We start from the raw sequence: 94588 nt of genomic DNA, 5'->3' as shown, positions 1-94588 counted from the left end.
CTTTAGTGGTTTTCTTTAGAACGAGAAGCTTCGTCGCTAGCAGCGCCGCCGCCCTCGTCAGTGAGCGGGTTATAGTCGGAACACCTTTTTCAAGTCAACACGCCCAGTCGCAAAAACTTCAAAAAAAGAGCAAACAATTGATTTTAAATAGATTTACGGATTTTCCGGAGATGTTCCGCGATTCACCATCCGTTAACCAGGCGGAATTCGACGATGGATCTCCTCGGGGCGACAGCTGAACCGCAAGGCCGCAATATCCTTGTGCCGAAAAGAAGAAACATGCGATAGCGAAGGCACCCTTTATATAAACCCTGGCCCTCTGGCCATTTTCGGAGCGATCATCGTGCGCGTCTTGGAAGAAGCTTTTATTGCCGAATTGCCCAAATATTATCGCGGCAAGGTGCGGGAAAATTACGACCTGCCGAGCGGGGAACGTATCATCATTGCCACGGATCGCCTGAGCGCCTTCGATCGCATCATTACCTGCATTCCTGATAAGGGCCATGTCCTGACCCAGACTGCCCGCTACTGGTTCGAGGTGACCAAGGACATCTGCCCCAATCATGTTATCGCCTACCCGGATCCCAATGTCGTAGTCGGCAAGCGTCTCGATATTCTGCCGGTCGAGATCGTCGTGCGTGGTTATCTGGCCGGCACGACAGGCACCTCGCTTCTCACCCTTTATAAGAAAGGTGAGCGCAACATCTATGGACTGAGCCTGCCCGATGGCCTCAAGGATAATCAGGTGCTTCCCGAACCGGTGATCACTCCGACCAGCAAGGCCTTCGATGGCGGCCATGACGAGCCGCTCTCACCCCGAGACATTATCGATCAGGGCCTGCTGACAGCAGAGCAATGGCAGACACTTTCGACCTATGCGCTCGCTCTTTTCGCGCGTGGCCAGGAGATTGCAGCAAAACGCGGCCTTATCCTCGTCGACACGAAATATGAATTCGGCACCGATGCCAACGGCACCATCATTCTGGCTGACGAAATCCATACGCCCGATAGCAGCCGTTACTGGATCGCCGACAGTTATGATGAGGCTTTTCGCACCGGCGGACGTCCGAAAAGCTTCGACAAGGACTTTGTTCGGGCCTGGGTCGTGGAGCGCTGTGACCCCTATAAGGATGAACTCCCACCCATTCCCTCGGACCTCATCGAGGAAACGTCGTCCGTCTACCGGCACGCCTTCGAAATGATCACCGGCACGCCCTTCGTTCCTGACCGAAATGGCGAAACGGTATTACAGCGTATCCGCACCAATCTTGCGCCCTATTTCGTGAAATAGGGCTCCGCCCGTTTATCGATGTAAAACAACGAGGACTTAAGCGTGCGAAAACCGCGCCGCAAAGCTGAAGAAACACGCGAAGATATTTTGCGGACTGCCGATGCCCTTTTCCGCGAACGGGGCATCGCCAAGTCGTCCATCGCCGACATTGCCCATGAACTAGGCATGTCGCCGGCCAACGTGTTCAAGCACTTCAGTTCGAAGACGGCGCTGATAGACGCCATTTGTGATCGTCACATCACTCACATGATCGGCCGCTTCAACACGGTCGACACACCTGCTCCGCCGCCTGAAAAGCTCGGGCTCGTAGTCCGGCGGTTGATGCAGGCCCATATGGAAGATATTCGCGAGAACGCATTCTTCCTTGAAATGATCTTTCTCGTGACGCAGACCGAGCTGGAGAGCGGCTTTCATTACAAGCAGCTCATCGAGGATCTTTTCTTCAATCTTATTCAGGATGGCGTCAATGCCGGCGTTTATCATTGCGCCGATAGCCGCAAAACGAGCCGCTACGTCGCTGCGTCTTTTGCCAGTGTTCTTCATCCTATATTTCTTATTCACGAAACGCAGGCTGAGCTGGACGAGCGGCTGAATGGTCTCGTTGACCTTGCCAATGCAGCCCTTCGAAACCCGCTTGCAAAGTGATGGAAATTAAATTACGTCACTTTTCGAGCGAACGGACGTGACTCTTCATGTCTGCGCCCTAGTTCTGCCGGTATCCTGCCGGCTAATTGCCGCCTTCGTCCCCAAAGGCGGCAATCGAGATATCCTTCACGCCTCAGCGTCTGGAAAAGAATCATGAACCTTCGCAAACTGGTGCTTCCACTCTTCCTTGCAACTGCGCTTTCCGCCTGCAGTGATCAGGGACAGCAATCCGCAGGCCAAAGCCCGCAGAAGCCGGCGTCACCCGTCAGCGTCGTCGTAATGAAGAAGACCGACCGTCCGATCACCAACGTGCTTCCGGGCCGGGCCGTCGCATTCCAGACCACGGAGATCCGTCCGCGCGTCACCGGCGCCATCAGCGAGATCACCTTCAAGGAAGGAAGCGAGGTCAAGGCCGGCGAGGTTCTTTACCAGATCGACGACGACACCTATGCCGCGGCAGTCGCCCAGGCGCAGGCTGCGCTGCAGAAGGCTCAGGTCAGCATTCCTGCAGCCCAGGCAAACATGACCCGTTACGAACGCCTGGTGAACAGCGGCGCGACCCAGATCGAGTATGAAAATGCCAAGGTGACGCTGCTGCAGGCCGAAGCCGATGTTGAATCTGCCAAGGCGGCCTTGAACTCGGCCCAGATCGATCTCGACTTCACCAAGATCCGTGCGCCGTTCGATGGCCTGACGACGATCTCGACCGTCAGCATCGGCAATATCGTCACGGCCAACCAGACCACCGCGCTGACCACTTTGCGCAATATCGACCCGATCTATATAGACCTCATCGATTCCAGCACCAATCTCCTGGAACTGCGCGCGGCTGTTGCTTCGGGCCGTCTTCACGGCGATCCTCGCACGGCAGATATCAGCCTGATGCTCGAAGATGGGACGAAATACGACCATAACGGCAAGCTGAACATGGCGGAACTTGCCGTCAGCGAGACCACAGGAACCTACCAGATCCGTGCCATATTCGACAATCCCGATCACATTATCCTGCCGGGCATGTATGTTCGTGCGACCGTTACCGTCGGCACCGAGAACGGGTATCTCATTCCACAGAGAGCCGCGACGCGTAATGCCCGTGGCGAACTTTCGGCAAAGTTCGTCACGGCTGACAACAAGGTCGAGACCCGCACCTTCACCACCAGCAAATCCTCTGGCAACAACTGGCTTGTGACCGACGGCATCGCCGATGGTGACCGCCTCATCGTCGACGGCTTCCAGTGGATCGCCGATGGCGCACCGGTTCAAGCAGTCGAGGCAACGGTCAACGACCAGGGTTTCGTGGTCGAAGAGCCGAAAGTCGATGAAGCAAAGCCCCAGAAGTAGGAACGGCTGACGCTCGCCCGTAAACGCGGCCCCAAAACGCGGCAAGGAATTTCGAAATGGCGCATTACTTCATTCGGCGGCCTGTCTTCGCCTGGGTCATCGCAATCGTCATCATGCTGGGTGGCGCACTTGCCATCAGCACGCTGTCGATCTCGCAATATCCCGATATCGCCCCGACGACCGTGCGCATCAGCGCAACATATAATGGCGCCAGTGCCGAAACGGTCGAAAAGTCGGTGACCAGCATCATCGAGGACGGCATGACCGGCCTTGATGACCTGACCTACATGACCTCGTCATCCTCGACGGGCAGCGCCAGTGTCACGCTGACCTTCGGCAACAGCATCATGCCAGACATCGCCCAGGTCCAGGTACAGAACAAGCTTCAGCTGGTACAGTCGCAATTGCCGGACGTCGTCCAGAGCCAGGGCATCTCGGTCACCCGCTCGACATCGAGCATTCTCATGGTCGGCGCACTCGTTTCAGAAGACGGCAAGCGCAGCTCTGTCGATCTCGGCGATATTTTCGCGACCTCGATCGAAGATCAGGTCCAGCGGCTCGAAGGTGTCGGCAGCATCAATGTCTTCGGCTCCGGTTATGCCATGCGCGTCTGGCTCGATCCGTTCAAGCTGCAGAAATACCAGTTGACCGCGGCCGACGTGACGTCTGCCATCGAGGCACAGAACACCCAGGTTTCTGTTGGTTCGCTTGGCGCCCAGCCGGTGACGGAAGGCCAGCAGCTGACGGTCACCATGACAGCGCAAAGCCAGCTGACCACCGTCGACGAATTCGAACGCATCATTCTGAAAGTCGAGCAGGACGGCGCAACGGTTCGTCTAAGCGATGTGGCCCGCGTCGAGATCGGCCAGGAGTCCTATGGCGGCAGTTCGCGTTCCAACACCAAGCCGGCAGCCGGTTTTGCCGTTAACCTTGCAACCGGCGCCAATGCGCTCGATACGGCAGCCCGCGTGAAGGCCGAACTGGATCGTGTCGCAGGATCGCTGCCGGATGGCGTCGAGATCACCTACCCCTACGACACGACCCCTTTCGTCAAACTGTCGATCGAAAAGGTCGTTCACACGCTGATCGAAGCGATCGTTCTCGTCTTCGTCGTTCTTCTCGTCTTCCTTCAGAACCTGCGCGCCACCTTCATCCCGATGATTGCGGTACCCGTCGTGCTTCTCGGGACATTCGGCATCCTTGCCCTGACGGGATATTCGATCAACACACTGACCATGTTCGCCATGGTTCTGGCGATCGGGCTTCTGGTCGACGACGCGATTGTTGTCGTCGAGAATGTCGAGCGCATCATGGACGAGGAAGGTCTTTCGCCGCTCGAGGCGACCGAGAAGTCGATGCATGAAATCACCGGGGCGATCATCGGTATCGCACTGGTTCTGACCGCCGTGTTTATTCCCATGGCCTTCTTCGGTGGCTCGACGGGCATTATCTACCGACAGTTCTCGGTCACGATCGTTTCGGCCATGCTTCTGTCTGCTGTCGTCGCCATCGTGCTGACGCCGGCACTTTGCGCCACGATGCTGAAGCCGATCGACCACGCCAAAAAGAAAAGCGGCATCGGCGCGAAGTTCAACAATGGCTTCGACAAGACGACGAACGGTTATGTCGGTACGATCGGTTATCTTCTGAAGCGTCCGTTGCGCGTCATGCTGTTGTTTGCGCTGGTCGTCGGCGGCTGCGCCTTGCTGTTCACCAGACTGCCGAGCTCCTTCCTTCCCCAGGAAGACCAGGGTGTTCTGATGACGATCATCCAGACGCCGGTCGGCTCCACGACGGCGCGCACGGAAGAAGTCGTCAAGCAGGTGGAATCCTACTTCCTCGAAAAGGAGAAGGATAATGTCGATGCGGTCTTCGGCGCACTCGGCTTCAGCTTCAGCGGCACGGGCCAGAACAACGCCATCGTCTTCACCAAGCTTCGCGACTTCTCAGCGCGTGAAGGTGTGGGCCAGTCTGCGGCGGAAGTTCTGCAGCGCGCGCAGGGACATTTCTTCACCCTTCGCGATGCACAGGTGTTTGCCCTGCTTCCTCCCGCAATCCAGGGGCTGGGCAATTCCAGCGGCTTCTCCGCCTATCTGGTAGACAGCGGCAATAACGGCAATGACGCGCTGACCCAGGTCTCGCAGCAATTGATCGGCGAAAGTGCGACAAGCCCGATCATCAGTTCGCTCCGCAGCAACAACCAGCGCAGCGAGACCCAGCTGAAGATCCTGCTCGATCAGGAAAAGCTCGGCGCCATGGGCGTCGATCTCGCGGCTGTCAACTCGATGCTCGCGACGATCTTTGCCGGACGTGACGTCAATGACTTCACCCTCGATAACGAGCTGAAGCCGGTTTATGTTCAAGGTGATGCGTCTTACCGCATGCAGCCCGACGACCTCAAATACTGGTATGCCCGCAATACCGATGGCGAAATGGTGCCTTTCTCTTCGTTCAGCAAGCTGGACTGGGTTAACGGAACGCCGCAGCTTGCTCGTTACAACGGCACCAGCGCGATGTCGCTGGAAGGTTCGACCAAACCCGGCGTGAGCACCGGCGAGGCTATGAATGAGCTGGAACGCTTGGTAACCGAGTTGCCGGGTGGCTACACCGTCGCATGGCAGGGGATTTCCTACCAGGAACGTCTGTCTGGTTCACAGGCACCGATGCTCTACGCATTGTCGGTCCTGATCGTATTCCTCTGCCTCGCAGCGCTTTATGAAAGCTGGTCGATCCCGTTCTCGGTCATCCTTGCGGTACCGATCGGCGTGCTTGGTGCTCTCGCCGCAGCCTATCTGGCAAGCCAGTCGAACGACGTCTATTTCAAGGTCGGCCTGCTGACGACCATAGGTCTGGCGGCGAAGAACGCGATCCTGATCGTCGAATTCGCCAAGGACCGGCAGGCGACCGGGATGGGCCTGATCGAAGCCACCCTGGAAGCGGCGAGACTTCGTCTGCGTCCGATCATCATGACGTCGCTCGCCTTCATCCTCGGTGTCGTACCACTAGCAATTGCGACCGGTGCAGGCTCTGCCGCACAGAATGCAATCGGTATTGGCGTGCTGGGTGGTATGCTTTCTGCAACACTCCTCGGAATTTTCTTCGTTCCGACGTTTTTTGTTGTCGTCAGGCAGTTATCAAAACGTGAAAAACAGGAGACAACTACGTAAATCCGTTTACCAGTTGGTGGCATTCTGTCACCGATTCGGATTACGGTCGCCAATTCAATGATGTCGGCCCCGACACACGCGGGCTTGTAAGTAAGGGCTTTGGGACAAAAATATGATTTCCACTCGCGCAGCCGCCCCCCTCGTATTGCTACTGCTGTCCAGCTGCACACTTGGTCCTGACCATACTGCACCGCAGATTTCGCTTCCGGCAAAGTTCGCCGAAGGATCTGCGACGAGCAATGGTGATGTTGCCAAGAATGCCTGGTGGACAGCATTCTCCGACACACGCCTGAATGGTTACGTCAACCAGGGTCTCTCGCAGAACCTCGACGTGCTCCAGGCTCTGGAACGTATCAATCAGGCACAGGCAGCCGTCATCAGCGCCGGCGCCGGCGGACTTCCGTCGCTCGACCTGAGCGCACAGGCCGGACGCAGCGGTGCCAGCAGGCTCGGCGGCAACCCAGGCGCCACTTCGCTCGCCGAGCAGAATTCTGCTTCCGGTGGCCCGACCGCCTCCTGGTTCCTCGATCTCTTCGGCCTTTACGCCCGCTCCCGGGAAGCGGCACTTGCGGATCTCGACGCCAGCTATGCAAGCGTCGACGTCGCGCGTTTGACGCTGCTTTCTGCTGTTGCAGGCGCTTATATCGACGTTCGTTATTATCAGGAACGCATCGCGCTGACCCGCGCAAACCTTGATTCGCGCCGCGAGACGTTGAACCTCACCAAGCTTCAGCTCGAAGCCGGCGCTGCATCGCGACTGGATGTCGTTCAGGCCGAAGGTCTGGTCAACTCCACCCTGTCGACCTTGCCGGGTCTCGAGACCCAGTTCCGTCAGGCAGCACATCGCATTGCGACCCTGCTCGGCCTGCCGGCATCCTCGCTGATCGCAGACCTGCAGCGTGGCGCACGCCAGCCGGTTGCGCGCTTCAGCCCGAAGTCGGGTGTGCCGGCAGACCTGATCCGCAACCGTCCGGACGTTCGCGCCGCCGAACGCCAACTGGCAGCCGCAACCGCCCGCATCGGCGTTGCAGAAGCCCAGCTTTACCCCTCGATCTCGCTTGGCGGTTCGATCACACCTTCCTATTCCAAGGTGTTGGGTAACGACTCGGGCATTCTGTCTTGGTCCTTCGGTCCTTCGCTTTCGCTGCCGATTTTCGATGGCGGTGCTTTGAAGGCAAACGTCAAGTCGAACGAATCGGCTGCACGCGAAGCCTATCTCTCCTGGAAGCAGACGGTTCTGGGCGCAGTTGAGGAAGTTGAAAACGCTCTAGCTGCGGTTTCCCGCGATGGCCGCACCGTTGCTGCCCTGCGCGCAACCGTGAAGTCCTATCAGGAAGCCCTTGAGCTTGCGACCGCCAGCTACCGCGACGGCGCCTCTTCACTGCTCGACGTTCTCGATGCGCAGCGTCAGGTTTCCGACTCGCAGGCAAATCTCGCACAGGCCGTGCAGCAGATGGCGCAGAACTACGTCTCGCTTAACGTCGCGATCGGTGGCGGTTATGCAGTCGGCTCCACGGCCAAGACGGAAGTTGCTTCTGCCAAGGTCGTCAAGGACTGACGCCGGGATCGAGGTCGGTTCGCCGGCCTTGCTTCTTCTCTTTATCGGACACAACAAAAAACCTCCGGAGCACAAGCTTCGGAGGTTTTTTAATGCCGTTATGAAGGCCGGGGACGATGCCCCGGCAAATTTCTTAGTTCTTGGCGCGCTCGACGTAGGAATTGTCTTCCGTGGCGATGACGACGCGGGTACCGGCGTCAATATGCGGCGGAACGGCGGTACGGATGCCGTTGGACAGCATGGCCGGCTTGTAGGACGACGAAGCCGTCTGGCCCTTGACGACCGGTTCGGTCTCGGTGATTTCGAGAATGACGTGACGCGGCAGCTGCAGGGCAAGCGCGACACCTTCGTGCATGGACAGGATGCAGACCATGCCTTCCTGCAGATAGGCCTTCTGATCGCCCATCGTGTCGGCGTCGACGACGATCTGGTCGTAGTTTTCCGGGTTCATGAAGTGGAAACCTTCGCCATCTTCATAAAGGAACTGATGGTTGACGTCTTCGACAAAGGCGCGCTCGACCTGTTCCGTCGTACGCCAGCGCTCCGACACCTTCACGCCATCGACGATGCGGCGCATGTTGACCTGGGTAACAGGCGTGCCCTTGCCGGGATGGAAGTTTTCAGCGGTGAGAACGACATAGAGCTTGCCGTCGACATCGATGACGTTGCCCTTGCGGACGGAAGAGGCGATGACCTTGACCATAAGAGTTCCTTGTAACTCGACCGGCCACGTCGTAGATGACTGGCGAAACGGCCGTAGAGATGCTTTTCAGGTTTCCTTGCCGGCGCAACTAACGCAAAATCCGCCAAATAGCCAGCCCCGGCATTGGCTGACATTGCCCGACAAGGCGAGAAAGCTTCGTCCATGAACCATCCCGGCGTCTCCACATTCCCCTGGTGGACCAAGAACAGCCATGCCGACCGCCGGCCCTTCCTGATTGGCCGCAACCGGGTGCAGACGGCGCTGAGAGCTTTCTTCTCCTCGCGTGATTTCATCGAGGTCGATACGGCGACGCTGCAGGTATCGCCCGGCAACGAGACGCATCTCCATGCTTTTGCAACCGAAGCCCTGACAATCGACGGCGAGGCGGCCCCGCTTTACCTGCACACGTCGCCGGAATTTGCCGCCAAGAAGCTGCTCTCCGCCGGCGAGACCCATATCTTCACCTTCGCGCATGTCTATCGCAACCGTGAACGCGGACCGCTGCACCATCCCGAATTCACCATGCTCGAATGGTATCGCGTCGACGAGGCCTACGAGCAGCTGATGGCGGATTGCGCCGACATGCTGAAACTTGCCGCAGAAACGACCGGCACAAAGCGCTTCTCTTTCCGCGGCATGGAAATCGATCCGTTTGCCGAGCCGGAGCGACTGACGCTTGCCGAAGCTTTCGACCGCTTTGCCGGCATCGATCTCCTGGCCTCGGTTACCGCATCCGGCGAGACAGATCGCGATCTGCTTGCCGCGCTCGTGCGCAACGCCGGAATGCGCGTTGCCGAAGACGACAGCTGGGCCGACCTTTTCAGCAAGGTGCTGGTTGACAGAATCGAGCCGCACCTGGGCCAGGATCGTGCGACGATCCTCTGCGAATACCCGATCTGCGAGGCAGCTCTCGCCCGCCCTTCTGCCCGCGATCCGCGCGTGGCGGAACGGTTCGAGTTTTATGCCTGCGGCGTCGAACTGGCCAATGCCTTCGGGGAATTGACCGATGCCGGCGAACAGCGCCGTCGTTTCGAGCATGAGATGGCTGAGAAAGCCCGCATCTACGGCGAAGCCTATCCGATCGACGAGGATTTTCTGGCGGCTTTGGCTGTGATGCCCGAAGCGAGCGGTGCTGCTTTGGGCTTCGACCGGCTGGCCATGCTGGCGACGGGTGCGACGCGGATAGACCAGGTCATGTGGGCGCCGGTGGCGGAGGTGCATTCTTGAGCGCTGCCCGTTCATTAAAGACGCCGGACGAGCTGCAGGCTGCCGGGCTTGTTGCGCCCGAAGGGCTCGACGCGATCCGCTCTGTTGCCGAACATTATGCGATCGCGCTCACGCCGTCCGTGGTGTCGCTGATCGACCGCACGGACGCTACCGATCCGATCGCGCGGCAATTCGTGCCTGATGCGGCCGAACTGGTGACGACACCGGAAGAGCGCGAAGATCCGATCGGCGATGCCGCGCACAGCCCGGTCAAGGGCATCGTGCATCGTTATCCCGACCGCGTTCTGTTGAAGGCCGTGCATATCTGCCCGGTCTATTGCCGTTTCTGTTTTCGCCGCGAGATGGTGGGGCCGCAGGGAGACGGCACGCTGGCGCCCGACGAACTGGCGGCAGCCCTCGCCTATATCGGCGATCATCCGGAAATATGGGAAGTCATCCTGACTGGCGGCGATCCGCTGGTCCTGTCTCCGCGCCGGCTGGCCGAAATCATGCGTGGGCTTGCCGCCATCGAGCATGTGAAGATCGTCCGATTTCATACGCGCGTGCCCGTCGTCGAGCCTGACCGCATCAACGAGGCGCTGATTGCGGCGCTGAAGGAGAGCGGCAAGACCGTTTATGTGGCGCTTCACGCCAACCATCCGCGCGAGATGACGGTCGAAGCGCGTGCCGCCTCCGCAAGGCTTGTCGATGCCGGTTTTGCGATGGTGAGCCAGACCGTGCTTCTGAAGGGTATTAACGACGATCCGGCCGTGCTGGGAGACCTGATGAAGGCCTTTGTCGAGACGCGGATCAAGCCCTATTACCTGCATCACCCCGACCTTGCCCCCGGCACAGGTCATTTCCGTATGGATATCGCTGAAGGCCAGAAGATCGTCTCGGCACTGCGCGGCAACCTTTCCGGCCTCTGCCAGCCCACCTATGTGCTGGACATCCCAGGCGGTCACGGCAAGGCGATGATTGGCGAAAATGCCGTGCGTGGCGAGGGCGGCTGTTATTCGGTGAGCGATTTCCGCGGCGCAGAACATCGGTATCCGCCGCAATAGGATCAGGACGCAGTAAGCCCTTGGCGATTTCAAGAATTCGCAAATTCGGACGGGGCGCTGAAAGCTGCCTCGTAAGTTTAGTTTATAGGTGACACCTCTCAGCGCCCCGTTCGGCAGTTTTTATCCGCGACTCCGGTCTCTCTGCCGTCACTTTTCTGGATGATCCTTTTGCGCCGGGTTTTCCGCTTTCGCGGACGGACTTGAGCGCCCGGCTAGACCATTCCTCAAGCCACCATGTGTGCCGCACAGGCACATCCGACGCGCCATTCGGGCATCAGAAGCGGCAGGTCTGTCCGAGACCTTAACGCTTCCCCCGTGTCGCCGGAGGGAGACCATTTTCCGCGGACCCCGGTGGTGGAGATTTACGTCCTCTCTCCACCACCAGTGCCGGTCCCGTCTCGCCGGCACGACTGCCGGTGTATCCGTGACGGAACGCGGTGATTGTAGGCACAGGTTGGGAGGGTGGGGATGAAGTTTTGTGCAAGGGATTGGTTTTGTTGAGGAGGAGGGCTGAAACGTCCCCCGGATGAGGCGAAACCCGCACCCAACCTTTCGCTGCGCTCACCCGCCACAAATCTTTCGATCAACAAAATAGCCTTGCAGCGTCTGCACCTGCGGGCGGTCGCCGGTGTCGGTCGGCTGGATGTTGAGCGGTTCGGATGGTTTCCACCAGTCGCCGGCGGCCCAATAGGACCAGCCGAGCCAGACATCCGGCCGGCTTTCGACCACTGCCACCATATCCTTGAGCGACTGCTGGCAGGCCGGCATGGTCGGGACGGCGAATTCTCCGAGAAACCCGCGGCGACCCTGGGCGGCGAGCCAGTCGCCCATATCGGTGATGGCCTTCAAGGCATCGGCCGCACGGCTGCATTCATCGTTCTTGCCGGAGAAGTCGACATCCAGATATTGGTGAACTTCGAAGGCATAGTTATTAGCAGGATCGGTCACGCCCGTCATCACGCCTGCATTCGGCGTGCCGTAATCGCCACCTGACCAGCTATGAGCACCGGTCCATGCGGTGCCAGGCACGAGAATCAGGTTATCGGCACCGGTCTGCCGGATAGCGGATATCGCGCTGTTGGCGGCCGAAAGCCAATCCTCTGCGGATATGCCGTAAGGCTCGTTCATCAAGCCGAACAGGATGCCGTCCTGGCTTGCAAAACTCGCAGCCAGCCGTCGCCAGAAATCTGCAAAGGCGCTTTGCGGCACTGCATCGGAGCCGATCAGCTGGTCTTGGTAGCGGGCATAATTATGCGGATCGAGAACGACCTGCATGCCGGCGGAGCGGATGGCCTTCACCGTGGCGCGCAGCCGTTTCAATTCGGCAGCGTTGAACCTGTCGTAAAGCTTGGGCTGCAGACGCTCCCACAGAAAGGGCAGGCGAACGCCGGTGAACCCCTTGTCCTTGAAATAGGCGATCGTCTTGTCGGAAGGATAGATGTAGCCCGTGCCGTATTCCTGACCGAGACTGCCGAATTCGGCGCCTGCGAGATTGATGCCTCTCATGCACTCAGCCGATTGTGCCGAGCCGGCCGCGACTGCAACACAGGAAAGGGCAACCGCAAGCCGCCGCGCAAAAGCTCTGTATCCTACGCGTCTGTTCACACTTCATCTCCGGTATGGCGCGGTACCCTCGCACCTGCACATTATGAAATCGCTAATAGGCGGGCGAGAGCATTCACATGGTTTGACGGCGGTCCTGCGCCCGCGAAAGACGCAACGGGAACGGAATTTTGCACCGCCGCGCCTAATGTGACGCGATGAAGGACGATGGCAAGCGTCACCGGCGCAAGAAAAACAGCACCCGGACAACCCGCGCAGTTTCCATCGGCGGTCATCACGTATAGGGCATTTGCTGAAAGCGCAGTGCAGGGGAGACGACAGAGAATGAAAAACTATGTCCTGACGGTATCGTGCCGATCCACACGCGGCATCGTTGCCGCGATATCCGGCTTCCTTGCTGAAAAGGGCTGCAACATCATCGATAGTTCGCAGTTCGACGATCTCGATACCGGCAAATTCTTCATGCGCGTGAGCTTCATTTCCGAACAGGGCGCCGAGCGCGACGCGCTGCTTTCCAGCTTCGCCCCTGTCGCCGAGAAATTCGGCATGGACTGGGATGTCTTCGACCAGGCAGACCGGATGAAGGTTCTGCTGATGGTCTCCCGCTTCGGCCATTGCCTCAACGACCTTCTTTATCGCTGGAAGATCGGCGCGCTGCCGATCGATATCGTCGGCGTCGTTTCCAACCATTTCGACTACCAGAAACTGGTGGTGAACAACGACATTCCCTTCCACCACATCAAGGTGACGAAGGACAACAAGCCGCAGGCCGAAGCGCAGCTGATGGAAGTCGTCGAGACGAGCGGCACCGAACTTGTCGTGCTGGCGCGTTACATGCAGGTTCTTTCCGACCAGCTCTGCAGCAAAATGTCCGGCAGGATCATCAACATCCACCATTCCTTCCTGCCGAGCTTCAAGGGCGCCAACCCCTACAAGCAGGCCTATCAGCGTGGCGTCAAACTGATCGGCGCAACGGCGCATTACGTCACCGCCGATCTCGACGAAGGCCCGATCATCGAGCAGGACACGGTGCGCGTTACCCACGCACAGTCGCCGGACGACTATGTTTCGCTTGGCCGCGACGTCGAGAGCCAGGTGTTGGCGCGTGCCATCCACGCGCATATCCACCACCGGACTTTCATCAACGGAAACCGCACCGTCGTCTTCCCGCCAAGCCCGGGTTCCTACGCATCCGAACGCATGGGATAAATCGCACAAGCAAAGGCTGAAAGTCCCTATGGACGCAGCGTTTACCTGCGCTATCCTCACGTCAAGGTTTTACCGGAGAGTGAGAATGCCAGGCGACGAAGCGTCCGAAGTACTCGATACCCCCGCCATTGACGACGACCGTGCCGATAACGTGTCCCTGGATACGATCGAGGCGCTGTTGCGCGACCATTGGGGTCTCTCCGGTCAGGTCTTTCCGGTAGAGGAAAAATACGGGCTCGGATATCTCGTCGATAACGGCAACCTGCGTTATTTCCTCGAGATAAGGGATTTGGCGGACGAGCAGGCTTTGCGCGTCGAACACGAGGTGATGCGCCATATCACTCGCAGTTCGGATGGGCCGCAGGTGCCTGAACCGGTCGCCACCAAGGCCGGGGCGGAAGTGCTGACGGCCGAGATCGGCGGCATGACCCGTGTCTTACGCTTGCTGACGGCTCTTGATGGCGATCCGCCGCCAGAAGATCGCGATGTGACCGAGGAAACCGCAGCCGAGCTCGGCGCATTCCTGGCAAGCCTGGTGAAAAGCCTCGAGGATTTCGATCCGCTGATCTGGAACGGCGAGCATGAGGACGACTTGCGCAAGGCAGGCCCGCGCACTGTCTCGCTTCTTTCCAAGGTAGCCGACCAGGAGGCGCGCGACATGATTGCCCGCGCCATGGTGTCCGCGCTGCGCCGCATTCATCCGCTGGCGGCGGAATTTCGCATCGGTCTGGTGATCCCGGATCTTGGCCCCGGCGATCTCACCGGCGAGACGGATGACGTCGACTGGCATCCAACAGGAATTACCAATCTTGGTGGCCTCTCACGAAGCTGGTACGTCTCTGCTCTGGCCAAGACCTGTGCCCGCATCCTCGCCAGCCAAGGGGGAGAACCGGCATCGATCCTGCCGGCCGTGACCGGTTATCATGCGATCGATCCGCTGAATGCAGCCGAACTGGAAGCGCTCTGGCCACTCGTTATCGCCGATATCGCGTTTTCGGCAGCACTTGCTGAAAACACCCACGCCGAGGCCCCGGATGACGAGTCGGCCGCCGAGGAAGCCAGGGGACGTCGCCAGATCCTCGCCAATGCTTCGACGGTTCCCGCCGAATATATGCATGCCTGCATCCTGGAGGCATGCAGGATCGAACCGGAACCTCTCGATCTGAACCTGCTTATGCCGGAACTGGAAGCGGAGAAGATAAGGCTCGTTGACCTGAGCTCGAAAAGCCCGCTGTTTCAGGGTGGTAACTGGACTGATCCCGATTGCGACTGGCGGCTTCTGGCCCGCACTGCCTGGGAGACGGGCATGGGCAGTACCCGTTACGGCGAATATCGACTGTCGAGAAGCAAGCCTGACGCGGCCGCGACCGAACCGCGGAATGTTGCCCTGCATGTCGACATCTGCCTGCCGACGGGAACGGCACTCATCGCCCCGTTCAAGGGCATTGTGGTGCAGGTGTCTCCGCAACTGTCGCTGCGCGGCGAAAGCGTGACGCTGCTTGTCGAAGGCATGGAAACTGCCTTGACCGAAGGAACCGAAATTGGCCCGGGAGATCAGCTCGGCACGGTGGCGGGTGCTTCCGGGGCAGTCGGCGGGCTGCGCCTGAGGCTTTCGCGGGATCACGAAAACCATCCACCCCTGTTCTGTCGGCCATCCGAGGCTGCCGTGTGGCGGCGCCTCGCCCCATCGCCTTCGGCGCTTCTCGGGATCGATTGCGATGCACCGGCTGCAATATCCGGGCGGGAGGTGCGGGCATGGCATGAGTTCGTCTACGACGAGACCGGCCACACCGTTCTCGATTTCAGCGGCAAGGCACCTCTGATCGGCCACGGGCATCCATCGATCGCCGCTGCCAGCTATCAGCAGCATCTGCGCCTTACCGCATCCTTCGACGGAAGCGCCGAGGCGGAAGCGCTGAGGCAGGCGCTGGTGGATATTGCGCCGCCAGGCTTTACGGATGTCGTGCTGTTTCAGGACCGGCATGCAGCGATGGAAGCGATCACTGAGCTTACCCGAACAAGGGAGACGACGGAGGAAAGGGCCGCGGTCGCGGCCTATCAGGAGAACAGCGCAGAGGACGAAATCGACGGATCATCGGAAGACGAGGCGGAGGTTTCGTATGCCGTGGCAAGCGAGCAAGCAGAACGGGAAGAGTATGCCACGCCTCTGATCATCGAACCGCTCCCTGGCCTTATCCATGCAGCAGAGCAGATAACATCAGCGCGGGAAAACGGCCGGCTGATCCTTGTCGATGAAACGCGCACCGGCTACGGCCGCCTGGGCGAAAACCTCTGGAACACCGAGAGCGACGACATCAGACCTGACCTTCTGCTGGCCGACAGCTGCGATGGGGGCAGGCTGTCCGTGGTTTTCTGCAATGAGGAATTTTCCGAAGCGCTTGCGCCATTCGCAGATCCGGTCTCTCCGGTCGATGCCGCCACCGCATTGGCGGCGCTGACAGTGTTGCGTGAGGAGAACCTGGCGGCAAATGCGTCGGCCATGGGCGAGCTTCTGGAAAAGAGCCTGCGGCAACTTGCCGAAGAAAGTGATCGCATCGAAGCGGTCGAGGGCCGCGGATTATGGTGGGCGATACAACCCGTGAGCGAAGACATCGAAATCTGGGATGCTCTCGACGGACATATCTTGCACGAGCTCGACCATTCCGGCAGGCTGATCCTCGCACCTCCGCTGTGCGTCAGCGAGGCCAGCATCAACCTGTGCCTCGATCATCTTCGCAATGTCCTGCGCCTTCCGCCGAAATAGAATTTAACTTGGGCCTGCCCTTGTCTGGACGTCATCGATACCTACCTTATGCTCGCTGGAGCACCCGGCGGCATTGCGAACGTAATTTCACAATATCGCCTTTCTCCTGTCATCATGCAGAAAAATATTCTGTTTAAATTGGATTTCGTTGATCATCCGGCGCGTTTCAGCTAGGGTGATTGGTGGTCAGAAAATCGATTCTGACGTTATCGCGCAACCGTTGAGAAGGAGAGTGACATGTCTGAGACTACACGCGTCATCGCCTTCGATCGGCTCGCGCTCGATGTGAATAGCACGGATCGCTGCTCCCTTCCGTGCTGTCGAATGTAACGCTTCCGGTTCAATTCGTTCCTGAAATTATCATTCGTTTTGCGCTGCATGCTCTGCAGCCAATACGGGAGTCTACCCATGCAGAAGCAAGTCATCAAATTCGCCGGCGAGCCCGTCGGCATCGTGATCCCGGATGAAGACCGTTTGAAATTCATCGCGGTGAAGTTTCACGTCATCGACCTCGACGAACAGCGTTTCGATTCGGCCGACGACGTGCGCCTAGCGATCAGCAAACTGGTCGCATCGAGAAATTCGGCGCCGGTCGCACACGTATAAACCGTGCCCGGTCCTCAGATGCAGAAAAGCCGCCCTCGAGGCGGCTTTTGTTTTGGCGATCTATCGATGAATTCCGGCTCAGAAAGCCGTAAAGGTGATTGTCGTCAGCGACCGCTCGATGCCCGGTATGCAGGCGATCTTTTCGTTGACGAAACGGCCGATCTCGGCTTCGTCGCTGATATAGACTTTCAAGAGCAGATCCCACTCGCCGCTGGTGGAATAAAGCTCGGAGACGAGTTCCGTCTTGTAAATGGCGTCGGCAACCTCATAGGTCTTGCCGGGCTTGCAACGGAGCTGCACGAAGATTGGTTTCATGGGATCGCTTAGCCTTTATGGACTGACTGATGAAGCGGCTATCGACGCCGCGAAAATGCTGACCGACTATTGGCCGATGCTTGCCGCCGGTGCAAGCATATCAGAGCGGATCTCCCGAGCGATCCAGTCAAGAAAAGCGGCGAGCGGCGGATAGCTCGCCCGATCCGGCATATAGGCGAGATAATATTGTCCCGTCGGCATCGGCTCCCCATCGGCGGCAAGAACCAGCTGCCCTTCCTGCAGCTCCCGCTCGATCAGGAAACGCGGCAAAAGCGCCGCCCCCAGCCCCGATCGTGCTGCCTCGACCATGGTGGTGAACTGGTCGAACAGCATGCCATGCACCGTATCGAACGGGACATTGTTTCGACCCAGCCACAGCTCCCAGGCATCCGGCCGCGTGTTTAGATGCAAAAGCGGTGCATGAAGCAGGTCTGCAGGCTCTGCCAACAGATATCGGTTTTTGAACTCGGGACTGCAGGCCGGCACCGTCTGTTCGTCCATCAGGAAACTCAGTGCTGCACCGGGCCAGCGCGCCTGCCCGAAATGGATCGCGGCATCGAGCGTGTCGAAGCGGAAATCGAACGGTTCCAGCCGAGTGATCAGGTTGACCACCATCCCGGGATGCTGGTCGAGGAATTTTCCGATCCGCGGGGTCAGCCATCGCGTGCCGAAAAACGGCAGGATGGCAAGGTTGAGCGTGCCGCCTGCCGGATTGGCCCTCAGATTGAGCGAGGCGTTAGAGATACGCCTGAGTGCTTCGCGAACTTCGCGCGCATAGGCATCTCCGGCAAGCGTCAGCCGGATCGTCTGCCTTTCACGCAGGAAAAGCGCGACGCCGAGCTGCTTTTCGAGCGCCGAGATCTGCCGGCTGACGGCGCTTTGCGTGAGGCCGAGTTCGTTGGCGGCGGCGGTGACGCTGCCGGTACGGGCGGCGGCTTCGAAGGCGGAAAGAAGCGAAAAGGACGGAAGGAAGCGTCTGGGCGGCAGCATGTCATTCCTCCAGTGAATGACCTGATGAATTTATGTCGATATTCACCGCGAAATCGCCTCTGTAAAGTCGTGCAAAACAAATAAAATCCGGGAACTTCTTGATGTTGAATGATCCGCGTTCGCACGGCCTCTGGGAGAGGACCGCGCCGCCTGCACCTGTGACGACGCCCTTGAAGGCGAATATCACTGCCGACGTCGTGATCGTCGGTGGTGGATATACCGGCCTGTCGGCAGCCCTGCATCTGGCCGAGCGCGGCACCAATGTCGTGCTTCTGGAGGCTGCCGAAATCGGCTTTGGCGGTGCCGGTCGCAATGTCGGCCTGATCAATGCCGGCATGTGGGTGATGCCTGACGATTTTCCGAAGGAACTCGGCGAGCATTATGGCGAGCGCGCACTCGAGCTTCTCGGTAATGGCCCTTACCTTGTTCGAGAGCTGATCGAAAAGCACGATATCGCCTGCGAACTCGAGACGAACGGCACGCTGCATTGCGCAGTCGGCGCGGAAGGCATGAAGGAACTGGAAGAGCGTGCTCGCCAATGGCAGAAACGCGGCGCGCCGCTGACCGTTCTTGACGCCGCAGAGACCGAACGCCGGATCGGCACCAAGGCCTATGCCGGATCGCTGCTCGATATGCGCGCCGGCACGCTGCAGCCGCTTGCCTATGCGCGCGGGCTGGCGCATGCCGCTATCAAGGCCGGCGCAAAGCTGTATACCGGCAGCCCGGTGATCTCGACCGGCGAGGCGAACGGTAAACGGATCGTCAGCACGGCTGAAGGCCAGGTTTCCGCCGACTGGGTGATCGTTGCGACAGATGCCTATTCGACAGGGCCGTGGGCGCAAGTGCGGCGCGAACAGGTTCACCTCCCCTATTTCAACCTTGCGACCAAGCCGCTTTCCGCCAACCTGCGCCGCTCGATCCTGCCCAATTGCGAAGGATGCTGGGATACGAAGGAAGTGCTCTCCTCGTTCCGCATGGACCGGGCCGGAAGGCTGGTTTTCGGATCGGTAGGTGCATTGCGCGGTACCGGCACCGCGGTTCACAAGGCCTGGGCACGCCGGTCGCTGAAACGCCTGTTCCCGCAATTGGGAGAAGTCGAATTCGAGGCCGAATGGTACGGCAAGATCGGCATGACCGACAACGCGCTGCCGCGCTTCCACCGGTTCGGTACCAATGTCATCGGTTTCTCCGGTTACAATGGCCGCGGTATTTCGCCGGGTTCGACATTCGGCAAGGTTCTGGCCAACTATATTCTGGGCGATATCGCCGAAGCGGACCTGCCGCTGCCCCTGACCGCCGTACAGGAAGCCAGCTTCCGCCCGATGAAGGAAGCCTATTACGAGGCAGGCGCACAGATCGCGCATTTCGCCACTGAGCGGTTTTGAAGAACGGTTCTGAACACCCCTTGGTCGACGGATATTGCGAAAACGCCGCCGACTTGTAGATTGCCCTCCAAACAGACATCCGGAGACCGACATGACGCTCGCCAAACTCGACCTCGCCGCCGAAGTGGACAAGATCTTTGCCGATCTCGGCGTTACTGCCGACAAGTACAAGGGTGGCACGCTTGCTGTTCGCTCGCCGATTTCAGGCACCGAGATCGGCCGACTGCCGGAAGTCACGGCCGCAGATGCCAAGAAGGCCATCGATGCGGCCCATAACGCCTTCCTCGAATGGCGCCTCGTACCCGCACCCAAGCGCGGCGAACTGATCCGCCTTCTCGGCGAGGAACTGCGCGCGGGCAAGGCAGCGCTCGGCCGCCTCGTCTCGATCGAAGTCGGCAAGGTCACCTCCGAAGGCCTCGGCGAAGTGCAGGAAATGATCGACATCTGCGATTTCGCCGTCGGCCTCTCCCGCCAGCTCTACGGCCTGACGATCGCAACCGAACGGTCCGAGCACCGGATGATGGAAACCTGGCATCCGCTCGGTGTCATCGGCATCATTTCCGCCTTCAACTTCCCAGTCGCCGTCTGGTCATGGAACTCGGCGCTCGCCATCGTCTGCGGCAATTCCACCGTCTGGAAGCCCTCGGAAAAAACGCCGCTGACGGCGCTCGCCACCCAGGCGATCTTCGACAAGGCGCTGGCTCGCTATATCGCCAATGGCGGCACTGCGCCTAAAAACCTTTCGACGCTGCTGATCGGCGGCCGCGAAATCGGCGAAGCCCTAGTCGATCATGAAAAGGTGCCGCTGGTTTCCGCCACCGGCTCGACCCGCATGGGCCGCGAAGTCGGACCGAAGCTCGCTCAGCGTTTCGCTCGCTCGATCCTCGAACTCGGCGGCAACAATGCCGCGATCGTCACCCCGACGGCCGATCTCGACCTGACCCTGCGCGGTGTCGCTTTCGCCGCCATGGGCACCGCTGGCCAACGCTGCACGACGCTGCGCCGCCTCTTCGTGCATGACAGCGTCTATGATGCGCTCGTTCCGCGTCTCGCCAAGGCTTATCAGTCGGTCACCATCGGCTCGCCCCTCACAGAGGGCAATCTTGTCGGACCGCTGATCGACAAGCAGGCTTTCGACAAGATGCAGGCAGCGCTTCAGGCCTCGAAGGCAGCCGGCGGCAAGGTGGTCGGCGGCGAGCGTGTGCTGGATGCGGAGGCGACCGATGCTTATTACGTCCGCCCGGCAATCGTCGAGATGCCGAACCAGACCGATACGGTGAAGGAAGAGACCTTCGCGCCGATCCTTTACGTGATGAAATATTCAACCTTCGACGAAGCGCTGGCGCTGCATAACGACGTGCCGCAGGGCCTGTCGTCATCGATCTTCACCAACGACATGCGCGAGGCAGAAACCTTCGTATCTGCGCGCGGTTCCGATTGCGGCATCGCCAATGTCAATATCGGCCCCTCCGGTGCCGAGATCGGCGGCGCGTTTGGCGGCGAAAAGGAAACCGGCGGCGGCCGTGAATCCGGCTCGGACGCTTGGAGGGCCTATATGCGCCGCGCCACCAATACGCTGAACTACGGACGCACCCTGCCGCTGGCACAGGGCGTCAAGTTCGACATCGAATAACGAGATTACTGTGACGATGCTGAACCTTCTGACGGATATAGAAGGCGTGGCCGTTGGCCATGCCACCGATCTCGTGCTCGGCTCGGGCGTCACGGCCATCATTTTCGACGAGCCGGCGATTGCCTCCGGCTCGGTTCTGGGTGGCGCACCGGGCGGGCGCGATACGGCCCTTCTCGACCCATCGATGACGGTACAATCTGTCGATGCCTTCGTGCTGTCCGGCGGCTCGGCCTTCGGCCTCGATGCAGCCGGCGGCGTGCAGGCAGGATTACGCCAGATCGGCCGCGGACTGGAAGTCGGCACCACAAGAGTGCCGATCGTGCCACAGGCGATCCTGATGGACCTGCTCAACGGCGGCAACAAGGACTGGGGCCTGCATTCACCCTATCGCGACATGGGCCATGATGCCTTTCAGGCGGCACAAAAGGGCGCCTTTGCGCTTGGCACCGTGGGTGCCGGAACTGGCGCCACGACCGCAACGTTTAAGGGCGGTATCGGCTCGGCAAGCGCCGTCACCTCTTCCGGCCACCGGATTGCGGCCCTGCTGGCTGTCAACGCCATGGGATCGGCCACGGTCGGCGACGGCCCGCATTTCTGGGCATCTGCCTTCGAGAAGAATGGCGAATTCGGCGGCCTCGGCTTTCCGCAGCAGTTTACCGATGACGATACGGCTATGCGTATTAAGGGCGTAAAACTGAAGGCGACGACGATCGGTGTGGTCGTCACCGATGCGACGCTGACAAAAGCGCAGGCGCACCGCCTGTCGATCATGGCTCATGACGGGCTGGCGCGCGCCGTTCTGCCAGCACATCTGCCCGGCGATGGCGACACGATCTTTTCCGCCGCAACCGGCAGAAAACCTTTGGGCGATATGTCTGACTTCGCAGAACTCTGCCATCTGGCGACGGTGGTGACGGCACGCGCGGTGGCACGCGGTGTCTACGAGGCGACTTCTTTACCAGTACCAAATGCGCAGGCCGCATGGCGGGATACATACAAATAACCAAAGGTTGTAGTTTATTTTAATTGCAACCAAGTGAAAATTACTTCACTCTCCTCTCACTGGAGATATCGCCGGGAGACGCTGTCACGATGCGCCCGATCTGCCAGATGGGGGAGTTATGGATATCGCGGAAATCGGGAGCATCGACCTCGGTCAATTCGGCACCGCCCTCTCGGCGGTTGCCGCTCTGGGAACGGCAGCATTCGGACTTGTGGATGTAACCAAGCCGTTTAACGGCGGCATTTCCAATGTCGGCTATCATTTTATCGAATCGGCATTTCAGCCGTTTGAAGCCGCTCTCAAGACGATTAATGCGGAAGAGCCTTATGCGGTCGTAAAGGCAAACTGGTTAAACGGAATGGACAAGGCCGAGCAAAAGGCCGCCGCCAGAAATCTGATAAGGCTGGGCTTCAATTCACAGACCGCCGCACCGATTGCCGGCTATGTGTTGCCGGGTGACGGCGATCTTCTTGCCGCGATCGCCCGGAAGATAGAGATCGGCGAAACGCCGAACGAAGCGGAACTGGCCATTCTGGCCCGCTTCGACGCGATCATAGACGCAAGACTGGACGCCGCATTCGAGCGCGCCGAACAGCAGTTCCGCAATACGTCACGCTTCGTCGCCGCGGCAATCGCGATCGTGCTGGCCGAGGTAGGCACGGCCGTAGTCACTGAGGATTTCGGGTCTTCGCATTTCATTCTGGCCTTCCTGATCGGGCTCGTCGCCGTTCCCGTCGCTCCGATAGCCAAGGATCTATCCTCGGCCATTTCCAAAGCCGCATGGGCTTTCAAGGCGGTAAGACGATAAGGGGGCCATTGTGACGCTATTCCTCAATTTCAGGGTTTCACCAATTGGCGGCGCCATAGCAATGACGCCGGCGATGCAGAAGATTGATACCGACTTTGCGCTGTCTCCGGTAAGACCGGACATATTCAGGCAACAGACAACCGGCCGCGATATCCTCTTTGTCGTCCACGGCTACAATAACAGGCAGAGCGACGGAGTGCATGCGCTCTCCCGGCTAGAGACACTTCTCAACCTGCCACCCTCTGCGGTTTTCATCGGCATCTTATGGCCGGGCGATTCTCATGCGGGCTTCATCAGCTACCCGGTGGAGAAGCCGACGGCGAACCTTACCGGCCAGAAACTGGCGGCCTTCTCCAACCTTGAACTGCGGCAGGCGGCAAGCTTTTCCTTCGCCAGCCACAGCCTTGGTGCTCGGGTCGTTCTGGAGACGATCAGGCGGCTGAACCGCAAAACGCGATCCGCCTGCCTGATGGCAGCAGCCATAGAGCGGACCTGCCTGGAGAAGGAATATGTCGATGCCTTCGAGAAGAGCGGGCATATCTATGTTCTGGCGTCGGAGAAGGATCTTGTCCTTCGCTTGGCTTTTCCATTCGGCAACTTCTTTGGGCATGTTCTCGACCCGACCAGCAATCCGCTCTCCGCTGCGCTCGGTTTCAGTGGGCCGCCAAGGGCGATCGGCAATACCGTAAAACCCTGGCAGATCGACAATAGGCTGGACTACGAGCACGGCGAGTACCTACCGCCTTCGGGCGCCGAACCACCATTTCCGGATCAGAAGGGCACATGGATGGAACCCGCCAACTTCGTCCGTCGTGCCTTTAACCTCGAGCGACAGACATGGCCGGCATAGGATCCGACTAAACGAAGGATGCCAGCGCTTCTTCCAGTCGATGCCAGCCTTCTTCCCCCGGCAGGCCGATCCTGAGATCGTCCGGGCGCTCATCGAAGCGACGGGTGAGGATGCCGTGGCTGGCGAGATGCCGGTAAAGTGCCTGGGCGCGTGGATCCCGGATCAACCGGAACAGGGATGTGCCTCCATGCATGGAAATGCCGGCAGTCGTGAGCAGCGTCTCCAGACGAGCCATTTCGTCTTCCAGCCGTCGGCGCATCATCACCTGCCACCAGCCATCGGCCAGCGCCTCGCTTGCCACATGGAGCGCTGGACCGGATATCGCCCAGGGACCGAGCCTGTCTTCAATCCGTCGCACCACATCGGGATGAGAGATCGCAAAACCGAGCCTGAGGCCGGCCATGCCGTAAAATTTTCCGAATGAACGCAAGACCAGAAGGCCACCGCTTTCGACCATTTCCGCAACGCTTTTGGCCTCGGACACGTCCGAAAAGGCTTCATCAACGACAAGCAGTCCACCTTTGTCCCGCATGGCGTCGGCAAGCGACAGGAGATCCGCCCTCGGCACGACGCGACCGGTCGGATTGTTGGGGTTGACGATGACCGCAAGATCGGCCGCTGCGAGCTGATTGATGTCATCGGTTTCGGTGACCTCGAATCCGGCCAGTTTTGCTGCGCGGGCATGTTCGGCATAGGTGGGAGACAGAATTGCTGCCTTGCGCCCATCGATCAGCGAGGCGACGATCGGCAGCAGGATCTGCGTGCCTGGCCCTGCCGCGACATGGGCCGCGGACAGCGCGCCATAGGTTTTAGCTGCGATCGCTTTCAACTCATCAAGCGATGCCGGTTCCGGCAGCCGTGCAAAAACATTGCTAGGAATTGCTGAATGCGGATAGGAATGCGGATTGATACCAGTCGAAAGATCGATCCATGGTTCCGGCGCCTGAGGAAACAGCGCACGCGCCCTGGCCAGATTGCCGCCGTGCTGGATCGGATCGCCAACGACATCTTTATCCTTTGGGTTTGCCACAGCAATGTTCCTTCTTGCATTCCTCGCGCTGATCTTGGAGCGCTTTACCGGCTACCCGGATTGGCTGTTCAGACTGATCGGCCATCCCGTCACGTGGATCGGCCGGCTGATATCGCAACTCGACGCCCGATGGAACCGCGAGGCGGATGACTTCGCCACGCGAAAACGCATGGGGATCCAGGCACTCGCCGTTCTGATGGCGATTGTCATTCTTGTCTCTGCGGTCCTGCAGGATGTGCTGCTTGTTATCCCGCTGGGTCCGATCCTGCTCATTCTTGTCGCTGCGAGCCTCCCGGCCCAGAAGAGCCTCGAGCGACATGTGCGCGATGTCGCTTCCTCGCTCAAGCACCATGGCTTGCCGGCGGGACGGGCGGCCGTCTCCAGAATTGTCGGCCGCGATGTCGAACAATTGGACGAAGCGGCAGTTTGCCGGGCGGCGATCGAAAGCCTCGCCGAGAATTTTTCCGATGGCGTGGTCGCGCCGGCCTTCTGGATGGGGATCGGCGGCCTGCCTGCCGGTGCGGCATACAAGGCAGCCAATACCGCCGACAGCATGATCGGCCACCGCTCGCCGCGCCACGAAGCTTTCGGCTGGGCGGCCGCCCGTTTCGACGACCTCGTCAACCTGCCTGCCTCGCGCCTCACGGCAGCGCTTTTCGTGGTTGCCGCGCTTTTTGTTCGCGATGCCTCGCCAAGCAATGCCATCAGGGCGATCCGCCGCGATGCTAAGAACCATCGATCGCCGAATGCCGGCTGGCCTGAAGCTGCGATGGCAGGTGCCTTGGGAATAGCGCTTGCCGGCCCGCGCAGTTATGGCGGCGAGATGATCGAGGCGAGCTATATGGGCGAAGGCGGCCGCAGCGAACTGGTCTATGAGGATATCTACGACGCGCTGAAGATCGCCCGCATTGCCGACATGCTGCTGATCGGCCTTTTCGGCGTCCTGGCGGTCCTCATGTGGCAAGTCTGAGCAACCCGCTGAGATCGAGATACCGTTCCATATGGGCGGCGAGACGATCGAGAATGGCATCGACATTCGCCTCGTAATCGAGGCCTGAAGACGAACCGCCAAGACGGGTGAGCCAAGCTGACCGCTGCCTGTCGTCGGAAAACAACCCGTGGACGTAAGTGCCGACGACCCGGCCATCAGCGGAGGATGCCCCTTCCGCTTGACCACCGATCGTCGAGAACGGCCGGGCGCAATCCGCGCCGGCTGTGCGGCCGATATGCATTTCGTAGCCGGCGAAGGAAATACCATCGAAACTAGAACCCGAAACTGCTTCAAGCCGCTTGGCGCCGGAAAGAACGGTTTCGACATTGAGCAGGCCGAGTCCATCGACTGAACCGGGTGGGCCTTCAGTCCCTTCCGGATCGGAAAGCCGTTTGCCGAGCATCTGATAACCGCCGCACAAACCGAGCACCCGCCCGCCGCGGCGATGATGGGCGGCGATATCTACATCGAACCCGGCTTGGCGCAGCGCCGCAAGATCCGAGATCGTAGCCTTGGAGCCGACCAGCAGCACGAGATCGCAATCACCGGGAATGGCTTCGCCGCGACGGACGCGGATCAGTTCCACATCCTGCTCGGCTTCCAGCGGGTCGAGATCGTCGAAATTGGAAATATGCGGTAGGATCGGCACCGCGATTCGAATTTTTGCTCCCGGCTTGCGAGCAAAAGACTGGGAAAGGCCCAGCGCATCTTCGGCCGGCAAAAGTGCCGCATCGGCAAAATGCGGCAGGAGCCCGATCGATTGCCAGCCCGTGAATCGGGCAATCAGATCCATGCCTTCGGCAAACAGCGCCGGATCGCCACGAAACCGGTTGACGATGAAACCGCGGATCATTGCCGCATCATCGGCATCGATGACCAGTTTCGTGCCGGCAAGACTGGCGATGACGCCGCCGCGATCGATATCACCGATCAGGACAACCGGAACATCGGCGGCACGGGCAAAACCCATATTGGCAATATCGTTCTGGCGCAGGTTGATTTCAGACGCGCTGCCCGCACCCTCGACCAGAACCAGATCAGCCTTGGCGCGCAGTATCTCGAAGCTTTCGAGCACGCGGGAGAGCAGCCGGGTCTTGAGATGCTGGTATTCGGATGCCTTGGCATTGCCTTCGACGCGCCCCTGCACCACGACCTGGGAGCCGATCTCGCTCTGCGGTTTCAGAAGCACCGGGTTCATATGCACGCTGAGCGGCATGCCGGCCGCGCGCGCCTGCAGCGCCTGCGCCCGGCCGATCTCGCCGCCATCGGCGGTGACGGCCGCATTGTTCGACATGTTCTGGGGCTTGAACGGCGCGACGCTCAGGCCACGCGAAGTGAAGGCGCGGGCAAGGCCGGCCACGACCAGCGACTTGCCCACGTCGGAGCCCGTTCCCTGGAACATCAGCGAGCGAGCGACCATGATCTAGAACTCGATGCCGGCCTGGGCTTTGACACCCGCCTTGAAGTGATGTTTGACCAGAGACATCTCCGTCACCAGATCAGCCGCCTCTATCAAGGCCGGTTTCGCGTTGCGGCCGGTGACGACAACATGCAGGTCAGGGCGTCTGGCCTGGAAGGCGGCGACGACCTTTTCCAGATCAAGATAGTCGTAGCGAAGTGCGATATTGAGTTCATCGAGGATGACCAGCCCGATCGTCTCGTCAGCCATCAGCTCGAGCGCCTTCTCCCAGGCCTTTTTCGCTGCAGCGATATCCCGCTTCAGGTCCTGGGTTTCCCAGGTAAAGCCCTCGCCCATCGTGTGCCAGACCACCCGATCGCCGAACACGGCAAGCGCCGGCTGTTCGCCGGTAGACCACGCGCCCTTGATGAACTGGACGATGCCGACGCGGCGATTGTTGCCGAGCATCCGGAGAGCCAGCCCGAAGGCGGCCGTCGACTTGCCCTTGCCGGGGCCGGTATGGACAATGAGAAGACCCTTTTCGAGGGTCTTCTCGGCGACTTCGGCATCCTGAACCGCCTTGCGGTTCGCCATCTTGGCGCGATGACGTTCCTCGGCGGTTTCGTCTACAGTCTTCAACGCGCTGCAAGCTCCCTTTCGGCGGTCAGCGAAACCTGTTCTCCGCTGCGAAACTTCTCTCGCAGCAGGCCGGCAATCGCTCCGAGCACCGCCCAGAAGATCAGGTTCGTGGCATAAACGGCATTGACGAAGCGGGCATAGAGCTCGATCGGCACAGCCGTTTCATGGGTTGGCGGCAACGGCGCGCCGACCAGATGCGGCGCGACGAGAAGCACGATTGCCAGAGCCGCCAGCAGAGCCGATCGGGTATAGGCGAGAAGCCCGAGACCCGCCGCGGTGCAGATCGCAGTCGAGACCCACCAGACCTGACGCGGCCCGAGATCGGCAGCCGGCATGCCCGGCAATTCCGGCGGCAGCCCCAGACCGGGCGCCAGGCTGACGGTGAGGAAGCCGGCAATGCCGAACAGCAGACCGCCGCGCCATCCGCCGAAACCGCCGAGAGCTTCGGCGATTGCGATCGCAACGAGCGCGAAACCGATCGCGGCAAGCACATCGGCGGAAGCGGTATAGATGAACCGCTCGAAACCGTCGGCGGGCGCCCAGGCCTCTTCGTCATGGTGGTGATCAGCGGTCGGTGCAGCCGTCCCGGCAGCAGATACCGCGTCATGACTATGCCCGGCCTCTTCGCCGCCGGCATTTTCATAGGTTTCCGCCTGCAGGATCAGCGGTACGGTGGAAAAACTCTGCATCACGGTCATCAGCATCCCGGACAAAAGTCCGGCGACCACCGCCGTGAAGACGATGTTACGAAATAGCGACATTTGGAAAATCCCCTCGGTGGCTGGCTATATCAATGGCAGGGAAAGGCCAGCGAATGGCGCGTATCATGGGCCGCGTTATGCACGACTTCCAGATGCGAGAAGCCGACGAAACCGACCATGAACAGGCCAAGAAGGGCCGACATGCTAAGAGGAATGATTTTTGATGCGGAAACGCTGGCTGCGGCTGCAGCAGAATTCGTAACCATGGACTTCGTCTTTCTGCCCTCCACCCGAGGGCTGTTACCATTGCCGAATGTCTCTGGCAGGTCTCCTGGCTCGCGGATCGGGCGCCTTCACCCGCCTTCCCAATTCAATCCGTAAAGGGATTGCTCCAGTGGCTTGACGACCGGATGGCCGTTTTGGGCAAAGGCTTTCCGCTTACAGTTGCGGGGGCAGCCGCGGGTTTGACGAAAGATCGTCGCACCGCATTCCCTTGAGTAACCCTTCCGGGCACCAAAGACAGATCCACTATAGTCAATTCGGTTCTATCGGCAATCGCCTTTGCGACATTGACAGTTTGACCGCGGAACGCTTACTTGAGCGCCACGACGGTCCTTTGCCGGCAACGGCAGGGGCTAAGAGAGAATGCGGTGCGGACCGATAAAACGGTCCAATGCCGCGGCTGCCCCCGCAACTGTGTGCGGCGAGCCATCACGCCAGAGACGCCACTGGAGAGGTCCGGCCATGGACCCTTCTGGGAAGGCAGGCGGATGGTGACGACCCGCGAGCCAGGAGACCTGCCGTTTGAAAATCATGCTTTTCCGGGCGGGGTGCTCCGGCAAAGGCTTCAATCATCGCTGCAGGATGGCTTGGCTTTCCTGTTCCGCACCCCGACTTGAGTAACCCGGCGGTAGTGCGGCCTGATGACAGATGATGCGCGAAAAGACGAAACCGGAACGACCGTTGGCGGCAATGCCGGCAACGTCGACGTGACGATCTTCGTCTGCACCAATTGCCGCGAGGCGACGGACAGCGAGGCCCGCCCCGGTATCGACCTGATCGAAGCGCTGAAACTGGCAGCTAAGGGCAAGCCGCTTACCGTCAAGCCGGTCACCTGCCTTGCCAATTGCGATAAGAGCCCGAGTGCGGCCTTCAACCACCGTTCCGGCTGGTCCTATGTCTTTGGCCACCTCTCCACCGAAGATGCCGACGACATCGTCACCGGCGCGATGATGCTGGCCGAAGACGAGCGCGGTTTCCTGCCCCTTCGCGGCCGCCCGATGTGCCTTCGTGGAAAAGGCATGACGGCCCGTATCCCACCCTTTCATCACCACGAGGACATGCCTTCATGAGCGAAAACTTCGCCCCTAAGTTCGATAAGGTTCCCTGCACCGTCGTTACCGGCTTTCTCGGCGCCGGCAAGACCACGCTGATCCGCAACCTGATCGAAAAGCTGGACGGCAAGCGGCTGGCGATCATCGTCAACGAATTCGGCGATGTCGGCATCGATGGCGAGGTGCTGAAAGGCTGCGGCATCGAGAGCTGCCCGGACGACAACATCATCGAACTGGCCAATGGCTGTATCTGCTGCACGGTGGCAGACGATTTCGTGCCGGCGATCGACCAGATTCTCGCCCGCGAGCCGCGCGTTGACCATATCCTGATCGAGACTTCCGGTCTTGCTCTGCCGAAGCCGCTCGTACAGGCGTTTCAGTGGCCGGCCGTGAAGGCGCGTGTGACAGTAGATGCCGTGATTGCGGTCGTTGATGGTGTAGCACTGGCCGAAGGCCGCGTTGCCGATGACCACGATGCGCTCGAAGCCCAGCGCCAGACCGACAGCTCGATCGATCATGACGATCCGGTCGAAGAAGTGTTCGAGGACCAGGTCGCCTGTGCCGACATGATCGTGCTGACCAAGACCGACCTTCTCGATCAGGCTTCGCTTGCAGCCGCCAAGGGCCGAGTTCAGGCGCATCTGCCGCGTGCCGTGAGAATCGTACCAGCTGCAAATGGAGCGGTTGATCCCAGCGTTCTGATCGGCCTTGGCCTTGCCGTCGAGGACGATATCGAGAACCGCAAGACCCATCATGACGACGAACTCGACCACGACCACGACGATTTCGACAGTTTCGTTATCGATCTGGCCTCGGTAACCGACCCCGAAGCGCTGGCTGCCCGTATTTCGGCGACCGCGGAAGCGGAAAACGTGCTGCGCATAAAGGGCTTTGTCGACGTCGCGAACAAGCCGATGCGCCTGCAGGTTCAAGCGGTAGGATCGCGCGTGAACCACTATTTCGACCGCGCCTGGGCACCTGGCGAAAACCGCCAGAGCCGCCTCGTCGTGATCGGCGAAAAAGGCATCGACCGCGCCGCGATCGAAAAAATGCTGGCGGCATAAGAGCCACCGGCCGAGGAAAAGGATGCACATACTCGCCACCACATCGTCGTCGCTCGACGACCTTATCGAACCGGTAGACCTCAACCAGTCACCGGCCGATGTGGTGGTGCTGTCCTTTTCCGGCAGCGATCTGAACGGGATTGCGGCGGCTTGGGAGGCGGTTGACCGTGGCGCGTGGAATACGGCTGAGGCTCGTGGCCTTGATACCCCCCTCTGGCCTGCCAGCCATCTCCCCCACAACGGGGGAGATCAGCAAGACGTAGCAACACCGCTAAATCCTCAACAATTGAATAGAGCGGAACCTCGCCGCGAGTCGATCTCCCCCCCTGTGGGGGAGATGCCCGGCAGGCCAGAGGGGGGTAAAGCCTCGGGCAACACCAACAGCCCATCGCTCGCCCTCACCAACCTCTCCGACCTGCGCCACCCGATGTCCGCCGATCTGTGGCTGGAAAAGACGGCGGCCCATGCAAAGGTCATCCTCGTGCGCATTCTCGGCGGTTACGACCGCTGGGCATATGGCGTCGAGGAATTGTCGCGGCTGGCGAAACGCCGAAAGATCGCGCTCGCCATGCTGCCCGGCGAATGCAGCATGCGTGACGAACGGCTGGCCGCCGCCTCGACGGTTTCCGAGGCAAATCTTGCCGGCATTCTCGCCTGCTTTCGCGAGGGCGGACCGGACAATATGCGGGTTCTGGTGCAGCGACTGGGAGCATTGGCAAGCGGCGGGGCGGATGAGATTCCGCGTGCAATTGCGATGCCGAAGGCCGGTTTTTATCGCCCTGGAAAAGGGATCGTTGACCGACGAGACCTTATGGCCGGATTTTCACCGGATGCGCCGCGCCTGCCGATCCTGTTCTACCGGTCCATGCTGCTCGCCAATGACGCTGCACCGATCGATGCACTCTTTGAAGCGCTCGCCGCGCGCGGCTTCGCCCCCGTGCCGCTCTTTGTCAGCGGCCTGAAGGATGCCGAGGCGATAACCTTTATCGAACAGGCGATAACCGAGCTTCAGCCCGCCGCGATCCTGACGACCACCGCTTTTGCCAGCGGCACCGACGACAGCAACGAGACGATTTTCGATAAGTCAGGCATTCCGGTCTTCCAGATCGTTGTCGCGACCACCCGCCGCGAAGGCTGGATCGAGGGCAGGCGTGGCTTGAATCCCGCCGACCTTGCTATGCATGTCGTCCTGCCGGAACTCGATGGCCGCATTCTGGCCGGTGTGATCTCCTTCAAGCAGGGCAGCGGCTCGGCCGAACTCGTCAACAGCCCTGAAGCTGACCGCGTCGAACAGGTGACCGAGCGGATCGCAGCCTTCCTGCGGATGAAGATGACGAGCCGCCATGAGCGAAAAATCGTCATCCTGATGCCGGATTATCCGAGCGCGCCGGGCCGCACCGGTTACGCCGTCGGGCTGGATGTACCGCAAAGCGTGCTTGCCATGCTGCGCGAACTCTCGCTCGCCGGCTATTCGGTTGCCGATATTCCCGACACGCCCCGCGACCTCCTTGATCGTCTTAATCGGAAAACTGGCTCCTTACCGCTTCGCGACTACGTCGCAGCACCAGGTGCCAGCGAAGCATGGGGCGATGCGAAAGACGACGCGGATCTGAAAAATGGCGCATACCGCTTCCGCGCCACACAGTTTGGCAATGTCACCGTGGCGCTGGCGCCGGATCGCGGCCGCAACGCCGATCGCCGGGCCGATTATCACAGCCCTGACCTGCCGCCCCGCCATGCGCTGATCGCCTTCGGCCAATGGATGCGCCACGCCCTTGGCGCTCATGCGATCGTGCATGTCGGCGCACATGGCACGCTCGAATGGCTCCCGGGCAAGACGGTGGCGCTGTCGAAAGATTGTTTTCCGGAACTGGTGACCGGCGGCCTGCCGGTGATCTATCCCTTTATCGTCTCCAATCCCGGCGAGGCAGCCGTTGCCAAAAGGCGGATTTCCGCTGTCACCATCGGCCACCTGCCCCCGGTTCTGACCGGCGCCGGTCTTTCGGACGATGAGAAGAAGCTTGAACTGCTGGTCGACGAATATGCCCAGGCCGATGGCCTCGACCGCCGCCGCCGTGACCGGTTGGCAAAACTGATCGTCGATGCGGCCCGCGACACGACGATTGCCACCGATGCCGGCGTTTCCCGCGACGACGACCCGGATACCGCGCTTGCCCGGATCGATGCGTTTCTTTGCGATCTCAAGGACTTTGCGATCAAGGACGGCCAGCATATTTTCGGCGAAGTGGCCAAGGGCGACGATGATCCGCTGCGGATTGCCAGTGCCGGGACGGAAAAGCAGGCTCTGCTGGATGCGCTGGATGGCAGGCATATCCGCCCCGGCCCTTCCGGTGCGCCGGCCCGCGGCCGCCGGGATGTGATGCCGACCGGGCGCAATCTTTTTGCCAGCGATCCGCGCACCCTGCCGACGCCGACCGCCTTCGAGCTTGGCAAACGTGCCGCCGACGAAATCCTGCGCCGTTATCTTCAGGACCATGGCGACTGGCCGAAAAACCTCGTTTTCGATCTCTGGGGCAGCGCCTCGCTTCGAAGCGGCGGCGAAGAAGTGGCACAGGTTCTTGCGCTGATGGGCGCAAGGCCGGTTCAGGACATGGCTACAGGTCGTGTGACCGGTATCGAGGTCTTGCCCCCGGCGCAGCTCGGCCGCCCGCGTGTGGACGTGACGCTCAGGATTTCCGGCCTGTTTCGCGACATGTTCCCGGCGTTGATCGCCCTGCTCAATGCCGCCATGCGGGCGATTGCCGCGCGCGAAGAAGCACCGGGAGACAACCCGCTGGCCGAAGAAGCCCAGAAAACAGGCGCGGTTCCGCCGCGCATTTTCGGCTCGGCGCCCGGCACCTACGGCTCCGGCATCGAGGAAAAACTTGCCGATGGATCGTGGGGCGAGCGGGAAGAGCTGGGGCGCATCTATCTCGACGCCACCAGCCATGCTTTCGGCGGTGCCGACGGTATGGCGAGTCATGTGCCCGGCGAATTTGCTGGACGGATCGGCAATGCCGACCTGCTCGTCCATACCGGCGACGATCCCGGCCGCGATCTTCTGGACGGTTCGGCCGACGTTGCCTTTATCGGCGGTTTTTCCGCAGCGGTAGCAGCGCTTGGCGGCAAGGCGGACGTGATTGCGCTCGATACGACCGATCCCGCAAAACCGAAAGCACGCTCGATTTCCGAAGCCGTCACACGGGTTGTCCGTGCGCGGGCTATCAATCCGCGCTTCATCGCCGGCCAGATGCGCCACGGCCCACGCGGCGCGGCAGAACTGGTGGAAACGGTCGACCGACTGATCGGCTTTGCCGAAACGACCCACGCCATTCCGCAATCCCTGATCGACGCCACTTATGACGCCTATCTGGGTGATGAGATCGTGCGAGAATTTCTGCTGACGCAGAACCCGGAAGGTGCGCGCTATATGGGCGAGCGTTTCCGCTCGGCGCTGAACCGCGGGCTATGGCATCCGCGCCGAAATGCGGTCGATGCCGAGCTTGAGATGCTGACGGGAGAGGTCGCATGACGGCGCTCCCCCTCACTCTGCAACGCGGTGCCTGCCCTGCCCTTTCGGCCCCGATGACGACCGGCGACGGCCTGTTGGCGCGCATCTCGCTGATCGAAGCGATTTCGCCCGAACAACTGGCGGATATTTGCCGGCTGGCGCTGAAGCATGGCAACGGCACGGTCGACATTTCCGCCCGCGGCAATCTTCAGGTCCGTGGCTTGAGCGAGATGTCCGCGCCGCGTCTGGATGCCGATGCGCGCGCGATGAACCTACCGCTTCGCGAAGGTCTTACCGTCGAAGTTCCACCGCTTGCCGGTATGGATGATAGCGAAATTGCCGATCCCCGACCGCTGGCAGAGGCCATTCGAGAAGCCTCTCGCGGCATTACCGGACTGGCACCTAAAATGGCCGTTGTGGTCGATGGCGGAGGACTTCTACGGCTCTCGGACCTGCTTGCCGACATCCGTCTTATCGCGGTCGGAAAATACGACTGGAAGTTGCTTTTAGGAGGCACCGAACAATCCACTCACGTTTTCAATGTTTTACGTGAAACACTTGTTGTCGACACGGTAATCGACCTGCTGAAACGTCTCGCAAGCTTGGGAAACAAGGCGCGCGGACGGGATCTGGCTGGCGGTCTGCTGGTGAGCGAAGCGGCGCCCCGCACCCTATCATCATACTCGGGCTTGCCCCAAGGATTTGCTGACGTCGAGAATGATGATCCGTTGCAGATGCTCGGGACAAGCCCGAGCATGACGACCGGGAATGCAGCGACATCGCCGTTCGAGCTGTTTGTGCTCTCCGATAATCTCCACGCCATCGGCGTCGGCCCCGCCTTTGGACAGGCAAAGGCGGAACATCTGATCGCGCTTTGTAACGAAGCCGCCCGCCTGGGAATAAAATCGCTCAAACCAGCGCTTGATCACTCCCTGCTCTTCTTTGGCACCGAGATCGCCTGCCGGGAATTGCGGGACTTCGCCGACAGCAACGGGTTCATCATCTCTGCCACCGATCCGCGGGGCCATATCGCCGCCTGCTCGGGCAGCCCCGCCTGCACTTCGGCGACGATCGCCACTCACGAGATTGCCGCAGCAGCGGCCGCCGAATGCGCCGATCTGCTCGACGGTTCTTTCAAGCTGCATGTCACCGGTTGCCCGAAAGGCTGCGCCCATCCGCAACCGGCAGCGCTTACCCTTTGCGGCACCGCTGATCACGTTTCTCTGATTGCGCAGGGAAAAGCTGCAGACGAACCCTTTGCTTTGACAAGCTTTGCCGATACCAACGCCATGCTTCGCCGCCTTGCCGATCTCGTCAGATCGGAAAGACGGCCAAGCGAAAACTCAGCCGCGTGCCTTGCCCGGATCGGTTCAGACCGGCTGGAAGCGGCAGCCACAGGACGACCATGACAAGTTACGACTATATCCGCGAAGGCGATGCGATCTACGAAAAGTCATTCGCGATCATTCGCGCGGAAGCCGATCTTTCCGCCTTCACCGAGGAACAGGCCGATATCGCCGTGCGCATGATCCATGCCTGCGGGCTGGTCGAGGCGGCAGAGCATTTCCGGTTCTCGAGCGATTTCGTCGAGGCGTCACGCGCTGCCCTTCGAGCTGGAAAGCCGATCTATTGCGACGCCGAAATGGTGGCGCATGGCGTGACCCGCGCAAGACTGCCGGCGGAAAACCAGGTGATCTGCACTCTGCGCGACAGTCGCACCGTAGAACTGGCAAAAACCATCGGAAACACCCGCTCGGCAGCCGCTCTCGACCTGTGGGACGAGCTGGAAGGCGCGGTCGTTGCCATCGGCAATGCGCCGACGGCACTGTTTCGATTGCTGGAAATGCTGGATGCCGGTGCACCGCGCCCGGCCGCGATCATCGGCATGCCGGTCGGTTTTGTCGGCGCGATGGAAAGCAAGGAAGCGCTGGTGGAATCCACCCACGACATTCCTTATGCCGTGGTGCGCGGCCGCATGGGCGGCTCGGCTATGACCGCCGCCGCAGTTAACGCGCTTGCGAGGTCAGGACTGTGAACGCCGCCATCATCAAGGGCAAACTCACCGGCGTCGGTACGGGTCCGGGCGATCCGGAACTGATGACTCTGAAAGCGGTTCGCGCCATCAACGAGGCCGATGTCGTCGCCTTCTTCTGCAAGAAGGGCTCGACCGGCAATGGCCGCACCATCGTCGAGGCGCATATCCGCCCCGGCACGATCGAATTGCCGCTGGTCTATCCGGTAACAATCGAGACCCACAAGGACGAAGACGACTATAAGAACCCGATCAACGATTTCTTCGATCGCTCGGCCGAAGAGATCGCCGCCTATCTCGATGCCGGCAAGAATGTTGCCGTGCTGAGCGAGGGCGATCCGCTTTTCTACGGTTCCTACATGCACCTGCATCTGCGGCTGAAGGATCTTTATCAGGCGGACGTGATCGCAGGTGTTACCGCCATGTCCGGCTGCTGGTCGATGACCGGCCTGCCGCTGGTGCAGGGCGACGACATTTTAAGCGTGCTGCCCGGCACGCTGCCGGAAGAAAAGCTCGCGGAACGGCTCGCAGTTACGGATGGCGCCGTGATTATGAAGGTTGGCCGTAACTTGCCGAAAATCCGCCGCGCCCTAGCATCGGTCGGAAAGCTTTCCGGCGCACTTTATGTCGAGCGCGGCACGATGGCGAACGGAGCGGCCGAGCGACTGGAAACGCGCGACGAAAGCCCGGCGCCCTATTTCTCCATCGTACTCGTTCCCGGCTGGACCACGAGACCGCAAGGGGAAAAGAAATGACCGGGTCGCTGACCGTTGTCGGCCTCGGCCCCGGCAATCCCGACCAGATGACCCAGGAGGCTCTCGCGGCAGTTACGGCATCCACCGACTTTTTCGGCTATTTCCCGTATATAGACCGGCTGAACCTCAGAGCAGACCAACGCCGCCACGCCTCGGACAACCGCGAAGAACTGACGCGCGCCAAAGCAGCGCTGGAAATGGCGGCCAAGGGCGGTAAGGTCTGCGTTGTTTCCGGCGGTGATCCGGGCGTGTTTGCCATGGCGGCCGCAGTTTGCGAAGCGATCGACGACGGCCCGGCCGAATGGCGTGATATCGAGCTGTTCGTCGTGCCGGGTGTTACTGCGATGCTTGCGGTTGCCGCCAAGGCCGGTGCACCGCTGGGCCATGATTTCTGCGCCATATCACTGTCGAATAACCTGAAACCCTGGGCGATCATCGAGAAACGTCTCGTGGCGGCTGCGAAGGCGGGCTTCGTCATGGCCTTCTACAATCCGATCAGCAAGGCGCGTCCGCACCAGCTGGGCGAGGCTTTCGACATTTTGCGCGCCCATCTGCCCGGCTCGGTGCCGGTGATCTTCGGCCGTGCAGCAGGCCGCCCCGACGAGGCGATCCGCATCGTGCCGCTCGAAGAAGCTGAAGGCGATATGGCAGACATGGCGACCTGCGTGATCGTCGGCACGGCCGAGACGAGGCTTATCGAGCGGACTGGTCAGAGGCCGATTGTCTATTCGCCCCGTTTTCTGCGGGAGAGCTTCCAGTGACGCACCATGCCGGCAAGCTCTTCGACGCTTCTGGCCGATGGCACATCCGGCAGACGGGGGCGTTCGATCAGCACGACCTCGATGCCCAGCCGTCGGGCAGCGCTGATCTTGCCGACGCTGGAGACACCGCCACTATTCTTCGAGACGATAAGATCGATTGCATGCTGTTCAAGCAGCTGGGTCTCGTCCCATTCGGAGAACGGACCGCGCGCGGTGATATAAGACACGTTCGGCAGCTTCAGCGGCGGATCGACCGGATCGACGCTGCGCACCAGATAGGAATGCTGCGGCATCACTTCGAAAGGCAGCAGTTCCTGCCGGCCGAGCGTCAGGAAAACCCGGCGCGGAGCAATGTCGAGGGCTTGGACGGCGGCCGCAATATCGGTGACCTCCTGCCAGTGATCGCCCTTCTGTCGCGACCATACCGGACGGCGCAAAGCGAGAATATCGACACCCGCCAGCGCCGCCGCCTCGGCAGCGTTGCGGGAAATGTTTGCCGCAAACGGATGCGTCGCGTCGATCAGCAGGTCCACGTTCTTTTCGCGAAGAAATGCGGCAAGCCCTCCGGCACCGCCGAAGCCGCCGATGCGAACCGGCACGGGCTGTTCGGCCGGGGCCTTGGTGCGGCCGGCAAGCGAGAGCAGAATATCGTAATCGGGGCTCGTCGAAAGCTGGGCGGCGAGCGCCTTGGCTTCCGCCGTACCTCCCAGAATGAGGATGGAGTAGGTCAAATTGCCTCCTGAATCAGAGAAACAAGCTTTAAACCAAAGCCGCTGGCTGTCCATTGTCGGGATCGGCGAGGATGGCGTGAAAGGGCTGGGCGAAAACGCCAGGGATGCGATCGCCTGCGCTTCGGTCGTCTTCGGCGGCAGACGGCATCTGGAGCTTGCAACGCCGCTGGTAACCGGCGAGGCGCGGCCATGGCCGGTGCCGTTCGATGCAGCGATGCGCGATGTCGTGGCACTGAGAGGGCAAAAGGTTTGCGTGCTCGCCTCCGGCGATCCGTTCTTTTACGGCGCCGGCGTCACCCTGTCGCGTCACATCGGCTCCGATGAGTTTACCACCTACCCATCGCCTTCGGCATTCTCGCTGGCGGCTTCACGACTTGGCTGGCCACTACAGGATATCGAAACCGTTTCCCTGCACGGCCGCCCGATCGATCTGATCCGCCCGCTATTACATCCCGGCCGGCGGATCATCGCGTTGACCTCCGACGAAAAAGGCCCTCGGGAGCTGGCGGAACTGCTGACGGAAAGCGGGTTTGGTCGATCCGGAATGACAGTGCTTGAAGCGATGGGCGGTGAGGCCGAGACGATGCGCGCCGGCAAGGCCGCAGAATTCGCACTGCAGGATATCAATGTCCTCAATGTCGTGGCCATCGAGGTGGTTGCAAGTGCCGATGCGCGCATCCTGCCGCGTGGTTTCGGACTGGACGACGCGCTGTTCGAACACGATGGACAGATCACCAAGCGGGAAATCCGGGCGCTGACGCTGTCGGCGCTCAGCCCGCGGCCTGGTGAACTGCTCTGGGACATCGGCGCCGGTTCCGGTTCGATCGGCATAGAATGGATGCTGGCTGACCCGTCGATGCGAGCGATTGCCATCGAAGCTCATCCGGAACGCGCCGCGCGGATCAGGCGCAATGCATACCGTTTCGGCGTTCCGGGATTGGTTCTGGTCGAAGGAGAGGCGCCGTCCGCGCTGAACGATCTCCCGCAACCCGATACGATCTTCATCGGCGGCGGAGGCAGCGAACCAGGCGTCTTCGACGCAGCCTTAGAGGCACTGAAGCCCGGCGGCAGGTTGGTTGCCAATGCCGTGACGCTGGAAATGGAAACCGTACTGCTGGCGGCACAAGCGAGACTCGGCGGCAACCTGATCCGAATGGAAGTTTCACGCGCAGCACCGGTCGGCGCGATGCAGGGCTGGAAGCCGGCAATGCCGGTGACCCAATGGACATGGACAAAAGGAATGCAATTATGATCGTTGCCGGTCTCGGCTGCCGCAAGGGCAGCACGCGCGATGAGCTTCTATCGGCGCTCGATGCCGCCTGCATGGAAGCGAAAATTTCACGTGAATCCATCTCGGCGCTCGCAACCGGCGAGATCAAGCGGGAGGAAGCCGGCATTCTGCAATTGGCCGAGATGCTGGGCCTGCCGCTCCATATCGTGGCGGACGATGCACTGATGGACGCAGAACCGCGAACGAAAACCGTGTCACGGCACAGCCTTGCGAAAACGCTGTCCTCCAGCCTTTCGGAGGTTGCCGCGCTGGCAGCTGCGGGCGAAAAATCAGAGATCATCGTGCCTAGGCTGATATCGCAGGGCGCCACCTGCGCGCTGGCAGAAATGAAAGAACAAGCATGACCGTCCATTTCATCGGTGCAGGTCCGGGTGCAGCAGACCTGATCACCGTGCGCGGTCGTGATATTCTCGCCCGCGCGCCGGTCTGCCTTTATGCCGGCTCGATCATGCCCAAGGAACTGCTCGACTGGTGCCCGAAAGATGCGCGCATCGTCGATACCGGTTCCTTGTCGTTGGACGAGATCGAAGCCGAATATGTTGCCGCCCACAAGGCGGGCAAGGACGTCGCGCGGCTGCATTCCGGCGATCTCTCCGTCTGGAGCGCGGTCGCCGAACAAATCCGTCGGCTGGAAAAACACGGTATCGATTATACGCTGACGCCGGGCGTGCCCTCCTTCGCCGCAGCAGCGGCAGCACTGAAGCGTGAACTCACCATCCCGGAAGTGGCCCAGAGCCTCGTACTCACCCGCGTTTCCGGCCGCGCGTCGAAAATGCCGGAAGGCGAAACACTGAAGGCCTTTGGAGCGACAGGCGCAACGCTGGCGATCCATCTCGCCATCCATGCACTGGAAAAAATCGTCGAGGAACTGACGCCGCTTTATGGCGCAGATTGCCCGGTGGCAATTGTCGTACGCGCCTCCTGGCCGGAAGAGCGGATCATCCGCGGAACGCTCGCCGATATCGAGGCGAAACTGGCGGAAGAGCCGGCCGAACGCACGGCACTGATCTTTATCGGCAAAGGCCTGGGCGCGTCCGATTTTGTCGAGAGCCAGCTATACAATGCCGACTATGTAAGGCGTTTTCGCCCCGGCTGGGATCAGTTCAGCAAGGATCACGCCGATAAGGGTTCGGAATGATCGGAAGGGGTGAACTCCGTCTTGCCGACAAGCTGGCCTTGTCGATCGAAGACCAGGATTTCCAGAGCGATATCTGGCGTATGCAGTGCCTTGGCCGCCGTTTTCCAGGCGAGTGCAGCGATGCGGTTGCCAAGCGGAAGCCCTATGTCATCGGCGAGCTGGAAGGCGTGCGACACGGTATTGGCCGCGGTAATTCGCGCCACGAGATCGGCCTCCGCGCCGGCTTCGGCCGCAACCTTGGCCAGAGCCTCGAGATCGGCAAGCCCGCGTTTGGAATGCACATCGAGCATGCCTTGAGAAAGCTTGGTCATCTTGGCGACGCCGCCGGCAATCGTCACCTTCGGCACCGGATGGCTGCGAAGATATTTCAGCATGCCGCCGACGAAATCGCCCATGTCGATCAGCGCGATCTCCGACAGGCCATGATGGGCCTGCGCCGCCTTTTCGGACACATTGCCGGTGGCGCCGGAAATGTGATCAAGCCCTGCGGCGCGCGCCACATCGATGCCACGCCAGATGGAATGAATCCAGGAAGCGCAGGAAAACGGGATGACGATGCCGGTTGTACCGAGGATCGATATGCCGCCAAGGATTCCAAGTCTACCGTTGAGGGTGCGCTCGGCGATCTTCTCGCCATCGGCAACGGAAATCTCGACCTCGAAATCCCGCTCGCCATGGCAAACCTCGGAAATCGACTGAGCAATCATCTTGCGCGGAACCGGGTTGATAGATGGCTCACCGGGCGGCAGCGGCAGGCCAAGCCGTGTCACGGTGCCGACGCCCGGTCCCGCCTTGAAGGTAATGCCGGAGCCGGGCAATCCACGGCGCACGGTGCTCATGATCAGCGCGCCATGGGTGACATCGGGATCGTCGCCGGCATCCTTGACGATACCAGCCTTGGCAAATCCGCTGCCCTTCTCTTCCATCGCAAGAGCGAAGGCCGGGCGTTGGCCGCCGGGCAGTGTCACTTCGACCAAGGCCGGAAATTCGCCGGTCATCAACGCAAGACAGGCGGCCTTACTGGCTGCCGCCGCACAGGTGCCCGTCGTCCATCCACGACGCAGGTTCTTGCTTTCTGTTTCAATGGCCGCTTCCATGGCCGTTTCTATAGCCCGGCCGCCACCGGCCGGCAAAAGGTTTGAATATGTCCGTGAATGAGTTGTTGGAAACGATCGTTGATGCCCCCGAATTTGCCCCGGGCCACGTATGGCTGGCGGGTGCCGGACCGGGTCATCCTCGTTATCTGACGCTGGAAGTGGCGGATGCGCTGAAAAAGGCGGATGTGATCGTGCATGATGCGCTGGTTTCTGACGGCGTGCTGGCGCTGGCGACGACAAAAGACCTGATCTTCGTCGGCAAGCGTGGCGGCAAGCCTTCCGTCGCGCAGGACGATATCACGGCCAAACTGATCGAACTGGCAAAGGCGGGAAAGCGCGTCTTGCGGCTGAAGGGCGGCGATCCCTTCATCTTCGGCCGGGGCGGCGAGGAAGCTGAAGCGCTGGTGAAGGAAAACATTCCCTTTCGCGTGCTGCCCGGCATGACATCCGCATTGGCGGCGCTCGCCTCCGCCAACATTCCCGCTACCATGCGCGGCATTAGCCGCTCGATCACGCTGGCAACCGGCCATGCCGCCGGAACACCCGGGGATCTCGACTGGAAGGCGCTTGCAAAAACCGGCGAGCCCATCGTCGTTTATATGGGCGTCAGCACGATCGGCACGATTGCCCGACTGCTGATGGAAGGCGGCCTTGCCGCCGACACGCCCGTTGCCGTGCTGATGGCCGCAACGACGCCGGACGAACGCTCGATGACAGCAACACTTGCCACTGTCGAGGAAGAAGTCCAGCGCCAGAATTTTGCCGCTCCAGCACTGATCGTCATCGGCAGGATCGTTTCCATGCAGGCTGTCCTATCCGGGCAGGCCGTTCTTTCGGGCAAGAACCCATGACCGCCCGCGCGCTCATCATCGGCGCACCGCGCTCAGGCTCCGGCAAGACAAGCGTCACGATCGGCCTGCTAAGGGCTTTTCAGCGGCGCGGCGTTAAGGTTCGCGGCATCAAGACCGGGCCGGATTATATCGATCCCGGTTTCCACGAGGCGGCAACCCGCCTGCCCGGCCTCAATCTCGACAGCTGGGCTATGGCGCCCGATCTTCTGCGCCACCTAGCTCGTGAACACGCGGATGATGCCGAACTGATCCTGATCGAAAGCGCCATGGGCCTGTTCGACGGCATTGTCACCAAACCCAATCGTTCCGGCGCCGCATCCGATCTGGCCCGGCTTTTCGGCCTGCCTGTGCTTCTGGTACTCGACGTTTCCGGCCAGAGCCAGACAGCGGCGGCAATCGCCTGCGGTTTCATGCATTACGACCCGGATGTGAAGATGGCCGCCTGCGTGCTGAACAGGGCCGGCAGCGAGCGACACAAGAAGCTTTCCGGCGACGCGATCGAGGCGCTTGGCCTGCCGGTTGTCGGCACGGTGCTGCGTGATCCGACGCTGACACTGCCGGAACGCCATCTCGGTCTCGTCCAGGCGAGCGAACACCCGGAAATGGATGCCCATCTCGATCGTCTGGCCGATGCGATGGAGCGCTCGCTCGATCTCGATGCGATTTTTGCCGCCGCAAAACCATTCGACATACCGTCAGGTTCAACCGAAAAGGCGCTTCCACCACCGGGCCAGCGGATTGCGCTTGCCGACGACGCGGCCTTCACCTTCCTCTACCCGCATATCAAGCGGCAATGGCGCGCCATGGGGGCGGAGATCATCACCTTTTCGCCGCTTGCCGACGAAGCGCCGCCAGCCGATTGCGACATCTGCTGGCTGCCGGGCGGTTATCCCGAGCTGCATGCCCGCCGGCTGGCAACAGCCCACAATTTCAAGGCGGGTTTGAAAAGCTTCGCGGAAACAAAACCCATTCACGGCGAATGTGGTGGCTACATGGTTCTCGGCGAGGCGCTGCAGGATGCCGACGGGGTGACCCACGCCATGACCGGGCTTCTCTCCCATGCCACGAGCTTTGCGAAGCGCAAGATGAATCTCGGCTACCGCCAGGCACGCCTGCTGGGCCACTCTGCGATCGGTTCGGCCAACGACCTGATCCGTGGCCATGAATTCCATTACGCACGCGTGATCGATGCTGGAAACGACCAACCTCTCGCCATGATTGCAGACGGCCGCGGCGTCGAAATAGGCCCATCGGGTGGAAAACGAGGTCGTGTGACCGGCGCATTTTTCCATGCAATAGCGCGCGATTGAGCCTATTGGGCACCTGCCTGACAGGTGTCGAATTTTCGCAACCCATGGGAGGTTGCCAAATGTGTCGCATCAAAGGCACTTAATGTCGTAGCGAAGGCTCACCCGCGCGACACCGCGCCCTTACCATTCATCAAGCCTCAACGGGCCTTCGATCACAGAGCAGATTTTCCCGAGGCAGATAAGCTCACGCAGATGAGCGGGAGACTGCAGAAGAAAGGAAGTTATGTCGGCGGCAACCGAACCATTTCCCACGATCGACAGCATGAAACACGCCTCTCCACGGAAGAGGAAACCGGACGAGCGGGTGTCGATGACAAGAACAGAAATCTGCATCGGATAAAGGGGAACAAGGGAAATGAACGACTTCACAAAGTATCTGGCCGGACGCGTTACGGCAGGCGGCATGAACCGCCGCGAATTCATTGGTCGCGCCATGGCCGCCGGCCTGACGCTGACCGCAGCTGGCAATCTTTTCGCCACCAGCGCCGCAGCCCAGACGCCCAAGAAGGGCGGCACATTGAAGCTCGGCCTCGAAGGCGGCGCAGCCACAGACTCGATCGACCCCGCCAAGGCAACCTCACAAGTCATGTTCGCTGCCGTACGCAGCTGGGGTGACACGCTGGTAGAGACACATCCGCAAACCCGGGCCCCGATCCCGTCGCTGGCCGAATCCTGGGCGCCTTCCGCCGACGCCAAGACCTGGACCTTCAAGATCCGCAAGGGCGTGCAGTTCCACGACGGCAAGGAAATGACCACCGACGACGTTGTGGCCACCCTGAAACGCCACAGCGACTCGAAGACCGAATCCGGTGCAGCCGGCGTGATGAAGTCGATCACCTCGATCGAAAACAAGGGCGGTGATCTAGTTGTCACACTCGACAGCGGCAATGCCGACCTGCCGGCAATCTTCACCGATTATCACCTCGTCATCCAGCCGAATGGCGGCATCGACAAGCCGACGGCAGGCGTCGGCACCGGCCCCTACAAGGTGAAGAGCTTCGAACCCGGCGTTCGCATGACCTTCGAGAAAAACCCGAATGACTGGCGCTCCGACCGTGGTTATGTAGATTCAGTCGAAATTATCACGATGAACGACGCGACGGCCCGTATTGCGGCACTTTCGTCCGGTCAGGTCCAGTTCATCAACCGCGTCGATCCGAAGACCGTACCGCTTCTGACTCGCGCCCCGACGGTGCAGCTGCTGACGACATCAGGCGGCGGTCACTATGTCTTCATCATGCACTGTGACAAGGCGCCGTTCGACAACAACGACCTCAGGATGGCGCTGAAATACGCGATCGACCGCGAGGAAATGGTCAAGCGCATTCTCGGCGGTTACGGCAAGGTAGGCAACGACTTCCCGATCAACGACACCTACGCGCTCTTCCCCGAAGGCATCGAGCAGCGATCTTACGATCCCGACAAGGCGGCCTTCCATTACAAGAAGTCCGGCCATAGTGGATCCGTGCTTCTGCGCACCTCGGAAGTCGCCTTCCCGGGCGCCGTCGACGCCTCCGTGCTCTTCCAGCAGAGCGCTAAGAAAGCTGGCATCGACATCGAGATCAAGCGCGAGCCGGGTGACGGCTACTGGTCGAACGTCTGGAACGTGCAGCCTTTCTCCGCCTCCTATTGGGGCAGCCGCGCGACCCAGGACCAGTTCTATTCTGGCGCCTATCTTTCGACCGCCGACTGGAACGACACCCGCTTCAAGAACGAGACATTCGACAAGCTGCTGATCTCGGCCCGCGGCGAACTGGACGAGAAGAAGCGCAAGGACATGTATCGCGAAATGGCGATGCTGGTGCGTGACGAAGGCGGCACGATTCTGCCGATGTTCAACGACTTCGTGAATGCCGGCACCAAGAAGCTGATGGGCTATGTCAGCGATATCGGCAACGACATGTCCAACGGCTATGTCGCCAGCCGCGTCTGGTTCGACGCCTGACCCCTGAAAAAGGGCTCTTGCCCACCGATGAACATGGATCGCAGGTCAGCGCCTGCGATCCCATTCCTTCATTTCGGAAACGGGATCGCGCCAGATGTCAAATTCCACAGAGGCCGGCGGCACGCCTGCCCGCAGCCTGAGGGAGCGGTTTCCGCTATTGACCCTTATCTTCGAGCGCTTTCTTCTCTCGCTCGTTCTTCTCTTTGCCGTTTCCGTGCTGATCTTTGCCGGTGTGGAAGCTCTGCCCGGCGATTTCGCCTCCACCTATCTCGGCCAATCGGCCACCCCGGAGACGATCGCCAACATCCGCGCCGAACTCGGCCTCGATCGCCCTGTCGTCACCCGCTATTTCGACTGGCTGGGCGGTGTGGTCCAAGGTGATTTCGGCACCTCCTGGGCAAGCCGCAATTCGGTCTCCGAACAGGTCGGCAAACGACTTGGCAACTCACTGTTCCTTGCCGGTTTTGCCGCCATCATCGCCGTGCCGCTTGCGATCTGTCTCGGCATGCTCTCGGTCCATTTCCGTGACCGGATGCCCGACAAGATCATCAATGTGATTTCGCTGGCGGCGATCTCGCTGCCGGAATTTTTCATCGGCTACCTGCTGATCCTCTATTTCGCCGTCAATTTCGGTATCGCCACCTTCCCGGCGACAGTCTACGAGGGCATGGGCTTCCTCGAACGTATCCAGACGATTGCGCTGCCAACGGCAACACTGGTTCTCGTCGTTCTCGCTCACATGATGCGGATGACGCGCGCGGCCATCCTCTCCGTCATGTCTTCCGCCTATATGGAAACGGCCGAGCTGAAGGGACTTTCCAGCTGGCGAGCGATCGTCAAGCACGCCGCCCCCAACGCGCTCGCCCCGATCATAAACGTCGTGGCGCTCAATCTCGCCTATCTGGTGGTCGGTGTCGTAGTCGTCGAGGTAGTCTTCGTTTATCCGGGCATGGGCCAATACATGGTCGATGCGGTGACGGTGCGCGACATGCCGGTCGTGCAGGCCTGCGGCCTGATCTTTGCGGCCGTCTACATCCTCTTGAACATGCTGGCCGATATTCTTGCGATCGTCGCCAATCCGAGATTGAGGCATCCGCGATGAGAGTGAGAGAAATCCCCATCACCGCCTGGATCGGCCTTTTCGGCATTGCACTCGCCATCTTCTGCGCCCTCTTCGCCCCGCTGATTGCCCCTTATGGCGAAACCGAAGTCGTCGGTGGCGTCTGGCAGGTGGCGGATGGCCAGTTCTTCTTCGGCCTAGACAATCTCGGCCGTGACATCCTCTCGCGGCTGATCTACGGCACCCGTACGACGCTTTTCGTGGCGCTGGCGGCGACCGTGATCTCGTTTTCGCTCGGCATCATTTTAAGCTTCATCGCGGCGGTCTCCGGCGGGGTGATCGACACTGTCTTCTCCCGTTTCAACGACCTGATGATGTCGATCCCGACACTGATCTTCGCGCTCGTCGTACTGGCCGTCCTGCCGCAATACCTGTTCGTGCTGATCCTTGTCATGGCAGTACTTGATTCCACCCGCGTCTACCGTCTCGGCCGCGCCGTGGCGCTCGATGTCGCGGTGATGGAATTTGTCGAGGCGGCGAAACTGCGCGGTGAAGGCAAGATGTGGATCATTTTTCGCGAGATCCTGCCCAACACGCTCTCGCCGCTTCTGGCCGAATTCGGTCTGCGCTTCGCCTTTGCCATCCTGTTTCTTTCTACCCTTTCCTTCCTCGGCCTCGGCATACAGCCGCCGACAGCAGACTGGGGCGGCATGGTGAAGGACAACAAGGACGGCATCATCTTCGGCATCCCCGCAGCGCTTGTACCCGGCTCGGCGATCGCGGCACTTTGCATCTGCGTCAACCTCGTGGTCGACTGGCTCTTGAAACGAACCTCCAGCCTGAAGGGAGGCCGTGGCGATGCCTGACACCCATCTTCTTTCCGTCCGCGACCTGAAGATCGAAGCAACCAGCTATCCGCCCGGCGAACAGCCGAAACGGATCACCATCGTCGACGGCGTTTCCTTCGATCTGCAAAAGGGTAAGGTTTTGGGCCTGATCGGCGAATCGGGAGCCGGCAAGTCGACGATCGGCCTCTCCGCCCTCGCCTATGGCCGCGGCGGCGCCGAAATCACAGGCGGCGAGGTGAAACTCGATGGCACGGACATCCTCAAACTCGGCAAGGGCGGCATCAGAAAACTGCGCGGCGCCCGTATCTGCTACGTGGCGCAGTCTGCAGCTGCCGCCTTCAACCCGGCCCACCGGCTCGGCGACCAGGTAATCGAGGCGACAGTCAAGCACGGCCTGATGACCAAGCCGGAGGCGCGCCAGCGGGCGCTCTATCTCTTCCAGGTACTGGGCCTCCCAAGTCCCGAGACCTTCGGCGATCGTTTCCCGCATCAGGTTTCGGGCGGGCAGTTGCAACGCGCCATGACCGCCATGGCGCTCTGCTCCAACCCTGACCTGATCGTCTTCGACGAACCGACAACGGCGCTCGACGTGACGACGCAGATCGATGTTCTGGCCGCGATCAAACATGCGATTGAGGAAACCGATACGGCTGCGCTCTACATCACCCACGATCTCGCGGTGGTCGCTCAGATTTCGGACGACATCATGGTTCTCCGCCATGGCAAGACGGTGGAATACGGCTCGGTACAGCAGATCATCGAGGCACCGACGCAGGACTATACAAGAGCGCTGGTCAACGTGCGCCAGACAGCACGCGAGGAGGCTGCGGACCAGTCCAACCCGCTGCTGAAAGTGGATAAAGTCAGCGCGGAATATTCGAACGGCTTCAAGGTTCTGCACGGCGTCTCGCTGCATCTGTGCAAGGGACAGACACTGGCGATCGTTGGCGAATCAGGGTCGGGAAAGTCGACGCTGGCACGTGTCATCACCGGCCTTCTGAGGCCGAGCGAAGGCAAGATCACTTTCGACGGCAAGCCGCTGACACTGACACTGAAGAACCGCCCGAAAGACGATCTTCGCCGTATCCAGCTGATCTACCAGATGGCCGATACGGCAATGAACCCACGCCAGACGGTGCGTGACATCATCGGCCGGCCGCTGACCTTCTATTACGGCCTCAGAGGTGCTGCAAAGACCGCCCGCGTCAGAGAACTGCTCGAACAGATCGAAATGGGCAACGGTTTCATCGATCGTTATCCGGCAGAGCTTTCCGGCGGGCAGAAGCAGCGTGTGGCGATTGCCCGTGCGCTTGCGGCGAAACCGGAGCTGATTCTTTGCGACGAGCCGACATCGGCGCTCGACCCGTTGGTCGCCGAAGGCATTTTGAAGCTGCTGATGAAACTGCAGGAAGAGCAGCAGCTCTCCTATGTTTTCATCACCCATGACATCGCCATCGTGAAGGCAATAGCCGATTCGGTCGCCGTCATGCATCGCGGCAGGCTGGTCCGCTTCGGCCCGAAATCCCAGGCACTTTCGCCGCCCTTCGACGACTACACAGACCTTCTCCTCAAATCCGTGCCCGAAATGGAACTCGGCTGGCTGGAAAAGGTGCTTGCCACGCGGCGCATGGAAAGCGCCGGAAACTGAGAGCTGCCCCTCATCCGCCTGCCGGCACCTTCTCCCCGTAAACGGGGCGAGGACGCAGGTACCAACGTCTCGTTTCCCTCTCCACCATCGAGAGGGGGAAGGGGAGGGGTAAAATCCCGCAAAGAGTTTGCTTTTAGGATCTTAACAGATGAACGACCGCCCCTTCACCGTTATCGAAAACCAGTGGATCAGGCTGAAGGACGGGACCCGGCTTGCCGCCCGCATCTGGATGCCGGATGGAACAGAAGCCGATCCGGTGCCGGCGGTCTTCGAATTCCTGCCCTATCGAAAACGCGACGGAACCAGCCCGCGCGACGAATCCACTTATCCGGTCTTTGCCGCGTCAGGTATTGCCGGAGTGCGTGTCGATATCCGCGGCTCGGGCGAATCCGACGGGGTGATCGACGGCGAGTATACCGAGCTGGAACTGGCGAATGCCTGCGAGCTAATCGCCTGGATTGCCGAACAACCCTGGTCGAACGGTTCGGTCGGCATGATGGGTATCTCCTGGGGCGGCTTCAACAGCCTGCAAGTCGCAGCGCTTCGCCCGCCAGCCTTGAAGGCGGTGATCTCGATAGCCTCCACTACCGATCGCTACAATGACGATATCCATTACAAGAATGGCTGTCATCTCTCGGCCCAACTCTCCTGGGCGGCAACCATGCTTGCCTACCAATCCCGCTCGCCCGATCCGGAAATCGTCGGCGACCGCTGGCTCGACATGTGGGTGGAGCGGCTGGAAAACGAACCCTTCTTCATGGAGGAATGGCTCTCTCACCAGCGCCGCGATGCATTCTGGAAACACGGTTCGATCTGCGAGGACTATTCCGCTTTCGAAATCCCGGCTCTGGTAATTGCCGGTTGGGCCGATGGTTATCGCAACACCCCGTTTCTGGCGGTCGAGGGACTGGGCGAAAAGGCCAAGGCGCTTGTCGGCCCATGGGTCCACAAATACCCGCATTTTGCCTGGCCAAAACCACGCGCCGATTTCCTTGGCGAGGCCATCGCCTTCTGGAACCGCTGGCTGCGCGGCGAGAACAACGGCATCGACCAGCTGCCGCAGATGCGTGCCTATATTCTCGACGGTCCGAAGCCGGCTGTCAGACGTGATGCCGATCCGGGTTTCTGGATCTCGAAAGACCGCTGGAGCGCACCGGAAGCCGAGTGTTTCTATGTCGATCAGTTCGGAACACTGCTTGAAGGCATGCCTATCCCCCATGCGCCGAAGCATAACGTTTATCTGAAATCCCCACTCGACACCGGAACAGCCGCCGGTGAATGGTTCACACTGAAACCGGATGCGGAAATGGCGGGCGACCAGAGGGGCGACGATGCCGGCTCGCTGACCTTTGAGACGGCACCGCTGGCGCAGTCGAAAACCTATCTCGGTCGCCCGGTAATCACGCTGACGCTGCACGCCGATGCCGAGCTTGCCAATCTCTGCGCCCGCATCGTCGACATCCATCCCGACGGCACCGCAACACGCGTTTCGTTCAGCGTCATCAACCTTGCCCATCGTGACGGCAACGAGAACCCGAAGCCGCTCACGCCCGGCGAGCCGGTAACGATCCGGCTTCAACTCGATGCCTGCGGTTATCTTTTTGGCAAAGAGCATAGAATCCGGCTATCGATTTCAACCTCTTACTGGCCGATGGTTCTACCGCCGCCGGTCGATCCCGGCGTGACGATCGACATCGCTTCGCTTGGCCTCGCCATGCCGCTTCTTGGGCGCCATGAGACCTTTGAGATGAAGCAGCCGGACAATCCGGATCCGCTGCCGAAATATATCGAACATGCACCGGCTGAAACGCGCCGCAGCGTGACCCGCGACCTTGCTGCCAACCAGACGCGCTATGAGATTACCGAGGATACCGGGCTTTTCGAACATCCTGGCACCGGTCTTGCAACCCGCCAGCGCCGCGAGGAAACCTGGTCAATCAACCCGGACGATCCGCTGTCTATGACAGGAGCCTGCGTCTGGACCTGCGACATGAGCCGCTCCAACTGGTCGATACGTACTGTGTCGACCGCCAATATAGCCTGCACAGACAATGATTGGCTGATAAGCGCCAAGGTTCTGGCCTATCACGGGGAAAAGCAGATCTTCGAAAAGACATTCGAGAAAGCGATACCGCGTGACCTCATGTAGACGGTCACGTTCGCCACATCGATGTGAGTTGACCGAAAGCTTTACGAGGAACACAGTCATGGCAACTGGAGAAGCTGCCATGACAATATTTGCGCGCAAAAACCTTGGAATGACATTCGCCTTGTTGCTACTTGCCGCTCCGGCAACATCCGCATTTGCGGCAGAAGCGGCAGTGGTTATCCCGGCTCCCGCCATTGATGAGGCAGCCAAGGGGAGCAGCGAGACCGCAGTTTTTGCCGGCGGCTGTTTCTGGGGCGTTCAGGCCGTGTTCCAGCATGTCAAGGGCGTGAAGAACGCGGTCTCGGGATATTCCGGCGGCGCGAAAGAAACGGCCAGTTATGAGACCGTCAGCCTGGGCGAGACGGGCCATGCGGAGGCGGTGGAAGTGACCTTCGATCCGCACGAGGTGAGCTACGGCACACTGCTGCAGGTGTTTTTCTCCGTCGCCCATAACCCGACCCAGCTGAATTATCAGGGGCCAGATCAGGGCACGCAGTATCGATCAGCGATTTTCACCGCCAGCGCTGAACAGCAGAAAGTTGCCGCAGCCTACATCGCCCAGCTGGACAGAACCGGGCTGTTTCATGCGCCGATCGTGACCAAGCTTTCGAAGCTGGAAGGCTTTTATCCGGCAGAAAAATACCATCAGGATTTCCTGACGCTCAATCCGAACCACCCCTATATCGTCTATAACGACATGCCGAAGATCGATAATCTGAAGACTATCTTCCCGGCAGCCTTCAGGGCCAATCCGGTACTTGTCTCCAAGGCGAAGACCTAGGCGGCAAACGCTCGGATCGCTTCGCACAGCGTGTTGAAACCGTCTCGTGCGCCCTCGCTCATATGCCGGGCGCGAAGCCATCCGTGGACCATTTGCGGCTCGTCGCGAAAGCTTGCGGAGACACCCCATTGGTTCAGCCGCGCTGCATAGAGCCGGCCATCATCACGCAGCGGATCGAAATGCGCCACGGTGATATAGGCAGGCGGAAGCCCGGAAAGATCGCTTGATAGAAGCGGATGCGCCACCGGCTCAATTTCCGGCGCTTTTAGCACTGCGCGATAATAGGCGACATCGGCGGTCGTCAACCCCGGCGCATTCGCCATTTCTCGATACGAACCTGAAACAAGATCGCCGCCAAGCGCGGGGTAAATGAGCACCTGACCTATAATGCCGGGAAGGTTTTCGTCACGCGCCCGAATTGAGAGGCCGGCAGCAAGATTGCCGCCAGCACTGTCACCGATCACCACGATCTTGCTACCCTGCCCGATAAGCTGCTTCAGCACGCCGTAACAATCATCCGTCTGAACAGGCCAGACGTGTTCCGGCGCGAGACGATAATCGACAGAAATGAGCTCCGCTTGGGCAAACTCGGCAATCTCGGCACAGATCGCATGATGGCTCTCCAGAGAGCCGACGACAAAGCCGCCGCCATGCAGATAGAGCAAAACGGTTTTCGTAGTGAGACGCGCAGGTCGGTAGCGCCGGATCGGCGCGAACAAAACCTCATCCTGAAAGATCATCCCCTTGGGCAGCGGCCGGTCGAAACGGGCACAGAGCGCATCATACCAGACGCGCTGCTGCGCAATCGGCGCATTCACGGCGTCGGGGGGATAAAAGCTGTTGCAGACATCGAGAAACTCAAGAATACCCGGCTCGCTCGGCATCGGCGAATGTGTCTCGCTGGTCTCCATGGCCTCATTCATCCTGTTTCTCCGAGGACCAAAGGCTAGGCAAGATGACGGTATGCTGCAAGAGTAAGAACGGCTCTCACTCTCCGTTGAAATCCTTGAGCAGCACCGACTGATCCGTCAGGTACCGGGCGAAGATGGGCAGGCTGGCGCCACCGATCGCGCGCGCCTGCGATCCGACCTTGCCCTGGATGATATCGGGAATGACGACACCGCGAAGGTCGAGCCGGGCAACCGCCTCGATCGTCGCATCGACGATGCGTTTCCTCACCCAGCCCGGAAAGCCACCATCGATGACCGCCGCACCGAAATCGATGATCGAAGCGGCCGCGACGATGGCCTGCGCCAATGCGGCAGCTGTCGCCTGGACCCAGAGCTCTAGCGGCTGGCCGAAATCGACCCAGTCATCGGCCGAATACCAGAGCGGCTGCGGATCGATGCCGCGATCTCTCAGCATGTTCTCCAGTACGAAGATCGAGGCGATATCGAGAAGCTGGCGATTTTCGCCATTCCTGCCCCGCACTAGTAGCGGCCCGACGGCACCGGCAGTGCCGGTGCGGCCCGAAAAAATGCTCGAATTCAATACGATGCCGCCACCGATGAACGAACCGATGAACAGATAGATGAAATCCGGATAGGTGGGGCCGACGCCAAATACCAGTTCCGCTCCGCAGGCGCTTGTCGCGTCATTCTGCAGATAGACGGAGTGAGTAACGCGCGATGCGACTTCCGCTTGGAGATCGAAGCCGCGCCAAACCTCCATGGCGCCTGATGGCGCGCCGATCTCGTCGGCCCAGTTCCACAACTCGAACGGAGCCGCAATGCCGATGCCGGCGATCCGCGCCTGCTCCTCGCCGCTCATCTGCGCCTCGATATCGGCAATGCCCGAGGTGATGATCCGCAGGATCTCCTGCGGCAGCGGATAGGCATAGGTCTCGTGATAGCGCTTGCGGATACTGCCGACGAAATCCATCAGCACCAGATCGGCGCTGCGGCGGCCGATCTTAACCCCGAAGGACAGAACGGCATCCGGGTTGAGACGCATCGGGATGGAGGGCTGACCGACACGGCCCCGCACCGGCTCGCCGCGCAGAAGCAGGCCGTCCTTCTCAAGCGCACGCATGATGACCGAGGCCGTCTGTGCCGACAGACCGCTGAGCCGGGTAATATCCGCCTTCGACAGCGCACCGTGCAGCCGCACAAGCGACAGGACCAGCCGCTCGTTATAGGCGCGCACTCGCGTCTGGTTGGAACCGCCGGAAAAACCGGCAGAAGAAACAGGCCCGGAAAGCGGGCCATCGGTGATCGACATCCAGCACCTCCCTTGCCTCCGCTCTCTCACGTTGGACATAGCATGACAAGGCAGAATAAATAATTCAATCGGAATTAATTATTGACAGGAGATTTTCTTTCGCGATTATTGACGATTGTAAGGATGCAGGAACGCCCGGAGGAGGCACTGGGGCACGATCCGGCCTGCATCCTGAATGAACCCGTCCGCAGCGAGCGGACTTCGTCTCTGGGAGGAGATCATGAGAAAATCCGTACTTTCCCTGTCATTCGGGGCGTTGGCGCTTGGCGTCGTCTTTTCTGCACCCGCTTACGCAGCGGACGTTTCGGCCTGCCTGATTACCAAGACCGATACCAACCCCTTCTTCGTCAAGATGAAGGAAGGCGCGACCGCCAAGGCCAAAGAACTGGGCGTCTCGCTGAAATCCTATGCCGGCAAGATCGACGGCGACAGCGAAAGCCAGGTAGCGGCGATCGAGACCTGCATCGCCGATGGCGCCAAGGGCATCCTGATCACCGCCTCCGACACCAAGGGCATCGTGCCGAACCTGAAGAAGGCGCGCGATGCCGGCCTGCTGGTGATCGCGCTCGACACGCCGCTGGAGCCGATCGACGCCGCCGACATGACCTTCGCCACCGACAATCTGCTGGCCGGCAAGCTGATCGGTCAATGGGCTAAGGATACGCTGGGTGACGCCGCCGAGGAAGCCAAGGTGGCCTTCCTCGATCTTACCCCGTCGCAGCCTTCCGTCGACATTCTTCGCGACCAGGGTTTCATGATCGGTTTCGGCATCGACCCGAAGGATCCGAACAAGATCGGTGACGAGGATGATGCACGCATCGTCGGTCACGATATCACCAACGGCAATGAAGAAGGTGGCCGCACCGCGATGGAAAACCTTCTGCAGAAGGACCCGACCATCAACGTCGTCCATACGATCAACGAACCGGCTGCGGCCGGCGCCTATGAGGCACTGAAATCAGTTGGCCGCGAGAAAGACGTGCTGATCGTCTCGGTCGACGGCGGTTGCCCGGGTGTCAAGAACGTCGCCGACGGCGCAATCGGCGCCACCTCGCAGCAATATCCGCTGCAGATGGCGGCACTCGGCATCGAGGCGATCAAGAAGTTTGCCGATAGCGGCGAAAAGCCGAAGCCGACCGAAGGCAAGAACTTCTTCGATACCGGCGTGACGCTGGTCACCGACAAGCCGGTGCCTTCGATCAAGTCGATCGACACCAAGGAAGGCCTGAACAAGTGCTGGGGCTAAGCCTTTAGCAAATCCTTGCGGGCCGGTGGACCTGTTCCACCGGCCTGCCACGGCAACCCGGCCTGAACCGGGCATCGACAAAAGCGGGAGGATTTCATGAGCGAGCCAGTGGCAAGCGCACCGCATCACGACTATGAAAAAGTGCTCAAGGACAGTTCGAAGGATGTAGCATCCTTCGAACAGGACAAACCGTCCTTCCTTCACAAGTTCCGTCACTTTCTGCATTCCAACCCGTCCGCCGTATCGCTGATCGTGCTGGTCGTGTCGTTGATCGTGTTCGGCCTGACGCTTGGCGGCAAGTTTTTCTCCGCCTTCTCGCTGACGCTGATCCTACAGCAGGTGGCGATCACCGGGATCGTCGGGGCAGCCCAGTCGCTGGTCATCATGACCGCCGGTATCGATCTTTCGGTCGGCGCCATCATGGTCCTGTCGTCGGTAGTGATGGGGCAATTCACCTTCCGCTACGGCTTGCCGCCGGAAATCGCGATCCTCTGTGGTTTTGCAACCGGTGCGCTTTGCGGTTTCATCAACGGCGTTTTGATCGCCAGGGTGAAACTGCCCCCCTTCATCGTGACGCTTGGCATGTGGCAGATCGTGCTTGCCAGCAACTTTCTCTATTCCGCCAACGAGACCATTCGCTCGCAGGAAATCGAAAGTACCGCCCCAATTCTCCAATTCTTTGGAGAAACCTTCAAGTTCGGCGGCGCGGTGTTCACCTATGGCGTGATCGCCATGATCCTTCTCGTCGCAGTGCTCTGGTACGTGCTCAACCACACCGCTTGGGGACGGCATCTCTACGCAGTCGGCGATGATCCGGAAGCAGCCGATCTTTCCGGCGTCAACGTGCAGCGCATGCTGATTTCCGTCTATGTGCTATCGGGCGTCATCTGCGCGCTGGCAGGCTGGGCGCTGATCGGCCGCATCGGCTCCGTGTCGCCAACCGCCGGCCAGTTTGCCAATATCGAATCGATCACCGCCGTGGTGATCGGCGGCATCTCACTCTTCGGCGGCCGCGGCTCCATTCTCGGCATGATGTTCGGCGCGCTAATCGTTGGCGTCTTTTCGCTCGGCCTGCGCCTGCTCGGCACCGATGTGCAATGGACCTATCTCCTGATCGGCGTCCTCATCATCGTCGCCGTCGCAGCCGACCAATGGATCAGAAAGGCTTCACGCTGATGACCGACACACGCAAACCCATCCTCACTGGTCGCAATCTCGTCAAGCGTTACGGTCGTGTCACCGCCATCGATAATGCCGATTTCGATCTCTATCCCGGCGAAATCCTCGCCGTGATCGGCGACAACGGCGCCGGAAAGTCGTCGCTGATCAAGGCGATTTCCGGTGCGATCCGCCCCGACGAGGGCGAGATCCGCATGGACGGAGAACTCGTCCATTTCGCCTCGCCGATCGAGGCCCGCAAAGCCGGTATCGAAACCGTCTACCAGAACCTCGCGCTGTCGCCGGCGCTTTCGATCGCCGACAACATGTTTCTCGGCCGCGAAATCCGCAAGCCCGGCTTCATGGGTAAGGTTCTGCGCAAACTCGACCACGGCGCCATGGAAAAGATGGCGCGTGAAAAGCTCTCCGAGCTTGGGCTGATGACCATCCAGAACATCAACCAGGCCGTGGAAACGCTGTCTGGCGGTCAGCGCCAGGGCGTGGCGGTGGCGCGGGCAGCGGCCTTCGGTTCCAAGGTCATCATCCTTGATGAGCCGACGGCAGCACTCGGCGTCAAGGAAAGCCGGCGTGTGCTGGAGCTGATCCTCGACGTGCGCTCGCGTGGCATTCCGATCGTGCTGATTTCCCACAACATGCCGCATGTCTTCGAGATCGCCGACCGCATCCACATCCATAGGCTGGGAAAACGTCTTACCGTCATCAATCCCAAGGATTATACGATGTCGGACGCCGTCGCCTTCATGACCGGCGCAAAGGCGCCGGAGCCGCTTGCCGCATGACAATGACCACCGAAGAGATCGCCCGCACACTCATCAACCGTGCGGGCGATAAGCGACGTTTTATCGTCGCGATTGCCGGCCCGCCGGGTGCCGGAAAATCCACGCTCGCCGACGCACTTGTAGTGGCGTTGCAGGCGCTTTGCGAAAGCGCCGAAGTCCTACCGATGGATGGCTTTCACATGGACAATGGTGTCCTGCAGGAAAAGGGCCTGCTCTCCCGTAAAGGCGCGCCTGAAACGTTCGACGTACGCGGCTTTCTCGACATCATTCGCTCGGTCAGGGTGGCGGAAGGAGAAGTGCTGGTGCCGGTATTCGATCGATCCCGGGAACTCGCCATCACCGCATCGCGCGTCATCGAAGTTTCGACGCGGTTCGTTCTTGTCGAGGGAAACTACCTGCTTCTCGATCGCGCTCCCTGGTCGGCGCTGGACGGCGAATTCGACTACGAGATCCTCATCTCTCCCCCCGTCGCGACACTCGAGGAACGGCTTATGGATCGCTGGCGCGGTTACGGATTGAGCGAAGAGGCGGCCCGGGCAAAAACGCAAGGGAACGACCTGAAAAACGGTGCCTTGGTCAGAGACCATTGCCGTGGAGCCGATATAATTCTGGCCGATTAAACGAAAAAGCCTGCCGCGGGAGGAGGTGCGGCAGGCTTTTCGAAAAGATTTGAACAGCGACTGGGAGGAGGAGTGCCGCTGCTCGATCAGGCGCCCTTGGGAGGAGGAGTAGGTCGCCTGAAAATCAGAGGTCTGCGGGAGGAGGAGCATCGCTCTGATGTAGTCATCATACAGGTGAACCGATTCTTTAGAAGCGATATTGCTGCAGCGGAGCTATGCGCTAAGCGCCTAGCTAACGACACTACGACTCTTCAATGCTCACAAATGTGGCAATAGCCAGAGCCGCCGCAGCATCGGTTCGCTTCCAGCACGACAAGACCAGCAAATTAAGGCCGATTTGCAGGATCGGTAGACGCGATCGACTACTCGATCGTGCTGTCTCAAAGAGCAGAACCAATTCCTCCGACAACCGGCATACCGATATCCAGACATGGAAAAGGGCGCGACGATGCGCACCCTTTTTTTTAAGAATGTCCCGATCGACTTGTACTATACGCTGAAAGCCGCGCCGATCAGCGCCTTCGTATAATCGGCCTTTGGGGCCTCGAAGATCGCATCCGTTTCGCCCTGTTCGACGATCTCGCCGTTTTTCATCACGATCACATAGTCCGAGATGGCTTTGACCACCGACAGGTCGTGACTGATGAAGACGTAGGAGAGATTGTGATCGGCCTGCAGCTTGCGCAGCAAATCGATCACCTGCCCCTGAACCGACCGGTCGAGAGCCGATGTCGGCTCATCGAGGATGACGACACGCGGCTTGAGGATCATCGCGCGGGCAATCGCAATACGCTGCCGCTGGCCGCCGGAGAATTCGTGCGGATAGCGGTTGCGTGCTGCCGGATCGAGGCCGACCTCCTGAAGCGCCGCGATGGCGCGCCGGTCGCGATCGGCCTTGCTCAAGCCAGGCTCGTGGACAAGCAGGCCTTCGGTGATAACCTCACCGACAGTCTGGCGCGGCGAAAGCGAACCGTAGGGATCCTGGAAGACGAGCTGCATCTCCTTGCGCAGCGAACGCATCTGGCGGCGATCGTGCCGCGAGATATCCTGTTTCCCGAAGCGGTATGCGCCATCACTCGGCAGGAGCCTAAGGAGCGCGCGCCCGAGCGTGGACTTGCCGGAACCCGACTCGCCGACGACACCGATCGTCTGACCTTCCTGCAGCCTCACGGTCACGCCATTGACGGCGCGGAATGTACGCGGACCCTTGGACAGAAAACCCTTGCCGATATCGAAATCGACGACCACGTCCCGGCCCTCGAGAATTATCGGGGCATTGTCTGCCGGCGGCGCCTTGCGGCCATGCGGCTCGGCATCAATCAGCATGCGGGTATAGGAAGAGGTCGGGTTCTCGAAGATCTGCTCCGTCGTTCCCTGCTCCACCACTTCGCCGCGGCGCATGACGACGACGCGTTCGGCAAAATGGCGCACGATACCGAGATCGTGGGTGATCAGCACGATTGCCATGCCGAACCGCTCCTGCAGTGAGCGCAGGAGTTTCAGGATCTGTGCCTGGATCGTCACGTCGAGCGCCGTGGTCGGCTCGTCGGCGATCAGCACATCAGGCTCGTTGGCAAGCGCCATGGCGATCATCACGCGCTGGCGCTGGCCTCCGGAAAGCTCGTGCGGATAGCTGTCGATCCGGCGCGCCGGATCGGGAATGCCGACGAGTTCCAACAGCTCCAGCACGCGGGCGCGGGCCTGCGCCCTTGAGCCGCCGCGATGATAGAGGATCGGCTCGGCGATCTGCCGCCCGATCGTATAGAGCGGATCGAGCGAGGTCATCGGCTCCTGAAAGATCATGGTGATCTTGGCGCCGCGCACCTTGTTCAGCTCGCTCTTCGGCAGGCCGACAAGCTCCTTGCCGCGATATTTCGCCGAACCGGTCACGCCGCCGTTCTTGGCGAGCAGGCCCATGATACCCATCATGGTCTGGCTCTTGCCGGAACCGCTTTCGCCTACGACGGCGAGTGTTTCACCGGCCTTGATATCGAAACCGATGCCCTTGACCGCATTCACGGTCCCGTCCGGCGTCGAGAAATCGACTTTTAAATCGCGGATGGAAAGGATGTTTTCTTCTGTCCCGGTCATATCAGCGGTCCTTCGGGTCAAGTGCATCGCGCAGGCCATCGCCGATGAAGTTCAGCGAGAAGAGCGTTGCCACGAAGAAGATGGACGGGAAGATCAACAGCCACGGAGCCGACTGGATATTGCTTGCTCCTTCGGAGATCAGCGCCCCCCAGCTCGTCAGCGGCGCCTGAACCCCAAGGCCGAGGAAGGAAAGAAAACTCTCGAGAAGGATCACTTTCGGCACGACGACGGTAACGAAGACGATGACCGGGCCGATCGTGTTCGGAATGATATGCCGGCGGATGATCTGCCAGTCGCTCAATCCGAGTGCCTGGGCGGCACCGACGAATTCCCGACGCTTCAATGCCAGTGTCTGACCGCGCACGATACGGGCCATGTCCAGCCATTCCACCGCGCCGATGACGAGGAAGATGAGGATGAAGGAACGGCCGAAAAAGACGACGAGCACCACGACGAGAAAGACGAAGGGCAGCGAATAGAGGATTTCGACGAAGCGCATCATCACATTATCGACGCGACCGCCGAGGTAGCCCGATGTGGCGCCGTAGAGTACGCCGATGCCGAGCGAGACGAGACTGGCAAGCAGGCCGACGGCAATCGAGATCTGGCCGCCGAGCATGACGCGGGCCAGCATGTCACGACCATTCGGATCGGTGCCGAAGAAGAAATATTCGCGGCTGACATTGCCTTCGACCTTCAGCTCGCGCCCGTCGTTTTCGGTTGCGACGACCTTGGTGTTTTTGAACTCGTTGGCACGGTCGAAATAGCGGGTTGCGCGCGGATCGATCGGGTTTTCGGCGCTCAATGTTGCGGTAAATGTCTGTCCTTCAACATTGAACTCATCGAGATTGACGCGGGCGCGGGTGGCAACGCCACGCATCGCATCTTCCAGCGACGCCTCATCCGGCCGTGGCTCAAGGCTCGGGCCGACGGAGACGTAGGAGGAATAAACCTGGTCATAGCTGTGCGGCACGAAGAACGGGCCGATGTAGGAAAACAGCGCGATCAGCACCATCATCACGCAGCCGGCCATCGCAGCCTTGTTGCGACGGAAGCGAAGGGCTGCCAGCTGAAACAGGCTGCGGCTTTTGTTGTCCGGGCTTTCCGGCTGCGCGGGCGCAGGATTAGTGACGATATCAGTCATGGCGAACCCTCGGATCGAGCAGGCCGTAAATGAGATCGACCACGAGATTGAAAACGATGACGAAGATGGCGATCAGCACGACCGTGCCCATGACCAGCGTATAATCGCGGTTGAGCGCGCCGAGCACGAAATAGCGGCCGATGCCGGGAATGGTGAAGATCGTCTCGACCACGGCGGAACCGGTCATCAGCGCTGCAGCACATGGGGCAAGATAGGATACGACCGGCAGAAGTGCGCCGCGCATTGCATGGGTGATGACGACGATCCGCGGCGGCAAACCGTAGGCCCGAGCTGTGCGGATATGGTCGGCATGCAGCGCCTCGATCATCGATCCGCGGGTAAGACGAGCAAAAACGGCAAGCTGCGGCAGCGCCAGAGCGATCATCGGCAAAAGCAGATAACGGAACGAACCGTCACCCCAGCCACCGGCCGGCAGCAACGACAAGACGATGGCGAAGATCAGCGTCAGAACCGGGCCGACGACGAAATTCGGAATGGTGGTGCCGACCGTCGCAAGCGACATGATGGAGAAATCGAGCGCACTGTTCTGGCGAAGGGCCGCAATCGTGCCGAGCGTGACGCCGCCGACCAGAGCCAAGAGAAGCGCGAAAAAGCCGAGTTCCATAGAATAGGGCAGGCCCTTGCCGATCAGTTCGGCGACCGTGTTGTCCTTGTAGATATAGCTCGGGCCAAAATCACCCTGAACGGCATTGGATATGTAGGTCACATATTGCCGCCACAGGGGCTGGTCGAGCTGATAGGTCCGCATGATGTTTTCCATCGTTGCGGGCGGAAGCGGGCGCTCCAGATTGAACGGGCCACCTGGCGCAAAGCGCATCAGGAAGAAGGAAATGGTGACGACGATAAACAGCGTCGGTACGGCGCTCGCAAGGCGGCGCAGGACAAAAGCCAGCATGCGGGTGTCTCCTGCAAAACGGCGCCCGCGGTTAGGCGGGCGCCGTCTCGGATGATGGATGTTATTCGGAAACGCTGAGGAAGCGGCTCAGGTGCTCGTTGGCAGCATTGTCCTCCCAGCCGGAAACGCGGTTGGACACGAGCCAGAGATCAGCCTGGGTAAGCAGAGGCGCGACCGGCTGGTCACGCGATAGAAGCGCTTCGGCTTCGTGCAGCAGCTTGGAGCGGGCTTCCGGGTTCTCTTCCGCATAGGACTTCTGCATCAGAGCATCGAATTCCGGGTTGTTGTACTTGCCGTAATTGAAGGTCTTGTTGGTCGACAGGTTCAGCGCCAGGAAGTTTTCGGCATCCGCATAGTCGGCAACCCAGCCGGCGCGCGCAACGTTGAACTTGCCGCCTTCCTGTAGGTAGGCATAGTGCGACGAGACATCGAGATTGGTCATCGTCACCTTTGCGTTGAACGTGTTCTTCCACATGTCGGCAACGGCCGTGGCGACACGTTCGTGGTTCGGGTTGGTGTTGTAGCGGATCTCGATTTCCAGCGGCTTCCCGCCTTCACCGTAACCGGCTTCCTTCATCAGTTCGAGCGCCTTATCCTCCCGGTCGAGCTGGGACATTTCGGCAAACGAAGCCTTGGACGGTTCGCCATAGCTGGCGATGCCCGGCGGTACCAGCGAATAGGCCGGGATCTGCGAGCCGCTGTAGATTTCCTTGGCGAGGAAATCGCGATCGACGGCCATGGAGAGCGCGTTGCGGACGCGGACATCGTCATACGGAGCCTGGCTGCTATCGAAGGCGTAATAATAGGTGGCAAGCGTCGGGGAGACGTGAACCTGATCCTTGTAAGCGCCGCGCAGGCGCTCGATCTGGTCGGCCGAGAAATTGAAGACGAGATCCATTTCCTTCGCTTCGAAGCGACGGACGGACGCAGCCTGGTCGTCGATTGGATAGAAGATCACCTTGTCGAGCTTGGTGTTGGCAGCGTCCCAATGGTTCTCGTTCTTCTCGACCACCAGGCTATCGTTTGGCACATGGCTGACCAGCTTGAAGGCGCCGTTAGACACCATCACACCCGGCTTGACGAAGTCGGCACCGTTTTTCTCGACGCTTGCCTTGGAAACGGGCAGCGCGGTCTGGTGGGCCAGCAGCTCAAGGAAGAACGGGGTCGGGCGCTCGAGCGTGATCTGGAACGTCTTGTCGTCCACGGCCTTGACGCCGAGTGTAGCGACTTCGGCCTTGCCGTTGTTGATCGCTTCGGCATTCTTGATCGGATAGAGGATATTGGCGTATTTCGCTGCCGTCTTCGGATCTTCTACACGCTTGAAGGAAAACTCAAAGTCCTGTGCAGTAACGGGTGTACCATCCGACCACTTTGCATTTTCGCGCAGCTTAAACGTGTAGGTTACACCGTCATCAGACAGTGTCCAGCTCTCGGCAGCGCCCGGGATAATCTTGCCAGCAGCATCGTAAATCGTCAGACCTTCGTAAAGATCCTTGAGGATGAAGGCTTCGATATTGATCGAGGTCTGCGCCTGATCGAGCGTCTGGGGCTCGCCGGCATTGCCGCGATGAAGCACTGCCTCGGCGAATGCCGGAGCGCTGGCGAAGAGAACGGACCCCAGCAGCGCGGCCGCAGAAAGTTTGAGAAGACGAGAAGACATGATCGGTATCCTTTCCCAGTTTATTCCGGATCAGTTGCGGGAATGAATGACAGAAAGGCATGGACTGCAAGGCTTTTCTCATCGCGTCACAGTCGAAGGAGACAACTGTGGCACGCAAGAAAAACGTCAAGGTTGCATAAGAGAAATGTGAACTTGATGAAAGCCATCCGCCATATTCATCTCGTCCGATGAGCCGCCAAGACCATTAGAGACATCTTACGTACAGGGAAGATATGCCGAAGATAGCGTTTCTCTCGCTTTGGGTAAGTTGGCGAAATTTTATTGCTCATGGGTGTATGCAGCGATCTTCGGCGGCGGCATTTGCAGTCAGCCAAAGGACACTTTTTGCGTGTGTACCGTACCTACATTGGCAACACAAAAAGAACCGTTACTCCACAATGTTATGATCTGGCGGAATGGCTTGATAGGTGTTCGCTATCGCGTAACCGATCTCGTTTATTGACGGGCAGGCTTCGTGTTGCGACATTTTCTCGCATCCCCCAATGATCTTACCATCGGGGAATGGATGCCGGAGACAGTCGAGGAGGACAGGTTTGCGGCATATGCCGGGAGGCCACGTCCATGACCATGCGAAATTCCGCTGGTGAGATCGCCCAGCGGTCACGCGACATCATCCGTGACCGGAAGCATCTGGAAGGGCCGATGCTGCCCATTCTGCACGCGCTTCAGGCGGAGTTCGGTTACATACCGGATATCGTCAAGCCAGTCATCGCCGATGAACTCAACCTCTCCCGTGCGGAAGTCCATGGCGTCGTCACCTTCTATCCCGAATTTCGTGAACATCCGGGTGGACGGCATGTTCTGAAAATCTGCCGAGCCGAAGCCTGTCAATCGGTGGGCTGTGATAATCTCGCGGATCGCGTTCGCCAGTTGCTGGGGATTGATTTTCACCAGACGACGCCTGACGGAGCGGTGATGCTCGAACCGGTCTATTGCTTGGGTCTGTGCGCCTGCGGTCCTGCCGCCATGCTGGATGGCGAGGTTTATGGCCGGGTCGACGAGCACTGTCTTTCCGAAATTGTTGGGAGGCTGGGCCGATGACGGTAACGATCTTCGTCCCTCGCGATGCCGCATCCCTGGCGCTCGGAGCCGAGAAGGTTGCAGCGGCAATCACAAGCGAAATCGCTGCCCGCAGTATTGACGCCAGGATCGTGCGCAACGGCTCTCGCGGCATGTTCTGGCTCGAACCGCTGGTGGAGGTGCGCACCGATCACGGTCGCGTCGCTTACGGGCCGGTGAAAGCCTCGGATATAAAAGACCTTTTCGACGCCGGTTTTCTCTCCGGCAAGGCCCATCCTCTCTGTCTTGGGCTGACGAAGGAAATCCCCTTCCTGCGTCAGCAGACCCGCCTGACCTTCTCCCGCTGCGGCGTGACCGATCCGCTGTCACTCGATGATTATCGCCATTATCAGGGGCTGAAGGGACTGGAACAGGCTATCGCGATGCCGCGGGCCGAGATTGTGGCTCAGGTCACCGAAAGCGGGCTGCGAGGGCGCGGCGGTGCCGGTTTCCCTACCGGCATCAAGTGGAAGACTGTGATGGAGGCGGTGGCGCCTCAAAAATATATCGTCTGCAATGCCGACGAGGGCGATAGCGCCACCTTTGCCGACCGGATGATCATGGAAGGCGACCCGTTTGTCCTGATAGAAGGCATGGTGATCGCCGGCTTCGCGACCGGTGCGACCAGGGGATACATCTATACCCGCTCCGAATATCCGCATGCCATTGCCACGATGGGCCAGGCAATCGGCATTGCCCGGGCAGCTGGCATTCTCGGTCCCTCGGTGCTCGGGTCTGATCATGCCTTTGACATCGAGATCCGCGCAGGCGCAGGCGCCTATGTCTGCGGCGAGGAAACTGCACTGCTCAACTCGCTGGAGGGAAAACGCGGCATCGTTCGCGCCAAGCCGCCTTTGCCGGCCCTGCAAGGTTTTCTCGGTCGCCCGACGGTGGTCAACAACGTTATCTCGCTTGCCTCCATCCCGGTCATCATGCATCGCGGCGCTGCTTTCTATCGGGATTTCGGCATGGGGCGCTCACGCGGCACGATCCCGATCCAGATCGCCGGCAATGTGAAATATGGCGGGCTCTTCGAAACGGCCTTCGGCCTGTCGCTTGGCGAGATCGTCGATCATATCGGCGGCGGCACGGCCACGGGGCGACCGGTGAAAGCCGTGCAGGTGGGCGGCCCGCTTGGCGCCTATTTTCCGCGCGCGCTGTTCGACACGCCATTCGATTACGAGGCTTTTGCCGCCAAGGACGGACTGATCGGCCATGCCGGCATTACCGTATTCGACGATACCGTCGACATGCTGAAACAGGCGCGCTTCGCCATGGAATTCTGCGCCATTGAAAGCTGCGGCAAGTGCACGCCATGCCGGATCGGCTCCACCCGCGGCGTCGAGACGGTCGACAGGATCGGTCGCGGCATCGAGCCGGACAAGAACAAGGTGCTGCTCGCCGATCTCTGCAATACGATGAAGTTCGGTTCGCTTTGCGCGCTCGGCGGTTTCACCCCCTACCCTGTGATGAGCGCGATGACGCATTTCCCGGAGGATTTCTCCCCCGTGCCGTTGGCGGAGGCTGCGGAATGATGAGGTTGGACTTTTTCTTTTCAGCGCCGCTTACTTCCATCATCTGGACAGTACGAATGCCGATCTCCAGCAAGGAGGCACGTCATGTCGCTCATCCATGAAATCGACTACGGCACGCCTGCATCCCGCTCTGCAAGACAGGTAACACTCACCATCGACGGCCGCGCCATAACCGTGCCGGAAGGCACGTCGATCATGCGGGCCTCGATGGAGGCGGGCATCCAGATCCCGAAACTCTGCGCTACCGACATGGTCGACGCCTTCGGTTCCTGCCGCCTCTGCCTGGTGGAGGTCGAGGGGCGCAACGGCACGCCGTCCTCCTGCACCACGCCTGTCGCACCGAACATGGTCGTCCATACCCAGACCAACCGCCTGAAGGATATCCGCCGTGGCGTGATGGAACTTTATATCTCCGATCATCCGCTCGACTGCCTCACCTGCGCTGCCAATGGCGACTGCGAACTGCAGGACATGGCGGGTGCCGTTGGCCTTCGCGACGTTCGTTACGGCTACGAGGGTGACAATCATGTACGCGCGCGCAACGACGGTGCCATCAACGCGAAATGGATGCCGAAGGACGAATCCAACCCCTATTTCACCTATGACCCGTCGAAATGCATCGTCTGTTCGCGCTGCGTGCGTGCCTGCGAGGAAGTACAGGGCACTTTCGCGCTGACGATCGAAGGGCGTGGTTTCGCAAGCCGGGTCTCGCCCGGTGCGCATGAGCATTTTCTCGATTCGGAATGCGTGTCCTGCGGCGCCTGCGTGCAGGCCTGTCCCACCGCGACGCTGACGGAAAAGTCGGTGATCGCAATCGGTCAGCCGGAGCATTCAGCCGTGACCACCTGCGCCTATTGCGGAGTTGGCTGCTCCTTCAAGGCGGAAATGCGCGGCGAGGAACTTGTGCGCATGGTGCCGTGGAAGGAAGGTCAGGCCAATCGCGGCCACTCCTGCGTCAAGGGCCGGTTTGCCTATGGTTATGCCAGCCACAAAGACCGCATCCTCAACCCGATGATCCGCGAGAAGATTTCCGATCCATGGCGGGAGGTGACCTGGGAAGAGGCGTTTTCCCATATCGCCACCGAGTTCCGGCGTATCCAGTACCAGTATGGCCGTGACGCTATCGGCGGCATTACCTCGTCGCGTTGCACCAACGAGGAAACCTTTCTTGTCCAGAAACTGGTGCGCGCCGGTTTTGGCAACAACAATGTCGATACCTGCGCCCGCGTCTGCCATTCACCGACGGGCTACGGTCTCGGACAGGCTTTCGGCACGTCCGCCGGCACGCAGAATTTCGATTCGATCGAGCAGTCCGATGTGGTGATCGTTATCGGCGCCAACCCCACCGACGGTCATCCGGTCTTCGGCTCGCGGCTGAAAAAGCGACTGCGGCAGGGTGCAAAGCTGATCGTCATCGATCCGCGCCGCATCGATCTGGTGAGGACGCCGCATGTGGAAGCGGCCTACCACCTGCCTCTCAAACCCGGCACCAATGTCGCAGTCATGACGGCACTGGCGCATGTCATCGTCACCGAGGGCCTGGCTGCGGAGGCGTTTATTCGTGAGCGCTGTGATTGGTCGGAATTCGAAGACTGGGCGGCCTTCGTTTCCGAAGAAAACCATAGCCCGGAAGCAACCGAAAGCTTTACCGGCGTTCCGGCCGATCTTATACGCGGTGCCGCCCGGCTGTTTGCCACCGGCGGCAATGGCGCGATCTATTACGGCCTAGGCGTTACCGAACACAGCCAGGGTTCGACGACCGTAATGGCGATCGCCAACCTTGCCATGGCAACGGGCAATATCGGCCGGCCGGGCGTCGGCGTGAACCCGCTGCGCGGCCAGAACAATGTTCAGGGTTCCTGCGACATGGGCTCGTTTCCGCATGAACTGCCGGGCTATCGCCATATCTCGGACGATGCCACGCGCGACACATTCGAAAAACTCTGGGGTGTGACGCTGAACAACGAGCCCGGCCTGCGCATTCCCAACATGCTGGATGCAGCCGTCGAAGGCACATTCAAGGGCATCTATATCCAGGGCGAGGATATTCTGCAGTCCGACCCAGATACCAGACATGTCTCGGCCGGGCTCGAAGCCATGGAATGCGTTGTTGTGCACGACCTTTTCCTCAACGAGACGGCCAATTATGCCCATGTCTTCCTGCCGGGTTCGACATTCCTCGAGAAGGACGGAACCTTCACCAATGCCGAACGCCGCATCAACCGTGTACGCAGGGTGATGACCCCGAAGAACGGTCTTGCCGATTGGCAGGTGACGCAAAAGCTTGCGCAGGCAATGGGGCTGAATTGGAATTATGCCCATCCATCCGAAATCATGGATGAGATCGCCGCAACGACGCCGAGCTTTGCGTTGGTTTCCTACGATTACCTCGATAAAATGGGTTCGGTTCAGTGGCCGTGCAACGAGGCGCATCCTAAAGGTTCGCCGATCATGCATGTCGATGGATTTGTCCGAGGCAAAGGAAAATTCATCCGCACCGAATATGTGGCGACCGACGAGCGCACCGGACCACGCTTCCCGCTGCTGCTCACCACCGGGCGTATCCTGTCCCAATACAATGTCGGGGCTCAGACACGACGCACCAAAAACGTCATCTGGCACGCTGAAGACCGGCTGGAAATCCATCCGCATGACGCAGAGCAACGCGGCATCAAGGATAGCGACTGGATCAAACTTGCAAGCCGCTCGGGCGATACCACCCTTCGGGCACAGATTACCGACCGGGTCTCGCCGGGTGTCGTCTATACGACCTTCCACCACCCGGATACGCAGGCCAATGTCATCACGACCGATTTCTCCGATTGGGCAACCAACTGTCCGGAATATAAGGTGACGGCAGTACAGGTTTCCCCGTCCAACGGCCCGACGCAATGGCAGGAGGACTACAATGATATGTCCAACCGCTCACGTCGCATCGCAGGCAAAATACAGGCAGCGGAGTAGAGCCGGTCAGGATCGCACGAATCCCTGTTAACCTCGGAAATCCTCCGCCTTGCGGATAAAAAGGAGCTCATCGATGTCGCATGATCAGGGGCGGGAAAAGCTGATCAGAATGGCAAATCAGATCGCCACTTTCTTCATGTCACAGCCGGAAACCGACAGAGCAAAAGGCGTTGCCACCCACATTAACAAGTTCTGGGAGCCACGGATGCGCAGGCATCTGTTCGAATGCCTGGATGAAGGTGCGGACGGACTGATGCCGCTGGTGATCGAAGCGTCAACCTTGATCCACCGACCATCTTCGCAGGCAAAACCCGGGACAAGCAGCGGCATTGCAAAGCCACTATAAGGCTGGATTGCGAGGTTGAAACGCTTTGCGCCATATCCATGGTGGCGAGGCTTGGCAATTTAGCAGCTCGTGATTAAGCAGAACAGGATTTTTCTTGACATCCCCGGTCTTCTTTCCCAAAAGAAGATAGCGTTGGTCATGTTTGACAGGTCTACCGGAAATGCTCGTCTGCAGCTGCAACTACATCACGGACAAGGAAATCAAGGACGTCATCGTCCAGCTTCTTGACGAAGACTGTTGGCAGCTCATCGTACCGGCGAAAGTCTATCACGCCATGAGCAAACGCGGCCGCTGTTGCGGCTGTTTCCCCAATGTCGTCGACCTGATTATCCGCACGACCGAAGAATATCATGCCCTGCGTCACTCGACGGAGGACGAAGTCGTTATATATTTGTCTCGCTTGAAGCAGTTCCATGAGGAAAACAGGAGAGCGGACATTGAAAGGCGACAAAAGGGTCATCGAGCGGCTTAACGAGGCTTTGTTCCTCGAACTTGGGGCCGTTAATCAATACTGGCTGCACTATCGTCTTCTGAGCGATTGGGGTTTCACCAAGCTCGCAAAGAAGGAACGCGCGGAATCCATCGAAGAAATGCAGCATGCCGATCGTCTGATCGATCGCATCATCTTCCTTGAGGGCCACCCCAATCTCCAGACACTCGCGCCGCTGCGTATCGGCCAGAATGTCAAGGAAATATTGGAAGCCGATCTTGCCGGCGAGTACGACGCCCGCACGGCATACAAAGCCTCCCGTGATCTCTGTCATGAGGCAGGTGACTACGTTTCCATGAAGCTGTTCGAAGAACTGCTGATGGATGAGGAAGGCCATATCGACTTCCTCGAAACGCAGCTCGACCTGCTGACGAAGATCGGTGAGGAACGTTACGGCCAGCTCAACGCGGAATCGGCCGACGCTGCAGAGTGAATAAGCAGAGACCCGGCTTTCGGGCCGGGTCTTCTCTCGTCAATTGCTGTTCAATGTAGCGCCAGAACTCAGACCGCTGCTAGATGTGAAAATTCCGCCACCACCTGATCGTAGACCTGTCGTTTGAACGGAACGATCAGACCGGGAAGCTCGGCCATCGGCTTCCAGTCCCAGGCATCGAATTCCGGCTCATGGCCGCCCGGAGGTGGATTGATGGCGATCTCGCTTTCATCGCCCTCGAAGCGAAAGGCGAACCAGCGCTGTGTCTGCCCGCGATATTTTCCCTTGAGCCCGATACCGATGAGATGCAACGGCAGATCGTAATTGATCCAGTCGTTTGATTGGGCAAGCAAGGTCACCGTCTTCATGCCGGTTTCTTCATAAAGCTCGCGATAGGCGGCCGGAAGCGCGTCTTCTCCCTTGTCGATGCCGCCCTGCGGCATCTGCCAGAGCTGAGGCGAACCATCATACTCGCTGTTGCCTTCGGAGATCCGTCGGCCGGCCCAGACCAGTCCGTCACGGTTGAGTACCATGATGCCCACACAAGGCCGATATGGCAGGTCTTCGGCCTTCACCGTACCACTCTTCCCGGCCCCGTCTTTCTTGGCCATGCTTCATTCTCCATCAGGGTTCGCTTTTATCGCGTACAATCGCTGATACGCCAACGATCTCGATGCCACGCTGCGTCGCTTCTTCGCTCCACTTCCTTACAGCATCGATGCTCTCGTCGTAAGCAGCGGCAATGCCGATTGCCGTCCCCTGCCGGTCCGCGATGCGGCCGAGTTCATCGAGCTTGCGAAGAATGGCCTGGGTCTGCACCTGTCCGTCGAGCACGACATCGGCAAAGGCATGAGGCAGCTTGACGGCATCGGATACGGAATTCGTCTTTGAAAGAGAAGACGTCCCGTCATCGAGGAAAAGCAGCCCACGCTTCGCCACGTCCTGCAGCACCGGCCGCAGCGCCTTTTCATCCGAAAGGTAACGTGCGCCCTGATAATTGATGATGCCGGTATAATTGGTGACCCGCGCCATGGCCTGGTGCAGGCGCGCGAGATTGTCCTTGGCGGAATTCGCCGTCAGCAGAGTACCTGGCCCCGGATCGTTCGCCGGATAATCGAAAGGTTCGAACGGAACCTGCAGCAATATCTCATGACCCTTGCGCCGAGCTTCCTGCATCCAGCGCTGCAGGCTGTTGCCGCTCGCCGCGAATGCCAGCGTCACCCCCGCCGGCAGTTGCTGGACGGCCTTCTGGCTGCCAGTCTGGCTGAGGCCGAGGCCACTGATGACAATGGCGACCCGCGCCCCCCTCTCGCCTGACCATGGCCTTGCATATTGGTCCATGGGACGCAGACCGTCGGCGCCGATGATCGGCAGCTTTCCGTCTCCGGTTTCTTCGACAAGATCGGGGTTCGGCTGGCCGGCTATCCGCGGATCCTGGCCCATCCGCTGCGCATCGATGACCAGTGGCCCGGTCCGGTCACGCGGCGTATATTTGGTAACGTAGTTTCCGTCGCCGGTGGGAATGCGCTCGATATTGGCACCGGACGCCGTACGTTCGGACGATGTGCCCGATTGCGGAGGACGAGCAGCACTATCAACTTCTTTAGAGGAATCAGATTCAACCTCGGATGCCGTTTTCTCGCCATTGGCAGCAACCCGCCTGAGCCCGTCGTCTTCCTGAATGACGTAGATGGAAAGAGCGATAACGCAGACAATGACCACACCGGCGCATAAAACGGCCCTGTAGCCACGCCACGAACGTTTCGTCTTCGGTGGCCGCCCTTGTCCCAAGGGTGCATGGAGATCAGTACCCAAGCTAATATCCGTGCTATCCCGCGGTCATAAAAATCCGGGGGAGCGATTTCAGGCTCCCCCGGCACTTTTCTTAGTTCTTGACCGCAGCTGCAGCCTTGTCCGGGCTTGCCGGGAAGCTGGGATCGGTCTTTGTGCCGTGGAGAAGATCCATGGCGTAGTTGAGCTGGATGTCATCCTTGGCTTCCGGCGGCACATAAGCTGCGGAACCGGAACCTTCTTCCGTTTCGGCATTGCCCTGGATATGACCCTTGAGGCTGGATTCACCCTCTGCCTTCAGCTTGCCCTGCAGTTCCGGCGGCAGCGGCTGCTCGACCTTGATGTCCGGGTTGATACCCGTACCCTGGATCGACTTGCCGGACGGCGTGTAATAGAGCGCAGTCGTCAGGCGCAATGCACCGGCATCACCAAGCGGAATGATCGTCTGGACGGAACCCTTACCGAAGGAACGGGTACCGACAACGGTTGCGCGCTTGAGGTCCTGAAGTGCTCCGGCAACGATTTCCGAAGCCGAAGCCGAACCGCCGTTGATCAGAACGATGACCGGCTTGCCATCGGTCAGGTCGCCCGGACCGGCGTTGAAGCGGCGGGTTTCGTCGGCATTGCGGCCGCGGGTGGAAACAACTTCGCCACGCTCCAGGAAGGCGTCCGATACATTGATCGCCTGATCCAGAAGACCGCCCGGGTTGAGACGCAGGTCGAGAACGTAACCCTTCAGCTTGTCGGCCGGAACATCGGCCTTGATCTTCAGGATTGCCTTTTCGAGATCATCATATGTCTTTTCGGTGAAGGAAATGACGCGAACATAACCGACATCCCCGCCTTCCACGCGGGACTTGACCGCACGCACGGCGATAACGTCGCGAACCACGGTGATGTCGAGCGGCTTGTCGGCGCCCTGACGGATGACAGTGAGTTTGATCGGCGTATTAACCGCACCGCGCATCTTCTCGACGGCATCCTCAAGCTTCAAGCCACGGATAGACTGGCCATCGATTTCGGAGATGAAGTCACCGGCAAGAATGCCGGCCTTGGAAGCGGGCGTGTCGTCGATCGGCGCAATGACCTTGACCAACTCATTTTCCATCGTCACTTCGATGCCGAGACCGCCGAATTCGCCGCGGGTCTGGGTCCGCATGTCTTCGGCGTCCTTGGCATTCATGAAGCTCGAATGCGGATCGAGCGAGGTCAGCATGCCGTTGATCGCGTTTTCGACCAGCTTCTCTTCATCCGGCGCCGTCACATATTGAGCACGGACACGTTCGAAGACGTCACCGAAAATCGAAAGTTCCTTATAGGTCGACGCTCCGGCTGCCTGGGCCGGCACGCCGGCCGAATAGATGACACTCATCGCTGTCGCACCCATGAGTGCACCGACGATGACAAGCGAAGCCCTACGAATCATTTCGCGCCCTTCCAGTTTCCTTGGCTGACCACCATGGCTTGGAATCAACCGTGGTGTTGCCGTTTCTAAATTCAATGTAAAGCGTTGGGCGATCCGTTTCCAGCGCCAACGCAGTTGCACTCGCCACTCTTTTCTCACCCATCACGGCGATCGGCTCACCGCTGAAGACAAAGCTTCCCTGACGGACGTTCACATCCTTCATGCCAGTGAAGACCACGTAATACCCGTCACCGACATTAAGAATGATCGTTTGGCCGTAACTTCTGAACGCTCCGGCAAATACGATCGAACCATCCGCCGGCGCAGTCACGATGGCCCCGGCATTGGATGCGATGGTGATGCCGCGCGCCGTATGTCCTGTCCCGTCGGGATCGCCGAACCAACGTACGACATCGCCTGCCACCGGAAAGGCCAGCTTCTGCCTCAGGCTTGAAAACGCATATGCTGGCGCAATGCGGTTTTTGTCGGGCACACCGTTTTCGGCAAGCTCTCTCGCCTTCTCGCGCTCGGCCTGCGTGAGACGCTTCTGGCGCTCCTCTTCCGCCCGGGCGGCTTCCATCGCCTCCCGCACCGAGGATATTTCACTCTCCAGCGCAGAGATAAGCCCTTCGAGCGATGTCGCCCGGCCTGCAAGTTCCTCCGAGCGCCGCCGCTCTGCCTCGAGTTCCGCCGTATTCCGGCCGTTCAATTTTTCGTTTTCAGCCAGAAGAAGATCCATCCGCTTGTCTTCTTCAAGGCTCGCGGCAATCGTGTCCGACACGGCCTGCTTTTCACTGGCTGCAGCACTGCGCGTCTCGCTCAGGGCTTTCAGATCGGCAACGAGGCGTTCGGCCTCCGCACGCATGCCCGGCACGACGGCACCGAGAAGAATGGCGCTGCGCACGGAAGCAAGCGCATCCTCCGGCTTCACCAGCAATGCCGGCGGCGGGTTGCGTCCCATGCGCTCAAGCGCGCCGAGCACTTCCGCAAGAACACCCCGGCGACTGCGAAGCGATGCGCGAATTCCGTCTTCCTGGACGCCTAGGGCAGCGATCTTCTTTTCGCTTTCCTGGATCTTACGCTCCAGATCCTGCCGCTTCTTCGCAGAATCGATCAGGGCCTGGCGGATATCGGCGCTATCCTTGTTGGTCTGCGCAATGCTTTTCTCGATATCGGCGATCTTGTCTCCCGACAGCTGCATCGTCTTGCCGAGCGCCTCGAGCTCCTTGCGCGTCTCTTCCTGCTTCTGCTGCAATTCGGCTGTCGGCCCGGCGGCTTCGACAGTAGCCGCAATCACCGTGCTGTCACTTGGCGAAACCGCATCCTGCGCAGACAAGACCTGCGGAACAGCCAGCAGAAGACCGGCAACGGCCAGCGTGCTGGCCAAGCCTGATCCATATCTGGCAGGTCTTTTCCGACTGGCGTCCATGTCCGCTCCGAGTGATAGAATGCGAAAGCTAGGCTGATTTGCTTAGGCCCGCCACAAACAACATCGTGTTTGCGCCTGAACGAAAGGTTAAACGCGGTGATAGGGATGGCCGGAAAGAATGGTCACGGCCCTGTATAGCTGTTCTGCAATGAGAATGCGGACCAGCTGATGCGGCCAGGTCATCGTTCCCAGATTGAGTACGAGATCAGCCTTGGCGCGAAGCTCCGGATCGAGACCGTCTGCCCCGCCGATAGCCAGCATCATGTCACGCTTTCCATTGTCGCGATAACGGCCGATCGCATCCGAAAAAGCCTGGCTGTCGAGCGTCTTGCCGCGTTCGTCCAACAAAACGAGGATGGCGCCCTCGGGCAAGGCCTTTTCCAGGACGCCGGCTTCCTCGCGCTTGCGGGTATCGGCATTGGACGCGCGACTTTCCTGTACCTCCACCAGCTTCGCCAGCTCCAGGCCGACGGCGGGGCCGGCCTTGGCGAAACGGTCGAGATAGCGGGACGCAAGGTCCTTCTCCGGGCCGGCCTTGAGCCGTCCCACGGCAAAAAGGGTAATACGCATGTCCTGATCCGTCTAAAGTCGAACAGCCGAAGAGTGCTGCACCGGCGCTTGACGCCAGTCTTGCTTTAACGGCTTTCGACGGTTCAGGCCAAGCCCAAACCGCTCAATGCAGCAGCGGTCCCTCTTCGATCTCCGGAGCCGCCCACATCTTTTCGATGTTGTAGAACTCGCGGATTTCGGGACGGAACACGTGAACGATCACATCACCCGTGTCGATCAGCACCCAGTCACCGCTTTCCTGACCTTCTACACGCGGGGATCCAAGCCCCTCGTCCTTCAGGTCGGTGACAAGATGGTCGCAGATCGCCATGACATGGCGGCTCGATCGCCCGGTGACCACAACCATGTAGTCGCCCAGCGCCGAATTTCCGGCAATATTGATGGTGACGATATCTTCTGCTTTGGAATCCTCAAGGCTGTTGAGGATCAGTTCGAGAGCACGAGCTGCGGCATCGGCGCCACGTTCGGAACTCTGCGGGAGGATGGAAACCATCTTTCCCTTGGCGTGTACTGTTGTCAGGGTTTGTCCTTTCTTACCAAGTAACAGCAACAAGCACTTCCAGCGAATCCGATCAAGGTCGGCCGCTTTGATGAAGTTGGCACCGAATGGTTAATCTTTCAAGGGAGAACCATCAGAAGTGAACGCATGACGCGAAACCGTCATGTTTAGACGCTCCTTCAGGTTCATGGTGAGTTCTTGCGGCCATTCGCCCTGAGCGCGGTCGAACTCAGCGTCGATCTGGGGCCATGAATGAAGGTCCAGGCAGGCGCCTGCCGCTTCCAGAGCGTACCGATATCATCCTCATCCACGCGCGCGTAGTCGAATGTGCGGGCCATTTTCGACGACAGGAATGACAGGGTCGCACCCGGCCGATCAACGACCGCGATCGGGAACATCGAGACGATCTCGCGCCATTTCTGCCACAGATGGAAGGACTGCAGGCTGTCGGCCCCCATGATCCAGACAAAATGGGCTTGGGGATTTTTGGCTTTCACATGGGCAAGCGTATCGGCCGTGTAGGAGCCGCCGAGTGTCTTTTCGAACGCGGTGACCTTGATGCGCGGATCACGGGCAAGATGCTCGCTGAGCGAAATTCGCTCGCTGAGAGGCGCAAGCTCGCTGCGACTTTTCAGCGGATTTCCCGGCGTCACCATCCACCAGAGCTGATCGAGACCGACACGGCGCAGCGCAATTTCGGCGACCAGCAGATGGCCTTCATGCGGCGGATTGAACGAACCGCCGAAAAGCCCGACGGCCATGCCGCGCTCGATATGCGGCATGGTAAGATATTGGCGATCGATCTTCTCTTCTTCCACGTCGGGCCGAAGCTCTATGGACGGATCTGGCCGGTGCCATGCACACGGTATTTGAACGAGGTCAGCTGCTCGACGCCGACCGGGCCGCGCGCATGCATCTTGCCGGTCGAAATGCCGATCTCGCCACCCATGCCGAATTCGCCGCCATCGGCAAACTGCGTGGACGCATTGTGCAACAGGATGGCGGAATCGATCTCGTTGAAGAAACGCGACACAACGGCTGGGTCTTCGGCAATTACCGCTTCCGTGTGACTGGAAGAGTAGGTGTTGATGTGCCGGATCGCGCCATCGATGCCGTCAACGACCGCGACCGAAATCACCGCATCCAGATACTCGGTGCGCCAGTCTTCTTCCGTGGCCGCCACTGTCGTCGGGCAGGCAAGCAAAACGTCTGCCGATCCGCGAATCTCGCAGCCGGCGTCTTTCAGTGCTTGCAGAAGCGGCATCAAATGCGTGCCGGCAACGGCTTTGTCGACCAGCAGCGTTTCGGCTGCACCGCAGACGCCCGTGCGCCGCATCTTTGCATTCACGACGATCTTCTTCGCCATATCGAGATCGGCAGAGGCATCGACATAGATATGGCAGAGGCCTTCGAGATGGGCAAAGACCGGCACGCGCGCCTCGTTCTGCACACGGGCGACAAGGCTCTTGCCGCCGCGCGGGACGATAACGTCTATTGCACCATCGAGACCGGACAGCATGGCGCCGACAGCCGCACGATCGGTCGTCGGCACGATCTGGATCGCATGCTCCGGAAGACCGGCAGCCTTCAGGCCAGCAACAAGGCAATCATGGATAGCCTGCGATGATTGCGCCGAATCCGAACCGCCGCGCAGGATCACCGCATTGCCGGCCTTCAGGCACAATGCGCCGGCGTCAGCCGTCACATTAGGACGGCTTTCATAAATCACGCCGATGACGCCGAGCGGCGTACGAACCCGCTCGATATTCAATCCGTTCGGACGATCCCAGGCGGCAATCACCTCTCCGACCGGATCCTTGAATTCGGCGATCTCGCGCAACGCCTGCGCCATTCCTGAAATACCCCTTTCCGTCAATGTCAGGCGATCGATGAAGGATGGCAGCAGGTCCTTGCCTTCCACCTTCTTCAGGTCTTCGGCATTTGCCGCAAGAATCCTGGGCATGGCCGCGACGATCGCATCCGCCATGGCATGCAGCGCCGTGTTCTTCGCCTGCGTTGACGCAATCGCGAGCTGACGCGCAGCCGCCTTGGCATTGCGGCCGATCTCGGCCATGAGCTTGTCGATATCGACCGTCGAAACCTTATCCAGCATGGATAACCTCCTCCTTGCGGCCTGTCTTCGACCGAAGCCCACCCGTCATCACTAGGTCGCCGCGATGAACCATGGCGGCGCGGCCGGCATAACCCAATATCGCTTCGATCTCGGCAGATTTCCGCCCTGTGATCTGACGCGCCTCATCGGCATCGTAACTGACCAGACCGCGGGCAATCTCAAGCCCATCGGTACCGATGATGGCAACCGTATCGCCGCGGTGGAAATGACCTGCGATCCGGCGAACGCCTGCAGGGAGCAGGCTTTTACCCAGACCAAGCGCCTTTTCCGCACCATTATCGACATGCAGTTCGCCCGCGGGCTGCAATTGCCCGGCAATCCAGGTCTTGCGCGCAGTCACCGGCGCCTCGGACGGTGCAAACCATGAGGAGCGCGTGCCTTGCTCGATCGCCTGCAGGGGATGGTCCGTCTTGCCCGATGCAATGATCATCGCACAGCCGGCGCCGGTCGCGATCTTGCCGGCATCGATCTTGGTGCGCATACCGCCGCGCGACAGTTCGGATGCGGCACCGCCAGCCATCGCCTCGATTTCAGGCGTAATCGCCGCGATCGTGTCGAGGAACTTAGCCTCGGGATCGAGATGCGGAGGAGCGGTGTAAAGCCCGTCGATATCCGACAGAAGCACCAAGAGATCGGCCCCCGTCATCGTCGCGACACGCGCAGCCAGCCTGTCATTGTCGCCATAGCGGATTTCCGATGTCGCGACGGTATCGTTTTCGTTGATGATCGGCACAGCGCCGATCTTCAGCAACTGCTTGATGGTTGCGCGGGCATTCAGATAACGGCGGCGCTCTTCCGTATCGCCCAAAGTCAGCAGGATCTGGCCGGCGACGATCGCATCACGCGACAGGCTTTCCGACCAGGCGCGGGCAAGCGCAATCTGACCGACAGCAGCCGCCGCCTGGCTTTCTTCGAGCTTCAGAGCACCAGCGGAAAAGTCGAGAACGGTGCGACCCAGGGCGATTGCGCCCGAAGATACGACGAGCACATCGACACCCGCCGCCTTCAACGCCGCGATATCGGCGCAGATCGAATCGAGCCACGCGGATTTCAGCCCGGTCTTGCGGTCGACGAGCAGCGCCGAGCCGATCTTGATGACGACCCGGCGATAGCTGGAAAGCGCCTTGCGGCTATTGGTACTGCCGCCGGTCATAGCTCCCCATCCTCGTCATAGTCCTGCACCGGTGCGGATTTGTCCGGCAGGGTCGTTTCGTCACCTTCGCTGGCTTCGAGAATGACGTCACGAAGGGCACGCAGGACTTCCGTCATGCCCTTGCCCGTCGCAGCCGAAATCAGGAACGGCGTCTGGCCGCAGGCCTTCTCCAGTTCCTTCGCCTTCTTCTTCAGTTCCTTTTCATCCAGGATATCGATCTGCGACAGTGCGACGATTTCCTGCTTGTCTGTCAGGCCGCCACCATAGGCCTCAAGTTCCGCCTTGACCGTCTTGTAGGACTGGCCGACCTTTTCTTCCATCGAAGAGACGAGATGAAGCAGCACGCGGGTGCGCTCAACATGGCCGAGGAAGCGGTCGCCGAGGCCGATCCCTTCATGCGCCCCTTCGATCAGGCCCGGAATATCGGCAAGCACAAATTCGCGCCCGTCGATCGCCGCAACGCCCAGATTGGGGTGGAGGGTCGTAAACGGATAATTGGCGATCTTAGGTCGAGCGCGGGTAACCGAAGCAAGGAAGGTCGACTTGCCGGCATTGGGAAGCCCCACGAGACCGGCATCGGCAATCAGCTTCAGCCGCAGCCAGACCGTCTTTTCCTCGCCTTCAAGACCTGGATTGGCCCAGTTCGGCGCCTGGTTGGTGGGGCTCTTGAAATGGGTATTGCCGAAACCACCATTGCCGCCCTTGGCCAGGCGGAACTTCTGGCCTTCCTTGATCATGTCCATGATCAAGGTTTCATTGTCTTCCTCGAAGATCTGCGTGCCGACAGGCACTTTCAACGTCACGCTTTCACCATTGGCGCCGGTGCGGTTACGGCCCATGCCATGGGTACCGATCTTGCCCTTGAAATGCTGCTGGAAGCGGAAATCGATCAGCGTGTTGAGACCGTTTACCGCCTCGACCCAGACGTCGCCGCCGCGTCCGCCATCGCCACCATCCGGCCCGCCGAACTCGACAAACTTTTCCCGCCGGAACGAGACTGCACCCGCGCCACCGTCACCGGAGCGAATATAGACTTTTGCTTCGTCGAGAAATTTCATCTTGCTGCCGTCAGTCTTGTGTTACGCAACGTCATCAGGGATTTCTGGACGCCTTCTTTAGCGTTTCGATACCGTTCGTTGCCTTTAAGGTCAAAGATTATCATGAAGTTCGTCAGCCATAAGCTGTAATGCTGCTCCAGCACGAACGGGTCTGCGGCATGGAACGGATACCGCACGCCCCGATCAGGGTTTTCGAGACCGCCAGCGGATCTCCCTGGAAGGATCAATCCCGTATCGCTTGAGACATGTTGATGGCCACCGGCAGACACCAACTGCCATCAGCATTTTTAGCAGGCCTGAGGCCGCACCAGATCGCCGGCCTCCAGCATCGTCTCGATATGCGGCGCCATGCGGTTGCGCGCAGTCGAGAAAACCTCTCCCGCATCGACAATCCTGAAACCGAGCTTTCGCTGCACATTAAGCGAAGCGAGGTTGTCGGCAAAGGCACCGGAATGCACCACGGCGTCCGGCATGCGCCGGAAGAAACGTTCCAGCACGGCGCCGGTAGCTTCTGTCATGTAGCCCTGATCCCAGTAATACCGGTTCAACCAATATCCCAGGTGCCAGCCGTCTCTGCGCAATTCCATGCCGACGACGCCGATATGGACGTCATCGCCCGTGGTGACTGCAAGGCTCCAATCCGGCATCAGCCCGGAGGTCTGGCGCACCAGCCAATCGATCGCATCATCTCGATGATAAGGCTGCGGCACGCGAGAAAGCATGCGGGCAACCTTGAAATCGGCAAGCGATGCCGCGATCGCATCCGCATCGCCGATCCGGTGAGGACGCAGGGTCAACCGGCGGGACTGGATGATCGGGCACGGACCCGGTGCCAGCCGAACTTCGACAGATCTTTCGACGATTGCGGCGTTCATCTCAGCTCTCCCCAGCTTCTCAACGATATCCAGGTCTTGCGATCCAGACGGAACCACTCGACAGGCACCATGGCGCCCTCCGCAAGGCAATCGATCATGCCGGATCCCTGAAACTGGAATCCGCACTTCTGGATCACCCGCTTGGATGGAATATTGGTAACCCGGCAGCGTGCATCGATCTGGTCGATCTCGCTTCTGGTGCGGAAGGCCATGTCGATCAGCGCATGGGCAGCTTCCGTGCCATAACCGTCGTTCCAATAGGGCTCGCCGAGCCAATAGCCGATTTCGAGCGTGCGTTCGTCTGCCTGCGGCTCCAGTGCGCAGCATCCCAGGAAGGCGCCGTCATTTCCTCGGGTAATGGCATAGACGCATTTGCCAATCTCGCCAGCATTCGTGCGTCGCACGAAATCGGCTGCGTCTGTCGCCGTATAGGGATGCGGCATGCGCGACACCATCGTTGCGATGGCGGCATTGTTGGCGAGATGGGCAAGTGCGTCGATATCTTCTTTGTGGGGTGCGCGGAGAACCAGTCTCGGCGACAGTAAGACGGGGCACTCGCTTCTCGACCGATCCTCGGACCTGTCCGGCCGCAGCCGTTCTTCCGGCGGCCGGGATTGGCTCGCCCTCAACAATTCGACTTGCATGGTTCAGTCTCCTCTGGGGTAAAAAGAAAAAGGGAAGCTGGGGTAGCGCCCCATCTTCCCTTTTCTTTGACTGAACCTTGAACGTTCAACCGGGTCGATGAGACGCCGGTTGCATAACGCTTGCCGGCTTTATTCTGCGGCTTCCGCTTTCGGCATTACGGACACGTATACGCGGCCGTTAGCCTTCGTACGGAAATTCACGTTGCCTGCGGTGAGTGCAAAAATCGTATGGTCCTTGCCGAGGCCAACATTGGCGCCCGGATGCCACTGCGTACCGCGCTGACGCACGATAATGTTGCCCGGAATGACGACTTCGCCACCGAACTTCTTCACGCCAAGGCGCTTGGACTGAGAATCGCGACCGTTACGCGACGAACCGCCAGCTTTTTTATGTGCCATGGGAGTTCTCCTTTACCTTCGAAACCTGATTAGCCGAGAATGTCGGTGATACGGACGACCGTGTGATGCTGGCGATGACCGCGAATACGCTTGGAATTCTGACGGCGACGCTTCTTGAAGGAAATGACCTTCTTGCCACGGTTATGCTCGACAACTTCGGCCTTGACCGTCGCGCCCGAAACAAAGGGTGCGCCGATCTTGGCATCGGCGCCAACGCCGACGACCAGGACTTCGTTGAATTCGATTACTGCACCAGCTTCGGCTTCCAGCTTTTCGATGGTCAGCACGTCGTTGGCGGCCACGCGGTACTGCTTACCGCCGGTCTTGATGACTGCGAACATTTTATATCCTTTCATGTTCGTTCCGGCTCTCTTCTCGATGAGAAGGGCCGTCTTTTTATCAGTCGGTCTTTAGCAGGAGGTCAGGAAAGAGATATCTTTCCAAAACCGATCTGCCGGTGAAATCGCGCGAAAACCACCAGGATCTCTCGCGATCGTCAGACGCGGACGCATTTCCACACCTGAACGCAGGCGGGCTTACGCGAGCGACAAAAAACTGTCAAGGTAAAAGGATATGAAGACTTGCATTTCGCCCCTTGCCAGCCTGATTTTTCGCCGCTATGAGACAGCCCGCGCACATTGCGCCGACCAGCAAAGCGGAGAGGTGGCTGAGTGGTCGAAAGCACCGCACTCGAAATGCGGCATACGGGCAACCGTATCGTGGGTTCGAATCCCACCCTCTCCGCCATAATTTCCATATACTTTCAATGTAATACAGCGATTCACCTCCTGATGGATTGTCTGAAGAATGCTATTTTGTTCTTTTCGACTCTGGCGCTTCCACAATTGAGGCACTATGTCAATTGCCGGATTCCGCAAATCAGTTTAGACTCACCTTGAGATAGAAAAAGTGAGGCATGCAACAATGAGCTACAGCCCGCCGGTCGAATGTGGGTTAACTAAAGGCGCCGTTGATGCGATGGCGGCTGATGTTGCTCGCCAGGTTGGTTACGAGCCCGGCGCTGACTTGTCTCCGATTGTAAAACAGCTCGGCGGTCGAATTGTCGTCAACAATGTCTGGGATGTTGCAGACGAGACCTCCGGATCCATCATGATCGAAAATGATGGGTCTTTTACCATAGCGATCGCCTCTCATACTGGTGCAGAGCGCGATCGATTTACTATTGCGCACGAATTAGGTCATTATGTGCTTCATTACCTATGGCCACGTCATAATGGCAAAGATGTAGGGCCGGTCGAGGCTAGGAGATACGGTTCTGGCCGCGTCGAATGGGAAGCAAACTGGTTTGCAGCGGGCTTCTTGATGCCGGCGGGTGCTTACAAGTCTGCTTGGGTCGAGTTGAAGGGCGTAATAGGCGAGCTTGCCGATCGTTTCGGTGTTTCAACCGACGCAGCTCGCATCCGGGCGGAAACTCTCGGGTTAAAGTGAGTGATACGCCTTGTCGTCTTCATATGATGGCCCTCTCACCTCAGTTCTGAGGCTGTTTCTCAGTGTCGACCTCGTTGGATCAACTGCTTTCAAGCAGGCGAACCAACGCGCCTTTAAATCTGAAGACTCGAAAGAAGCAATTGTAGGTGAGCCCTGGTTCTCACCTATTGCTCAATTCTACAGAGAAATTGAGAGATTGTTTGCTCGCGAGTGGCAGTCGTATGTCGACGGACTCGCTAAGCGAATAAGCTGGCCTACCGGCGCTGCTCCGGAGCTATGGAAAAGTGCGGGCGATGAGCTGCTTTATGTTAAGATTCTAACGGATCATAGGGAAGCCGCCGCATGCGTGCTGTGTTGGAAAAAAACCGTGGAAGAATACCGCGAGCAGCTCCAGCGTCAGTATCCATCTCTAGATCTTAAATGCACCGCTTGGATAGCAGGGTTTCCTATAACTAATACTGAGGTCGTTTTCAGTAAAACTGTAGCTTCTGGAGAGGTTCGCGATGACGATGACCCTCTCTATGTTAACCTCGATCTATTGCATCGTTATCATCGTAATCCTAAGGATCCAAATCTTACCAAAGATTTTATAGGTCCATCTGTCGATACTGGGTTCAGACTTTGCGCGCTCAGTTCTCCCCGCCGATTTATTATGTCGGTCGACCTAGCATTAATGATCGTCCACGCCTTGAGGGCTCGGCCAGCCGGGGCGGACGAAGTAAACGTCGTTCTTCATTATCATGGGCGCGTTCCACTTAAGGGCGTCTTGGGAGGAAAAGCCTACCCGGTTTTTTGGATCGATATGGCCGTGGACTCAAGCCTAGACAAGCTCGAAGACAGCCTTCTGGAGGTAACGCCGCGCAATACTGATGATATAAAGATGTTTTGCGAGGAATTTTTCCGGACGCACGCGAGTAATGCAATTATTCCATATATCGCAGGAAACGCCGAGCCGTATTTCTCATCGGTTCCGCCATCACATAGCGAAAAGATAGAGCGCTTGCGAAATTACTGGATTAAAGAGTCTGAGCGAAGAGATCTGGAGAATCAGAGTCTGGGGTCAGTAGTTGACGGGCAGGACGGCGATCAAGATAAAGTTGAAGTCTTGCGCGAGTCGATAAGTAAAGTGTTAAGCGATAATAGTCAGAAAGAAGAAAAAATAGAAAATGGATGATGCTAAGAAGAATTATCCAAATTTCCATGACGCCTATTTGAGGCAATACATTCAGCAGGCGGATACCAAAGGATCTTGGTTGTTTGCGGCGAATTCGGCAATAATAATTTGGATGATTGGCAATGTAGAGTTGAGGTCTATTATTGTTTCTCCTGAATTGACAATTTTTCAGCTTATTGCGGTATTTTCCTGTTTTTCTCTGGTCGCATCATGCGGATTCGTGTTTGATGCTATTAGGCCAAGGTCGCTATTTACTCATGAGACAGGTATAGTCTATTTTGCTCATGTTGATAATTTTGAAAATTTTCATGAATTCCTCACGACTGTCGAAAAGTCTTCAGATGAGGACATTTTCCGAGCGCGCTTGAGGGCTCAATTCGCCATGAGTAAGGTATGTGCGACGAAGTATAGGCGTCTTGCTGTCGCATCCCTTCTTTCAGTTATCTCATTTCTTTTTGTGGTGATGATATATGGTTGGATGACGTTGCGATAACGCCGTCTTCCATGCCATTGGAAAATTAGCAGTTGCTTTGGGGCAGTCATGGTTGGTCGGGAAATTAGGCGATAATCCTCTTTAACAATTCCAGAACCGGATTGGATTTTGGATGTGCTTGAGGTCAGGCGTGACTATCCTCTTTCCTCTCGCCCCGACGTAGAGGTCCCATATATCGGCCGGTGCGTCCCGCCCAACAAAGCCCAGCCTACGAGCCTCCGACCCGTCCGCATATGGAATGTCTGGAAAGTTCTCGCTCGTCGCAGCCATCCAGCGCTGTGGCTCGAACGCGCCCACCACAACGCCTCGCACAACGGCAAGCGCATATTGAGCATGCTCGGCGCGGGACTTCGAAATGCGCCAACAGTAACGAACGAGATTGTATATGGCTCGGCGATCGAACCGGTCATCCAACTTGTTGATGTTGATCAGGACCAACTTGTGCTCGGGCTTCTGAGGAAACTCCGGCAGGCTATATTTATCCAGAATTTCGACGTGGTTCATCGGCCCGCGATCGCTGCTGGCATGACCGCCCTGAATATTGGTGAGACCCGGATAAGCGTCGATCAGTGCGGCTTCAACCTCAAACACTGCAGAGTCGGGTATTTCGTGACGATGGATGACGTGCAGGACTTCCAAACCGGCGCTCATTATAGCCCGGATGCGATCGAGCTTTGACCCGAGTGTCTGGCTGTCGTCCCCAGCAATGTCCGCAACGCCAGCCGCGTGATCGAAAACGCGGTTATTTCGCCCTTTACCGACGTAGAATGTCTCGCCGTTACGCGGATCGATGAGGCGGTAGACGTAATTCCCCAGCCGCTCGCAAACCTCTTCTGTGAATCTCTCGGTCATTGGCTCAAGCTGATAATCTTGGCAGGAGTAAAGGTCTCGAGCTTCTTCAGTCCAGACACCATGCCCTTATCGAAGCTAGGCGTGCCGACCGCTCCCTTCAGCCAGCATTCCTTCTTGGGCTTGATGTAGGTGAACGCCACACAGAGTTTCTCATCTATGCAGGCCAGCCGGCAATCTAACGGTGTCTTCGCTGCTCGTTCGGGCCGACGTGAAAGATCTCCGCCAGGCAGGTCAATGTCGTCGTAGAGAGCCGTTGCGGGATCGATCGTTCCCAGGGTCAAAGCGGGCGGATCTGACTCGGCACCACTGAGGAAGCGGCCGGAAAACGCCACGCTGTTTCCATCGGCTCGACCAGCGCTCGATTTCAGGAAGCAATTCGGTCCACGCTTGATCTTCGGATTGGCATTGAACGTGAATGCCTTGCATTGTCCGTCCATCGCTAGGCAGCTTTTCGCGCACTCGGCTGCGTCGGGCATGCGGACCGACGAAATGTCGTCACCAAAGAGATCCAGGCCGGTATAGATCGCTATACGGTTCGGGCGGCGCGTGAACTCTTCCAAGGGCGACAGTTTGGCCTGCTGGTTCGGCTCGGGCATCAACGACGCGACGGCTGTGTCTGGAGATGCTTCGGTCTTCTCTGGCTCGTCTTTAACATTGGCCTCTAGGCCTGCACTCGACGTGGACGCATCTTTTGCGACGACTTGCGGCGCTGCTGAGGCAGCAGTTCGATTGAGTTTGTATTGTGCCACCTCTTCTTGGCTGAATACGTGCATGTCGTCCGGCGGAGTCTTGAACATGATGTGCATCACGTCCATCGGAGTGTCGAACCGATTGAGCACCTCAATGATATCCGAGATAGCGAGTTGTGCGCCTACCAGATCGGGTGAGTCAGACGAGATCTGATGCACGCCGAGTGAGCCATCGACTTTCCGCTCATCGCCAGCAAGGAAAACAAAGGCGCAGGCCGATAAGCACTTGCTGTCCTTTGGGATGTAGGTCGCCAGCTTCCGTTGATGGATGTCATCGGCGATGAGCAATCCCATCTGCACGTTGCCACCTGGGCTGTTGAGCGTGACAAGCTTTGCGTTCGGTGCCGCTTGAAGCGATCGACGGAAGGCCAGGCCAGAGTTGACGTCGATCTCGCCATTGAGCGTAATGACATCCGGCTTGGCATCGTCGACGGTAAATGGCCCAAACGTTTTCGTTCCGGCTGCCGCGCCAGCGAACGAAATAAGCGATAGCGCAATGCCAGCGCATGCAGCTCGCAGTAGAATACGCATAAAACAACCCCTTCCCCGAGGCCATCAAACTACATCGGCATTTCGGGTGCAAGGGCTCCCGGCAGCGCATTTCTGCTGATTTTGGTTGGAGTTAATCTTCGCCATTCAGGTGCCGGAATTACTCTTGGCCCCCTCTGCGGGGCATCCTACGCATCATCTCGATTACGAACGGAGATTGAGATGGCAACGATCAGAAAACTTAGAGGACGCTGGCAAGCACAGGTGCGTCGCCGTGGAATGAAGCCGCGGGCAAAGAGCTTCGACAGCAAAGCCGAGGCGGAAAAGTGGGCGCGAGAGCTCGAAAGCCAGGTCGATCGCTTCGGCATGGCGCCAGACACGAAGATCCTTGAGACCACAACGCTGGGGCAGCTCCTTGAACGCTATCAGAAAGAGATTACGCCTCAAAAGCGCGGCGCGGTGCAAGAAGACCAACGTATCGATGTCCTTCGACGTCACGATCTATCGCACCGGACGCTGATCGGGCTCAGCCAGCAAGACGTTGCGACGTTCCGTGATGAGCGCCTGCAGTCCGTAGCTCCATCTACCGCCGTGCGTGAAATGGCGATCCTCAGCCACGTGCTTGAGGTGGCTACGCGCGATTGGGGAATGCCCCTGGCGAAGAATGTCGTTAAACTCGTGCGCCGTCCGGTGGTCCGAAATGAGCGCAGCCGACGCCTGATGGGCGATGAGGAACAGAGACTGCTCGATGGCTGTGATGCCGGTAAAATCCCTTTTCTTCGGACATTGGTGATCGTGGCGATCGAGACCGGGATGCGCCGTGGAGAGATTCTCGGATTGGATTGGACAGACATCTCGCACAATCGCCGAGTGATCACTTTGACGATGACCAAGAACGGATCTGGGAGAGAGGTGCCGCTCTCGCAGCGAGCATTTGACGCGCTGATAGCCTGGAAGGCGCAGGCAGAAGTGAATGCGACAACCGTTTTCCCAATGAGCCCAGGAGCTTTGGAGCAGACCTGGCGCCGCCTTCTGGTCCGCGTTGGGATCAAGAACCTCCGTTTCCACGATCTTCGCCACGAGGGTGTCAGCCGCCTGTTCGAACGTGGACTGAATATGATCGAGGTCAGCAGCATCTCCGGTCATAAGGAGCTGAGGATGCTCAAGCGCTACACACACCTGTCCGCAGATGACCTCGTAACTCGCCTCGAGGGACCGAAACTATCCGTCGCACACGTATAGGGACGCTGCCGAAAGTTGACACTTCAACGCATGGATGCTGAAAAGTGTCAACTTTCGAACCTAGAAAACTGCTGAAACGTCAACTTCACGCCCGACTTCCAGCGCGAACTAGCCAATTTCGCGTCGCTAAGTTGACAGAGCTTTACGTTTGGTTGACACTTTTTGCTGATTTCGGGCGTTTTTGCCGCCATGTCAACTTCAGGATATTCTAATATAATCGACGTGGCCGCGTTCTATCAGATAGCGACGCTGTAGTCCGATGTTTGGCCTTGGTAGCAGTGATAACGCTGATCTTTGCCTGCGTTTGTGCAACCAGGGAAGCCTTGTGCGGCAACGTTGAAAACATTTCCTGGGTGATGCGCTCAGGGCCCGCTCACACTCCAGAGCAACTAGCTCAACCGTTCCGTGGAGAGCTGGATCTGTCTGCCTAGTCTTTGCCATCAGCTCAGCTCTTAGCTTGTTGTCGTCATACGGACCTTGTCGATTTCGGCGACTCCGTATTGCTCATTCGTTCCTGGGTGCCGCAATCCTCCTGCGCCGGCTGGTCCAATTACCCTCTTGGGTCGCTTCAAATTTTGGGGACACGAAGTCCTAGAAACCGTCAACGGCTTTGATGGGGATGGGTTTTGCTGCCACCGAAGTCCGGCGACCAAACCTCCCATGTCGCGAAATCGACGTAGTCACTCACCCTTGAGCTTTAACCGTCTGGCTCTTCACAGCCTCGAGGCAATGATGAAGTTAATCACGACGAGACCTCGCTTCCCGAGATGCGCCGGAGGTTATACCTTGCGACGCAAAGAGATCTCCAGCGCCGGACGATATTTCGAATCAACGCCTGAAGACGCTTCAGGATAGGGGCAACGGCTTTTGTTGGCCGGAGTGTCTGTCACGTTTTGTGCGGTTTCTCCCTATATATATGATTACTATTAAAGATATTACTTACATAGAAAGGAATGTCACAAAGCGTGACGCTCATGAAATGTGCGGCTCCATTCAGGTTCTGTCTATAACGAAGCTATCGGTAGAAAGGACTAACCCATGAATGAAAATGAGACCTCGCAGAATTCTCCGGCCAAGCGCTGTGCCAGCGAAAAGATCCAGCACGAGCGTTTCCAGAGGAATACTCCTCTGGCGAAGACGATCGAAGCCTGGCAGACGACGATGCAGGAGGAGAGATATCGCAAGGTAGCCGCTGCTTCCGCCGCTGTTTCACGTAAGAAGTATCGCTTAGAGCGTGAGGCGGCCGGATATAGCGTCAGGCCTTACCACTTTCACAACCACGAACCTTGGAAGTTCGGGGAGACTCATGAAAGCCGTGAGCGTAGGCTTCATCGCGACCGGATGCGCACCAAGCGTGGCGTCAATGAAACCACCGTCCGGTCTTGGACTGACCTCTCTGAAATGTCTGACGAAGACAAGGCGAAGCACCGCAAGGCTCAGGCAACGGCGCGAAAAGCTCGTGAACGCAAGCGGAAGCAGCTCATGCCGCAGTCGAATTTTATCTGCGCTGACGCGGCAACGCACGCCGCATGCGTTGATGGCATCGAGTAAGGGATGTTCTAATGGGTGACAACATGACTATCGCAGACATGAGGGCAATGGTCAGTGCGATGGCTGAGAGATACCGCCAACGTGAGCTTGAAGGAAGGCGGGTTCTCCCGCACTTTCGCGAGCTTGATCACATGCTCCGGAAGCCGAGGGTTCGGGTGAAGGCTGGGTCGACTCGGCGGTAACTGTCTGCCGAGCTATCGTGCAGGATCGCGGGGCAGTAAATTATCCTGGTTCAATCCCCGCACCAGCGTGCGGGGATGCACATTGTATCTCTCGGCTAGATCGTCGAGCGAAACCTTGCCGACTGTCATGGCGTCTCGTGCTTCAATGATCTGCTCGGGCGTGAGCGCAGGCGGCCGGCCGATGAAGCTTCCCCGAGCCCGCGCTGCCAACATTCCTGCTTTTGTGCGCTCGCTGATGATTGCACGCTCGAATTCAGCCATCGCTGCCATGATATGGAACGTCAAGCGGCCACCAGAGGTGGACGTATCGATGGCCTCGTTGAGCGACCGGAACTCGACGCCCTGCGTTCCAAGGTCATTGATCGCGTTGATAAGGTCGATCAGCGATCGGCCAAGTCTGTCAAGGCGCCAAACGACAAGCATGTCGCCGGCCTGAACCGCACCCAGGGCTTCAACCAATCCCGGTCGATCGAATGTCGAGCCAGAGATGCCTTGGTCGGTGAATATGCCATGACAGCCGCTTGCCTCTAACGCTTTCAGCTGGAGATCCAGATGTTGTTCGTTGGTCGAGACGCGGGCATATCCAATTTTCTTCACGACGACCTCAATCCGACCAATGCACGACCGCATAATACCCGGTAACCCGTTGACTTAAAGGAACCTTTTTGTCCAGCTAGGTATTGTCTGTGAGCCGTCTTGGTCACTCGTGGGGAAACAGAGGGTTAGGACGGCGGCGGAAATCGTGTTCGAGCTATGGGATAAAGGTTCCCTTTTGTCCGGCCATCACGAGACGAAAATGAGCGCTTTTGCATTCATAAGCATCTTCACCATTGTCGGCACCCTTGTGGTCCTATGGCTGGTGGTTGCCAGGAGTGGGTCAAACCAACAGGGCCTCATTTCCCAGATCAACGCCATCCCAAACTTCACTGCGTCGGCGACTTATATCTCTCCGGTCTGCAAAAATGCGGTTGCGATTGATACGCAGCGCCAGAAGGTTGCGATTGTGCCTGACATGCTAAAGCTGCGACGAATGACTCAGGAACCGATCGTTTACGAGTTCAGAGAGCTTTTGGCGGTGGAAGTTGCACGCGACGACACGTCGATGCTTAAGGTCAACCGGGGAAGCCAAGTGACCGGTGCAGCAGTGGGAGGTGTGCTACTGGGACCGGCGGGTATGCTGCTTGGCGGTCTTTCCGGATCAAAGCGAGAGGAGAAGAAGGTGCGCCGTTTGTCGCTGAAAATCTACGCCTCGAGCCCGATTGAGCCGATGTGCGAAGTCTTCTTCCTCGATACGCCGGCACCTGGCATCGACTATGACACCGCGAAATTTCTAATACAGGATCTGGACCAATGGTATGGTCGAATGCGAGCGGTTGTCGAACAACATAAGGCTGCCTGACGCATCGGCCTAGATCGGCCAGAGAGACTCACGGGCGAGTTTGCTATCTCGATAGCAGCGAGGCAGCATTTGCGACTGCCAAACCAGCCAGTGGCCATCCTCGAGTCGAAGAACGCATGGCGCTCATTGGACTGACAGCTCCATCTTTACCCACCCAGCAAATGCTCGTTCTTGTCGAGCCTAGCCTTGCGCGCCTATCAATTCGGAAGCACACTCTCCACCAAGTCCCAGAACTCCGGGTCGTGATTGAGGTGCTTCAAATTCGCCGATCGCAGAGGCAAGCTGTCTGACCCGCGGCCTTCATCGCATGCTTTCACTGATCAATATCCATGAGAGCATGCACAAGCGATTCGCAGAGTATGTCTCGACTGCCGCAGCCGTCTGTCCCCTGATATTTGGAAATTAAGATGTCCGACGCCGACGCCCTTTACAAAAACGCCGGTGCCTTCACCATGTTCGAAGAGCTCAAACTTGGGCAGTCGCTCTATTTCAATCGCACAATTTGGCCTAACGGAGATAATTCTTGGCTCGGTCCATGGGAAAACCAGATAAAAGCGCATGAGATCGCAGACTTCGTGAAGATTAAGCGAGTGAAGACCGCTTTCATCGTGCGCGTGACCAAGCAGCGCTGACCCCTTGCTGGCATAGAGAATAGGTGGCGCGTTTGGCTCATCGAGAGCAGCAAAGCAACGTTTCTTGTCACCTCGCCAGCCAGTGAGCAGCCTCGAGTCAAATAAGCTTATCTCTCTCGATAGTGCCACGCTTCTCTCACGGCTTCCTCTTCTGATATCAAAATCGGGAGACCGCTGCTTAAGGGATCGAATTGCTCTATTGAGGTTTCAGCCCAGGCAATCCATTCATTGACGTCAGACCAATCATTCGATGGAAGTGCTTTGAGCTTTAGCTTCACTTTGTCGACAAATGCGCGCAAAAGCTCCGCTTCACGGTGCTGGCTGGCTTGCTCTTTCAGAATCTCGAACCGAGTGTGTTGGATCTGTTTAAGCCGCTGTCTTTCAGCCTCTTGCTTCCGCTGCAATTCCCATTGCCGTTCGCGCTCCTCTCGCTCAAGGCGTCGAGTGTAGATCGCAGCACCGACAATCGAAATGCTGATTCCGATGAAGCCGCCCCTTTGTTCCGAGATGATTGCGCCCCGTGATTCCGGGATGATCTCGCCCCCTTCC

Annotated in this window: 87 protein-coding genes, 1 tRNA gene and 2 riboswitches; of the genes, 53 read left to right on the top strand and 35 right to left on the bottom strand. The window is 59.2% G+C overall.

From position 1 onward, the window contains the following. From JZX87_RS24370 to JZX87_RS24345, 6 genes are all read left to right on the top strand, one after another. Positions 1-239: hypothetical protein (locus tag JZX87_RS24370; RefSeq protein WP_206828514.1), on the top strand; the 239-nt coding region annotated here is incomplete at its 5' end. 104 nt (positions 240-343) lie between these two features. Further along, a complete protein-coding gene (locus JZX87_RS24365; RefSeq protein ID WP_206828513.1) occupies positions 344-1291 on the top strand; it encodes a phosphoribosylaminoimidazolesuccinocarboxamide synthase in 948 nt (315 codons plus the stop codon). Between the two features lie 42 nt (positions 1292-1333). Then, on the top strand, positions 1334-1936 hold the full coding sequence (locus JZX87_RS24360; protein ID WP_206828511.1) for a TetR/AcrR family transcriptional regulator: 603 nt from the start codon (positions 1334-1336) through the stop codon (positions 1934-1936). A 153-nt stretch (positions 1937-2089) separates the two neighbouring features. After that, positions 2090-3277 carry an efflux RND transporter periplasmic adaptor subunit gene (locus JZX87_RS24355; RefSeq protein ID WP_246436453.1) on the top strand — a complete coding sequence of 396 codons (1188 nt, stop codon included), beginning with the start codon at positions 2090-2092 and terminating at the stop codon, positions 3275-3277. 56 nt (positions 3278-3333) lie between these two features. After that, the gene (locus JZX87_RS24350; protein WP_206828509.1) at positions 3334-6444 is read left to right on the top strand and encodes an efflux RND transporter permease subunit; all 3111 of its coding nucleotides are present in this window, start codon (positions 3334-3336) and stop codon (positions 6442-6444) included. 112 nt (positions 6445-6556) lie between these two features. Further along, positions 6557-8002 carry an efflux transporter outer membrane subunit gene (locus JZX87_RS24345; protein ID WP_148143683.1) on the top strand — a complete coding sequence of 482 codons (1446 nt, stop codon included), beginning with the start codon at positions 6557-6559 and terminating at the stop codon, positions 8000-8002. Between the two features lie 133 nt (positions 8003-8135). Here the strand turns inward: JZX87_RS24345 and efp are convergent, their stop codons facing one another. Next, positions 8136-8705 carry an elongation factor P gene (gene efp / locus JZX87_RS24340; protein WP_145643688.1) on the bottom strand — a complete coding sequence of 190 codons (570 nt, stop codon included), beginning with the start codon at positions 8703-8705 and terminating at the stop codon, positions 8136-8138. A gap of 162 nt (positions 8706-8867) precedes the next feature. Here efp and epmA point away from each other — a divergent pair, with 162 nt between their 5' ends. Beyond that, positions 8868-9932 (top strand): EF-P lysine aminoacylase EpmA, encoded by a 1065-nt coding sequence (gene epmA, locus JZX87_RS24335; RefSeq protein WP_206828508.1) that lies wholly within the window; start codon positions 8868-8870, stop codon positions 9930-9932. After that, a complete protein-coding gene (locus JZX87_RS24330) occupies positions 9929-10975 on the top strand; it encodes a lysine-2,3-aminomutase-like protein (protein ID WP_206828507.1) in 1047 nt (348 codons plus the stop codon). Before epmA ends, JZX87_RS24330 begins: the two co-directional genes overlap by 4 nt. 561 nt (positions 10976-11536) lie before the next feature. Here JZX87_RS24330 and JZX87_RS24325 read toward each other — a convergent pair. After that, positions 11537-12580 (bottom strand): glycoside hydrolase family 5 protein, encoded by a 1044-nt coding sequence (locus JZX87_RS24325; RefSeq protein WP_353654252.1) that lies wholly within the window; start codon positions 12578-12580, stop codon positions 11537-11539. A 282-nt stretch (positions 12581-12862) separates the two neighbouring features. On the opposite strand from JZX87_RS24325, the gene purU reads away from it, so the two are divergent. From purU to JZX87_RS24310, 3 genes are all read left to right on the top strand, one after another. Continuing rightward, positions 12863-13747 carry a formyltetrahydrofolate deformylase gene (purU, locus tag JZX87_RS24320; protein WP_148143690.1) on the top strand — a complete coding sequence of 295 codons (885 nt, stop codon included), beginning with the start codon at positions 12863-12865 and terminating at the stop codon, positions 13745-13747. 85 nt (positions 13748-13832) lie between these two features. Continuing rightward, the gene (locus JZX87_RS24315) at positions 13833-16511 is read left to right on the top strand and encodes an aminotransferase class III-fold pyridoxal phosphate-dependent enzyme (protein ID WP_206828506.1); all 2679 of its coding nucleotides are present in this window, start codon (positions 13833-13835) and stop codon (positions 16509-16511) included. 408 nt (positions 16512-16919) lie between these two features. Further along, positions 16920-17117, top strand: coding sequence for a hypothetical protein (locus JZX87_RS24310; RefSeq protein WP_148143694.1), 198 nt, complete (start codon positions 16920-16922; stop codon positions 17115-17117). Between the two features lie 78 nt (positions 17118-17195). Here JZX87_RS24310 and JZX87_RS24305 read toward each other — a convergent pair whose 3' ends face one another. Both JZX87_RS24305 and JZX87_RS24300 read right to left on the bottom strand, forming a co-directional pair. Beyond that, positions 17196-17432, bottom strand: coding sequence for an Lrp/AsnC ligand binding domain-containing protein (locus tag JZX87_RS24305; protein WP_112506623.1), 237 nt, complete (start codon positions 17430-17432; stop codon positions 17196-17198). A gap of 66 nt (positions 17433-17498) precedes the next feature. After that, positions 17499-18422 carry a LysR family transcriptional regulator gene (locus tag JZX87_RS24300; RefSeq protein WP_206828505.1) on the bottom strand — a complete coding sequence of 308 codons (924 nt, stop codon included), beginning with the start codon at positions 18420-18422 and terminating at the stop codon, positions 17499-17501. Positions 18423-18523: 101 nt separating this feature from the next. Between JZX87_RS24300 and JZX87_RS24295 the strand changes: the two genes are divergently transcribed. The 5 genes from JZX87_RS24295 (at position 18524) to JZX87_RS24275 (ending at position 24101) form a co-directional block, all read left to right on the top strand. Then, on the top strand, positions 18524-19807 hold the full coding sequence (locus JZX87_RS24295) for an NAD(P)/FAD-dependent oxidoreductase (protein WP_206828504.1): 1284 nt from the start codon (positions 18524-18526) through the stop codon (positions 19805-19807). A 91-nt stretch (positions 19808-19898) separates the two neighbouring features. Continuing rightward, positions 19899-21440, top strand: a complete 1542-nt coding sequence (gene amaB, locus JZX87_RS24290) for an L-piperidine-6-carboxylate dehydrogenase (RefSeq protein ID WP_206828503.1) — start codon at positions 19899-19901, stop codon at positions 21438-21440. A 16-nt stretch (positions 21441-21456) separates the two neighbouring features. Beyond that, a complete protein-coding gene (locus JZX87_RS24285; RefSeq protein WP_206828522.1) occupies positions 21457-22443 on the top strand; it encodes a P1 family peptidase in 987 nt (328 codons plus the stop codon). Between the two features lie 118 nt (positions 22444-22561). Further along, on the top strand, positions 22562-23251 hold the full coding sequence (locus JZX87_RS24280; RefSeq protein WP_148143705.1) for a hypothetical protein: 690 nt from the start codon (positions 22562-22564) through the stop codon (positions 23249-23251). A 10-nt stretch (positions 23252-23261) separates the two neighbouring features. Next, complete coding sequence (locus tag JZX87_RS24275; RefSeq protein ID WP_206828502.1) at positions 23262-24101, top strand: alpha/beta hydrolase; 840 nt, start codon at positions 23262-23264, stop codon at positions 24099-24101. A 7-nt stretch (positions 24102-24108) separates the two neighbouring features. On the opposite strand, the gene cobD is transcribed toward JZX87_RS24275, so the two are convergent. Beyond that, entirely contained in the window at positions 24109-25131 is a 1023-nt protein-coding gene (gene cobD, locus JZX87_RS24270) for a threonine-phosphate decarboxylase CobD (protein WP_353654251.1), read from the bottom strand. A 4-nt stretch (positions 25132-25135) separates the two neighbouring features. On the opposite strand from cobD, the gene cbiB reads away from it, so the two are divergent. After that, positions 25136-26101: an adenosylcobinamide-phosphate synthase CbiB gene (cbiB, locus tag JZX87_RS24265; protein WP_206828500.1), complete on the top strand. Its 966-nt coding sequence runs from the start codon at positions 25136-25138 to the stop codon at positions 26099-26101. On the opposite strand, the gene JZX87_RS24260 is transcribed toward cbiB, so the two are convergent. From JZX87_RS24260 to JZX87_RS24245, 4 genes are read right to left on the bottom strand one after another with little or no spacing between them, the layout of a single operon-like run. Further along, positions 26085-27542: a cobyric acid synthase gene (locus JZX87_RS24260; RefSeq protein WP_206828499.1), complete on the bottom strand. Its 1458-nt coding sequence runs from the start codon at positions 27540-27542 to the stop codon at positions 26085-26087. The genes cbiB and JZX87_RS24260 overlap by 17 nt on opposite strands. A gap of 3 nt (positions 27543-27545) precedes the next feature. Then, complete coding sequence (cobO, locus tag JZX87_RS24255) at positions 27546-28160, bottom strand: cob(I)yrinic acid a,c-diamide adenosyltransferase (RefSeq protein WP_206828498.1); 615 nt, start codon at positions 28158-28160, stop codon at positions 27546-27548. Further along, positions 28157-28921, bottom strand: coding sequence for a CbtA family protein (locus JZX87_RS24250; protein ID WP_206828497.1), 765 nt, complete (start codon positions 28919-28921; stop codon positions 28157-28159). The genes cobO and JZX87_RS24250 overlap by 4 nt, the downstream gene beginning before the upstream one ends. A 29-nt stretch (positions 28922-28950) precedes the next feature. Further along, positions 28951-29127, bottom strand: coding sequence for a CbtB domain-containing protein (locus JZX87_RS24245; RefSeq protein WP_183829446.1), 177 nt, complete (start codon positions 29125-29127; stop codon positions 28951-28953). 38 nt (positions 29128-29165) lie between these two features. After that, positions 29166-29394, bottom strand: a riboswitch (cobalamin riboswitch). 59 nt (positions 29395-29453) lie between these two features. Continuing rightward, a riboswitch (cobalamin riboswitch) is annotated at positions 29454-29680 on the top strand. 104 nt (positions 29681-29784) lie between these two features. On the opposite strand from JZX87_RS24245, the gene JZX87_RS24240 reads away from it, so the two are divergent. The 7 genes from JZX87_RS24240 to JZX87_RS24210 are packed head-to-tail and all read left to right on the top strand — an operon-like array spanning position 29785 to position 38318. Further along, positions 29785-30213, top strand: coding sequence for a DUF1636 family protein (locus JZX87_RS24240; protein WP_183829451.1), 429 nt, complete (start codon positions 29785-29787; stop codon positions 30211-30213). Then, entirely contained in the window at positions 30210-31259 is a 1050-nt protein-coding gene (gene cobW, locus JZX87_RS24235) for a cobalamin biosynthesis protein CobW (protein WP_183829454.1), read from the top strand. Before JZX87_RS24240 ends, cobW begins: the two co-directional genes overlap by 4 nt. Positions 31260-31281: 22 nt before the next feature. Then, positions 31282-34791 (top strand): cobaltochelatase subunit CobN, encoded by a 3510-nt coding sequence (cobN, locus tag JZX87_RS24230; protein WP_502711337.1) that lies wholly within the window; start codon positions 31282-31284, stop codon positions 34789-34791. Further along, entirely contained in the window at positions 34788-36179 is a 1392-nt protein-coding gene (gene cobG / locus JZX87_RS24225) for a precorrin-3B synthase (protein WP_206828496.1), read from the top strand. The genes cobN and cobG overlap by 4 nt, the downstream gene beginning before the upstream one ends. Then, entirely contained in the window at positions 36176-36805 is a 630-nt protein-coding gene (locus JZX87_RS24220; protein ID WP_206828495.1) for a precorrin-8X methylmutase, read from the top strand. Before cobG ends, JZX87_RS24220 begins: the two co-directional genes overlap by 4 nt. Then, the gene (locus JZX87_RS24215; RefSeq protein WP_183829463.1) at positions 36802-37557 is read left to right on the top strand and encodes a precorrin-2 C(20)-methyltransferase; all 756 of its coding nucleotides are present in this window, start codon (positions 36802-36804) and stop codon (positions 37555-37557) included. Before JZX87_RS24220 ends, JZX87_RS24215 begins: the two co-directional genes overlap by 4 nt. After that, positions 37554-38318, top strand: coding sequence for a precorrin-3B C(17)-methyltransferase (locus JZX87_RS24210; protein WP_183686877.1), 765 nt, complete (start codon positions 37554-37556; stop codon positions 38316-38318). The genes JZX87_RS24215 and JZX87_RS24210 overlap by 4 nt, the downstream gene beginning before the upstream one ends. On the opposite strand, the gene JZX87_RS24205 is transcribed toward JZX87_RS24210, so the two are convergent. Then, positions 38282-39049, bottom strand: a complete 768-nt coding sequence (locus JZX87_RS24205) for a cobalt-precorrin-6A reductase (RefSeq protein WP_246436455.1) — start codon at positions 39047-39049, stop codon at positions 38282-38284. The two genes, JZX87_RS24210 and JZX87_RS24205, sit on opposite strands and share 37 nt — an antisense overlap. A 1-nt stretch (position 39050) precedes the next feature. Here JZX87_RS24205 and cbiE point away from each other — a divergent pair, with 1 nt between their 5' ends. The 3 genes from cbiE to cobM are packed head-to-tail and all read left to right on the top strand — an operon-like array spanning position 39051 to position 41478. Further along, a complete protein-coding gene (cbiE, locus tag JZX87_RS24200) occupies positions 39051-40301 on the top strand; it encodes a precorrin-6y C5,15-methyltransferase (decarboxylating) subunit CbiE (RefSeq protein ID WP_206828494.1) in 1251 nt (416 codons plus the stop codon). Then, positions 40298-40684 carry a cobalamin biosynthesis protein gene (locus JZX87_RS24195; protein WP_206828493.1) on the top strand — a complete coding sequence of 129 codons (387 nt, stop codon included), beginning with the start codon at positions 40298-40300 and terminating at the stop codon, positions 40682-40684. Before cbiE ends, JZX87_RS24195 begins: the two co-directional genes overlap by 4 nt. After that, the gene (gene cobM / locus JZX87_RS24190) at positions 40681-41478 is read left to right on the top strand and encodes a precorrin-4 C(11)-methyltransferase (protein ID WP_148143740.1); all 798 of its coding nucleotides are present in this window, start codon (positions 40681-40683) and stop codon (positions 41476-41478) included. Before JZX87_RS24195 ends, cobM begins: the two co-directional genes overlap by 4 nt. On the opposite strand, the gene JZX87_RS24185 is transcribed toward cobM, so the two are convergent. Next, positions 41454-42563: a cobalt-precorrin-5B (C(1))-methyltransferase gene (locus tag JZX87_RS24185; protein WP_206828518.1), complete on the bottom strand. Its 1110-nt coding sequence runs from the start codon at positions 42561-42563 to the stop codon at positions 41454-41456. The two genes, cobM and JZX87_RS24185, sit on opposite strands and share 25 nt — an antisense overlap. A gap of 59 nt (positions 42564-42622) precedes the next feature. Here JZX87_RS24185 and cobA point away from each other — a divergent pair, with 59 nt between their 5' ends. From cobA to msrA, 8 genes are all read left to right on the top strand, one after another. Further along, on the top strand, positions 42623-43426 hold the full coding sequence (cobA, locus tag JZX87_RS24180; RefSeq protein ID WP_206828492.1) for a uroporphyrinogen-III C-methyltransferase: 804 nt from the start codon (positions 42623-42625) through the stop codon (positions 43424-43426). Then, positions 43423-44736, top strand: coding sequence for a cobyrinic acid a,c-diamide synthase CobB (locus JZX87_RS24175; RefSeq protein WP_206828490.1), 1314 nt, complete (start codon positions 43423-43425; stop codon positions 44734-44736). The genes cobA and JZX87_RS24175 overlap by 4 nt, the downstream gene beginning before the upstream one ends. A gap of 355 nt (positions 44737-45091) precedes the next feature. Continuing rightward, positions 45092-46681 carry an ABC transporter substrate-binding protein gene (locus JZX87_RS24170; protein ID WP_206828488.1) on the top strand — a complete coding sequence of 530 codons (1590 nt, stop codon included), beginning with the start codon at positions 45092-45094 and terminating at the stop codon, positions 46679-46681. 94 nt (positions 46682-46775) lie between these two features. Next, positions 46776-47783, top strand: coding sequence for an ABC transporter permease (locus tag JZX87_RS24165; protein ID WP_206828486.1), 1008 nt, complete (start codon positions 46776-46778; stop codon positions 47781-47783). Continuing rightward, complete coding sequence (locus JZX87_RS24160) at positions 47780-48607, top strand: ABC transporter permease (protein WP_148143750.1); 828 nt, start codon at positions 47780-47782, stop codon at positions 48605-48607. The genes JZX87_RS24165 and JZX87_RS24160 overlap by 4 nt, the downstream gene beginning before the upstream one ends. Then, entirely contained in the window at positions 48600-50237 is a 1638-nt protein-coding gene (locus JZX87_RS24155; RefSeq protein WP_206828484.1) for an ABC transporter ATP-binding protein, read from the top strand. Before JZX87_RS24160 ends, JZX87_RS24155 begins: the two co-directional genes overlap by 8 nt. Before the next feature lie 148 nt (positions 50238-50385). After that, the gene (locus tag JZX87_RS24150) at positions 50386-52386 is read left to right on the top strand and encodes a CocE/NonD family hydrolase (protein WP_206828482.1); all 2001 of its coding nucleotides are present in this window, start codon (positions 50386-50388) and stop codon (positions 52384-52386) included. 109 nt (positions 52387-52495) lie between these two features. After that, positions 52496-53167: a peptide-methionine (S)-S-oxide reductase MsrA gene (gene msrA, locus JZX87_RS24145; RefSeq protein WP_246436462.1), complete on the top strand. Its 672-nt coding sequence runs from the start codon at positions 52496-52498 to the stop codon at positions 53165-53167. Here the strand turns inward: msrA and JZX87_RS24140 are convergent. Both JZX87_RS24140 and JZX87_RS24135 read right to left on the bottom strand, forming a co-directional pair. Beyond that, positions 53164-54090, bottom strand: a complete 927-nt coding sequence (locus JZX87_RS24140; RefSeq protein ID WP_286195025.1) for an alpha/beta hydrolase — start codon at positions 54088-54090, stop codon at positions 53164-53166. The two genes, msrA and JZX87_RS24140, sit on opposite strands and share 4 nt — an antisense overlap. 64 nt (positions 54091-54154) lie before the next feature. After that, a complete protein-coding gene (locus tag JZX87_RS24135; protein ID WP_206828480.1) occupies positions 54155-55387 on the bottom strand; it encodes an ROK family transcriptional regulator in 1233 nt (410 codons plus the stop codon). A gap of 220 nt (positions 55388-55607) precedes the next feature. Between JZX87_RS24135 and JZX87_RS24130 the strand changes: the two genes are divergently transcribed. From JZX87_RS24130 to JZX87_RS24115, 4 genes are all read left to right on the top strand, one after another. Next, positions 55608-56633, top strand: coding sequence for a sugar ABC transporter substrate-binding protein (locus tag JZX87_RS24130; protein WP_206828478.1), 1026 nt, complete (start codon positions 55608-55610; stop codon positions 56631-56633). Between the two features lie 96 nt (positions 56634-56729). After that, positions 56730-57809, top strand: coding sequence for an ABC transporter permease (locus JZX87_RS24125; protein WP_206828476.1), 1080 nt, complete (start codon positions 56730-56732; stop codon positions 57807-57809). Further along, positions 57785-58591: an ATP-binding cassette domain-containing protein gene (locus tag JZX87_RS24120; RefSeq protein ID WP_148143757.1), complete on the top strand. Its 807-nt coding sequence runs from the start codon at positions 57785-57787 to the stop codon at positions 58589-58591. The genes JZX87_RS24125 and JZX87_RS24120 overlap by 25 nt, the downstream gene beginning before the upstream one ends. Further along, positions 58588-59211: a nucleoside triphosphate hydrolase gene (locus JZX87_RS24115; protein WP_183829500.1), complete on the top strand. Its 624-nt coding sequence runs from the start codon at positions 58588-58590 to the stop codon at positions 59209-59211. Before JZX87_RS24120 ends, JZX87_RS24115 begins: the two co-directional genes overlap by 4 nt. Positions 59212-59700: 489 nt before the next feature. Here the strand turns inward: JZX87_RS24115 and JZX87_RS24110 are convergent, their stop codons facing one another. The 4 genes from JZX87_RS24110 to JZX87_RS24095 form a co-directional block, all read right to left on the bottom strand. Then, complete coding sequence (locus tag JZX87_RS24110) at positions 59701-61302, bottom strand: ABC transporter ATP-binding protein (RefSeq protein ID WP_206828474.1); 1602 nt, start codon at positions 61300-61302, stop codon at positions 59701-59703. Between the two features lies 1 nt (position 61303). Beyond that, positions 61304-62446 (bottom strand): ABC transporter permease, encoded by a 1143-nt coding sequence (locus JZX87_RS24105; protein ID WP_183829506.1) that lies wholly within the window; start codon positions 62444-62446, stop codon positions 61304-61306. After that, a complete protein-coding gene (gene oppB, locus JZX87_RS24100) occupies positions 62439-63362 on the bottom strand; it encodes an oligopeptide ABC transporter permease OppB (protein ID WP_206828472.1) in 924 nt (307 codons plus the stop codon). The genes JZX87_RS24105 and oppB overlap by 8 nt, the downstream gene beginning before the upstream one ends. Before the next feature lie 61 nt (positions 63363-63423). Continuing rightward, the gene (locus tag JZX87_RS24095; RefSeq protein ID WP_206828470.1) at positions 63424-65022 is read right to left on the bottom strand and encodes a peptide ABC transporter substrate-binding protein; all 1599 of its coding nucleotides are present in this window, start codon (positions 65020-65022) and stop codon (positions 63424-63426) included. Between the two features lie 582 nt (positions 65023-65604). Between JZX87_RS24095 and JZX87_RS24090 the strand changes: the two genes are divergently transcribed. The 6 genes from JZX87_RS24090 (at position 65605) to bfr (ending at position 71870) form a co-directional block, all read left to right on the top strand. Beyond that, the gene (locus JZX87_RS24090) at positions 65605-66084 is read left to right on the top strand and encodes a formate dehydrogenase subunit gamma (RefSeq protein ID WP_148143763.1); all 480 of its coding nucleotides are present in this window, start codon (positions 65605-65607) and stop codon (positions 66082-66084) included. Beyond that, positions 66081-67637 (top strand): formate dehydrogenase beta subunit, encoded by a 1557-nt coding sequence (locus JZX87_RS24085; protein WP_206828468.1) that lies wholly within the window; start codon positions 66081-66083, stop codon positions 67635-67637. The genes JZX87_RS24090 and JZX87_RS24085 overlap by 4 nt, the downstream gene beginning before the upstream one ends. Before the next feature lie 84 nt (positions 67638-67721). Beyond that, positions 67722-70601, top strand: coding sequence for a formate dehydrogenase subunit alpha (gene fdhF, locus JZX87_RS24080; RefSeq protein ID WP_206828467.1), 2880 nt, complete (start codon positions 67722-67724; stop codon positions 70599-70601). A 73-nt stretch (positions 70602-70674) separates the two neighbouring features. After that, positions 70675-70947 carry a formate dehydrogenase subunit delta gene (locus tag JZX87_RS24075; RefSeq protein WP_206828464.1) on the top strand — a complete coding sequence of 91 codons (273 nt, stop codon included), beginning with the start codon at positions 70675-70677 and terminating at the stop codon, positions 70945-70947. A 142-nt stretch (positions 70948-71089) separates the two neighbouring features. Then, positions 71090-71419, top strand: a complete 330-nt coding sequence (locus tag JZX87_RS31500; RefSeq protein WP_246436459.1) for a (2Fe-2S)-binding protein — start codon at positions 71090-71092, stop codon at positions 71417-71419. Further along, positions 71385-71870, top strand: coding sequence for a bacterioferritin (gene bfr / locus JZX87_RS24065; protein WP_206828460.1), 486 nt, complete (start codon positions 71385-71387; stop codon positions 71868-71870). Before JZX87_RS31500 ends, bfr begins: the two co-directional genes overlap by 35 nt. Before the next feature lie 68 nt (positions 71871-71938). On the opposite strand, the gene JZX87_RS24060 is transcribed toward bfr, so the two are convergent. The 14 genes from JZX87_RS24060 to rplU all read right to left on the bottom strand — a co-directional run bounded on the left by JZX87_RS24060 (position 71939) and on the right by rplU (position 84168). Then, positions 71939-72481, bottom strand: coding sequence for an RNA pyrophosphohydrolase (locus tag JZX87_RS24060; RefSeq protein ID WP_206828458.1), 543 nt, complete (start codon positions 72479-72481; stop codon positions 71939-71941). Between the two features lie 13 nt (positions 72482-72494). Continuing rightward, positions 72495-73685 carry a divergent polysaccharide deacetylase family protein gene (locus JZX87_RS24055; RefSeq protein WP_206828456.1) on the bottom strand — a complete coding sequence of 397 codons (1191 nt, stop codon included), beginning with the start codon at positions 73683-73685 and terminating at the stop codon, positions 72495-72497. Between the two features lie 70 nt (positions 73686-73755). Then, a complete protein-coding gene (locus JZX87_RS24050; protein ID WP_148143771.1) occupies positions 73756-75087 on the bottom strand; it encodes a S41 family peptidase in 1332 nt (443 codons plus the stop codon). Next, positions 75077-76495, bottom strand: coding sequence for a murein hydrolase activator EnvC family protein (locus JZX87_RS24045; RefSeq protein ID WP_206828454.1), 1419 nt, complete (start codon positions 76493-76495; stop codon positions 75077-75079). The genes JZX87_RS24050 and JZX87_RS24045 overlap by 11 nt, the downstream gene beginning before the upstream one ends. Positions 76496-76582: 87 nt before the next feature. Then, positions 76583-77065 carry a 23S rRNA (pseudouridine(1915)-N(3))-methyltransferase RlmH gene (gene rlmH / locus JZX87_RS24040; protein ID WP_148143773.1) on the bottom strand — a complete coding sequence of 161 codons (483 nt, stop codon included), beginning with the start codon at positions 77063-77065 and terminating at the stop codon, positions 76583-76585. A gap of 103 nt (positions 77066-77168) precedes the next feature. Further along, on the bottom strand, positions 77169-77558 hold the full coding sequence (gene rsfS, locus JZX87_RS24035) for a ribosome silencing factor (RefSeq protein WP_206828452.1): 390 nt from the start codon (positions 77556-77558) through the stop codon (positions 77169-77171). Between the two features lie 191 nt (positions 77559-77749). After that, positions 77750-78346, bottom strand: coding sequence for a nicotinate-nucleotide adenylyltransferase (locus JZX87_RS24030; protein WP_206828516.1), 597 nt, complete (start codon positions 78344-78346; stop codon positions 77750-77752). Positions 78347-78396: 50 nt separating this feature from the next. Continuing rightward, positions 78397-79677: a glutamate-5-semialdehyde dehydrogenase gene (locus JZX87_RS24025; protein ID WP_206828448.1), complete on the bottom strand. Its 1281-nt coding sequence runs from the start codon at positions 79675-79677 to the stop codon at positions 78397-78399. Next, the gene (gene proB, locus JZX87_RS24020) at positions 79667-80851 is read right to left on the bottom strand and encodes a glutamate 5-kinase (protein WP_206828447.1); all 1185 of its coding nucleotides are present in this window, start codon (positions 80849-80851) and stop codon (positions 79667-79669) included. Before proB ends, JZX87_RS24025 begins: the two co-directional genes overlap by 11 nt. Further along, positions 80848-81909, bottom strand: coding sequence for a GTPase ObgE (obgE, locus tag JZX87_RS24015; RefSeq protein WP_183829543.1), 1062 nt, complete (start codon positions 81907-81909; stop codon positions 80848-80850). The genes proB and obgE overlap by 4 nt, the downstream gene beginning before the upstream one ends. A 287-nt stretch (positions 81910-82196) precedes the next feature. Then, positions 82197-82784, bottom strand: a complete 588-nt coding sequence (locus JZX87_RS24010; protein WP_206828445.1) for a GNAT family N-acetyltransferase — start codon at positions 82782-82784, stop codon at positions 82197-82199. Then, on the bottom strand, positions 82781-83428 hold the full coding sequence (locus JZX87_RS24005) for a GNAT family N-acetyltransferase (RefSeq protein ID WP_206828443.1): 648 nt from the start codon (positions 83426-83428) through the stop codon (positions 82781-82783). The genes JZX87_RS24010 and JZX87_RS24005 overlap by 4 nt, the downstream gene beginning before the upstream one ends. A gap of 129 nt (positions 83429-83557) precedes the next feature. Next, the gene (gene rpmA, locus JZX87_RS24000) at positions 83558-83827 is read right to left on the bottom strand and encodes a 50S ribosomal protein L27 (RefSeq protein ID WP_148143781.1); all 270 of its coding nucleotides are present in this window, start codon (positions 83825-83827) and stop codon (positions 83558-83560) included. 29 nt (positions 83828-83856) lie between these two features. After that, positions 83857-84168 (bottom strand): 50S ribosomal protein L21, encoded by a 312-nt coding sequence (rplU, locus tag JZX87_RS23995; protein ID WP_183829552.1) that lies wholly within the window; start codon positions 84166-84168, stop codon positions 83857-83859. Between the two features lie 316 nt (positions 84169-84484). On the opposite strand from rplU, the gene JZX87_RS23990 reads away from it, so the two are divergent. The 4 genes from JZX87_RS23990 (at position 84485) to JZX87_RS23975 (ending at position 86943) form a co-directional block, all read left to right on the top strand. Next, a tRNA-Ser gene (locus JZX87_RS23990) sits at positions 84485-84574 on the top strand. A 177-nt stretch (positions 84575-84751) separates the two neighbouring features. Then, positions 84752-85276, top strand: a complete 525-nt coding sequence (locus JZX87_RS23985) for an ImmA/IrrE family metallo-endopeptidase (RefSeq protein ID WP_206828441.1) — start codon at positions 84752-84754, stop codon at positions 85274-85276. Between the two features lie 10 nt (positions 85277-85286). Then, positions 85287-86450, top strand: a complete 1164-nt coding sequence (locus JZX87_RS23980; protein WP_206828439.1) for a hypothetical protein — start codon at positions 85287-85289, stop codon at positions 86448-86450. Beyond that, entirely contained in the window at positions 86443-86943 is a 501-nt protein-coding gene (locus tag JZX87_RS23975; protein ID WP_206828438.1) for a Pycsar system effector family protein, read from the top strand. Before JZX87_RS23980 ends, JZX87_RS23975 begins: the two co-directional genes overlap by 8 nt. A gap of 81 nt (positions 86944-87024) precedes the next feature. On the opposite strand, the gene JZX87_RS23970 is transcribed toward JZX87_RS23975, so the two are convergent. Both JZX87_RS23970 and JZX87_RS23965 read right to left on the bottom strand, forming a co-directional pair. Continuing rightward, entirely contained in the window at positions 87025-87795 is a 771-nt protein-coding gene (locus JZX87_RS23970; protein ID WP_206828437.1) for an LEM-3-like GIY-YIG domain-containing protein, read from the bottom strand. Beyond that, positions 87792-89075, bottom strand: coding sequence for a PAN domain-containing protein (locus JZX87_RS23965; protein WP_286195024.1), 1284 nt, complete (start codon positions 89073-89075; stop codon positions 87792-87794). Before JZX87_RS23965 ends, JZX87_RS23970 begins: the two co-directional genes overlap by 4 nt. A 180-nt stretch (positions 89076-89255) precedes the next feature. Here JZX87_RS23965 and JZX87_RS23960 point away from each other — a divergent pair, with 180 nt between their 5' ends. Both JZX87_RS23960 and JZX87_RS23955 read left to right on the top strand, forming a co-directional pair. Beyond that, complete coding sequence (locus JZX87_RS23960; RefSeq protein WP_206828436.1) at positions 89256-90275, top strand: tyrosine-type recombinase/integrase; 1020 nt, start codon at positions 89256-89258, stop codon at positions 90273-90275. A 1038-nt stretch (positions 90276-91313) separates the two neighbouring features. Continuing rightward, positions 91314-91826 (top strand): hypothetical protein, encoded by a 513-nt coding sequence (locus JZX87_RS23955; protein ID WP_206828435.1) that lies wholly within the window; start codon positions 91314-91316, stop codon positions 91824-91826. 194 nt (positions 91827-92020) lie between these two features. On the opposite strand, the gene JZX87_RS23950 is transcribed toward JZX87_RS23955, so the two are convergent. Beyond that, positions 92021-92605, bottom strand: a complete 585-nt coding sequence (locus JZX87_RS23950) for a recombinase family protein (RefSeq protein WP_206828434.1) — start codon at positions 92603-92605, stop codon at positions 92021-92023. Between the two features lie 199 nt (positions 92606-92804). Between JZX87_RS23950 and JZX87_RS23945 the strand changes: the two genes are divergently transcribed. Both JZX87_RS23945 and JZX87_RS23940 read left to right on the top strand, forming a co-directional pair. Continuing rightward, positions 92805-93407, top strand: a complete 603-nt coding sequence (locus JZX87_RS23945) for a hypothetical protein (RefSeq protein ID WP_206828433.1) — start codon at positions 92805-92807, stop codon at positions 93405-93407. A gap of 407 nt (positions 93408-93814) precedes the next feature. Next, positions 93815-94039, top strand: coding sequence for a hypothetical protein (locus tag JZX87_RS23940; protein ID WP_206828432.1), 225 nt, complete (start codon positions 93815-93817; stop codon positions 94037-94039). 107 nt (positions 94040-94146) lie between these two features. Here the strand turns inward: JZX87_RS23940 and JZX87_RS23935 are convergent. Further along, on the bottom strand, positions 94147-94588 hold a 442-nt coding region (locus tag JZX87_RS23935), incomplete at its 5' end, for a hypothetical protein (protein ID WP_206828430.1).

It is taken from the genome of Agrobacterium sp. Ap1 (assembly GCF_017313375.1).
In the GTDB taxonomy this organism is placed as follows: domain Bacteria; phylum Pseudomonadota; class Alphaproteobacteria; order Rhizobiales; family Rhizobiaceae; genus Neorhizobium; species Neorhizobium cellulosilyticum.
This window is presented reverse-complemented; position numbering and strand designations above follow the sequence as displayed.

Bases quoted from the DNA above. Each gene is read 5' to 3' on its own strand.
- JZX87_RS24090 (WP_148143763.1), top strand. From the start codon at position 65,605: ATGACCATGCGAAATTCCGCTGGTGAGATCGCCCAGCGGTCACGCGAC.
- JZX87_RS24245 (WP_183829446.1), bottom strand. From the start codon at position 29,127: ATGGTTACGAATTCTGCTGCAGCCGCAGCCAGCGTTTCCGCATCAAAA.
- JZX87_RS24295 (WP_206828504.1), top strand. From the start codon at position 18,524: ATGTTGAATGATCCGCGTTCGCACGGCCTCTGGGAGAGGACCGCGCCG.
- JZX87_RS24010 (WP_206828445.1), bottom strand. From the start codon at position 82,784: ATGAACGCCGCAATCGTCGAAAGATCTGTCGAAGTTCGGCTGGCACCG.
- proB (WP_206828447.1), bottom strand. From the start codon at position 80,851: ATGACCGGCGGCAGTACCAATAGCCGCAAGGCGCTTTCCAGCTATCGC.
- obgE (WP_183829543.1), bottom strand. From the start codon at position 81,909: ATGAAATTTCTCGACGAAGCAAAAGTCTATATTCGCTCCGGTGACGGT.
- JZX87_RS23955 (WP_206828435.1), top strand. From the start codon at position 91,314: ATGAATGAAAATGAGACCTCGCAGAATTCTCCGGCCAAGCGCTGTGCC.
- JZX87_RS24165 (WP_206828486.1), top strand. From the start codon at position 46,776: ATGTCAAATTCCACAGAGGCCGGCGGCACGCCTGCCCGCAGCCTGAGG.
- amaB (WP_206828503.1), top strand. From the start codon at position 19,899: ATGACGCTCGCCAAACTCGACCTCGCCGCCGAAGTGGACAAGATCTTT.
- rsfS (WP_206828452.1), bottom strand. From the start codon at position 77,558: ATGGTTTCCATCCTCCCGCAGAGTTCCGAACGTGGCGCCGATGCCGCA.
- JZX87_RS24075 (WP_206828464.1), top strand. From the start codon at position 70,675: ATGTCGCATGATCAGGGGCGGGAAAAGCTGATCAGAATGGCAAATCAG.
- JZX87_RS24250 (WP_206828497.1), bottom strand. From the start codon at position 28,921: ATGTCGCTATTTCGTAACATCGTCTTCACGGCGGTGGTCGCCGGACTT.
- JZX87_RS24160 (WP_148143750.1), top strand. From the start codon at position 47,780: ATGAGAGTGAGAGAAATCCCCATCACCGCCTGGATCGGCCTTTTCGGC.
- JZX87_RS24140 (WP_286195025.1), bottom strand. From the start codon at position 54,090: ATGAATGAGGCCATGGAGACCAGCGAGACACATTCGCCGATGCCGAGC.
- JZX87_RS23945 (WP_206828433.1), top strand. From the start codon at position 92,805: ATGAGCGCTTTTGCATTCATAAGCATCTTCACCATTGTCGGCACCCTT.
- JZX87_RS24115 (WP_183829500.1), top strand. From the start codon at position 58,588: ATGACAATGACCACCGAAGAGATCGCCCGCACACTCATCAACCGTGCG.
- JZX87_RS24170 (WP_206828488.1), top strand. From the start codon at position 45,092: ATGAACGACTTCACAAAGTATCTGGCCGGACGCGTTACGGCAGGCGGC.
- rlmH (WP_148143773.1), bottom strand. From the start codon at position 77,065: ATGCGTATTACCCTTTTTGCCGTGGGACGGCTCAAGGCCGGCCCGGAG.
- JZX87_RS24030 (WP_206828516.1), bottom strand. From the start codon at position 78,346: ATGCCGCATATCGAGCGCGGCATGGCCGTCGGGCTTTTCGGCGGTTCG.
- efp (WP_145643688.1), bottom strand. From the start codon at position 8,705: ATGGTCAAGGTCATCGCCTCTTCCGTCCGCAAGGGCAACGTCATCGAT.
- JZX87_RS24120 (WP_148143757.1), top strand. From the start codon at position 57,785: ATGGATCAGAAAGGCTTCACGCTGATGACCGACACACGCAAACCCATC.
- JZX87_RS24220 (WP_206828495.1), top strand. From the start codon at position 36,176: ATGACAAGTTACGACTATATCCGCGAAGGCGATGCGATCTACGAAAAG.
- oppB (WP_206828472.1), bottom strand. From the start codon at position 63,362: ATGCTGGCTTTTGTCCTGCGCCGCCTTGCGAGCGCCGTACCGACGCTG.
- fdhF (WP_206828467.1), top strand. From the start codon at position 67,722: ATGTCGCTCATCCATGAAATCGACTACGGCACGCCTGCATCCCGCTCT.
- JZX87_RS24350 (WP_206828509.1), top strand. From the start codon at position 3,334: ATGGCGCATTACTTCATTCGGCGGCCTGTCTTCGCCTGGGTCATCGCA.
- JZX87_RS24175 (WP_206828490.1), top strand. From the start codon at position 43,423: ATGACCGCCCGCGCGCTCATCATCGGCGCACCGCGCTCAGGCTCCGGC.
- JZX87_RS24305 (WP_112506623.1), bottom strand. From the start codon at position 17,432: ATGAAACCAATCTTCGTGCAGCTCCGTTGCAAGCCCGGCAAGACCTAT.
- JZX87_RS24005 (WP_206828443.1), bottom strand. From the start codon at position 83,428: ATGCAAGTCGAATTGTTGAGGGCGAGCCAATCCCGGCCGCCGGAAGAA.
- JZX87_RS24260 (WP_206828499.1), bottom strand. From the start codon at position 27,542: ATGGTCGCTCGCTCGCTGATGTTCCAGGGAACGGGCTCCGACGTGGGC.
- JZX87_RS23975 (WP_206828438.1), top strand. From the start codon at position 86,443: ATGGATGATGCTAAGAAGAATTATCCAAATTTCCATGACGCCTATTTG.
- JZX87_RS23940 (WP_206828432.1), top strand. From the start codon at position 93,815: ATGTCCGACGCCGACGCCCTTTACAAAAACGCCGGTGCCTTCACCATG.
- JZX87_RS24315 (WP_206828506.1), top strand. From the start codon at position 13,833: ATGCCAGGCGACGAAGCGTCCGAAGTACTCGATACCCCCGCCATTGAC.
- JZX87_RS24085 (WP_206828468.1), top strand. From the start codon at position 66,081: ATGACGGTAACGATCTTCGTCCCTCGCGATGCCGCATCCCTGGCGCTC.
- JZX87_RS24135 (WP_206828480.1), bottom strand. From the start codon at position 55,387: ATGTCGATCACCGATGGCCCGCTTTCCGGGCCTGTTTCTTCTGCCGGT.
- rpmA (WP_148143781.1), bottom strand. From the start codon at position 83,827: ATGGCACATAAAAAAGCTGGCGGTTCGTCGCGTAACGGTCGCGATTCT.
- cobG (WP_206828496.1), top strand. From the start codon at position 34,788: ATGACGGCGCTCCCCCTCACTCTGCAACGCGGTGCCTGCCCTGCCCTT.
- cbiB (WP_206828500.1), top strand. From the start codon at position 25,136: ATGTTCCTTCTTGCATTCCTCGCGCTGATCTTGGAGCGCTTTACCGGC.
- cobN (WP_502711337.1), top strand. From the start codon at position 31,282: ATGCACATACTCGCCACCACATCGTCGTCGCTCGACGACCTTATCGAA.
- JZX87_RS24050 (WP_148143771.1), bottom strand. From the start codon at position 75,087: ATGATTCGTAGGGCTTCGCTTGTCATCGTCGGTGCACTCATGGGTGCG.
- msrA (WP_246436462.1), top strand. From the start codon at position 52,496: ATGACATTCGCCTTGTTGCTACTTGCCGCTCCGGCAACATCCGCATTT.
- JZX87_RS24060 (WP_206828458.1), bottom strand. From the start codon at position 72,481: ATGGCCAAGAAAGACGGGGCCGGGAAGAGTGGTACGGTGAAGGCCGAA.
- JZX87_RS24355 (WP_246436453.1), top strand. From the start codon at position 2,090: ATGAACCTTCGCAAACTGGTGCTTCCACTCTTCCTTGCAACTGCGCTT.
- JZX87_RS24025 (WP_206828448.1), bottom strand. From the start codon at position 79,677: ATGCTGGATAAGGTTTCGACGGTCGATATCGACAAGCTCATGGCCGAG.
- JZX87_RS24110 (WP_206828474.1), bottom strand. From the start codon at position 61,302: ATGACCGGGACAGAAGAAAACATCCTTTCCATCCGCGATTTAAAAGTC.
- cobW (WP_183829454.1), top strand. From the start codon at position 30,210: ATGAGCGAAAACTTCGCCCCTAAGTTCGATAAGGTTCCCTGCACCGTC.
- JZX87_RS23965 (WP_286195024.1), bottom strand. From the start codon at position 89,075: ATGCGTATTCTACTGCGAGCTGCATGCGCTGGCATTGCGCTATCGCTT.
- JZX87_RS24345 (WP_148143683.1), top strand. From the start codon at position 6,557: ATGATTTCCACTCGCGCAGCCGCCCCCCTCGTATTGCTACTGCTGTCC.
- JZX87_RS23970 (WP_206828437.1), bottom strand. From the start codon at position 87,795: ATGACCGAGAGATTCACAGAAGAGGTTTGCGAGCGGCTGGGGAATTAC.
- JZX87_RS24310 (WP_148143694.1), top strand. From the start codon at position 16,920: ATGCAGAAGCAAGTCATCAAATTCGCCGGCGAGCCCGTCGGCATCGTG.
- JZX87_RS24125 (WP_206828476.1), top strand. From the start codon at position 56,730: ATGAGCGAGCCAGTGGCAAGCGCACCGCATCACGACTATGAAAAAGTG.
- JZX87_RS24105 (WP_183829506.1), bottom strand. From the start codon at position 62,446: ATGACTGATATCGTCACTAATCCTGCGCCCGCGCAGCCGGAAAGCCCG.
- JZX87_RS24195 (WP_206828493.1), top strand. From the start codon at position 40,298: ATGATCGTTGCCGGTCTCGGCTGCCGCAAGGGCAGCACGCGCGATGAG.
- cobA (WP_206828492.1), top strand. From the start codon at position 42,623: ATGTCCGTGAATGAGTTGTTGGAAACGATCGTTGATGCCCCCGAATTT.
- JZX87_RS23985 (WP_206828441.1), top strand. From the start codon at position 84,752: ATGAGCTACAGCCCGCCGGTCGAATGTGGGTTAACTAAAGGCGCCGTT.
- rplU (WP_183829552.1), bottom strand. From the start codon at position 84,168: ATGTTCGCAGTCATCAAGACCGGCGGTAAGCAGTACCGCGTGGCCGCC.
- JZX87_RS23960 (WP_206828436.1), top strand. From the start codon at position 89,256: ATGGCAACGATCAGAAAACTTAGAGGACGCTGGCAAGCACAGGTGCGT.
- JZX87_RS24285 (WP_206828522.1), top strand. From the start codon at position 21,457: ATGCTGAACCTTCTGACGGATATAGAAGGCGTGGCCGTTGGCCATGCC.
- JZX87_RS24045 (WP_206828454.1), bottom strand. From the start codon at position 76,495: ATGGACGCCAGTCGGAAAAGACCTGCCAGATATGGATCAGGCTTGGCC.
- JZX87_RS24240 (WP_183829451.1), top strand. From the start codon at position 29,785: ATGACAGATGATGCGCGAAAAGACGAAACCGGAACGACCGTTGGCGGC.
- JZX87_RS24280 (WP_148143705.1), top strand. From the start codon at position 22,562: ATGGATATCGCGGAAATCGGGAGCATCGACCTCGGTCAATTCGGCACC.
- JZX87_RS24150 (WP_206828482.1), top strand. From the start codon at position 50,386: ATGAACGACCGCCCCTTCACCGTTATCGAAAACCAGTGGATCAGGCTG.
- JZX87_RS24130 (WP_206828478.1), top strand. From the start codon at position 55,608: ATGAGAAAATCCGTACTTTCCCTGTCATTCGGGGCGTTGGCGCTTGGC.
- JZX87_RS24210 (WP_183686877.1), top strand. From the start codon at position 37,554: ATGACCGGGTCGCTGACCGTTGTCGGCCTCGGCCCCGGCAATCCCGAC.
- cobM (WP_148143740.1), top strand. From the start codon at position 40,681: ATGACCGTCCATTTCATCGGTGCAGGTCCGGGTGCAGCAGACCTGATC.
- JZX87_RS24095 (WP_206828470.1), bottom strand. From the start codon at position 65,022: ATGTCTTCTCGTCTTCTCAAACTTTCTGCGGCCGCGCTGCTGGGGTCC.
- epmA (WP_206828508.1), top strand. From the start codon at position 8,868: ATGAACCATCCCGGCGTCTCCACATTCCCCTGGTGGACCAAGAACAGC.
- JZX87_RS24155 (WP_206828484.1), top strand. From the start codon at position 48,600: ATGCCTGACACCCATCTTCTTTCCGTCCGCGACCTGAAGATCGAAGCA.
- JZX87_RS24300 (WP_206828505.1), bottom strand. From the start codon at position 18,422: ATGCTGCCGCCCAGACGCTTCCTTCCGTCCTTTTCGCTTCTTTCCGCC.
- purU (WP_148143690.1), top strand. From the start codon at position 12,863: ATGAAAAACTATGTCCTGACGGTATCGTGCCGATCCACACGCGGCATC.